This is a genomic window from Pseudomonas sp. LBUM1661 (genome assembly GCF_059695925.1).
Genome location: NZ_CP166794.1, coordinates 3,139,436 through 3,252,969, shown reverse-complemented (window position 1 = coordinate 3,252,969; position 113,534 = coordinate 3,139,436). Strand labels below are relative to the sequence as shown.

Sequence of the window (113,534 nt, the reverse complement as noted above, 5' to 3'; positions counted from 1 at the left end):
GCAAGAACTACGCGGGCATTGCCAACCCGGTGGTCGATCACTTGCTTGAACAATTGCTCGCCGCCCAGACCCGTGATGAACAAGTCTCGGCCGGCAAAGCGCTGGACCGGGTGCTGCTGTGGCAGCACTACATCATTCCCAATTGGTACCTCAATTATCACCGCTTGGCTTACCGCAACCGGTTCGCCTTCGTCACTACGCCGCCCTACACCCTGGGCCTGAGCGCGTGGTGGCTGAAATCTTCGGAGAAAGATCAATGAAACCCGTACGCGTCCTGCTCCTGCAGGCCAGCGGCCTGTTGTTCGCCGGGCTGGCCTGCGCCGCCCCGCAACATGCCCTGACCCTGTACAACGAGCCGCCGAAATACCCGGCCGATTTCAAATACTTCGATTACGTCAACCCGGACGCGCCCAAGGGCGGAATCTTCCGCCAGGCCGGTTTCGGTGGCTTCGACAGCCTCAACCCGTTCATCAGCAAAGGGGTTGCCGCCGACGACATCAGCATGATCTACGACACCCTGGCCAAACAGGGCCTGGATGAACCGTTCACCGAATACGGCCTGGTCGCCGGCAAGATCGAAAAAGCCCCGGACAACAGCTGGGTGCGGTTCTACCTGCGCCCCGAAGCACGCTTCCACGACGGTCATCCGATCCGCGCCGAAGACGTGGTGTTCAGCTTTCAGACGTTGATCAAGGACGGCGCGCCGATGTATCGCGGCTACTACAACGATGTCGACGAAGTGGTCGCTGAAGACCCGCTGACGGTGCTGTTCAAGTTCAAACACAGCAACAACCGCGAACTGCCGCTGATCCTCGGCCAGTTGCCGGTACTGCCCAAACATTGGTGGGCGACCCGGGATTTCACCAAGGGCAACCTGGAAAAGCCCCTCGGCAGCGGCCCTTACAAGGTCAGCGAAGTGAAAGCCGGACGCTCGGTGCGTTATGAGCGGGTCAAGGATTACTGGGGCAAGGACTTGCCGGTCAACCGCGGGTTCTACAACTTCGACGTGATGACCACCGACTATTACCGCGACAACACCGTGGCGCTGGAAGCGCTCAAGGCCGGGCAGTTCGACTACTGGCTGGAGATGGCCGCAAAAAACTGGGCCAACGCCTACAACATTCCAGCGGTGACCGAAGGCCGGTTGATCAAGGAGCAGATCCCCAACGGCAACCCGACCGGCATGCAAGGTTTCGTATTCAACCTGCGGCGCCCGGTGTTCCAGGACGTGCGTGTGCGTCAGGCGCTGACGTTGTTGATGGACTTCGAATGGACCAACAAGCAGTTGTTCAACGGTGCCTACGCGCGCACGCGCAGCTACTTCGAGAATTCGGAAATGGCGGCCACCGGCCTGCCGGACGCCGATCAACTGGCGATTCTCGACCCGTTTCGCGGCAAGATTCCCGAGCAGGTGTTCAGCGAGTCGTTCCAGAACCCGGTGACCGACGCCAGCGGGATGATCCGCGCCCAGCAACGCAAGGCCTACCAACTGCTGCAAGAAGCCGGCTGGCGGATCGTCGACGACAAGATGGTCGACGCCCACGGCAAACCGGTGAACATCGAGTTCCTGCTGGCCCAGACCGAGTTCGAGCGGGTGTTGCTGCCGTTCAAGCGTAACCTCAGCGACCTCGGCATTGACCTGGTTATCCGCCGCGTTGACGTTTCGCAGTACATCAACCGCGTGCGCTCGCGGGACTTCGACATGATCGTCGGCAGCTTCCCGCAATCCAACTCGCCGGGCAACGAACAGCGCGAATTCTGGATGTCCGCCGCCGCCGACAAACCCGGCAGCCGCAACTCCATGGGCCTCAAGGACCCGGTGGTGGACCAGTTGGTCGAGCAACTGATCAATGCCGATTCGCGCAAAAGCCTGGTGTCCCACGCCCGCGCACTGGACCGCGTGCTGCAATGGGGTTATTACGTCATCCCCAACTGGCACATCAAAACCTGGCGCGTGGCTTATTGGAACCACATTGGCCATCCGAAAATCTCACCCAAGTACGACATCGGCATCAATACCTGGTGGGTCAAGCCGGATGCGACACCGGCGATAGAAGTCGAAACCAAACTGCAAGCCGACCCTGCGGGCACGGAGTAATAGATGCTGGCGTATATTTTTCGGCGACTGCTGCTGATCATCCCGACCTTGCTCGGCATCCTGCTGATCAACTTCGTGATCATCCAGGCCGCCCCCGGTGGGCCGGTGGAACAGATGATCGCCAAGCTCGAAGGCTTCGAAGGCGCCACCAGCCGCATTGCCGGTGGCAGTGCCGAAGTCTCGGTGGCCGGTTCGGCGTATCGCGGCGCGCAAGGTCTGGACCCTGCGCTGGTAAAAGAAATCGAGCACATGTACGGCTTCGACAAATCGGCGCCGGAACGCTTGTGGATCATGATCAAGAACTACGCGACCCTGGATTTCGGCGACAGCTTCTTTCGCGACGCCAAGGTCATCGACCTGATCAAGGAAAAGATGCCGGTGTCGATCTCCCTCGGGCTGTGGAGCACGCTGATCATGTACCTGGTGTCGATCCCGCTGGGGATCGCCAAGGCGACGCGGCACGGCAGTCACTTCGACGTCTGGACCAGTTCGGCGATCATCGTCGGCTATGCAATCCCGGCGTTCCTGTTCGCCATCCAGCTGATTGTGGTGTTCGCTGGCGGCAGCTATTTCGACTGGTTCCCGCTGCGCGGCCTGACCTCGAACAACTTCGATGAACTGAGCATGGGCGGCAAGATTCTCGATTACTTCTGGCACCTGGTCTTGCCGGTGACAGCCCTGGTGATCGGCAACTTTGCGACCATGACCCTGCTGACCAAAAACAGCTTCCTCGATGAAATCAACAAACAGTACGTGGTCACCGCCAAAGCCAAGGGCCTGACCAACCACCGTGTGCTCTACGGCCATGTGTTCCGCAACGCCATGCTGCTGGTGATCGCCGGGTTCCCGTCGGCGTTCATCGGGATTTTCTTTACCGGCTCGTTGTTGGTGGAAGTGATCTTCTCCCTGGACGGCCTGGGTTTGATGAGCTTTGAAGCGGCGATCAACCGCGATTACCCGGTGGTCTTCGGCACGTTGTTCATCTTCACCCTGCTGGGGCTGGTGGTGAAGCTGATCGGCGACCTTACTTACACCTTTGTCGATCCGCGCATTGACTTCGAAAGCCGGGAGCATTGAGATGAACCTGTCCCCTCTCAATCGCCGACGCTTCGAACTGTTCAAGGCCAACAAGCGTGGCTGGTGGTCGCTGTGGCTGTTTTTGATCCTGTTTGGCGCCAGCCTCGGCGCCGAGCTGATCGCCAACGACAAGCCGCTGGTGGTGCACTACGACAACGGTTGGTACTTCCCGGCGCTCAAGCGTTACCCGGAAACCGTGTTCGGCGGTGAATTCCCGCTGGAAGCCAACTACAAGAGCCCGTATATCCGCGAACTGCTCAAGGCCAAGGAGGCCTGGGTGTTGTGGGCGCCGATCCCCTACAGCTACCAGAGCATCAACTACGACCTGAAAGTCCCCGCCCCGGCGCCGCCCTCGACCGATAACCTGCTGGGCACTGACGATCAGGGCCGCGATGTGTTGGCACGGGTGATTTACGGTTTCCGTATTTCCGTGCTGTTTGCCCTGACGCTGACCATTCTCAGCTCGATCATCGGCGTCATTGCCGGCGCCTTGCAGGGCTTTTATGGCGGCTGGGTCGACCTGGCCGGGCAGCGTTTTCTGGAAATCTGGTCCGGGTTGCCGGTGCTGTACTTGCTGATCATCCTCGCCAGTTTCGTCCAGCCAAACTTCTGGTGGCTGCTGGGGATTATGCTGTTGTTCTCGTGGATGAGCCTGGTGGACGTGGTCCGCGCCGAGTTCCTGCGCGGGCGCAACCTCGAATACGTACGCGCGGCCAGGGCGTTGGGGATGCAGAACGGTGCGATCATGTTCCGCCACATCCTGCCCAACGCGATGGTCTCGACCATGACGTTCATGCCGTTCATTCTGACCGGCGCCATCGGCACCCTGACCGCGCTCGACTTCCTGGGCTTTGGTTTGCCGCCGGGCGCGCCGTCGCTGGGTGAGTTGGTGGCTCAGGGCAAATCCAACCTGCAAGCGCCGTGGCTCGGCATGAGCGCGTTTGCGGTGCTGGCGTTGATGTTGAGTTTGCTGGTATTCATCGGCGAGTCCGCTCGCGATGCCTTCGACCCGAGGAAGTGAAATGAATCAGGACAATCTGATCGAAGTGCGCGACCTCGCCGTCGAATTCGTCGTCGGCGATCGCTGTCAGCGAGTGGTCGAAGGCGTCAGCTTCGACATCAAGCGCGGCGAAACCCTCGCGTTGGTGGGTGAAAGCGGCTCCGGCAAATCGGTGACCGCGCACTCGATCCTGCGCCTGCTGCCCTACCCGCTCGCCCGGCATCCGTCCGGGACCATCGAGTATTCCGGGCAAAACCTGCTGAGCCTGAAAGAGAAAACCATCCGCCACATCCGCGGCAACCGGATTGCGATGATCTTCCAGGAGCCGATGACCTCGCTCAATCCACTGCACTCGATCGAGAAGCAGATCAACGAGGTGCTGGGTATCCACAAAGGCCTGATCGGTAAAGTGGCGACCAAGCGCACCCTGGAATTGCTGGAGATGGTCGGCATTCCAGAGCCCGAGAAACGCCTCAAGGCCCTGCCCCATGAATTGTCCGGTGGCCAGCGGCAACGGGTGATGATCGCGATGGCCCTGGCGAATGAGCCAGAATTGCTGATTGCCGACGAGCCGACCACCGCCCTGGACGTGACCGTTCAGCTTAAAATCCTCGAATTGCTCAAGGAATTACAGGCCCGATTGGGCATGGCGTTGCTACTGATCAGTCACGATTTGAACCTGGTGCGAAGAATTGCGCATCGCGTATGTGTCATGCAGCGCGGTTGCATCGTCGAACAGGCATCGTGCGAAGAGTTGTTCCGCGCGCCGCAGCATCCGTACACTCGGGAACTGCTGGCAGCGGAGCCCAGCGGCAAGCCGGCGACCAATGTGATTGGCCCGCCATTGCTGCAAGTCGAGGACCTGAAAGTCTGGTTCCCGATCAAGAAAGGCTTTCTGAAAAAGACCGTCGACCACATCAAAGCGGTGGACGGCATCAATTTCAGCCTGCCCCAGGGCCAGACCCTGGGGATTGTGGGAGAAAGCGGTTCGGGCAAATCGACGCTGGGTTTGGCGATTTTGCGGCTGATCGGTAGCAAAGGCGCGATCCGTTTTGAAGGCAAGCAGCTAGACTGCCTGACGCAGCAACAGGTTCGACCGCTACGGCGGGAGATGCAGGTGGTGTTTCAGGACCCGTTTGGCAGCTTGAGCCCACGGATGTGTGTGAGCCAGATCGTCGGCGAAGGCCTGCGAATCCACAAGATGGGCACCGAGGCGGAACAGGAACAAGCGATTATTGCGGCATTGAAGGAGGTAGGCCTGGACCCGGAAACCCGGAACCGCTACCCCCACGAATTTTCCGGTGGGCAACGGCAGCGAATCGCCATTGCCCGGGCATTAGTGTTAAAACCGGCGCTGATTCTGCTGGACGAGCCGACGTCGGCCCTCGACCGGACAGTGCAACGCCAAGTGGTGGAGCTGCTGCGTTCACTGCAAACCAAGTACAACCTGACGTATCTGTTTATCAGCCATGACCTGGCTGTCGTCAAAGCGCTGAGCCACCAGCTGATGGTGGTCAAGCAGGGCCAAGTGGTCGAACAGGGAGACGCGCAAAGTATCTTTGCCGCCCCCCAACATCCGTATACACAGCAGTTGCTGGAAGCCGCTTTCCTGGCTCCAGCCACTGCGCAATAACCTGAAAGAGAGGAGCAACACATGGGTTTTCTCGCCGGTAAGCGCGTACTGATCGTCGGTGTCGCCAGCAAGCTGTCCATCGCATCCGGCATCGCTGCCGCCATGCATCGCGAGGGCGCTGAGCTTGCCTTCACTTATCAGAACGACAAACTCAAGGGTCGTGTCGAAGAGTTCGCACAAAGCTGGGGTTCCAACCCTGACCTGTGCTTCCCGTGCGACGTGGCCAGCGATGAAGAAATCGCCAAGGTTTTCGTTGAGCTGGGCAAGAAGTGGGACGGCCTGGATTGCATCGTGCACTCCGTCGGCTTCGCCCCGGGCGACCAACTGGACGGCGACTTCACCGAAGCCACCACCCGTGAAGGTTTCCGCATCGCTCACGACATCAGCGCCTACAGCTTCGTGGCCCTGGCCAAGGCCGGTCGCGAAATGATGAAAGGCCGCAATGGCAGCCTGCTGACCCTGTCGTACCTGGGCGCCGAGCGCACCATGCCGAACTACAACGTGATGGGCATGGCCAAGGCTTCGCTGGAAGCTGGCGTACGTTACCTGGCCGGCTCCCTGGGCCCGGACGGCACCCGCGTCAACTGCGTATCGGCTGGCCCGATCCGCACCCTCGCCGCGTCCGGCATCAAGAACTTCCGCAAGATGCTGGCCGCCAACGAAGCGCAAACCCCGCTGCGTCGTAACGTCACCATCGACGAAGTCGGCAACGCCGGCGCGTTCCTGTGCTCGGACCTGGCGTCCGGCATCAGCGGCGAAATCATGTACGTGGACGGTGGCTTCAACACCACGGCCATGGGCAGCCTGGAAGAGTAATCTTCCGGTCGCAACGAAAAACCCGCCTCGATAGGCGGGTTTTTTAATGCCCGCGAATCCTTGCCAGATGCAGTCCACTGTGGGAGCGAGCCTGCTCGCGATGGCGGTGTGTCAGGTAACATTATTTTGAATGATCAACCGTCATCGCGAGCAGGCTCGCTCCCACAGGGTTATTGGGTGTTCAGGCATTTCGCAAAGAGCTGCTGAATCGGCTGGGTACGCTGGCTGTAGCGCTGCAACAGGACAATTTCGCGGTAGAACGTCAGCGCTCCCAGCGGGATGATCCTGACGTTCGCTCGATGTTCGAGCCACAGCCCCGCCTCGGGCAGCAGTGACACGCCCAATCCGCATTCGACCATTTTAACGATGGCTTCCAGCTCATCCAGTTCAAGGGCGACGTGCACGTCGATCTGCTGTTCGCGCAAAAAGCGCGTCACCAGGCGCCCGCCGAACGAGTTGCGGTCGTAGCGCACCTGCGGATGTTCCGCCAGCAACTGCAACGGGTCATCACCTTCAAGGTCGGCCGGCACAATCAGTACGAACGGCTCGCGGCGAATCACTTGCGCGGACAATTCCTTGGGCAAGTCGAACGGCGGCTTGATCAGGATCGCCAGGTCCACTTCGCCAGTGTCTACCTGGCTCAACAGATTCAACGACACACCAGGCACCAGTTTCGGCTCCAGCAGCGGCGCCTGTTGGCGCAGGCGCAACAACGCCTGAGGCAGCAGCCCGGTTTGCGCCGTGGCCACCGCGCCAATTTTCAACTCGCCGCGGTATTCGCTGACATCATCACTGACCGCCATGCGGCTGAAGGTTTCGAGCATTTCCCTGGCCATCGGCAACGCGCGTTGCCCCGCCGCATTCAGCAGCGCCTGACGCCCGGTGCGATCGAACAAGCGAATGCCCAGCGCCTGCTCCAGATTACGAATCTGCGCGCTGACCGCCGACTGTGTCAGGCCGATGTGCATCCCGGCTGCCGCGAACGTGCCATAGCGCGTCACGGCAATGAAGGTTTTCAGTTCCCGCAGCATGGCGTTCTCGATTGATCGATATTATTTGAGCTCGATGCAAAAATTATCGTCTTTTAATCAAAAAGCACAGGACTAAACTCATCGTCAACGCCTGACAACCAAGGAACCCACCATGCCACTCTCCCCGTTTCACCTGGCCATCCCGGTCTATGACCTGAGCGCCGCACGCCTTTTTTATCGCGAAGTGTTCGGCCTGGAGGAAGGTCGTTCCAGCGATCATTGGGTCGATTTCAACTTTTTCGGCCATCAGCTGGTGATTCACCTGGCGCCGAAAAACGCCTCTCAAGAAGCCGCACACACCAACGCTGTTGACGGCCATAACGTGCCCGTGCCGCATTTCGGTGTGGTGTTGGGCATGGAGCAATGGCAGGCGTTGGCGCAGCGGCTCAAGTCACTCGGCACTCAATTCGTGATCGAGCCGGGGATTCGCTTTGAGGGTTTGGTGGGTGAGCAAGCGACGATGTTTCTCTTCGACCCCTGCGGCAACGCGCTGGAATTCAAGGCGTTCAAAGACATCAATCAGCTGTTCGCCAAATGATCCGCCCTACCCTTGACGCCACCGCCCTCAGTCAGGCGGTGGTCAACGGCGAAACGACTGCGGCCGACGTCGCCGAAACCTTCCTTGAACGTATCCAGGCGCACGAGCCGGACATACAGGCCTTTATTTCGTTCGACGTCCGGCAAGTGCGCGCCGATGCGGCGCAACACAACGGCCGAGGCTTGCTGGCCGGGGTGCCGGTGGGCGTCAAGGATATTTTCGATACTGCCGTCTACCCCACGCAGTTTTACTCGCCCATTTATGCGGGAAACCAGCCGTCCCGGGACGCCCACGTGGTAACGCTGTTGCGCCAGGCCGGGGCACTGATCATGGGCAAGACCCACACCACCGAATTTGCTTACATGCACACCGGTCCGACCCGCAACCCGCACGATCTAGCCCGCACGCCCGGCAGTTCCAGCGCGGGCTCGGCGGCAGGAATGGCGGCGGGTTTTTTTGCCTTGGCGCTGGGCACGCAGACCGCTGGTTCGCTGCTAAAGCCCGCGTCCTACTGCGGCCTGTTTGCCTTCAAGCCATCGTTTGGGCTGGTATCGCTGGAAGGCGTCAAGCCGCTGGCCCCCAGCTTCGACACCGTCGGTTGGTACGGTCGATCCGTGCGTGATCTGAGCCTGGTGGCGCGCGTGCTGATTCCCGGGTTCACGGTGCCTGAAACCGGACAGCAGCCGTTGCGCCTGGGCTTCTATCGCACCTCGCGCTGGCATCAAGTGGAACCGGAGGTGGCGCACGCGCTTGAGCAAGCACTGGAGCAATTGCGCAGTGCCGGCCATCACGTCAGCGAAGTGCAGTTGCCGCATGAGTTTGCCGGGGTGTTCGACGATCACCAACTGATCAACGATTGCGAAGGCGCACGCTCGCTGGCGAAGGAGTATCAACAACACCGCACGCAATTGAGTCCTTCGACACTGGCCATGTTCGAGCGCGCGGCCGCGACGACCTGGGATCAGGAGTCCGCTGCCAAGGCGCGCCTGGCGGAGCTTGCTCCACGACTGAATGCGCTGTGCCAACCCTTCGACGCCCTGCTCGGCCCCTGTTGCGGGTTGGTCGCGCCACTGGGCCTGGAAGGCACCGGGCCGTCAGTTTTCATCAAATTTTGGGGAGCGTTCGGCTGGCCACAGGTGAACATCCCGCTGAACCGCACTCAAGCACAGCTGCCGATCGGGCTACAGATGGTGGGTCGATTCAGGCACGACGGGCAGTTGTTGAGCGCCGCCGAGCAGGTGGCAAGCGAACTGCTCAGAACCGCACCGCCCCATGATGGCGAGCACGTTCGATAGCTGCCATAAGGCCGTCCACGGTTTTGTGAGTCTGGGCATTGAACTCGATCTGGTTGATGCTGAAGCGAATGTCGTAGCAGCGATGTACCGTTGAATTGCGCTCGTCGAGCATCTCTTCGAGCCGCGCCCTGATGCCGGCAGCGTCGACTGCGGCGGAACCGGTCAGCAACACGGCGAATTCATCGCCGCCGACCCGCCCGACGACATCGCTCTCGCGAAAGGCGATACGCAGTACGTCGGCGAAGGTTTTCAGGGCATCGTCGCCTTCGGCACGGCCATACAGTTCGTTGATCTGCTTGAAGTAAGCGAGGTCGAAAAACAGCAGGCTGACCGGTTTATCCATCTCCAGGCAGGCATCAAGCCACAACTGGGACAAGGCCAGGAAGCCATGAAGATTGGTCAACAATGTCAACTCATCCATGCTTGCCATCTGCACCGCCGTCAACTGCTGCTCGAACTTGCGCGCCAGGTTGCGCATCATTTCGCGCTCCTGCACCCCGGTCTCGAGAACGTTAAGCCCGCGCAATGTGTCTGCGCAAGCGCCAGGTTTGACCGGTTTGTCTGGAACCTGCATTACTCACTCCTGTGAAGGGTATGTACGTTAGAGGCGCCCATACCCGGTTTGACTCCTGATGAATTTACCGTTGGTCAGATCCCTTCCACCGGACACGGCCCGCCGGCGTCCGCCCACCGCTTGAACTGGCTGACGAAAATGTCATGTGGCACCGGCACCGGCGCCCGATTGCCGCCCGGATTCCAGCCCCAGAGCACCAGTTTGTCGTCACTGACGTGCTTGATCAGCGCGGCGAAATCGCGATCGCCATTGCTGGAGCGGTCCTTGATCATGGCGCACAACTGGTTGGCCGGCAGGCCGATCCAGGCCATTTTGTGCGCCGCCGGCGGCAGGCTCCAGTGTGGCGCCCCCGGCGGTGCGTGCGGTCCATAACTGGCCGGCGGATTGCTTTCGGCGTGGCAAGTCGCGCAGGGCAAACCGGCCGCGCCTTTTCCGTCCATTCCGCGCACTACGTCCATGGCGTGGGGAATCCCGGCATCGAACTGCAACGGTGAGTCGCCGGGGATGTGGCAATTCTGGCAACGCGGGCTCTGGAAGACTTTCTGCACGGTATCGAAAGCCTTTAACGCTTCCTTGTCGTCAGCGAACAAATCTTCGGCATAGCCGACCAGTCCGATCATTACCACCGCGCCAAGCAGCAGATGTCGTTTCATCTCACACCCCCGACAGTTGCAGCGGCAGTTCCCGCAGGCGCTGCCCGGTCAGGGCGAACACTGCGTTGGCCACTGCCGGCGCCGTGGGCGGTACACCGGCCTCGCCGATGCCGCCGGGTTTTTCGCTGCTGGGCACGATATGCACTTCGACCACCGGCATTTCGTTGAGCCGCAGCACTTGATAGTCGTGATAGTTGGACTGCACCACCTGCCCGTCCTTGAAGGTCAGTTTGCTGTGCAAGGTAAATCCGAGGCCGAAGGTGATGCACGATTCCATCTGCGCCGCGATGCTCTGCGGGTTGACCGCGATCCCGCAGTCCACCGCGCACACCACCCGGTGCACGCGAATCGCCAGGTTGTCCTGCGACACCTCGGCGACGTGGGCCACGTAACTGCCGAACGACTCATGCACCGCCACGCCCAACGCATGACCGTCGGGCAAAGGCGCATTCCAGTTGGCTTTCTCCACCGCCAGGTTCAGCACGCCGAGATGCCGTGGATGCGCCTTGAGCAAGGTGCGTCGGTATTCCACCGGATCCTTGCCGGCCGCTTCAGCCAGTTCATCGATCAACGATTCCATGACAAACGCGGTGTGCGTATGCCCGACCGAGCGCAGCCACAGCACGCTGATGCCGGTCTTCGGTGAATGCAGTTCCACCTGGTGATTGGCCAACCCTTCAAGGTAAGGGCTGTCGGCGACGCCTTCGACCGAGGTCTTGTCGATGCCATCCTTGACCATCGCCGCCTCAAGCATGGTCCCGGCCATGATCGATTGCCCGACCATCACATGCTTCCAGGCCAGTGGCAGGCCGTCGGCGCCCAGACCCACGCGCGCCTGATGCAGGAACGCCGAACGGTAATAGCCGCCACGGATATCGTCCTCGCGGGACCAGACGGTTTTCACCGGTCCGCCAGCGGCCTTGGCGACGTACACCGCTTCGCTGACGAAGTCCGAGGTCGGGTTGGCCCGGCGCCCGAAGCCGCCACCGAGAAACTCGGTATGAATCTCGACTTGCTCGGGTTTGAGCCCGGTGATTTTCCCGGCGACCATTTGATCGAGGGTCTGGAATTGGGTACCGGTCCAGATTTCGCATTTGTCTTTGGTGATGCTCACCGTGCAGTTGAGCGGTTCCATCGGTGCGTGCGCCAGGTACGGCACGCTGTATTCGACGTCGATGGTCTTGGCCGCTTTGGCCAGGGTCGCCTCGGTATCACCAGCCTTGCTCGCGGACGTGCCGGGGGTGATGGCGAGTTGGCGGAAGCTTTCCAGCAGCTTCTGACTGTCGAGCCCGGCGTTCGGCCCCAGGTCCCACTCGACCTTCAGCGCATCGCGCCCCAGCTTCGCCGCCCAGTAATGATCGGCAATCACCGCCACGCCGGTGGGCACCTGCACCACTTTGTGCACGCCCGGTATCGCCAGCGCCTCGGCGCCTTCAAAGGATTTGACGCTGCCGCCCAACACCGGTGGGCGCGCGACCATGGCAGTCATCAGGCCGTCGAATTGCACGTCCATGCCGAATTTGGCCCGGCCGGTGATTTTTTCCGGTGTGTCCAGGCGCTTGGTGGGTTTGCCGATGAGCTTCCAGTCCTTGGCGTCCTTGAGCTTGATCGAGGCCGGGTCCGGCAGTGGCAACTTGCCGGCGTCATCGGCCAGTTCGCCGTACGTCGCGCGTCGCTCGCCGGCGATCACCACGCCGGATTCGGTGCGAATCTGCGAAGGCGCGATGTTGAAGCGTTTGGCGGCGGCGTCGATCAACATCAAACGCGCCGCAGCGCCGGCCTGGCGGTAACGATCGAATTCCATCCAGGTTGAGGTCGAGCCGCCGGTAATCTGCATCCCGCCAAACGCCGCCAGACCATAATCGGCGGCCGACGCGGGTGAATGTTCGACGCGGATTTTTGACCAATCCGCGTCGAGCTCTTCGGCGATCAGCATGGTCAAGCCGGTCCAGATGCCCTGGCCCATTTCCGAATGGCCCAGCAGCACGGTGACGCTGTTGTCGTTGCCAATGCGCAGGAAGGCATTGGGTGCGAACACATTGCCTTGATTCTCGGCGCCGACGGCGAAACGATGCGCACCGGGGATGACAAACGCCACCACCAGACCGCCGCCCAGCACGGCGCTGCCCTTGAGAAAACCACGGCGCGAGAGTCGATTGATGCTGTTCATGGCGAGCCTCCCATCAACCGAGTTCGGCGGCGCGTTTGACCGCGGCACGAATCCTTGGATAAGTGCCGCAACGGCAGATATTGCCGGACAGCGCCTGATCGATGTCGCTGTCGGTGGGTTTGGGGATCTTCGCCAGCAAGGCCGCCGCCGACATGATCTGCCCGGACTGGCAATAACCGCACTGGACCACATCGAGTTCGGCCCAGGCTTGCTGCACCGGGTGCGTCCCGTCAGTGGACAGGCCTTCAATGGTAAGAATTTTCTGCCCATGGGCCACCGCCGTGGCGGGCGTGATGCAAGAACGCAGCGGCGCGCCGTCGATGTGTACGGTGCAGGCGCCGCACTGGGCCATGCCGCAACCGAATTTGGTGCCAGTGAGGTGCGCGACATCGCGCAGCACCCAGAGCAGCGGCATGTCGGCGGGGACATCCAGCTCCTGATCCTTGCCGTTGATATTAAGGGTCAGCATTGCGAACTTCCTCAGACTCACGGTGATGCCATTGTTTTTGCAGGAGCGAAGCTTGCTCGCGAAGAACGATAACGCGGGGTGTCAGAATGGACGCTTTCGCGGGCAAGCCTCGCTCCTACGGGATTGGGTTATCCCTACAGCTAAGCGCAATTTGATCCAACGGACAGGTTCATCGACCACCGGTCATGAAAAGGCCGCCTCAATCGGCGGCCTTCTTCAACGTTTGAAGCTTAGAAATCGGTGGAGACCGATACTTCGCGCCAGGTCTGCAACTCTTCGGCGACGAAGCTGTTCTTGGCTTCGATCGCTGCGACGCAGTCACTGCCCAGTGGCAAGCGCAATGGGGCTTTTTCCGCTTCCACCAGGGTGATCATGGCGTCGGCGAGCTTGTCCGGATCGCCTGGCTGATTCAGGGTCACAGCCTTGGCAATTTTGCGGACTTCGCCGGCTGTACTGTCGTAGTCGGCAATCGTGGACGGCGACTCGACCAGCGAATTGCCTTCGAGAAATTCGGTGCGGAAGTAACCAGGCTCGACCACGGTCACTTTGACGCCCAGCGGTGCCAACTCGGCGTGCAGCGCCTCGCTCAAGCCTTCGACGGCGAATTTGGTCGAGCAGTAGACGCCGAAACCCGGCCCCGACCGGTAGCCGCCCACCGACGAGAGGTTGATCACATGCCCACTGCGAGCGGCGCGCATGTGCGGCAGGACGGCGCGAGTGACATTCAGCAAACCGAAAACGTTGGTTTCGTACACGCGCCGCACTTCATCGGCACTGGCCTCTTCCACCGCGCCAAGCAAACCGAAACCGGCGTTATTGACCAGCACGTCGATGCGCCCGAAGTGTTCGATGGCCGCCTGGGCGACCGCAGCGCCTTGTGCTTCGTTGGTCACATCCAGATTAACCGCCAGCAAACCCGGTTGAACGCCAAAACGTTGGGTGATGCTGCTGGCGTCACGGGCGGTGCCAACAACGGCGTCACCGTTGGCGAGTGCAGCGGCAGCAATCTTTGCGCCGATGCCACGGGAAGCACCGGTGATGAGCCAGACACGTTTAAAGCTGTGGGAAGTGGTCATGAGCGTGAATCCTTGTGTGCAGTTGGGGTAAGCACAAGGTACGCAGGATGATTGGCCGGAAAAATGCCCTCGTGTTACAAGCACTATGAAACGCTCTTTCATAATGGCGCCGATATGAATCACGACCCTTTCGACGGCTTGACCGAGTTTCTGGCGGTCGCCGAGCATAAAAGCTTCACCCTGGCCGCGACAAAACTGGCGGTGACGCCCACCGCGGTCAGCCACGCGATCAAGTTGCTTGAGCGACGCACCGGCGTGCTGTTGTTTCAGCGCACCACGCGCCGGGTGGCCTTGACCGAGGCCGGCGCCAGCCTGTTTGCCCGTTTGCGCCCGGCAGCCAGTGAAATCGACGACGCCCTGGCGGTGCTCAGCGGTTTTCGCGATCAGCCCATGGGCACCTTGCGCCTCACGGCACCGCGGCTGTCCGGCAGTTTATTGATGGAGCCGCTGATTGCGCTGTACCGGCAGGCGTATCCGCAAGTCACCCTCGACATCTCCCTGGACGACGCCACGGTCGATCTGATGGCCGGCGGCTTCGATGCGGGGATTCGTCTGGGCGAGTCGATCGAAAAAGACATGATTGCGGTGCGCCTGACGCCCGACCTGCAATGGTCGGTGGTGGGTTCTGCGGCGTACTTCGCCAAGGCTGGCAGACCCACCAGCCCTGAAGAGCTGACTCGGCACGAATGCATCGGCTTTCGCTTTTCGACGTCGGGCAGCGCTCATCGCTGGGAGTTTCGCCGCGAGGGTCGAGATTTTACCGTCGGCGTCGAGGGTGGCGTGATCGTCAATGATCGGCGCCTGTTGGTGGCGGCTGCTCGCAGTGGGACGGGGTTGGCGTATGCCTGTGATCTGGAGATTGCCGAGGAATTGGCGGATGGGCGTCTGGAGCGAGTGCTGCAGGACTTTGTGCCGCTCAGTTCGGCGTTGTATCTGTATTTTCCCAGCCGTTCGCAGTCGCAGCCGAAACTGCGGGGGTTTATTGATTTGGCTACGGGGTGGGTTGCTAGCCAGGGCGGTGGTTGATTGGCGGCAGTCCCCCTGAATGCGTAGTCAAACGATGCTGCGCCAGCAGGTCATATCGACTCTATTCCATTTAATAAACTTGGCGATCTACGGTACGGCCAGACGACCCCAGGCTGGCTACGCTGAAAGTCAGCGTGAGAAATCCGTAGAGGAGCAGCGCCATGCAACGCGTTCAAAAACTTACCCCCTGCCTATGGTTCGACGATCAAGCCGAAGAGGCTGCAAAATATTACTGCTCGATCTTCGACCATTCGAAAATCACCGCCACCACCTATTACGGCCACGCCGGTTTCGAGTTCCACGGCCGGCCCGAAGGCTCGGTGATGACCGTCAGCTTCGAACTCGACGGGCAAAGTTTCACCGGCCTGAACGGCGGACCGTTGTTCAAGTTCAGCGAGGCGGTCTCGTTCCAGGTGAATTGCCAGTCCCAGGAAGAAGTCGATCACTACTGGGGAACCCTGTCCGCCGGCGGCGTCCCTCAAGCCCAGCAATGCGGCTGGCTCAAGGACAAGTTCGGGCTGTCGTGGCAGATTGTGCCAATCGCCCTGATGGACATGATCAAAGACCCCGACACGGCAAAATCCCAGCGCGCCATGGAGGCGATGATGCAGATGAAAAAACTCGACATCGCCGAGCTGCAACGAGCCTTTAACGGTGAGAGCTAATACACTCCAACGCTGACCTGCCGAGGACTGAGCATGAAGCACTCCGTTGCCAAAAACACTGACAAGGCCCCGCGCTTCTGGCGTGACGACGCCCTGCCCTTCATCGAAGCCCGTTCCATCGCCGATGGTCGCGAGGTCTGCTACACCCGTCATTCCCACGAGCACTTTTCCATCGGCGCGATCACGGCCGGGCGCAGTACATATATTCACGAGCAAGCGCAGTTTCAGGTCAGCGCCGGCACCGTGGTGCTGATGAACCCTGGCGATGTCCACGCCTGCAACCCGATCGACGATCAGCCGTGGTCCTACCTGATGCTGTACGTCGATACGCCGTGGCTCACCGATTTGCAGCACCAACTCGGTTTCAGTCAGGATCTGGCGTTTCGCCGTTTTTCCATCACGCACACTCGCGACGCCAGCCTGTTTGAAGGCTTGAAGGCGTTGTATGAAGTGTTGATCGATCAACAGCAAGACGTGCTGGCTAAACACAGCGCGGCGGTCGAGTTTTTCGCCGACGTGCAGCTACGGCTCAACCCGGTCGATCAACCGCTGCGCGAGCCCAATTTCAAACTGGAGCGCGCCGCCGATTACATCCGCGATCACTGCACGCACTTGCTCAAGCTCGAAGACATTTGCGAGGCGGCGCAGTTGTCGCCGTCCTACCTGATCCGCGCGTTCAAGCAGCATTACGGCATGACGCCCCACGCGTTTCTGCTTAACCGGCGCATCCAGTTCGCCCAGGATCAACTGCGCAACGGCAAGCTGATCGCCGATGTCGCACTAGAAGCGGGGTTTGCCGACCAGGCGCATTTTCAACGGGTGTTCAAACAGCACCTGGCCGCGACACCGGGGCAATATCGCGGCTAAGGCAGCAGCAGATACACAGCGCTCATGGCCAGCAACATCGCCATGATCCGGTTGAACAGGCGCATCCCCGCCGGGTTGTTCAGATAGCCGCGCAAAAAGGTCCCGGCATAGGCCCAGCAGCCGACCGACACGTAGCAGATCACCAGATACACCGCAGCAAACTGCCAGACCAGCCGCGCCTCACCGTCGGCGACAAACGCCCCCATGCCGGCCACGCAGGCCAGCCAGGCTTTCGGGTTAAGCCATTGCATGACCGCGCCGTACAGCATCGACGGTGCACGGCCGGATTCCTTGGCATCGAGCTGACCGTTGTCGGCGGCCAACTTGTAGGCCATGAACAACAGAAACGCCACGCCGGCCCACTGCACCACCTGCGTCAGCGCCGGCCACAACCGCAACACCTCGTGCAAGCCCAGGCCCATCAACACCAGCAACAACACAAACCCCAGCGTCGCACCCGCCACATGCCGTTGACTGGCGCGAAAACCGAACTGCGCGCCGGCGCTCAACGCCACAATGTTCACCGGCCCCGGTGTAATCGAGGCCACCAGGGCAAACGCCGCCATGGAGATAATCAGACTCATCGCATACCTTCTTCAAGTCAGTGGAAACAGTGCTCAAGGTAAAGAGCACCCTGGCCCACGTATTGAAGAAAACTGCCCAACCCGACTTTAAACACCCCGCCGTAGCAGCTGTCGAGCCTGCGAGGCTGCGTTCGGCGGCGAAGCCGTCGTGAAATCAGACAATGCGGTGCATCAGGAAAACCGTGTACTCAAGTTTTACGACTGCTGCGCAGCCGAACGCAGCCTCGCAGGCTCGACAGCTGCTACAGCGAATGCGATGGCTCAATCATCCTCGTGCAATTTGATTCCACGGGCGTGCAGCAGGTGGGGCACCAGCAGAACCAGCAGTGTCAGCGCGAGGAATGCGGCGGAAATGGGTTGCGTGACAAATATCGACCAGTCGCCCTCGCCGATGGACAACGCGTTGCGCAACTGCTTCTCCGCCATCGGCCCCAGCAGCATGCCGACGATCACTGGCGCGACGGGAAAATCGAAACGGCGCATCAGCACCCCGCCCCAACCGATCGCCAGCATCAGCAGCAGGTCGAACGACGAGTGACGCATGCCGTACACACCAATGGTGGCAAACACCAGAATCCCCGCGTTCAAGTAGGGTCGGGGGATTTGCAGCAGCTTGACCCACAGGCCCACCAACGGCAGGTTCAACACCAGCAAGATCACGTTGCCAATGTACAACGAGGCCACCAGCGTCCAGACCAGCTCACCGGAGGTCTGGAAGAGCATCGGCCCCGGTTGCAGGTTGTAGTTCTGGAAAGCGGCCAACAGAATCGCGGCCGTGGCGGAGGTCGGTATGCCGAGTGTCAGCAGCGGCACCAGCGAACCCGTCGCGCTCGCGTTGTTGGCGGCCTCGGGGCCGGCAACACCCTCGATCGCGCCCTCGCCCTTGCTGCCGGCAAACTCTTTCGGAAATTTGCTCAGTTTGCGTTCAGCGGAATAAGACAGAAAGGTCGGAATCTCAGCGCCACCCGCCGGAATCGAACCAAAGGGAAAGCCGATCAGCGTTCCGCGTAGCCACGCGGGCACCGAGCGTTTCCAGTCGGCGCGGGTCATCCACAACGAGGTCAAACGGTGCCGTCCGGAGGCTTCTTCCTTTTGATACAGCAGGCTGTACAAGGCTTCTCCCACGGCAAACAACCCGACCGCCACCAGCACCACTTCGATGCCATCGACCAACTCCGGCACCCCCAAGGTGTAGCGGGCAATGCCCGAGGTCGCGTCCAGGCCGATCAAGCCCACCGTCAGGCCAATCCCCAGCGAGGCGAAACCCCGCAGCATCGACGCGCCGAGCACCGCCGACACCGTGGTGAAGGACAGCACCAGAATCGCGAAATACTCCGCCGGGCCAAACTTGAGCGCCAGCGTGGCAACGATCGGAGCAAACAGGGTCAAGAAGATCGTCGCGATAGTGCCGGCCACGAAGGAGCCTATCGCCGCGGTGGCCAGCGCCGGCCCTGCTCGTCCGTTGCGGGCCATGAGATTGCCTTCCAGGGCGGTGACCATGGAGGACGATTCCCCTGGCGTATTGAGCAGAATGGAGGTGGTTGAGCCACCAAACTGCGCGCCGTAATAGATCCCGGCGAACATGATCAGCGCACCGGTGGGGTCGACCTTGGCGGTGATCGGCAGCAGCAACGCGACCGTCAGCGCCGGGCCGATCCCCGGCAAGACACCGATGGCAGTGCCGAGCAAACAGCCGATGAAACCCCACATCAGATTGATCGGTGTCAGCGCCGCGGAGAAACCGATTGCCAGGCTAGAGAGAATGTCCACCTTATTGACCTCCTTCGGCCCGGATCAGATCCAGGCGTTGATAAGGGGCGGAAGGGAAACCCCAAGCCCGGCGTTGAACAGCCAGTAAATCGGCAGCGTCAAGGCAATGCCGATGGCCAAATCCCGCACCGGGCGGCGACTGCCAAACCCACGCGCCGAACAGGCAAACAGCAACCCGGCCGCCAGCACGAAGCCGATCAGGTTGATCAGCAAGGCCACCCCCACCAGCCCTGCGGTGACCCAGGCGGCGCCGAGTTTGCCGCCGGGCAGCGCCTTGGCACTTTCGCCACTGTGGTCGGCCAGTTCGCGAAATCCACCGGTGAGCGCCTGAGCACTCAGGAAAGCGCCCACCACACCAAGGAACGCCGCGACAGCATAGGGATAGACGTGCGCGCCGAGGATGACGAAACCCATCTCCGGGGGAAACCGAAAGGCGCCGAAAGCCAACACGGCGGCGATCACTATCACACCGACACCAATCGCCAGTTGCGCCGGCACGACTTTGCGCGGCTCATTCATTTGGCAATCAGCCCGACCTCGACCAGCATCGCGTGCAGTCGCACGTGTTCTGCGTCGACGAATTTGCCGAACTCATCTCCGGTGAGGATGCTCGGTGACCAGGCGTTGGTTTTCACATTGTCCGTCCAGACTTTGCTATCGGCGGCAGCCAGCACGGCGTCGGTGACTTCTTTGCGCTGCTCGGGCGTGAGGTTCGCCGCACCGTAAACACCGCGCCAGTTACCGATGATCACGTCGTAGCCTTTCTCTTTGAGGGTCGGGGCGTCGATGCCTTCAACGCGTTCCGGTGCGCCGATGGCGAGGACGCGGAACTGGCCGTTCTTGATGTATTGGCCGAGTTCGGCATAGCCCCCGGTAATCACCTTGATCTGGCCACCCAACACCTGGGCAACGACTTCACCGCCACCGGCGAAGGCGACGTAATTGACCTTGTTGACGGGAATATCCATTTTGCCGGCCAGATCGGCGATACCAATGTGATCGATCGAACCCTTGGAACCCCCGCCCCAGGTGATGCTGGACGGTTTTTCCTTGAAGGCTTTCAGCAAGTCCTCCAGGGTTTTGAACTCGGACTCCTTGCGCACGGCAATCACGTTGTACTCGGTAAAAAGCCGGGCGATGGGCGTCACGTCCTTCAAGGTGATTTGCGGTTTGTTCTGTTCAATACCGGCGACCATGATCGCGCCGACCACCAGCAGGGCATTCGGATCGCCCTTGGTACTGTTGGCAAACTGCGCCAGCCCCAAAGTCCCACCGGCCCCGCCCTTGTTCTCGAAGGTGACCGCTTTGGCCGCTTTGGCTTCGATCAAGGCCTTGCCCAAATCCCGTGCGGTCTGGTCGTAGCCGCCACCCACTGAACCTGGGGCCATGAACTTGACGGTGTCCAGCGCGAAGGCTGGTGTGGTGAGCGCGGCAGCGGTAATGGCAACGGCAACGGCGATGGAGCGAGTAAGTCCACGGAACAAAGCCTGCATGAGTCGTCTCCCGATATTGTTTTTTTAGGTGCCGGTGAATCTCGCTCAGGAGCAAGCCCTGCTCACTGAACATGCGTCTGTGAACAAGCGTAGGTCATAGATCCGTTTTTGACGTGCCGAGGGCAAGTGTATGGCGACTTGCGTACGCCGCTGTATGGGCCAGACCACTCGCCACCCGTGATAAAAATACGGTTCTCGTAACAGGAGCCCCGTCATGGACCTCGCCACGCTCACGCTGTTTCTTCCCGCCTGTTTCGCCCTCAACATGGCGCCCGGCCCGAACAACCTGCTGTCGGTCAGCAACTCGACCCGCTACGGCTACCGCACCGCCTGCCTGGCCGGGATCGGTCGCTTGCTGGCGTTTGCCGGGATGATCGCCCTCGCCTCGGCGGGGTTGGCGGTGGTGCTGCAAACCTCGGAGTTATTGTTCTACGGGATCAAGATTCTGGGGGCGGCGTACTTACTCTATCTCGCCTGGCAACTGTGGCGAGCCGATCCGGGCGCACAAAACGAGGTGGCGGGTGCGCCGGTCGGAATGCTGGCGCTGGCTCGCCAGGAGTTCCTGGTGGCGGCCGGTAATCCGAAAGCGATCCTGATCTTCACCGCGTTTCTCCCGCAGTTTGTCGACTCGAGCCGAGCGATCACCCCGCAATTTGCGCTGTTGGGCGCGCTGTTCCTGATCCTGGAATGGATCGCCATCGCCGCCTACGCCTACATGGGCCTGCACATGCGCCGCTGGTTCGCCGAACCACGGGGCAAGCGGATCTTCAACCGCTGCTGTGCGGGATTGCTGTCGGCGGCGGCATCGGTGTTGCTGATGGCGCGCCGGGTCTGAGTGCCTATATGTAGCCTGTCGCCGTTCGGCCAACATGGATCGCGTTCCGTGCCTGTGACTTAATAGGCATTCCCGCGATTGCCCAGACAACGACGAGCCTTTGATGAACCTGAACATTATCTATGCCTTGGGTGCAGCCGCACTTTTCGGGGCGAGTACGCCGTTGGCAAAAGTGTTGGGCATCGATCTTTCGCCGATCCTGTTGGCCGGATTGTTGTACCTGGGCAGCGGCCTGGGCTTGACGCTGGTCAGATTGATTCGTGACCGCGGTTGGAAACCCAGCGGCCTCAAATCGTCGGAGTGGCCATGGTTGATGGGCGCTATCGCGTTTGGCGGTGTGCTCGCGCCGGTGGCACTTATGTATGGTTTGACCCTGACGTCGGGGGCCACGGCCTCGCTGATGCTCAACCTCGAATCGGTACTGACAGCGGTGCTGGCCTGGGTGGTGTTCAAGGAAAATGCCGACCGTCGTATCGTCGCCGGCATGCTTGCAATCGTCGCTGGCGGCTTGCTGCTGGCCTGGCCTCACGACTCGGCACACCCCCAGGGTTGGATCGGACCGTTACTGGTCGCCCTCGCCTGTGCCTGCTGGGCAATCGATAACAACCTGACACGCAAAGTGTCCGCCTCGGATGCCCTGTTCATCGCCGGCACCAAGGGGCTGACTGCCGCCCTGGTGAACTGCTCTCTGGCGCTGGCGCTCGGCGCAAAACTACCGCACATAACCGTACTGGTCCCGACGCTGGCCGTCGGTTTCCTCGGGTATGGCGTCAGCCTGGTGCTGTTCGTTCTGGCACTGCGCGGTTTGGGCACCGCACGCACCGGCGCGTACTTTTCCACGGCGCCTTTTCTCGGTGCGGCGATTGCCATCGTGCTCTTGGGCGAGCCGGTCTCCCTGACGTTCTGGCTTGCTTCGCTGCTGATGGGCCTCGGTGTCTGGATTCACCTCAAGGAAAACCATGACCATGATCATCAACACGTGGCGCTCAAGCATGGCCATCGCCACGTTCATGACGAACATCATCAGCACGAGCATTCGTTCAAGTGGGACGGCACCGAACCCCACAGCCATGAACACGAGCACACGCCGATCCGCCACAGTCACCCGCACTTTCCGGACATTCATCACCGCCACAAACACTAGATTCCAGAAAAAGGGCATTGTCATCGCTTAGCGGCATACGTATATTCGAATATCCATATATATGAGTCGCTCCGATGAACGCACGCCCTGCCCCCACCAGAATTCTCTTCATGTGCACCGCCAACAGTTGCCGCAGCGTGTTGAGCGAAGCGCTGTTCAATCACTTGGCCCCCGCAGGTCTTGAAGCGGTGAGCTCCGGCAGCTTCCCCAGCGGCCGGCTCAACCCGCAAGCCGTGCACACGCTGCATACCCTCGGCATTTCGACCGAAGGCCTCTATAGCAAAGACTCCTCGGGCTTTGCCGATTCCCCGCCCGATATCGTCATCACTGTGTGCGACAAGGCTGCCGGAGAGGCCTGCCCTGTGTACTTCGGCCCGGCAATCAAAAGCCACTGGGGATTGGCCGATCCATCGGACGTCCACGGCACCGAACAACAAGTCCAGGCGGCTTTCGACAGCACCGTCGAAACGATCAAGACACGCTTTGCAGCTTTCTTCGCCCTGGATCTGAACAACCTGTCGGACGCCGAATTGAAAACCGAATTGGACCGCATCGGAGCCCTGTGATGAACGATGATCTGCCCAACCTGGACCTGGAATTGCTGACGCCTCCTGACGAAAGCACCCACAAACCACGCATCTTGCTGCTTTACGGCTCCACTCGCGAACGCTCATTCAGCCGCCTGCTCACCGAAGAAGCGGCGCGGATCCTGCGTTTACTCGGCGCCGAGACGGTGATCTTCGACCCTAGCGGCCTGCCGCTTCCCGATGACGCCCCCAGCGACCACCCGAAAATCCAGCAACTGCGCGAGCTGGTGCTTTGGTCCGAAGGCCAGGTCTGGTGTTCGCCGGAACGCCACGGCTCGATGTCAGCGGTGTTCAAGGCGCAGATCGACTGGATTCCCCTGACCATGGGCGCCGTCCGTCCGACTCAAGGCAAGACGCTGGCAGTGATGCAGGTCTGCGGTGGTTCGCAGTCGTTCAACACGGTCAATCAACTGCGGGTGTTGGGCCGTTGGATGCGGATGTTGACCATCCCTAATCAATCCTCGGTGCCCAAGGCATTCATGGAGTTTGACGAAGCAGGCAGGATGAAGCCTTCTTCGTACTACGACCGGGTGGTGGATGTGATGGAAGAACTGATGAAGTTCACGTTGCTGGTACGGGGTCGCGAGGCGTTCCTGGTGGACCGTTATTCTGAACGCAAGGAAAGCGCCGAAGAGCTCTCGAAACGGGTCAATCAACGGTCAATCTGACGCACCGGGCCTGAACACCACAACTCTATATGGCAGCGGGCTTGCTCGCGAAAGGGCCCTGACAGTCAATATTGATGTCGGATGTTACGGCCCCTTCGCGAGCAAGCCCGCACACATTGGAGTTCCCTGTCGATTTTCCGGTGGAGGCCTTGGCCTTCGCGTCTTATGCTCAGCCCATGAACCTACAAAACGCTGTGCTTCCACCCCACGCCGAGATGGTTCGCGCCATGCTCGAACGAGACACCGCCTACGAGGGGGTGTTCTTTACTGCGGTCAAAACCACTGGCATCTTCTGCCGCCCCAGTTGCACGGCGCGCAAACCGAAGCCGGAGAACGTCGAGTTCTTCGCCCACGCCGATGAATGCATGTCCGCAGGCTATCGCGCCTGCCTGCGCTGCAAGCCGCTGGACGCCGCGGCCATCGCGCCGGACTGGGTGCAGAAGTTGCTCAAGTCGGTGGACGCCGATCCCGAGCAGCGCTGGACCGATGCCCAATTGCTGGCCGAAGGCATCGAGCCGCTGAAACTGCGGCGGTGGTTCAAACAGCATTTCGGCATGACCTTTCATGCCTGGTTGCGCACCCGGCGCCTCGGCATGGCGCTGGGCGGGATCAAACAGGGCGAATCGATCGACAACGCCGCCTACGACTCGGGTTATGAATCCCTCAGCGGTTTTCGCGATGCGTTTCAAAAGTCCTTCAACATCACTCCCGGCCGCGCCGCCAACAGCGAGCCGTTGCTGTTCACTCGGTTGACCACGCCGTTGGGGCCGATGATCGCCATGGCCGAACGTCGCGGGTTGGTGCTGCTGGAGTTTCTTGACCGGCCGGCGCTGACCCGCGAAATCGAAGCATTGCAGAACCGTTATGGCTATGCGGTAGCGCCGGGGCATAACGGGCATCTGCAGCAGATTGAAGCGGAGCTGGCGCAGTATTTCGCCGGCAAACTCACCGAGTTCAATGTTCCACTACACTTGCCCGGCAGCGAATTCGCGCGGCAGGTCTGGGCGCAACTGGCGAAAATCCCTTACGGCCAGACCAGCACCTACGGCACCATCGCCGCGCTGTTGGGCAAGCCCGGCGCCAGCCGCGCGGTGGGCCTGGCCAACGGGCACAACCGCCTTTCGATCGTCGTGCCCTGTCACCGGGTGATCGGTGCGGACGGCTCGTTGACCGGCTATGGTGGAGGGCAACCGCGCAAGGCGTTTCTGCTCAGGCTGGAAAACGCTGCGGTTCAGCTCACGCAACAACTCGCATTCTGATCACCCTCGGTTTTCTCAAAAGGTCATAAGAAAGGACATTTGATGGACACGCTCGACACGCAATTCCGGCAGTTGCACCACGAGGGCTTGCTGATCCTCACCAACGTCGCCGATGCCGCCGGGGCGCGGCTGGTCGAGCAACTGGGCTGCAAAGCGGTGGCCACCAGCAGTGCGGCAGTGGCCTGGCTTCACGGGTATCAGGACGGCAACGCCCTGCCCCTCGAACGCCTGGTGTCGACGGTCGAGTCCATCGCCCGAGTGATCACCGTACCGTTGAGCGTGGACATCGAAGCCGGCTATTCCGATGACCTGGCGCGGGTGGCCGAAGTCCTTGATGCGGTCATTGCCGCCGGCGCCGTCGGGATCAACATCGAGGACGGCGCGTCCCCGCCCGAGCTGTTGGTGCGCAAGATCGAAATCGCGCGTCAGGTGGCCGAACGTCGCGGCGTGAAGCTGTTCATCAATGCCCGCACCGATGTCTACCTCAAGGGCCTGGTACCCGCCGAAGACCGCGTGGCCGAGACACTCAAGCGTGCGGCGTTGTATCAAGCCGCCGGTGCCGATGGGCTGTTTGCGGCCGGCGTCACCGCCGAGTACGAGATCGCGGCGCTGTGCCAAGGCACCCCGTTGCCCGTCAACGTTCTCGGACTCCCGGGCCTGCCATCGCCTGAAGCGCTGAAGGCACTCGGGGTACGCCGGTTGAGCGCGGGTTCTCGCATTGCCGAGTTTCTGTATGGCGCGATGGCGACAGTGACCAGGAGTTTCCTGGAAACAGGCACGTTCGACACCCGCGAGCTCAAGGCCTTCACCTATGGCGAAGTGAACGCCCTGCTGGCACAGTCCGGGAACATCTGAGCCCATGCCCGACCGCTATCTGCCCGCTAGCCAATTTCTATCGTCCATCGATGAGGACTGGGCACGCCACATCGCCGCTATCGGCCCGTGCCTGCATCAGCCCCATGCGGCGCGTGATCCCTATGAGTCGCTGGTGCGGGCGATTGCCTACCAACAACTGCATGCCAAGGCCGGGGATGCGATTGTCGGCCGGCTGTTGGCGTTGTTCCCAACGGGCGGGTTTCCCCGGCCGGAACAGATCGTCGCCACAGATGTTGAGCGGCTGCGCGTTTGCGGGTTTTCCGCCAGCAAGATTGCGACCATTCAAGGGATCGCTCAGGCGGCTCTGGACGGCGTCGTCCCGGATTACGCCACGGCGCTGGCCATGGATGACGAGGCGCTGATCGAGCGCCTGATCACCTTGCGCGGCGTGGGTCGCTGGACCGTGGAAATGCTGCTGATTTACAGCCTGGAGCGGCCGGATATTTTGCCGGCCGACGACTTTGGCGTGCGTGAGGGGTATCGGCGGCTCAAGGGGCTGGAGCTACAGCCGACGCGCAAGCAGATGATCGAGATCGGGTTGGCGTGGAGTCCGTATCGGACGGTGGCGTCGTGGTATTTGTGGCGGATGACGGGCAAGTAGACCGCGTTATCGTTCTTCGCGAGCAAGCCCGCTCCCACACTGGATTTCTGGCGTTCACAAAACCAATGTGTATGCGGGCTTGCTCGCGAAGAGGCCGGCACATCCAACCCATCACAACCCCGATTTCAACCGACTGAACGCCCGAATCAGCGCCCGGTTGAACGCCTTGCCATTGTCATTCTTGCTGTACAACGAAGCCCGCACCTGCGCCGACGGATACGTCCCCGGATCATCCCGAATCGCCGGATCAATCAACCCATCCGCCGCCGTAATCGCATTGGCGTAATGAATGGTGTCGGTAATCGGCGCAATCACCTCAGGCGTCATCAAGTAATCCATCAACGCCAATCCAGCCTCGGGATGCGGTGCATCCTTGGGAATGACCATGGCGTCAAACCAGATCAGCGTGCCCTCTTTCGGTATCCGGTAACTCAGCGTGAACGGCTTGTTCGCCGCGTCTGCCTGCCCCGCCGCAATCGCCACGTTGCCGTTCCACGACATGGCGACGCAGGTGTTGCCATTGGCCAGGTCGCTGATGTTCAAGTCGTTGTCGAAGTAGCGGATGTAGGGCCGGATCTTCGCCAGTTGTTGCTCGGCCAGTTTCAGGTCATCGAGGTTCTGCCGATTGATGTCCAGCCCCATGTACTTCATGACCGCAGCGAACACCTCGTTAGGGTCGTTGAGCAAACTGACCCCGCAATCGGCGAATTTCGCCACCACCGCCGGGTCGAACAGCATCGCCCAACTGTCCCTTGGCGCATCGGGCAGGCGCTGTTTCACCGCTTCCTCCTGATAGCCAACACCCGTGGTGCCCCAGGCATAGATCCCGGCGTAACGATTGCCCGGATCAAACACGGCCATGTGCTGGCGAAACTCCTCGCCAACTCCGGCAAAATGCGGCAGCCGTTGCGGGTTTAACGCCTGGATCGCCCCGCTCTGGATCGCCCGGGACAAATGCTGCCCGGCGGTCAGCACCAGGTCGTAGCCGCTGCGGCCGGTGAGCAGTTTGGTCTCGACGGTTTCCAGCGAGTCGGAATGGTCGGCCACCACGTGGATGCCGGTTTTGCGCTCGAAATTCTTCAAGGTGTCCGGGGCCAGGTACTCGCCCCAGATGTACAGATTCACCACCGGTTTGGCGGTGTCGGCGGCCTGCACACACAGGGGTGCAAGCACCAGCAATAACGCTTGAGTCAGTTTGTGCAGGCCCATGATCACTCTCCTTTACCAGCGTATTGCGGCATGGTGATGCACGCGACATTGCCGCCGCCGAGGAGGATTTCCCGGGAGTTTTCGATGCCGACGATTGTGTGCTGCGGGAACAGTTCGGCCAGGGTTGCCTGTGCCGCCTGATCATGGCGATCGCCAAACAGCGGCACCACAATCGAGCTGTTTCCGGCGTAGTAATTGATGTACGACGCGCAGATTTGGGTCCCGGCCTGCCGCGCATGGGTGCTGTCGAGTTGGTCCAGCCCTTCGGCCTCTTCGGCCGTCCATTCCAGCACATCGGGTTGCGGCAACTTGTGCACGATCAACTCGCGGCCACGGCTGTCGCGGGTGCTGCGCAGGATGTCGTAGGCCTCCTGGTAGATTTCCCATTGCGGGTCATCGCGATTGTCGGTCCATTGCAGCACCACTTCACCGGGGCGCACGAAGCAGGCGAGATCGTCGACGTGGCCGTCGGTTTCATCGAACTTGCAGCCCCGTGGCAGCCAGATGATCTGCTCGGCGCCGAGGTAATCGGTGAGCCGGCGCGTGACTTCGTCCTTGCCCAAATGCTGGTTGCGATTGCGGTTGAGCAGGCATTGTTCGGTGGTGAGGATGCTGCCCTGGCCATCGCTCTGGATGCCGCCCAGTTCGGCAATCAACGGCGCGCGGTAGCGGTCGAAGCGTTCGATTTCGAGGATCTTGCTGGCGATCTGGTCGTCCTTGTCCCACGGGTAGTACAAGCCGCCGTCGAGGCCACCGTAGGCGTTGAACTCGAAATCAACGCCGCGTACTTCGCCGCTGTCGTCGTTGACCACGAAGCACGGCCCGCTGTCACGGAACCAGGTGTCGTTGCAGGTCATTTCCACCACCCGCACGTGCGGTGGCAACTGGCGGCGAGCGGTGGCGAATTGCGCGGCGGAAGCGCACACCGTGACCGGTTCGCTTTGGGCAATGGCGGTGACAATCTGCACCCAGACTTTCTGCGCAGGCTTGGCGCCGTTGCGCCAGACGTCAGTGCGCTCCGGCCAGCCGAGCCAGCAACCGGACTTGGTTTCGAATTCGCCGGGCAAGCGAAAGCCGTCGCGTTTCGGGGTGGAGTCGAGCAAACGTGCCATGGTCAAACCTCATCAGCGGGGATTGGAATGACCACAGGCTAAGTGCGTGAGCGCCCGGCTCGCCAACGATGATTATTTCGGAATACTTGAATTCAACTCATCAATCGCTCAGCTGATCGTTGAACCATTCCAGCATCTGCGCCACAGCAGGACGTTCCAGCCGCACCCGCTCGCACACCAGCGCGTATTGGCCCAACGCGGTCATGCTTGAGGTGAAGGGCCGGACTAGCCGACCACTGAGCAAATCTTCCTGAGCCGTCAGGTTGTCACCCATCGCCACGCCCTGCCCTTGGGCCGCCGCCTCCAGCGCCAGGCCTGCGTGGGCGAAATACAGCTGCCGTTCCGGGCGCTGATCGCCAGCATGGCTGGTGAGCCAGGCGGTCCAGGTCTTGCCGTCCTGATCGTCGTGCAGCAGGCAGTGGCGCGCCAGGTCCTTCGGGGTTTTCAGGGTGCCCTGGTTGAACAGTCCGGGGCTGCACACCGGGAAGAACTGCAACGCTGGCAACGGCCGGACGAAGTACGCGCTGCTGTCCACCGGGCCGGTGCCGTAGGTGATCGCCAGGTCGATGTCTTCACCCGGCGCCGTGGCGTCGATCGGTTGTTCGTAGAGGTGCAACGTGATGTGCGGATAGCGTGCGTAAAAGTCCACCAGACGGCTCATCAACCACTTTTGCGCGAGTTCGGCGGTGACTGCCAGGCGTAACACCGCCAGGGATGACGGGTCGCGCAGTTCGTCGCAGGCGTCGCCGATCAGCTCGAACGCCTGCTGCAAACTCTGCATCAGGCGTCCGGCCGCCATTGTCGGGCGTATCTGCCGGCCTTCGCGGATGAACAGCGACACGCCGAGTTGCTCTTCCAGTTGGCGAATCTGGTGGCTGACGGCGCTGTCGGTCACGCACAACTCCGCCGCTGCCCGGCCGAAGTGGGCGTGACGGGCGGCGCATTCGAAGGTTCTGAGTGCTGCCAGTGAAGGTAGACGTCGCATCAATTGAGACCCCGGTTGCGAGGCGCACATGCTGACCCGGCGGGCGGTGGGCGTCCAGTGGGACCGTGTCATCGTTCTTCGCGAGCAGGCTCGCTCCCACAGGGGATTTGTCAACGACACAGATCAACTGTGGGAGCGAGGCTGCTCGCGATGGGGCCAGCACAGCCACCACACATCCAGTCTCATCAGCCTCACTTATGAACAATGACTTCCCCCCAAACCCGGCGCATGTTGCCCTTTCAACCGGAGGGATTCGCCATGCTCAACACACTCAAACAGATCAACTCAACCTCAGCCTTCAACCGCTGGGCCGGCTTCGAAGTCACTCGCGCCGAGAGCGGTGAAGCCGAACTGACAATGGCGTTTCGCGAAGCCGACATGGCGCAGTACGCAGGCTACCTGCATGCCGGGTTGATCGGCGCGCTACTCGACACGGCGTGCGGGTTTGCGGCGGGAACAGTTGCCGGTAACGTGTTGGCGGCACATTTTTCGGTCAACTGCCTGGCCCCCGCCGTCGGTGAAGTGTTCATCGCCCGGGGTCGGGTGGTGAAGGCCGGCAAGAAGCAGGTGTTTGCCCGCGCCGAGCTGTTCGCGCAAACCGGTGATCAATTGAAACTGGTGGCAACGGGTGATGCGATTCTGGTACCGGTCTAGGCTGTCTGGATAAGCCCAAGCCCCGTCGGAGGTTGCCATGCAGCTCGAAGGTTCCTGCCACTGCGGCGCCGTGTCGTTCAGTTTGACCAGTGCTCACCCCTATCCGTACCAGCGCTGCTATTGCTCGATCTGCCGCAAGACCCAGGGCGGTGGCGGTTATGCGATCAATATTGCGGGTGACGCCAACAGCCTGAAAGTGCGCGGGCGCAAGCACATTGCGATTTACCATGCGCTGCTCAAGGATGACGGCGCTCAACGCGCCCACCGCAGCACGGCCGAGCGGCATTTCTGCTCGGTGTGTGGCTCGGGTTTATGGCTGTTCAGCCCGGAATGGCCGGAGCTGATTCACCCGTTTGCCTCGGCCATCGACACGCCGTTGCCGGTACCGCCGGAACACACGCATTTGCTGCTGGATTCCAAGGCGCCGTGGGTCGAAGCAGAGCTGCAGCCTGGCGATAAGCAGTTCGATGCCTACCCCGAAGAATCCATTGCCGAGTGGCATGAGCGCCTGGGGTTGAGCTGTTAAGTCCGTTTATCGGCACTGGTGCTGATGACCTCTTCGCGGGCAAGCCTCGCTCCTACAGGGTTCAGCGCAATACTTGTGGGAGCGGGCTTGCCCGCGATGGGGCCTGTGAGAGCAACTAGGCAGCGGTTGGCACACCGCTATGAAATCTGAATTCAACATCCGGCGATTCGATCAGTTCCTGCTCGGCGGCGCGCACCCGGTCGATCACCTGGGCGATGTCCTTGGCGTCACCGTACTGGTAGGCCAGTTTCAAGTAACCCTGGAAATGCCGGGCCTCGCTTTTCAGCAGGCCGAAGTAGAATTTACCGAGTTCTTCGTCCAGATGCGGCACCAACGCCTCAAAACGTTCACAACTGCGCGCTTCAATGAAGGCGCCAACCACCAGCGTATCGACCAGTTTCACCGGCTCGTGGCTACGCACCACTTTGCGCAGGCCCGAAGCGTAACGCCCGGCGGACAGTTGACGCAGCTCGATCTTGCGCTTTTTCATCAGGCGCATGACCTGCTCGTGGTGCACCAGCTCTTCCCGCGCCAGGCGCGACATCAGGTTGATCAGGTCGACGTGAGAGTGATACTTGGCAATCAGGCTCAACGCCGTGCTGGCCGCCTTGAATTCGCAGTTCTTGTGGTCGATCAGCAGGGTTTCCTGATCGGCCAGCGCGGCCTGGACCCAGCCATCGGGCGTGCGGCAGCCGAGGAACTCGTGGATTTCGGGAAGGATCATGGGGCTCACGGATAAGAGGTTCAAAACGAAGGGCGCCGATTATACCGGCCTGCCGGCAGACCACCAGTCGCCAACCGTTGATATGCATCAAGTCCCGAATGCGCGACCAGCAACTATAGTTGTCCAACGCAGTATTTTTTACTTCATGGAGGTCCCGATCATGCAAGCCATTCGCAGCATCCTGGTAGTTCTAGAACCCGAACACTCGGAAAGCCTGGCGCTCAAGCGGGCCAAACTGATTGCCGGCGTGACCCAGGCTCATCTGCACCTGCTGGTCTGTGATCGCAAGCATGACCATAGCGGCATGTTGGGCGTGCTCAAGGCCGCCCTGATCGAGGACGGTTACAGCGTCACCACCGAGCAGGCCTGGAACGAAAGCCTGCACGAAACCATCGTCGATGTGCAGCAGGCCGAAGGCTGTGGGCTGGTGGTCAAACAGCACTACCCCGACAGCCCGCTGAAAAAGGCCCTGCTGACCCCGGCGGACTGGAAACTGCTGCGCTATTGCCCGACGCCGGTGCTGCTGGTGAAAACCTCGAAGCCCTGGGCCGGTGGAGTGATTCTGGCGGCGATCGACGTGGGCAATACCGATGGGGAGCACCGCACCTTGCACGCCTGCATCGTCGATCACGGTTTCGATATCGCCAGCCTGGCCAAGGCCCAGTTGCATGTCGTCAGCGCCCATCCGTCGCCGATGTTGTCGGCGGCTGATCCGACGTTACAGCTCAGCGAAACCATCGAAGCGCGTTATCGCGAACAGTGCAAATCGTTTCAGGCCGAGTTCGATATCGACGATGAACACCTGCATATCGCAGAAGGTCCGGCGGATGTGTTGATTCCCTATATGGTGCACAAGCTGGGTGCGGCAGTGACGGTGATTGGTACTGTCGCGCGGTCCGGGTTGTCAGGGGCGTTGATCGGCAATACGGCGGAAGTGGTGCTGGATGCGGTGGAGAGCGATGTGTTGGTGCTCAAGCCGGATACGATCATGGATCATCTGGAGGAGATCGTGACCCAGCATTGAGATGTGTGGTGTCAGGCAGGACGCCTTCGCGGGCAAGCCTCGCGCCTACAGGTTTTGTGTCGTGCATAACGGGTGTGATCAACACAAAACCTGTAGGAGCAAGGCTTGCCCGCGAAGCTTTTAAGATTCAACCGCCGAACGCGTCTTTGAGGAACCCCGGCGCAATGTAGCGCTGGTAATGCGCCTCGGAGAGCAAAAAGAACTCCCGATCTATCGCGTCCCGCAACTCCGGCAGGTTCCAGTCGCGAAACTCCGGCATCAGCACCATTCCGTAGGCTTCCAGGTTATTGATCACCCGCGCACCACGGGCGATCAGCTGATAGGCCCAGCAATATTCCGACTGATGCGGCACGAAGCGGATCTTTCTCTGCTCAAGCTGCTGGCGAAGGCGCTGCGGATCAAAAATTTCCAGTTTGCTGGCCATCACCTGGGACAACAGCAGCTCAAGACGCAGCCAAACCGCACGTTTTTCCTCCTCGTTGTAACCATTCCAGTTGATCACTTCATGGTGGAAACGCTTGCAGCCACGGCACACCAGATCACCGTAAACAGTGGAGCAGAGGCCGACGCAGGGGGTCTTGATGGTCTGATTGGGCATAGGTCAGGAGAACACGGGAAAGCAGAACAGGCCGGCATGTTAGCCCTTTGTCTAACATTGATCACCCCTCAAAGTTAAAGGGCTCAGGGTCTATTGGACTGTGGTGACGGCCGCGACGGAGGCCCGCTTGGTGCAGGGCAAGGCGCGAGGAACGTGGTTTGGTTGTTCCAAATAAGTTCCGAGCAACGCAGCCCTGCACCAAGCGGGCACCGTCCCTTCGGGTTGCGTGCCAATGTGCGCGAGGCTGCGTTGCAGGATTTGCCAAGGGAACAACCATGGGCGGCATCCCGCGCCTTGCCTCGCACACATTGGCCCAGCAACGCGGTCCGCCACCAAAGTCCAATAGACCCTGACTTACCTTTAATTTTTTTTTGCCGTAGAATCAGCCAGCCTTTTAAGGCGCCAATGTCCGTTAGAAGCTGTTTTCAAAGCGTCACGAGCACAGTCGTTCCTTCAGAGCGGTGTTGGCGAGGGGTTTTTCCAGCGGGGAAAAGCCCAACGCCAACCCTCATCAGCTCCCGTTCTGCAGGCGTAAAACTTTGAAAGCAGCTTCTGTAAGGAATTGTCGGTAATTCTGGCTAAGTGGCGCACAACGCCATGCAGCGCATGAGTACGGCAATTTCGGGATGAGCGTCCCGGACACCCATTTGGGACCACTGATGAGGGTAATAACTGTGCTTGAAGCCTACCGCAAACATATCGAAGAGCGTGCAGCACTGGGTATCGTTCCCCAGCCGCTTAACGCCGAACAAACTGCAGGCCTGGTCGAGCTGCTGAAAAATCCCCCGGCTGGCGAAGAAGCTTTCCTCGTTGACCTGATCACCAATCGCGTTCCGCCTGGCGTGGACGAAGCAGCCTATGTAAAGGCGGGCTTCCTGTCTGCTCTGGCCAAAAGCGAAGCCACTTCCCCTCTGATCGACAAGAAACGCGCTGTTGAACTGCTCGGCACCATGCAAGGCGGCTACAACATCGTCACGCTGGTCAACCTGCTGGACGACGCCGAACTGGCGCCTGTCGCTGCCAAAGAACTCAAGCACACCCTGCTGATGTTCGACGCCTTCCACGACGTCGCTGAAAAAGCCAAGAACGGTAACGTTCACGCCAAAGGCGTGCTGCAATCGTGGGCTGACGGCGAGTGGTTCAAGAACCGCCCTGTGCTGGCCGACAAGATCAGCCTGCGCGTGTTCAAGGTCACCGGCGAAACCAACACCGACGACCTGTCCCCTGCCCCGGATGCCTGGTCCCGCCCGGACATCCCGCTGCACGCCCTGGCCATGCTGAAAATGGCCCGTGAAGGCATCGTGCCTGACGCCCAAGGCGTTACCGGTCCGATGAAGCAGATCGAAGAAATGCGCAACAGCGGCTTCCCGATCGCCTACGTCGGCGACGTGGTCGGTACCGGTTCTTCGCGTAAATCGGCGACCAACTCGGTGCTGTGGTTCTTCGGCGACGACGTTCCTTACGTGCCGAACAAGCGTGCTGGCGGTTTCTGCTTCGGCAGCAAGATCGCTCCAATCTTCTACAACACCATGGAAGATGCCGGCGCACTGCCGATCGAATTCGACGTCACCAACATGAACATGGGCGACGTGATCGACCTGTACCCGCATGCTGGCAAAGTCTGCAAACACGGCACCGACGAAGTCCTGACCACTTTCCAGATGAAGACCCCGGTTCTGTTGGACGAAGTTCGTGCTGGCGGCCGTATCCCGTTGATCATCGGTCGCGGCCTGACCGACAAAGCCCGCGCCGAGCTGGGCCTGGGTCCTACCGACCTGTTCAAGCTGCCTGAAGCACCTGTCGACACCGGCAAGGGCTTCACCCTGGCACAGAAAATGGTCGGCAAGGCCTGCGGCCTGCCAGAAGGCAAAGGCGTTCGTCCAGGTACTTACTGCGAACCGAAGATGACCACCGTCGGTTCCCAGGACACCACCGGTCCTATGACCCGTGACGAACTGAAAGACCTGGCGTGCCTGGGCTTCTCGACCGATCTGGTGATGCAGTCCTTCTGCCACACCGCGGCTTACCCTAAGCCGATCGACGTGACCACCCACCACACCCTGCCAGACTTCATCATGACCCGCGGCGGCGTGTCCCTGCGTCCGGGCGACGGCATCATCCACAGCTGGCTGAACCGTATGCTGCTGCCGGACACCGTCGGTACCGGTGGTGACTCGCACACCCGTTTCCCGATGGGCATCTCGTTCCCGGCCGGTTCCGGTCTGGTTGCGTTTGCTGCTGCCACCGGCGTTATGCCGCTGGACATGCCGGAATCGATCCTGGTGCGCTTCAAAGGCAAAATGCAACCGGGCGTCACCCTGCGTGACCTGGTTCACGCCATTCCTTACTTCGCGATTCAGGCTGGCCTGTTGACCGTTGAGAAGAAAGGCAAGAAGAACGCCTTCTCCGGCCGCATCCTGGAAATCGAAGGCCTGGACAACCTGAGCATCGAACAGGCTTTCGAGCTGTCCGACGCCTCGGCTGAACGTTCGGCTGCCGGTTGCACCATCAAGCTGTCGAAAGAGTCGATCACCGAGTACCTGAACTCCAACATCACGCTGCTGCGCTGGATGATCGGCGAAGGCTACGGCGATGCACGTACTCTGGAACGTCGTGCTCAAGCGATGGAAGCCTGGGTTGCCAACCCTGAGTTGATGGTTGCCGATGCTGACGCCGAATACGCTGAAATCATCGAAATCGACCTGGCCGACATCAAAGAGCCTGTGCTCTGCGCGCCAAACGATCCGGACGACGCCCGTCTGCTGTCCAGCGTTGCTGGCGAGAAGATCGACGAAGTGTTCATCGGTTCGTGCATGACCAACATCGGTCACTTCCGCGCTGCCGGTAAACTGCTGGATCAGGTCAAGGGTCAGCTGCCAACCCGTCTGTGGCTGTCGCCGCCGACCAAGATGGACGCTCACCAACTGACCGAAGAAGGCTACTACGGCATCTACGGCAAGGCTGGCGCGCGCATGGAAATGCCAGGCTGCTCGCTGTGCATGGGTAACCAGGCACGTGTAGAGCCGAACTCGACTGTGGTGTCGACGTCGACCCGTAACTTCCCGAACCGTCTGGGTGACGGCGCGAACGTTTACCTGGCTTCGGCTGAGTTGGCGTCCGTGGCGTCCATCCTGGGTCGCCTGCCGACCGTCGAGGAGTACATGGAATACGCTGGCAAGATCGACAGCATGGCGGCTGATGTTTACCGCTACCTGTCCTTCGACCAGATTGCCGAGTTCCGTGAAGCGGCTGCGAACGCCAACATCCCGGTAGTTCAAGCTTAACGCTGCAACGCAATAAAAAACGCCGCCCATCGTGAGATGAGCGGCGTTTTTTTATGCCCGCTCCCACAAGGGTTATGCCGTGGGGTTGAGGGCTTGCTGCACCGCGCCGTCGACACTCAAACCGCTGAGTATTACCTGATCCAGTTCCCGCGTCGGTAACTTCAACAACACCGCTTTAGCCTCGTGTTTGAGCCGCGCCAGGATCAGCAACTTGTCCTCGGCCCGCACCTGCAAAAAGAACGCTTCCAGCGCTTCGATGCTGGTGCCGTCCAGATCCGGCGACTCTTCGAGACTGAGAATGATCGTATGAATCGGCGCATCGGCATGCCGGGCCAGGCGCAACGCACCGCCCAGAATGCGCTCCACATTCGCGAAAAACAGCGCCTCGCTCGGCCGTACGATCAGCACGCCGGGTATTTCCTGAGCCTCGGGATGGCGTTGCACGTCGACAAAATCATGACCGCCACCTATCCGCCCCAGCACCTGAATATCCGCTGACGACATCTGCTTCAACATCAGCACCACGCTGATCACCACCGCCACCAGCAAGCCGTCCAACACGCCCAATACCAGCACCGCCGCCACCGCGCAGATGACCAGCAGGCGGTCGCGACGCCAGATGAAATAACGCCCCAATGGTTGCAGGCTCAGGCCGCGCGCCAAGGCAAAAATGACGATGGCGGCCAGCACCGGCTCGGGGGTCAGGGCAATCCAGGGCAATACAGTCAACACGATGAGCAACACCACCGCCGCCGCTACCGCGCCGGCCATTCGCGACTCGGCACCCGCCGCCTCATTGGCCGACGTCGCCGAGTAACCGGCGCCCGCCGGCATGCCATGAAACAGGCCCGACAGCAGATTGGCCGCGCCGAGTGCCAGCAAGTCACGGTTCGAGGACACCCGGTCGCCATGCTTGAGCGCGAACGAGGTGATCGATCCGTAGGATTCGGCGTACAGAATCATCACCATGGCAAACGCCAATTCACCCAGGCGCAACCAATCGGCGAACGGCAACACCGGAAGATGGGGAACGTCGAGGCTCAGATCGATCACGCCGATCAGCTTCACCCCGTACGCCGGCAAGTTCAGCCACTGGCCAGCCGCGATGCCCAGCGCCACCACCAACAAGCCGCCGGGCAAACGCCTGAACCGCGCGCACAACCACAACACCAGCAGCGCCACCGCCGCGACCAGCGCGCCGACCTTGTTCCACTGCGGCCACTGCTCCAGCAACTGCGGCAGGAACCGGATCAGGTTGCCATTGCTCAAGTGCACGTCGACGATGGTCGCCACTTGTTTGAGGATGATGGTCACGGCCAGTCCCAACGCGAAACCGCGCAGCACCGGTTTGGCGATGAATGAGGTCACGCTGCCGAGTTTGAACAGCCCGGCCAGCAGGAAGAAACCACCGGTCACCAACACCAGGCCGATCGCCAGGGATAGACGCAGGCCTGGGTCACCGTTGGCCAGCGTGGCGGTCGCGGCAGCCAGCACCGCCGCTGAGGACGAGGTCGCGGAGACGATGGCGAAACGGCTGGTGCCCAACAGCCCATAGCACAGCAGACCGGCAAACAGCGCAATCACCCCGGCCTGTGGCGGCAACGCCGCGATGCTTGAATAGGCGACCGCCTCGGGCAACAGCAAACCGGCAATCGACAGCCCGGCCAACACATCCCGCCAGCGGTTAGGCGAAGCGGCACGGGGTTGCGCCGATGCACCGTGAGCGTGAGCCATGAAGCGTCTCCAGAGAAAAATGGACGGGCCGGGGCGATTCCCCGGCAAACGCTCTACGGCGCGTTTATGCAGCGCAAGCTTAATCGCTAATCGCCCGCCATGTCGGCTCTGGATCAGGTACCCGGCGTTTTCAACGCAATAAAAAACGCCGCCATCGCGAGATGAGCGGCGTATTTTACTGCCTCTAAAGATCAAATGTAGGAGCGGGCTTGCTCGCGAATACGATGTGTCAGGCAATAAAAATGTTGAATGACACACCGCTTTCGCGAGCAAGCCCGCTCCCACAGGATCTCAGTGTGCCAGGGAGGTCACTGTGGACCTCCCCCCTCGGGACTCTGAATCAGGCTGTCAGCGAATAGATCAACGCCGAAATCGCCACCAGGCCCACCGCCGTCACGAAGACGTTGGACGCCTGACCGCGATAACGCGCCATCGCCGGGACCTTGCGGATCGCGTACATCGGCATCAGGAACAGAATCGCCGCGATGATCGGGCCACCGAGGGTTTCGATCATCCCCAGAATGCTCGGGTTCAGCGTGGCGACGATCCAGCACACCACCAGCATGAAGGCAGCGGTCATACGATCCAAAGTCTTCGGCGCCGGGCGCTTGCCGCTTTTCACGATCAAGCCTTTAAGGCCTTCGCTGGCACCGATGTAGTGACCGAGGAACGACTTGGAGATCGCCACGAACGCAATCAATGGCGCTGCGAAAGCGATGGTCGGGTTGCTGAAGTGGTTGGCCAGGTACGACAGGATCGACAGGTTCTGTGCCTTGGCTTCCGCCAATTGCGCCGGCGACAGGGTCAGCACGCAGCTGAAGACGAAGAACAGCACCATCACCACCATCAAGGCGTGGGCGCGGGACAGGATCTGCGAGCTGCGCTCTTCGGCGTGATCGCCGTAGCGACGTTTCTGATCCACCGCGAACGCCGAGATGATCGGCGAATGGTTGAACGAGAACACCATCACCGGAATCGCCAGCCACAGCGTGTGCAGCAGCGCCGACGGCTCAGGCAGCGTCGAAGCGGTGGCCAGGATGCCGCCGTTCCAGTGCGGAATCAGGAACACCGCGAGAAACAGCAGCGCCACGATGAACGGATACACCATCAGGCTCATCGCCTTGACGATCACTTGCTCGCCGCAACGCACCACGGCCAGCAAGCCGAGTATCAGCACCAACGACAGCACGGCGCGCGGTGGCGGCATGATGTGCAGTTGATGTTCGAGGAAGCTGCCCACGGTATTGGTCAGGGCCACGCTGTAAATCAACAGGATCGGGAAGATCGCGAAGAAGTACAGCAAAGTGATCAACGCACCGGCCTTGATCCCGAAGTGCTCTTCCACCACTTCGGTGATGTCCGCGCCCTCACGGCCCGACAGCACGAAACGGGTCAGGCCGCGGTGTGCGTAGAAAGTCATGGGGAACGCCAACACCGCCAGGACCAGCAACGGCCAGAAGCCGCCCAGACCCGCATTGATCGGCAAAAACAGGGTACCGGCCCCGATCGCCGTGCCAAACAGGCCCAGCATCCAGGTGGTGTCATGGCGATTCCAGCTCGCGAGGCTCGCTGGTGTCGCCGCTACATAGCGTTCGTCGACGCTATTGGCCTGATCATTCATCCGGTGGGATCTCCACATTCCGGTCACTTGCCACTCGGTCAGGACGAGTCGGAAAAATCCGACAGGCAGCGCCCCGGCCGAAACAGGGGCGCGATTGTCCGGGATTAATCAACAGAAGCAAAGACTTAGCTGAGGAATGGTGGTGCGGATCAGATGATAAGGGGCGACATAGCCCCTGTGGGAGCGGGCTTGCCCGCGATAGCGGTCTGTCAGCTAAATTGTTGTTGAATGGGCCGACGCCTTCGCGGGCAAGCCCGCTCCCACAAGGTTTTATGGTGTGTTCGAGGTTTTGCAGGGCTTGCGCTTCGTCACCGAACAGCAATCGGCGCTTGATAAAGGTTTCCCGTCATGTATTTTGAAGTGTCCTGCATCCCTTCTGGAGTCATCCCATGCCACTGGTTCGTGTCGACATCAAAAAGCATCAGGACCCTACTTTCGCCAAACGCGTCGGGCAGCAGATTTACGCGGCCATGCACAGCACCATTGGCGTGCCGGAGAACGATAATTTCCAGATTCTTGCCGAGCACGACGAACAGCATTTCATCTTTGATCCCGGCTACCTGGGCATCAATCGCAGCGACAATCTGGTGGTGATTCAGATCACCCTGAGCGAAGGCCGGAGCATCGAGCAGAAAAAACTGCTCTACAAAACCATCGCCGAGCGCCTTAACGCAGAGTTGGCGGTGCGCCTGGAGGACGTTTTCATTAATCTGGTGGAAGTAAAAAAAGAAAACTGGTCCTTCGGCCATGGCATCGCCCAGTACGCCCTCTGATTCCTGACTTCTACTGATCTGTGAGCCCCCAATGCCTCGAGTTTCCCGCAAGCAAGCCGACCTCAACCGCGAGATCATCGTCGAGGCCGCCACGCGGCTGTTTCGTGAGCGCGGACTGCACGGGATCAGCGTCGTCGATGTCATGGGGGCTGCCGGCCTGACCCATGGCGGATTCTATGGGCACTTCGAATCCAAGGAAGCCTTGGCGCAAGAAGCCAGTGGCCGGGCGTTCGCACAGGCTAACGGACGCTGGAGGGAACGAATTGCTGAACATCAAGATAAAAACGCCGCCCGCCAGGCCTTGATCGAACCGTACCTGTCAGCCGCCAGCCGCGACACGCCGGGCGACAGTTGCCCGGTGGTGGCCTTCGCCGGGGACATGTGCCACGAAGCGGCCGAGAGCGGTTTGCGCGAGACTTTCATGGCAGGCCTGGAGACCTTGCTCGATACCTTCGGCACGCTGATGGACAGCGGCGATGACGCCCGCGACCGGAAACAGGCGCTGGTGCAATATTCCTTGATGGTTGGCGCCCTGACGCTGGCCCGAGCCACCCAGGGCGAGCCGTTATCAGATGAAATCCTTGAGGCCGCAATGAGTTTTCTGACTCGAACTTGAATCCGTGTCTTGGGTGTCACAATCGATCCTTCAACACCTTTTCTATCATTTAATTAAGTCCCTCGCGTCAATGAATAGTTTGTAACCTCATCATCCGCCTACAAACTCGGTGTATATAGATTCCGCACAAGCAATCACTGTAGCCCCGTGTTTCCCGGAGAACGCGATGTTTTAGCCAACAGGCGGAGCACCGATGAACAATATCGGCCGCATCGTCATCTGGACATGTAGGAAAAGTCCGACAGCGAAAACATGAAATACATGTACGACAGAATATTACCCACATCAAAAAAAGCACTTAATTGTTACAAGCAATCACCTCGCTATTGAACGCCCCCAACTCCCAGCCTATAGTTTTTTACGTTTTTAATCTCAAAGATTAATAGCAAGCTAGCGACCAATGACGTTGATAAGGGGTTATCCGCATGCAAAAAAACACTATGACTTCTAAAGGCCTGCTTCTAGCGGCACTGCTGTTTCCTCTCGGTAGCTTTGCGCAGCAAGCCCCCGTCACTGCCGACGTTCGAGATCTGGCATCCTCTCCTCGATGGCTGACAACCAAGGTCTATATTGAGGGGGCACCACAAACAGACGTAAAAGCGAACTATCCTGGCGTGGTTGGAATATCGACGTGGGATCCCGAACGCAATCGCTATGAGTTTTTTTACGCTGATACGGGAGAATCAAAGTACAACAATGGCGGAGGCGGTTACTTCTTTGTCACTGGCGATTATAAAACCCATATTTTGGTACCCGATATAGGGCCGACCAAAACCGTGGTCAGAAAACTGGAAACATTAAATCGAAACGAGTTCACCTATTCTCGGGAAGTGCCCCGCGACATGGTAGCTAACAACCCGCTTGTGCGCATCTATGTCGTTCACTCCCCTTACATGGGAACAGTTTCCACAACACCTGCCATCAAGCCCAACTAATACATCACACACCTGAACCCGCCGCGCACTAACGGAGCCTCCCAGCTTCGCCTTGTCAGTACTATTGCTTTAGCTAAATCTCTTATAAATACACGGAGTTTCAATATGCAAAAAACAATCAAAACATTATTGATATCTACCTTACTGACAACTTCGGCCTTCTGCGGAGTTGTCAGTGCGCAATCCACCACCTCGTCCCCGGCGAAAAATGCCGTTGCCACGCCAGATAATGCGGTCATGCTCACCGTCTTTTTAAAACATGATCAGTCAAGACCGCTGGGCGAACTAAAGGCGCAGCTAGCCAAGCAGGGATTCTATAAAGCTTTTCCACCTGCTGGAGTCGAGGTTGTTAGCTGGAACATTATGATGGGTATCGGGCAGGTCGTCACACTGCGCCTTCCGGCGACCCGCCTGGCAGAAGTAAACCTTGCACTCGAAAATACGGCGTGGGGGACTTACAGAACCGAGTTCTATCCGACCTATGATTTCAAAGCGATAGCACTGGCAGAACAAAGCAAGGCACAACAAGCACAAGCGACCCAGTGACACTTACAGCAGCACACTGTATTTGCAGTGTGCCGCACAGTGACGTGACAACGCCTCCGCCGGCCCTGAACTGATAATTTGCTTCTTCCGAGAAGCAGTCCAGACTAAAAAGTACCGCTCTGCGATTGACGACCATTGCCAAACAACACTGGTATCAGCACCCTGAAATTACTTTTGCGCCCGACACGCCGACGACAACAGGAGCCTAGCAATGCCCGCAACCGTTCTGGTACTGGTTGAAACCATTAATGATTACCTGCCGATTCTCGAACATCAGGGCTTTCATCTGATTCTTGCCCCGACGCCTGCCGAGCGCGCCGCCGCCATTGAGCGGCACGGGGGCCAGATCGATGCGGTCCTGACCCGTGGCCCGTTGGGCCTGTATGCCGATGAAATCGCCGCCCTGCCCAAGCTCAGGATCATCTGCGTGATCGGCGCCGGTTATGAGCACGTCGACCTGCAAGCGGCCGCTGACCGCGGCATTACCGTCACCAATGGCGCCGGGGTCAACGCCTCATCGGTCGCCGACCACGCGATGGCGCTGCTGTTGTCGCTGGTGCGCGACATTCCTCGTTGCGATGCCGCCGTGCGCCGGGGCGAGTGGCCGAAAATCATGCGCCCTTCCCTCGCCGGCAAACGCCTGGGTATCCTCGGCCTCGGTGCCGTCGGCATGGCCATTGCCAAACGTGCCGCCAACGGTTTCGACATGACGGTGAGTTACCACAATCGCCAGCACCGCAGCGATGTGCCCTACAGCTTCTGCTCGACGCCCGCCGAACTGGCTCGCGCCTCGGACTTCTTGATCGTCGCCACACCTGGCGGCCTGGGCACCAAACACCTGATCAACCGACACGTGCTCGACGCGCTGGGCCCCAAGGGCTTCATCGTCAACATCGCCCGGGCCAGCGTGATCGTCACCACTGATCTGATCAGCGCCCTGGAGCAACGCAGGATCGCCGGCGCGGCGCTGGATGTCTTCGATGCCGAACCCCACGTGCCGGAGGCACTCAAGGGATTGGCCAACGTGATCCTCACCCCGCATGTCGCCGGGCTGTCCCCGGAAGCCACTCAAGGCACCGTGGAGCTGGTGGGCCGCAACCTGATGGCGTTCTTTTCTGGCGAACCGGTGCTCACGCCTATCGACCTGCCGGCCAGCGAAATCAAGGCAGTGCTATAAGGGCCATTCAAACGGTTGTATCAAAAGCAATGATTGGCCAGCAACACGCTCACCTATAAGGGCCGTTCGTGGTTGTGGGTGGCCCCTGCGCGCATTAGATTAGCCAATAGTCTCAGGCCTCCAGAATAAGCAGAAGGGATAAGCATGGCGCTTACTGACCAGTCCACCCGTATCCGCACCGGCGAAGAACTCGATGCCAGCCTGATCGATCCGTACCTCAAGGCCCATATTCCGGGCCTGAGTGGCTTGCCGCAGATCAGCCAGTTTCCCGGCGGTGCGTCGAACCTCACCTACTTGCTGGAATACCCCGAACAGGAGTTCGTCCTGCGTCGGCCGCCGTTTGGTCACAAGGCCAAGTCCGCCCACGACATGGGCCGCGAATTTCGCATCCTCAATCAACTCCGGGACGGCTTTCCGTACTGCCCGAAAGCCTACGTGCACTGCACCGATGAATCGGTGATCGGCGCCGAGTTCTATGTGATGGAGCGGGTCAACGGGATCATCCTGCGCTCCGAACTGCCACCGGAACTGGGTCTGGACTCGGAAAAGACCGAAGCCCTGTGCAAGAGCTTCATCGACAAATTCGTCGAGCTGCACCGGGTCGACTACAAGGCCTACGGTCTGGCCGACCTCGGCAAACCTGAAGGTTACGTGGCACGGCAAATCAAAGGCTGGAGCGATCGCTACGAGAAAGCCCTGACCCCGGACGCGCCGCAATGGGCAGCGGTGAAAGCCTGGCTCAATGACAAGATGCCGGCCGATCATCCGACGTCGAGCATCGTGCACAACGACTATCGCTTCGACAACGTCATCCTCGACCCGGACAACCCGATGCAGATCATCGGCGTGCTCGACTGGGAACTGACCACCCTCGGCGACCCGCTGATGGACCTGGGTAACACCCTCGCCTACTGGATCGAAGCCGATGATCCGGCGCCGGTTCAACTGATGCGTCGTCAGCCGAGCCACGCTCCGGGCATGTTGACCCGCCGCGAGTTCGTCGATTACTACGCCGAACGTTCGGGCATCCAGATCGACAACTTCGACTTCTACTACACCTACGGCCTGTTCCGCCTGGCCGGCATCGTGCAGCAGATCTACTACCGCTTCTTCCATGGCCAGACCCAGGACAAACGCTTCGCGCAGTTCATTCACATGAACAAACTGCTGGAGCAGATGAGCTTGCAGGTCATTTCGAAATCCAGCCTCTGATAACGGCTCTCTGTTGCAACCAGGTCCAAAAACAAGACTTTTTATAAGGGAACTCCATGTCCAAGACTCAGTTGTTCGACCTCGACGGCAAGATCGCTTTTGTCTCCGGTGCCAGCCGCGGCATCGGTGAGGCCATCGCCAAACTGCTGGCCCAGCAAGGCGCCCATGTGATCGTTTCGAGCCGCAAACTCGACGGCTGCCAACACGTGGCCGACGCGATCATCGCGGCCGGCGGCAAAGCCACCGCCGTCGCTTGCCACATCGGAGAAATGGAACAGATCAGCCAGGTGTTCGCCGGCATCCGCGAACAGTTCGGGCGCCTGGACATCCTGGTTAACAACGCGGCAACCAACCCGCAGTTTTGCAACGTGCTGGACACCGACCTCAGCGCCTTCCAGAAAACCGTCGACGTGAACATCCGTGGCTACTTCTTCATGTCGGTGGAAGCCGGCAAGCTGATGCGCGAAAACGGCGGCGGCAGCATCATCAACGTGGCATCGATCAACGGCATCTCGCCGGGAATCTTCCAGGGCATCTACTCGGTGACCAAGGCTGCCGTGATCAACATGACCAAAGTGTTCGCCAAGGAATGCGCGCAGTTCGGCATCCGCTGCAACGCCCTTCTGCCGGGTCTGACGGACACCAAGTTTGCGTCGGCACTGGTGAAGAACGAGGCGATCTTGAACACCGCGTTGCAGCAGATTCCACTCAAGCGCGTGGCGGACCCTAGCGAAATGGCCGGCGCGGTGCTGTACCTGGCCAGCGACGCTTCGAGCTACACCACGGGTGTTTCCCTGAACGTGGATGGCGGCTTCCTGTCCTGATTCAACCCTTGCTCGCGATGGACGTTAGCGATAACGCATGTTTGCTGGTTAAACGCGTCGCTCAGGTTCATCGCGAGCTCGCTCCTACAGGGTATTCGCTCGCATAGAGAATATTTATTCTGTTAATTGCATTTAGTGAATATTTATTCCATAAAGTGTCCTCTTGAAAACAAAAATTCAAAAGGACCCCGGCTATGCGCGAACTCGGTATCGGACTCATTGGCACAGGTTTCATGGGCCGCGCCCATGCCTTGGCGTTTCGAAATGTCAGCGCGGTTTTCGAACTGCCCCTCAAGCTCAGGCTCGCCGCCCTGGCCGATGCCGACCCGCAACGCGCCGGTCACTGTGCCGACGCCTGGGGTTTTGATACCGCCCACAGCGACTGGCAAAAACTGATCGATGACCCCAAGGTCAATCTCGTCGCCATCACCACGCCTAACCATCTGCACTACCCCATGGCCATGGCCTCCCTGGCTGCCGGCAAACCGGTGTATTGCGAAAAACCCCTGGCGGTCAGTCTGGAGCAGGCCAACGCCATGCGACTCGCCGCCAAAGCAGCGGGTGTGGTGACGCGGGTGGGTTACAACTACCAGCACAACCCGATCATCGGGCTCGCGCGCGAGCTGATCAAGAACGGCGAATTGGGGCAGATCATCAGTTTTCAGGGTGAGTTCAGCGAAGACTTCATGGCCGACCCCGCTTCACCCTGGTCTTGGCGGTGCGACGCCGAACATGCCGGCGGCGCACTGGCGGATCTGGGCAGTCACCTGCTGGCGATGGCCCGTTATCTGGTGGGCAATGTCGAGTCGGTGTGCGCCGACACCCAGACCGTACACGGGCAACGTCCTGCCACGGCGGGCAGCCAGGAACAACTCAGCATCGCGGTGGACGATCAGGTCCACGCCCTGCTGAGGTTTGCCAATGGTGCGCGGGGGACATTCAGCAGCAGCTGGCTCAAGCACGGCTACAAGAACCATCTGAGCTTTGAAATCAGCGGCACGCGGGGGACGTTGGCGTTCGATCAGGAACGCTTGAATGAACTGCGTCTGCATCGCGCCGGACAGGATGGCTTCCAGCGCCTGCTGGCCGGACCCAACTTGCCGGGTTACGCCGCATTCAGCCCGGCGGCGGGGCATCAACTGGGCTACAACGAGCTCAAGACCCTGGAAGTGCATGATCTGGTGATGGCCCTGGCCAGGCGTAACCAGGGCGGGACGGATTTCGAACAGGCGTGGGAAGTCGAACGCCTGGCAACGGCGATTCGCCTGGCGGCGCGGGAATCGCGGTGGGTCAGGATCGAGGAAGTCTGAACGAGCGGCAGCCGCCAGCAGCACAACGCCGCTGGCGGCCTACACACACTGATCCGCGCTTACTGAGTGATGCAGCGGGTCAGCGTGGTGTTTCGGGTCACCTGCCCTTCAGCTCGCATGTCGCCTTGCACATCTGTGTTTTCAGTGGTTTGGCAAGTACGCACAGGGGGCGGTGGCGGAGCAAGGGGGGGTGGCGGTGGAGGACTGGCACAACCACCGAGAATCGCCGCGCAGAGTGCAAGCGGCAGTGGCGCGAACATGCGTTTCCCAAGACTTTTCATAGGTTGACCCGCGATGAGTGATGTACACAGTTTTGTGACAACAAAACAACGCTGGAAAGTCCACGGGCCGACAGCAGAAAAGACAGGTTTATGAAGTTTGCGGATGATGATGCAAGGTATTGCTCTCAAGTTCATACCGCAGCTCTTCAACCAGAGCGGCCACGGCCTCGGGTGATCTGAGGTTCGACACATTCAGCCCGCTGACCACCAGATCCACTTGCCCGGATACCGGGTGATAAAGCTTCACCGTCACCGAGTTGTCACCCGACACGCTGCACTCACAAGCACGGGGAGAAAACTGCTGCTCCAATTGCGCGCGCAATTTCGTCAGATAAATCATTGCGATTCACCTCCACGTTGGTGGATAGCCCCGTCGATCGAAACCGTTTTGAATGGGCGAAGCATGTGGCTGTTCCTCTAGCTGTTTCAAAGGGGAAGCAATACGGCTCAAAGACCTGTATCGCACCCTTACAGATTAAGAATTGCCGTACCTGTCCAGAACATCAAAATGCACCTCCACAACTAGTGCATTTGCACCTTACCGCTGGCCTTTTGGCCTCCACTCACTGGAGAACAAGCCACGCTCGCGCGCCCAGACAATGGCTTCGCTGCGGCTGTGCACATCGAGTTTGGAATACACCGTAGAGACGTGATTGCGCACGGTATTGGGCGCCAGTTTCAGGCGGGCAGCGATTTCCTTGTCCGCCAGGCCTTCACAGATCAGGCCGAGCACATCGCGCTCACGGGCAGTCAGGTCAGTAAAAGACACACTGGGCAACTTCGGCGAACTGACGTGCTTCACGTTGGCCAGTTTTTCGATCAGCGTACGGCTGAACCATGAGGCGTCTTTCATCACCTCTTCGATGGCTGACACCAACTCCAGCTCCGTGCGTTTGCGCTCGGTGACGTCCATCAACACCAGCAAGTAGCAGGGATTGTTCTGGATGTTCACGGTGTCGGCGGAGACGGCGCATTCGATCTCTTCGGCGTCTTTTTTACGCATGCGAACGTCGACCCGATCCAGGCTTCCGGTTTTTTCCAGCGCGGCAAGCAGCTTTGTTCGAGCGCCTTTGTCATGGATGAAATCGATCTCGATGAGGGTCCTGCCGAGCACTTCTTCGCTGGGGTACGCAAAGGTGTCGAGAAAAGCCTCGTTCACATCCAGCACCACCTGATCGCTGGCGTTGCACACCAGGATCGGCACCGGGGTCAAGCGAAAGGCCTTGGCGAAACGCTCCTCGCTCTGACGCAGGGCGACTTCTGCCTTGTGCCGAGGCTCCATGTCGACGAAGGAAAACAGCATGCACGCTTCGTCATGGAGCTCGAGCGGTTGGCCGGCGACGATCACTTGTTTGGTGCCGCCGTCGGCCACTTGCAACTCGGCCTGCATCTGCGGAATGGTCGTCCCTTCGCGCAATCGCTGCTTGGCCAGGTCTTTTTGTTCGGCGCCTTCGAGCACGTCCAGTTCATAGGTCGAACAACCGATCACCTGATCTCGAGAGTAACCGGTCATTTCCAGAAAGCCGGGATTGACCTTGATGTAGCGCAAATCACTGAGGCGACAGATCACCGCCGGGGCCGGGTTGGCGTTGAAGGTCTTCTCGAAACGCTGCTCGGCGCTGGCCCATTCGGTGACATCGTCCATGATCAGCACAAGCGACTCCGGCTCGCCGCTGCTGTCGGCCAACACCATGCTGCGCACGTTGTGGACCCAAGTGCGTTCTTCGTCATCAGCCGGCGTCACTTCCACCAGCACATCGCTGAAGGTCTCGCCACGGGCCACGCGGTTGATCGGGTAGTTGTCGGCGGGCACCGGATGATTGTTGCGATAGCGCAAGGTAAAGCGCTGGGCGTATTCCTTGGCATTGGCCCCCAGATCGCCGATCCGACTGACACCGTGCATGGCCAGCGCGGCGTCATTGGCCCAGAGAAGGGTCTGGTCGAGTTCCAGCAGAATCACGCCGTCGGACAGGCCGGCGATGATCTGCTGCAACTGGCGGCGATTGGTTTCGGTGGTCAGGACTTCCTGGCTCATTGGATCTCCACGGCTGCGGCCGGCGCCTTCACGCGCTGGCCTGTGAAGATGTCGACCGCAGTGGGGTGGGATAGTGCAGACGCAGTGGTGGTGAAGGCATGATGGGGGCAGTGCGTCAACATCAATAACTGCACCTGTAGGAGCTGCCGAAGGCTGCGATCTTTTGATCTCAACCCGCCAATTCGCCGTTGGCAATTGCCGTCGACGCCGCCAGCATCGCCCGCAACAACACCGCACACCCGGCCGCCAGATCATCCGGCGCGGCATTTTCGATTTCGTTGTGGCTGATGCCGCCTTCGCACGGGACGAAGATCATCCCGGCCGGGCCAAGCTCGGCGAGGAAGATCGCGTCGTGCCCTGCTCCACTGACGATGTCCATGTGTGACAGGCCCAAGCCTTGAGCCGCGCCACGTACCGCCTCGACGCAACCCTTGTCGAAGTACAACGGCGGGAAGTCGGCGGTGGGTGTCAGTTCGAAGGTCAGGCCGTGTTCCTCGCAGGTGGTTTCGATGACCTCGCGCACTTCGGCGATCATCGAATCCAGGCGCGCCGGTTCCAGATGCCGGAAGTCGAGGGTCATGCGCACTTCGCCAGGAATGACGTTGCGCGAACCCGGATACGCTTGCAGGCAGCCGACGGTGCCACAGGCGTGGGGTTGATGGCCTAAGGCTGCGCGGTTGACGGCGCCGACGATCACTGACGCACCGACCAGGGCGTCCTTGCGCAGATGCATCGGGGTCGGGCCGGCGTGGGCTTCGACACCGCGCAGTTTAAGGTCGAACCATTTCTGGCCGAGGGCGCCCATCACCACGCCAATGGTTTTGCGCTCATCTTCGAGGATCGGGCCTTGTTCGATATGGGCTTCGAAATAGGCGCCAACGGCATGCCCGCTGACCTTGCGCGGGCCGGCGTAACCGATGGCATTCAGAGCTTCGCCAACGGTGATGCCTTCGGCGTCGACCTTGGCCAGGGTTTCTTCGAGGGTGAATTTTTCCGCGAACACGCCAGAGCCCATCATGCACGGAGCGAAGCGCGAGCCTTCTTCGTTGGTCCAGACCACGACTTCCAGCGGTGCCTCGGTTTCGACGCCGAGATCATTGAGGGTGCGCAGCACTTCGACACCGGCAAGCACGCCGAAACAGCCGTCGAATTTGCCGCCGGTGGGCTGGGTGTCGATGTGGCTGCCGGTCATCACCGGCGGCAGGTTCGGGTTGCGGCCGGGACGACGAGCGAAGATGTTGCCGACGGCGTCGATGCTGACGGTACAGCCCGCCTCTTCGCACCAATGGACGAAGATGTCCCGGGCCTGGCGATCGAGGTCGGTCAGGGCCAGGCGACACACGCCGCCCTTGACCGTGGCGCCGAGCCTGGCCAGGTCCATGAGCGACTGCCACAGGCGGTCGCGGTTGATGTGCTGATGGGTGGACTGCAGAACGTCTACGGCAGCGTTCATGATGATCTCCTCAGGCAGTTCTTATGGATTTCTTCAGGCATTTTTTGGGTGTATTGAAGGCCGTCTTCGCGGGCAAGCCCGGCTCCTAAAGGGGAATGCATGGCCCTGTAGGAGCTGAGCTTGCTCGCGAAGAGGCCATCCCTCACACCGCAGATTTCGCGACAGACGTATCAGGCCGCATCGAGCACAACCCGTAATAAATCAGCCCGCCCAGCGCCGAGCCGGTAAACCAGCCATAGCTGTAGAACCAGCTGAACGCATCGCTACCCAGCGACAGCAGCGTCAACACCACCGGCACGCCAAACGCGATAAACCCGAACCAGTTCCACGCCGGGTACACGTCGTCGCGATAGAGCCCGGCCAGGTCCAGCTGCTGTTTCTTGATCAGGAAATAATCCACCACCATGATCCCGGCGATCGGCCCCAACAGGCTGGAATACCCCAGCAACCAGTTGGAATACACCGTTTCCAGGCTGACGTCGGAGACAATCAACCCAAGCTTTTTCAGCAGTTCATGGCCCATCAACAGCAGCCCGACAAACCCGGTGAGCATCACCGCTTTGGTCCGGTTGATCACCTTCGGTGCGATGTTCTGGAAGTCGTTGGTCGGCGACACGATGTTCGCCGCGGTGTTGGTCGACAGCGTCGCAATGATGATCAGCGCCATGGCCAGCGCCACCCAGACCGGGCTCTGGATATGGCCGATCAAGGTGACCGGATCGGAGACGGTGACGCCCACCAGTTTCACCGACGCGGCGGTCATCACCACGCCCAGCGAGGCAAACAGGAACATGGTCAGCGGCAGGCCAATGATCTGCCCGACGATCTGGTCTTTCTGGCTTTTCGCGTAGCGGCTGAAGTCGGGAATGTTCAGCGACAACGTGGCCCAGAACCCGACCATCGCGGTCAGCCCGGCGGCGAAGTAACTGACGACGCTCGCACCTTCCGGACGCTTGGCCGGGATCGCCAGCAACTCGGTCATCGACACATTCGGCATCGCCCACACCAGCAAGCCCACACCCACCAGCACCAACAGCGGCGCCGACAGGGTTTCCAGCCATTTGATCGACTCGGCACCGCGAATCACCACCCACAGGTTCAACGCCCAGAAGATCATGAAACCAATGACCTCACCGGTGCCGCCCAAGGATTTCCAGCCCTCGAACACCGAGCCCAGGAACAGGTGAATCGCCAGCCCACCGAACATGGTCTGGATGCCAAACCACCCGCACGCCACCAAGGCACGGATCAGGCATGGAACATTGGAACCGAGGATGCCGAAGGACGAACGCAACAACACCGGAAACGGAATGCCGTACTTGGTGCCGGGAAAGGCATTCAACGTCAGTGGGATCAACACAATGATGTTGGCGAACAGAATCGCCACCAGCGCTTCGCCAACGGTCAGGCCGAAATACGCAGTGAGCACGCCGCCAAGGGTGTACGTCGGCACGCAGATCGACATGCCGATCCACAATGCCGTGATGTGCCATTTGTTCCAGGTTCGTTCGCGCACCTTGGTCGGTGCCATGTCGTGGTTATAACGGGGACTGTCGAGGACGTCGCTGCCGGCTTCGAGCTCAAACAAGCCGTCGCGCTCGGTCACTTGCGATCTGATCTGTTGCATGGCCGCTCCACTGTTTTTTGAATTATTTTTTGCTCATCGAGGGCTCGCGGCTTCAATAAGCGTGCCGGCCACCCCGTTTGCGCATCGGGCAGTTCCATAAAAACTTTATAACCAACTGATGTTTATCAGTTTTATTTGTATCGCCAACGAGTCCTTGATGACCAGCCTGTTCACTCAGGCCGAATGCCAGGCAAGTTGTCCATTCAGTCAGGACTCAATCTGGTGCAGGCGATTTTTTTTCAAAGTTGCGCATCAACCATAGTCCATTCTCAAACAGCTGATTTCACATAAGAAATCTCGTCTATTTCTGGAACCTGTCAAGTGCGTCAAAATGGTGATAGACCTCACCATTTTGGTGATTTCAATATTTAATTGTTAAATATCAAATGGTTAAAACAGATATAAGCTTATAAAAAATATTCTTGCTCAATCCACAATCTACAGCTAGCGTCTATTCTTGACAGCGATGACAGGAATACACCTGTTTGCGTCAGCTTCATATAAAACAGTTAGAACCGACATCAGTCGGTCATTGCCTGCGAGGAACTCGGAATGTCTCTGTTGATCCGTGGCGCCACCGTTATTACCCACGATGAAAGTTATCGCGCCGACGTCTATTGCGCCGACGGCGTGATCAAAGCCATCGGTGAAAACCTTGATATTCCGGCGGGTGCCGAAGTGCTCGACGGCAGCGGCCAATACCTGATGCCCGGCGGCATCGATCCGCACACGCACATGCAACTGCCCTTCATGGGCACCGTGGCCAGCGAAGATTTTTTCAGTGGCACCGCGGCAGGACTGGCCGGTGGCACGACGTCGATCATCGACTTCGTGATCCCCAATCCGCAGCAATCGCTGATGGAAGCCTTTCACCAGTGGCGTGGCTGGGCCGAGAAGTCGGCGTCGGATTACGGTTTTCACGTCGCCATCACCTGGTGGAGCGAACAGGTTCGTGAGGAAATGGCTGAGCTGGTCAGCCAGCACGGGGTCAACAGCTTCAAGCATTTCATGGCCTACAAGAACGCGATCATGGCCGCCGACGACACGCTCGTGGCAAGTTTCGAGCGTTGCCTGGAACTCGGCGCCGTGCCCACCGTGCATGCGGAAAACGGTGAGTTGGTCTATCACCTGCAACGCAAGTTGATGGCCCAGGGCATGACCGGCCCGGAAGCGCATCCGCTGTCGCGGCCGTCGCAGGTTGAGGGCGAAGCCGCGAGCCGGGCGATCCGCATCGCCGAAACCCTGGGCACGCCGTTGTACCTGGTGCATGTCTCGACCAAGGAAGCCCTCGACGAAATCACGTACGCCCGCAGCAAGGGCCAACAAGTCTACGGCGAGGTGCTGGCCGGGCATCTGCTGCTGGACGACAGCGTCTATCAACACCCGGACTGGCAGACCGCCGCCGGTTACGTGATGAGCCCGCCCTTCCGTCCGCGCGGCCATCAGGAGGCGCTTTGGCATGGTTTGCAATCGGGCAACCTGCACACCACCGCCACCGACCATTGCTGTTTCTGCGCCGAGCAAAAAGCCGCCGGCAAGGACGATTTCAGCAAGATCCCCAATGGCACCGCCGGGATCGAAGACCGCATGGCGGTGTTGTGGGATGAAGGGGTGAACACCGGGCGTTTGTCGATGCAGCACTTTGTGGCGTTGACCTCCACCAACACCGCGAAGATCTTCAACCTCTACCCGCGCAAAGGCGCGATCCGCGTCGGTGCCGATGCCGATCTGGTGCTGTGGGACCCGGAGGGCACGCGGACGATTTCGGCGAAGACGCATCACCAGCAAGTCGACTTCAACATTTTTGAAGGCAAGACCGTGCGTGGCGTGCCCAGCCATACCGTCAGTCAGGGCCGTGTGGTCTGGGCCGATGGCGACCTGCGCGCCGAGCGAGGTGCCGGGCGGTATGTCGAACGGCCGGCGTACCCGGCGGTGTTTGATTTGCTGAGCAAGCGGGCGGAGTTGAATAAGCCTGTGGCAGTGAAACGCTGAGAGCGGCCTTCGGCCTCATCGCCAGCAGGCTGGCTCCCACAGGGAATGCATTCCAAATGGCTCCCACAGGGGAATGCATTCCAATTGTGGGAGCCAGCCTGCTGGCGATGAGGCCCGTTCAGACACTGCACAAACCAATGCCCATCAGAGGCAGTTACCTCAAATAACCGTGAGGCAAAAAACCGTGATCAAGACCCTGACCCACCTCCCGCATCCCTATGAGGATGCGGCCGCCCTCGCCGGCCACTTCACCGATCTGGCGCCGCCACTCAACGACCGCCAGGCGCATCTGGAAGCCTCGCGCTGCCTGTATTGCTACGACGCGCCGTGCGTGAACGCCTGTCCGAGCGACATCGACATTCCGTCGTTCATCCGCAATATCCATCAGGAAAACGTTCAAGGCGCGGCACAGAAAATCCTCTCGGCCAATATCCTCGGCGGCAGTTGCGCCCGGGTCTGCCCGACGGAAATCCTGTGCCAGCAAGCCTGCGTGCGCAACAACGACCATGAGTGCGCACCGGTACTGATCGGTCTATTGCAACGCTATGCCGTGGACAACGCGCACTTCAGCGAACACCCGTTCCAGCGAGCCGCCGCCACCGGCAAGCGCATCGCCGTGGTCGGCGCCGGTCCTGCCGGGTTGTCCTGCGCGCACCGTAGCGCCATGCACGGCCATGATGTGGTGATTTTCGAGGCAAGGGAAAAGGCTGGCGGCCTGAATGAATACGGCATCGCCAAGTACAAACTGGTGGACGATTACGCACAAAAGGAACTGGATTTCCTGCTGGAAATAGGCGGCATCGAAATCCGTCACGGCCAGAAACTCGGTGAGAACCTGACCCTCAGCGACCTGCATCAGCAATTCGACGCGGTGTTCCTCGGCCTCGGCCTGGCCGCCAGCAAACAATTGGGCCTGGCTCACGAGGATGCACCCGGCCTGCTGGCCGCCACCGATTACATCCGCGAACTGCGTCAGGCCGATGACCTGACCCAGCTTCCCCTCGCGGACCATTGCATCGTCCTCGGCGCCGGCAACACGGCCATCGACATGGCCGTGCAAATGGCGCGTCTGGGGGCTCACGACGTCAACCTGGTGTACCGCCGCGGTGTCGAGGACATGGGCGCCACCGGTCACGAACAGGACATCGCCAAGGCCAATCAGGTGCGACTGTTGACCTGGGCCCAACCCGATGAAGTTTTGCTTGATGACAACGGTCAGGTACGCGGCATGCGTTTCGCCCGCACGCACCTGGTAGAAGGTCGCCTGCAAACCACCGGCGAAACTTTCGAGCTGGCCGCCGATGCAATCTTCAAAGCCATCGGCCAGGCCTTCGATGGCAGCGCCCTCGGCGATCCGCTGGCTCGTGAACTCAAGCGCTCGGGCGATCGAATCCTGGTGGACGAACAGCTGCGCACCAGCATCCCCGGCGTGTATGCCGGCGGCGACTGCACCAGCCTCGATCAGGACCTCACCGTGCAAGCGGTGCAGCACGGCAAACTGGCGGCCGAAGCCATCAACGCCCAACTCATGCTCAACGTGGAGGCTGCGTAAATGGCCGATCTCTCGATTGTCTTCGCCGGCATCAAAGCCCCCAATCCATTCTGGCTCGCCTCCGCGCCGCCCACCGACAAAGCCTACAACGTGGTTCGTGCCTTCGAAGCCGGTTGGGGCGGTGTGGTCTGGAAAACCCTGGGTGAAGACCCGGCGGCGGTCAACGTATCGTCGCGCTACTCGGCGCACTTCGGTGCCAACCGCGAGGTGGTGGGTTTCAACAACATCGAGCTGATCACCGACCGCTCGCTGGAGATCAACCTGCGGGAAATCACCCAGGTCAAAAAGGACTGGCCGGACCGTGCGTTGATCGTTTCACTGATGGTGCCCTGCGTCGAAGAGTCCTGGAAATTCATCCTGCCGCTGGTGGAAGCCACCGGTGCCGACGGCATTGAGCTGAACTTCGGTTGTCCGCACGGCATGCCGGAACGCGGCATGGGCGCGGCGGTTGGTCAGGTGCCGGAGTACGTCGAACAGGTCACCCGCTGGTGCAAGACCTATTGCTCGCTGCCGGTGATCGTCAAACTCACGCCGAACATCACCGACATCCGTGTCGCTGCCCGCGCGGCCCATCGTGGCGGCGCCGATGCGGTGTCGCTGATCAACACCATCAACTCGATCACCAGCGTCAACCTGGAGCGCATGGTCGCCAATCCCGCCGTCGGCAGCCAAAGCACCCACGGCGGTTATTGCGGGTCGGCGGTGAAGCCGATTGCGCTGAACATGGTCGCCGAAATCGCCCGCGACCCGCAGACCCAAGGCCTGCCGATCTCCGGCATTGGCGGTATCGGCAGTTGGCGCGATGCGGCGGAATTCATCGCCCTGGGCAGCGGCTCGGTGCAGGTGTGCACGGCGGCGATGCTGCACGGGTTCCGGATTGTCGAGGAGATGAAGGACGGCTTGTCACGCTGGATGGACAGTCAGGGCTACGCCCGTATTTCGCAATTTTCCGGGCGTGCGGTGGGCAACACCACGGACTGGAAGTACCTGGACATCAACTATCAGGTGATCGCGAAGATTGATCAGGACGCCTGCATCGGTTGCGGTCGCTGTCACATCGCTTGCGAAGACACCTCGCACCAGGCGGTTGCCAGCCTCAAGCAGGCGGACGGGACGCGCAAGTATGAAGTGATCGATGAGGAGTGCGTGGGCTGCAACCTGTGCCAGATTACGTGCCCGGTGCAGGATTGCATCGAGATGGTGCCGATGGACAACGGCAAGCCGTTTCTGGATTGGAATCATGATCCGAGGAATCCGTACCACGTAACCGTCTGAATGAGGTGTTGTCTGGGCTGACGCCTTCGCGGGCAAGCCCGCTCCCACAGTGGTTTTAGTCGTGCACAAATCCTGTGTACACCCGAGATCCCTGTGGGAGCGGGCTTGCCCGCGATGGCGTCGGAAGCTATAACGACGATCTCAAGGCTCCAACCCGATCCCGCGCAATATCACACTGGTCACCGTCTGCACCGCCCGCTCAAACTGCATGTCCGACAACGGCTGATGGTCATTCAGGATATTCACCTGATGATCAAAGTCAGCATAGTGCTGGGTCGAGGCCCAGATCATGTACAGCAGGCTTGAAGGCTCCACTGGCAGGATGCGTTTGTCGTCCACCCACTGGCGAATTTTCGCTTCTTTCATCTTGGCCCAGTCGTACAGACTGACATCGAGCTTCTCACCGAGGGTCGGCGCGCCGTGGATGATTTCGTTGGCCCAGACTTTAGAGCCGTAAGGCCGGCTGCGGGAGTGGTTCATCTTGGCGCGGATGTAACTGCTGAGTACCACGCGCGGGTCGTCGAACATCTCGAAGCACAGCGCGTCCTGCTTCCAGACTTCCAGCAAATCGAACAGCACCGCGCTGTACAACTCGGTCTTGGTGCTGAAGTAGTAATGCAGGTTGGAGCGCGGCAGTTGCACTTCGGCGGCGATGTCGGCCATGGCGGTGCTGCCGAAACCTTTTTCGGCGAAGACCTTTTCAGCTCCCAGCAGAATCTTCTCGACGTTACTGCGACGGATCTCGATCTTGTGATTGCCCATGAGGGCTCCCTGACAACAGCGTTGATCAAGACTAGCATCCGCTCTACATCGCGGCGACAGGGGAAAAGGAAACTTCGTACACGCCGCCGCTCGCCGCTAGACTGAGCATACTTTGAACCTGCCCGCGAGGTCTCCACGATGCTGCTCAAGAAAACCCTCACCGCCGCTGCCCTGCTCGGCTCGCTGCTCGCCGCTTCATCGGTGCTTGCCCACGCCCATCTGAAAGAACAGACGCCGGCCGCCGACAGCACCGTGAGTGCGCCGTCGGACTTGCGGCTGGTGTTTTCTGAAGGCGTTGAAGCGACCTTTACCAAGGTCACGATCAGCAAGGACGGTGCCGATGTGCCGGTGAAAAGCCTGGCCACCGAAGGCAGCGACAAGAAGACCTTGATCGTCACGCCGGCCGCACCGTTGGCGGCGGGCACCTACAAAGTCGAGTGGCATGCCGTCTCGGTCGACACCCACAAAAGCGAAGGCGCCTACCGCTTCAAGGTTGGCCAATAATTCATGACAGACGCGATGGTGCTGTGCCGCTTCCTGCATTTCACCGTGGTGTTGATGCTGTTCGGGGCTTGGGTGTTCAAGCCGCTGCTGTTGGGTCGGGAGACGGTGCTCGATGGGCCTCTGGCGCGCGTGAGTCGGTGGCTGGCGGCGGTGGCTTTGCTCAGCGGCATCGGTTGGTTGCTGCTGATCACCGCCAGCATGGCCGGGACCTGGAGCGCGGCATTCGATCTGCCGACCTTGCGACGGGTGTTGCGCAACACGTTTTTCGGCCAGGTCTGGTGCTGGCATTTGTTGCTCAATGGGGTGTTGCTGGCGTTGCTGATGACGCCATTGCGTTCGAACCAGACGTTGCGGATTGGCCTGGCCAGTCTGCTGCTGGCGACCCTAGCCCCGGTCGGCCACGGCGCCATGCTCGACGGCCTCAGCGGTCATTTGCTGATCCTCAATCAAATCGTCCACCTGACCTGCGTCGGTGCCTGGCTCGGCGGCTTGCTGCTGTTGGTGATGATCCTTCGGCAACCGGCGGGCCATGCCGTCGGCGCAATCCTGCGACGCTTCAGCGGGGTTGGCTACCTGTTGGTGGCGGGACTAGTGCTCACCGGTTTGATCAATGTGCGGGTGCTCACCGGGGCGTTTTGGCCGACGCCGTTGCTGTCCGGGTTCGCGTTGATTTTGTTGATCAAGGTGGTGCTGGTCGCCGGGATGCTGGGGCTTGCGTTGTTCAACCGGCTGCGGATCAACGACTGCGATCAACGCCTGACGACATTGCGTGCCAGCGTGATCGTGGAATGGTTGCTGGGAATGGGTGCCGTGGCGGCGGTTTCGCTACTCGGCACCCTGCCACCGATGATTTCCAGCTGAAATACAAACCAAAAATGTGGGAGCGGGCTTGCTCGCGAAAGCGGTGTATCAGCCAACATCAATGTTGAATGTAAGATTGCATTTGCGAGCAAGCCCGCTCCCACAGGGGTTCTTTGACATGCCGCAACATCCCGCCGAGTCATCGTACAACTTCTGATTGACATTCCCTGAATCCCTCGCAAATAATCGCCCCCATGTTGTACGACGACGTATAACAAAAATAAAAACAACAAAGATTCAAGGGAGCGTCACTGTGAGCAAGCTCGTCCGTCATTTCTCCGCCAGCACCCCTCGTCCATCCTTCGCACGCCGCCATACCCTGAGCTTGATTGGCTTCAGCAGCCTGGCACTCGCCGTGCCCATGACCGGCAATGCCGAAGGGTTTGTCGATGACGCCAAAGCCACGCTGGGCCTGCGCAACTTCTACATCAACCGCAACTTCACCAACCCGGCCTATCCCCAGGGCAAGGCTGAAGAGTGGACGCAAAACTTCATCCTCGACGCCCGGTCCGGGTTCACCCAGGGCCCGGTCGGCTTTGGCGTGGATGTGCTGGGGCTGTACTCGCAGAAGCTCGACGGCGGCAAAGGCACGGGCGGCACCAGCTTGCTGCCGATCCATGACGATGGACGCCCCGCCGACAATTTCGGCCGCCTGGGTGTGGCGCTGAAAGGCAAAATCTCGAAAACCGAAGTCAAGGTCGGCGAATGGATGCCGGTGTTGCCGATCCTGCGCTCGGACGACGGGCGCTCCCTGCCGCAGACCTTCAGCGGTGGCCAGGTGACCTCCACCGAGATCAGCGGCCTGACGCTCTACGGCGGCCAGTTCCGCCAGAACAGCCCGCGCAACGATGCGAGCATGGAAGACATGTTCATGAACGGCAAATCGGCGGCCTTCGCCTCGGACCGTTTCAACTTCGGCGGCGGTGAATACACATTCAACGAGAAGCGCACCCAGGTCGGTGTCTGGTACGCGGAACTCAGCGATATCTATCAGCAGCAGTATTTCAACCTGAGCCACAGCCAGCCGATGGGCGACTGGACCCTCGGCGCCAACCTCGGCTACTTCATCGGCAAGGAAGACGGCAGCGCCCTGGCGGGCGACCTCGACAACAAAACCGCATTCGCCATGCTCTCGGCCAAATACGGCGGCAGCACCTTCTTCGTCGGCCTGCAAAAACTCACCGGCGACGATCTCTGGATGCGGGTCAACGGCACCAGCGGCGGCACCCTGGCCAACGACAGCTACAACTCGAGCTACGATAACGCCAAGGAAAAATCCTGGCAGTTGCGCCACGACTACAACTTCGTCGTGCTCGGTATTCCCGGCCTGACGATGATGAACCGCTACATCAGCGGTGATAACGTGCACACCGGCACGATCACCGACGGCAAGGAATGGGGCCGCGAATCGGAACTGGCCTATACCGTGCAGAGCGGCCCGTTGAAAAACCTCAACGTGAAATGGCGCAACGCGAGCATCCGCAAGGACTTCAGCACCAACGAATTCGACGAAAACCGCATCATCATCAACTACCCGATTTCGCTGTTGTAAGGCACCACAGCCTGCCCACCTGTAGGAGCGAGGCTTGCCCGCGAAGGCTGCTTGTCTGAATCACCGCTTTCGCGGGCAAGTCTCGCTCCTTGGGATTGCGGGGGGCCGGACCCTTCGTCAATTTCGAGTGATGACGCGTTGACAAGCACCGGACAGGCTTAGGATACTTCAGCCAAGTCATACGACAACTTACAACAACTAACAATAACTGCGTCCCAGGGACTTCCATGATCACTACTCCTCCAGCCCCTTTTAATCGCCTGCTGCTGACCGGTGCAGCCGGTGGCCTTGGCAAAGTCCTGCGCGAAACCCTGCGGCCTTATGCCAACGTGATTCGCCTGTCCGACATCGCCGACATCGCTCCTGCCCAGGATCATCACGAAGAAGTCGTGATTTGCGACCTCGCGGACAAGCAAGCCGTGCATCAACTGGTTGAAGGCGTGGACGCGATCCTGCACTTCGGCGGCGTGTCGACGGAGCATTCGTTCGAAGACATCCTCGGCGCCAACATTTGCGGCGTGTTCCACATCTACGAAGCCGCGCGCCGGCATGGCGTGAAACGCGTGATTTTCGCCAGTTCCAACCACGTGATCGGCTTCTACAAACAGGACGAAGTCATCGACGCCCACTCCCCGCGCCGTCCGGACAGCTACTACGGTTTGTCCAAGTCCTACGGCGAAGACATGGCGAGTTTCTACTTCGATCGCTACGGCATCGAAACCGTCAGCGTGCGCATCGGTTCCTCGTTCCCGGAACCGCAAAACCGCCGGATGATGAGCACCTGGCTGAGCTTCGGTGACCTGACCCAACTGCTCGAATGCGCGTTGTACGCCCAGAACGTTGGCCATACCGTGGTCTACGGCGTGTCCGATAACAAGAACGTCTGGTGGGATAACCGCTTCGCCGCCGGTCTGGGTTACAAACCGCAGGACAATTCCGAAGTGTTCCGCGATAAAGTCGAAGCCCAACCGATGCCTGCCGCCGATGACCCGGCGATGGTTTACCAGGGTGGCGCGTTTGTCGCGTCTGGCCCGTTCGGCGACTGAATCTCTTCCTTCACTTGACCCCAAGGGAATGCGTTGCATGCAAGCCGAATTGATTGTCGATGCCCGTAATGCAGTCGGTGAGTGCCCGGTCTGGGTCCCCGAGGAAAACGCCCTGTACTGGGTCGATATTCCTGCCGGCGGACTTCAGCGCTGGAGTGCCGACAGCGGTCATGTCCACGCCTGGACCGCGCCGGAAATGCTCGCCTGCATCGCTCGTCATCGTGACGGCGGCTGGGTGGCGGGGATGGAAAGCGGGTTCTTCCATTTGCACACGCACAACGATGGCAGCCTCGACAGCGAACTGCTGGCCCGCGTTGATCACGCTCGCCCGGACATGCGTTTGAACGACGGTCGTTGCGATCGTCAGGGGCGTTTCTGGGCCGGCAGTATGGTGCTGAACATGGGCGCCAACGCGGCCGACGGCACGCTGTATCGCTACAGCGCCGGTCAACACGGCTCGATTGACGCTCAGCTCAGCGGATTCATCGTGCCCAATGGCCTGGGCTTCAGCCCGGACGGGCGCACGATGTACGTGTCTGATTCCCATCCGTTGGCCCAGCAGATCTGGGCCTTTGATTACGACCTCGACAGCGGCACGCCTTCCAACCGTCGGCTGTTTGTCGACATGCATCAGTTCCCCGGCCGCCCCGACGGCGCCGCCGTGGATGCCGAAGGCTGCTATTGGATCTGCGCCAACGACGCCGGGTTGATTCACCGCTTTACCCCGGACGGCCGATTGGACCGATCCCTTGCCGTACCGGTGAAAAAGCCGACCATGTGCGCCTTTGGTGGCAGTCGACTGGACACGCTGTTCGTGACCTCGATCCGCCCGGGTGACGATCACGACGAACAGTCGCTGGCGGGCGGCGTGTTCGCGCTCGATCCAGGCGTCAAAGGCTTGCCAGAGCCACAGTTCAAAGGATGAATCAACTCCCCCTGTAGCAGCTGCCGAAGGCTGCGTTCGGCTGCGAAGCAGTCGTCAATCCGGTGGATGCAATTTTCTTGATGCATCGCGCAGGATGGTTTTACGACGGCTTCGCCGCCGAGCGCTGCCTCGCGGTGCTCGACAGCTGCTACAGGGGGCAGCGGTGTTATCACATTAGAGTTCAATTGAATGACGCCAACCTTGCTGAACCTCGAAGACGAATACACCCGCCTCACCCTCGCCCCGGAACTCGGTGCGAGCATCGTCAACTGGGCGGTACGCAGCACCGGTCAGCCGCTGTTGCGCCACAGTGACGCTCATGCGCTGAACACCGGATTGCCGGGCAAGCTCGGCTGCTTTCCCCTGGTGCCGTGGTCGAACCGCATTGCCGAAGGGGGTTTTGACTGCCCCGATAGCTGGCTGGCACTGACGCCGAACAGCCTCACCGATCCGCTGCCGATTCACGGCAGCGCCTGGCAACAGGCGTGGCAGGTGGTGTCGCAGACCCGTGATGAAGTGGTGCTGCAACTCGACAGCACAACGCCGTTTGCCTATCGCGCCCGACAACGCTTCCATCTGCGTGAAGGGCGACTGAGCATCGAGTTGCAGGTCACCCATATGGCCGAACGCGCCGCGTGGCATGGGCTCGGTTTGCACCCTTACTTTCCGCGTAGAGCCAACACTCGGCTGCAGGCACAGGCCGAGCAGGTCTGGTTGTGTGACGCGTCAAAACTGCCGACACAACTCAGCGCCCTGCCCGCTGAATGGGACTTCCAGCAATCCAAGGCGTTGCCCACGACACTGGTCGACAACGGTTTCTGCCACTGGGATGGCCGCTGCCTGATCCAGCAACCCGATCTGGGTTATGAACTGGAATGCCAGGCCACCGGCAGCGATTATTACCTGCTGTACTGCCCGGTGGACCTGGGGTTTTTCTGCATCGAGCCGGTGAGCCACCCGGTCAACGCGCACCATCTGCCCGGTCGACCGGGGCTGGTGTTGCTGGAGCAAGGCCAGTCGGCTGAATTGGGTTGCAGCCTGCAATACCGCGAACTGACTTAACCCAGCATCTGACTCAACACCGCACGCAACTTGCCGGGTTTCACCGGTTTGTTCAGCAGCGGTGCTTCGAGTCTTTGCAGCGAGCGCCGACATTGGTCGGTGCGGTCGGCCGTGATGATGACCGCTGGAATCCTCTGGCTGAAATGCTCGCGCAAATGCCGCACCACATCACAGCCCACCACCCCGTGATCGAGGTGGTAATCCGCCAGAATCAGTTCTGGCGCGCGTCCCTGCAAGGCGGCCAGTGCAGAGAACTCATCGGTGGCGACCACCACCTCGCAGCCCCACTGCCCGAGCAGCGCGCTCATGCTGTCGAGAATGCTCACTTCGTTGTCCAGCACCAGCAAGCGCCGCCCCGGCAGCGGATTGCCCGTGCCCGGCAGCGGCGCAGCCTGGCTGATGGGCAACGGAATCTCATGGGATATAGGCACGTCGATGCTGAACATCGAACCGCGTCCCGGCCGCGACTGCACGCGGATTGTATAGCCGAGAATCTTCGCGATGCGTTCAACGATGGCCAACCCCAGCCCCACGCCTTTGCGGTCGGAGGCGCGTCCGACGTCCAGTTGATTGAATTCGAGAAAGATCGAATCCAGCCGATCCGCCGCGATCCCGCGCCCGGTGTCCCAGACTTCCAGGCGCAGCATTTCACCTCGGCGCCTGGCACCCAGCAGAATGCTGCCCTCGTCCGTGTAACGGCAGGCGTTGCTGAGGAAGTTGCGCAGGATCCGCGTCATCAAGCGCAAGTCGGTGCTGATGGCGTAGTCGCCCATGTGCACCCGCAGGTTCAAACCTGCCGCTTCGGCCACCGACTGGAATTCCGAAACCAACGGCCCGAGCAGTTCGTCGAGGCGATACAAGGCAATGTCCGGTTTCACCGCCGCTTGATCGAGCCGGGAAATATCCAGCAAATCGGTGAGTAAATCCTCGGCGCCTTCCAGCGCCTGGTGCGTGCGTTCCACCAACACCTGTTCAACGTCGGGCAGTTTGCGCTCGCGCAAGGTCGAGATCAGCAACCGTGCGGCGTTGAGCGGTTGCAGTAGGTCGTGGCTGGCGGCGGCGAGGTATTTGTCCTTGCTGCGATTGGCGGCCTCGGCGGCGTCACGGGCATCACGCAATGCCTGGGCGATCTGTTTACGCTGGGTGATCTGCTGTTGCAGGTTACGGTTGGCTTCCAGCAACTCGTCGGTGCGCGCGGTGACGCGCTGCTCCAGTTCGTCATTGAGTTGCTGCAGGCGTTGCTGGGCGTGTTTGCGTTCGGTGATGTCGGCGACAAACCCCTCCACCAGCCCTTCCTGATCGGGCTTGAGCAACAGGTTCATCAATACGTCAAGGCTGCTGCCATCCTTGCGCCGCAATTGGGTTTCATAGCCATGCAGGCTGCCCTGGTGCCTGAGCATTTCGCCGATGTTTTCCAGCTCTTTTGCCCCACCGACAAACAGGTTGCTCGCCAGATCCGCCAGGGAAAACAGCACCTCTTGCGGGTCTTGATAACCGAGCATGCGCGCCAACGCCGGGTTGGCGGCGCGCATGCCTTCGAGCAGGCTGGCCTGGAAGATCCCGTGCACCGCGTTTTCGAACAGCCATTTATAGCGATTGCGCTCGGCTTCCAGCTCATCGAGGCGTGCGGCCAGTTCCGGGTAATGGCTCTTGCGCGCCGAATGGCTGCCTAATCCGAGTAACCCGGCCAGCGCTCGTTGCTGTTCGTCAGAGGGCTTCGCCATAGACGACCTCGACATCACGCTGACTGGATTCGCGCGGGTTGGTCAGGATGCACGGGTCGTGCATGGCGTGTTGTGACAGGAACGGAATGTCCGCCATGCTGACCCCGTGCAGACCGAGGGTTTCATGGAAGCCGATCGCGTGTTTCAGGGCAATCAGGTGTTCGACCAGGCGCCCGCAAATCTGCCGGTGATTGAGGCCACGGCAATCGATGCCGAAGGTCTCGGCGATCACCTTGAAGCGCTCCGGTGCCGAGTTGTAGTTGAACGCGACTACGTGTTCCACCAGCACCGCGTTGCACAAACCATGGGGCAAATCGAGGAAGCCGCCCAGGCTGTGGGACATCGCGTGCACCGCGCCGAGGATCGCGTTGGAGAACGCCAGCCCGGCCTGCATGCTGCCGAGCATGATTTTCTCGCGCAGGGCGATGTCGTTCGGGTTGGCGATCATCTGCACCAGGTTGCCGTTAATCAGGCGCATGGCTTCCAGCGCATGGGGGTCGGTCAACGGCCCGTGGCCGGTGGACACGAAGGCTTCGATGGCGTGCACCAACGCGTCGATGCCGGTACAGGCCGACAGGAACGGGTCCATGCTTAAGGTGGTTTCCGGGTCGATCAGCGACACGTCCGGAACCACGGCCTTGCTGACGATGGAGAACTTCATGCGTTCTTGCTGGTTGGAAATGATCACGAATTGCGAGACGTCGGCCGAGGTGCCGGCGGTGGTCGGAATCAGGATCAGCGGCGGGCTGGGCACGCGGATGGTGTCCACGCCTTCGAACTCGAGGATGCTGCGGCCATGGGCGACGACGATGCCGATGCCCTTGCCGCAATCCATTGGGCTGCCGCCACCGACGGCGACGATCACATCGCAGTGGTTTTCCCGGTACAGGTCGGCGCCGAGCATGACTTCTTCGACCCGAGGGTTGGGCGAGACGGCGCTATATAAAAAGTAATCGATGCCCTGGGCTTGCAGGCTGGCCTCGACATCGGCCACCCACCCGGCGGCAATCACCCCGGGATCGCTGACCACCAGCACCTTGCGGGCGCCGAAGGTCTTGGCGTAGTTGCCGACATTGTGCCGGCAACCGGCACCGAAGATGATTTCAGGCGAAACGAATTTACGCAGCTGGCTGAGATTCTGGCTCATTGGAAAGCCTGTTTTTATTGTTTTGAAAGGTAGAACCCACACTAAAGCATCCGGCTGCGAATGCAATCAGACCAAAGGACAGCATTTTTTCACCGCCGATCCCACAAGGGATTTGTATCAACTCTCGATTCATCCGCGATAGATCAGTCGCGAAGCCTTTTCATTGCGCAATGTCAGGTGTTCCATGCCCTGCCCCGGCGCATCTGCCTCTTCGCGGGCCTTGAGGATCACCCCGTGGTGCGGCGACTTGCTGCACACCGGATCAGCATTTTCGGCATCGCCGGTGAGCATGAACGCCTGGCAGCGGCAGCCCCCCAGATCCTTGTGCTTTTCGTCGCAAGAACGGCACGGCTCTTTCATCCAGTCATCACCGCGAAAACGGTTAAAGCCAAACGAGTCGGTCCAGATGTGTTCGATGCTGTGCTCGCGCACGTTGGGAAACTGCACCGGCAACTGCCGGGCGCTGTGGCAAGGCAACGCGGTGCCGTCCGGGGTGATGTCGAGAAACAGGTTGGCCCAGCCATTCATGCAGGTCTTGGGGCGTTCTTCGTAGTAGTCCGGGGTCACGAAGATCAGCTTGCACGGATGACCCTGGGCCTCAAGCCGCTCGCGGTATTCGTTGGTGATGCGCTCGGCGCGCTGCAATTGATCGCGGGTCGGCAACAGGCCGACGCGGTTGAGCTCGGCCCAGCCGTAGAACTGACACGTGGCCAATTCAACAAAATCCGCTTCCAGTTCCAGGCACAGGTCGATGATCCGGTCGATCTGGTCGATGTTGTGCCGATGGGTGACGAAGTTCAGCACCATCGGGTAACCCTGGGCTTTTACCGCCCGGGCCATGGCCAGTTTCTGCGCGAAGGCCTTGCGCGAGCCGGCGAGCATGTTGTTCACCGCTTCGTCGGCGGCCTGGAAACTGATCTGGATGTGGTCGAGCCCGGCGACCTTGAAATCGCGGACTTTCTGTTCGGTCAGGCCGATACCCGAGGTGATCAGGTTGGTGTAGTAACCCATGTCCCGCGCGGCTTTGATCAGCTCGGCCAGGTCCTGGCGCACCAACGGCTCGCCACCGGAAAAACCCAGTTGAGCCGCGCCCATGTCCCGGGCCTCGCGGAACACACGAATCCATTCTTCGGTGCTCAACTCTTCGCCGGATTGGGCAAAGTCCAGCGGATTGGAACAGTACGGGCATTGCAGCGGGCAGCGATAGGTCAGCTCCGCCAACAGCCACAACGGCGGCCCCGGACGCGAGTCATTCGATCCAGAATTGAGCATGGGCCACCTCCAGAAACGCCAGCACGTCGTGGTCAATATCCGGCTCGCCGGGGAAGCTCGCGGACAGTAGATCGATGATCGCCGCGACGCTGCGCTGGCCGTCGACCAGCTCGAGCACCTTCCCGGCACTGGCGTTGAGTTTGATCATGCCTTCGGGGTATAGCAGCACGTGACAGTCCTGACGGGGTTCCCATTGCAGACGGAAACCCTGGCGCAAGGACGGTGTTTTTTGGCGATTCTTCAGACTCACTGAGCAAGCCCCCTGTGCCAGACGTTCTCGGAGGTGACGGTGTGGTACGGCGGGCGTTGCAGCTCGTAGGCCATGCTCATCGCGTCGAGCATGCTCCACAGCACGTCGAGCTTGAACTGGAGGATTTCCAGCATGCGTTGCTGGCCTTCGACCGTGACGTAATGCGCGAGGGTGATGCGCAAGCCGTGCTCCACATCTCGCCGCGCCTGGCTCAGGCGTGTACGGAAATAGTCGTAGCCGGCGACGTCGATCCACGGGTAATGGGTCGGCCAGGCGTCGAGTCGGGATTGGTGGATCTGTGGGGCGAACAGTTCAGTCAGGGAGCTGCTGGCCGCTTCCTGCCAGCAGGCGCGGCGAGCGAAATTGACGTAAGCGTCCACGGCGAAACGCACGCCGGGCAGCACCAGTTCCTGGGAGAGGATTTGTTCGCGATCCAGCCCGACGGCTTCGCCCAGCCGCAACCAGGCTTCGATCCCGCCTTCACTGCCGGGCACGCCGTCGTGGTCGAGAATCCGTTGCAGCCATTCCCGGCGCACGTCGCGGTCCGGGCAGTTGGCGAGGATGGCGGCGTCTTTCAGCGGGATGTTGATCTGGTAGTAGAAGCGATTGGCGACCCAGCCCTGAATCTGCTCGCGGGTGGCGCGGCCGGCGTACATGGCTTGGTGGAAGGGGTGATGGATGTGGTAGTAGGCGCCTTTGGCGCGCAGGGCGGCTTCGAATTCGGCGGGGGACATCGGTAGGTTGGTCATTGCAGTTCTCCTTGTCGAGCTGCGGTGTCTGGTCTGGCGCCTTCGCGGGCAAGCCCGCTCCCACAAGGGGCTGCGGCGTACACAAAACCTGTGGGAGCGGGCTTGCCCGCGATGGGGCCATGAGCTACAGCACAAGACTCATGCCGTCATAAGCCACTTCAATCCCCCGCCGCTCCAACAACGCCCGCTCCGCCGAATCTTCATCAAGGATCGGGTTGGTGTTGTTGATGTGGATCAGCACCTTGCGCTGGCGGGGAAAATCCTCCAGCACCTCAAGCATGCCGCCGGGGCCGCTTTGCGACAGGTGCCCCATTTCACTGCCCAGGCTCTGGCCGACTTCGCAGACGCGCATTTCGTCGTCACGCCACAGCGTGCCGTCCAGCAACAGGCAATCGGCGCGCTGCATCCAGCTCAGGACTTCATCGTCGATCTGCCCCAGGCCCGGCGCATAGAACACCGAGGCGCCGCTGCGCAGGTCCTCGATAAACAAACCAATGGTGTCGCCCGGCTGCGGGTTGCCACGATTGGGCGAATACGGCGGCGCGTTGCTCACCAAGGGGATCGCGCGAAACTGCAGGTGTGCGCACGCGGCGATGCTGAATGGCTCGCGGTCCAGGCCGATGGGTTGCCACTGCAAGCCACCGTTCCAGTGCTTGAGCATGGTGAACAAGGGGAAGCCGCTGCTCAGGTCCTCATGAACCCGCTCGGTACACCAGACTTGATGCGGGCAGCCTTCGCGCAGGCTCAACAGGCCGGTGCAATGGTCGATCTGGCTGTCCAGCAGGACGATCCCGGCAATCGCGGTATCGCGCAATTGGCGGGCCGGTTGCATCGCGGGGAAGCGCTCGAGTTGCGCGCGGATATCCGGTGACGCGTTGCACAGCACCCACTCCACACCGTCGTCGCTCAGGGCAATCGACGATTGCGTGCGACGTTGCGCGCGCAGGCTGCCGTTGCGCATCGCGGCGCACTGGCGGCAGTTGCAGTTCCACTGCGGGAAACCACCGCCAGCGGCGGAACCGAGAACGCGGATGTGCATGGGCGATGCTCCAGAAGGCAGGCCCGGCCAACGCAACGGCTGGCCGGGTGAACAATCAGCGGTTGGCGAAATACATCGTCACTTCGAAGCCAATGCGCAGGTCGGTAAACGCGGGTTTAGTCCACATGGGTCAATCCTCTTCTTGTGCCGGGCGATTCCGGTAAAGCCATTAATGCACGCGGTGGCGGGCGATCGAATGCTACTTTCGAACGAGGTGGCGGCGTGCGTTGGTAGGGGGTGATACACAACCTCGAAAACAACAAAAAACCAATGTGGGAGCGGGCTTGCCCGCGATGACGGTCTGGCATTCAACATCAATGTTGAATGTTCTGGCCTCATCGCGGGCAAGCCCGCTCCCGCAGGGTTTTGCTATGTTATTGCGGGGTTAGAAGAACCCCATCGGGTTGATGTCGTAGCTCACCAGCAGGTTTTTGGTCTGTTGATAGTGATCAAGCATCATCTTGTGATTTTCACGGCCGACACCGGATTTCTTGTAGCCACCGAACGCGGCGTGCGCCGGGTACAGGTGGTAGCAGTTGGTCCACACGCGACCGGCCTTGATCGCCCGGCCCATGCGATAGGCACGGTTGATGTCGCGGGTCCACAGGCCGGCGCCGAGGCCGAACTCGCTGTCGTTGGCAATCGCCAGGGCTTCGGCTTCGTCCTTGAAGGTGGTGATACCCACCACCGGGCCGAAGATTTCTTCCTGGAACACGCGCATTTTGTTGTGGCCCTTGAGCAGGGTCGGCTGGATGTAATAACCCGTCGACAGGTCGCCTTCCAAACGCTCGGCCGCACCGCCAGTGAGCAGCTCAGCGCCCTCCTCCTGGGCAATTTTCAGGTACGAGAGGATCTTGTCGTATTGCTGCTCGGACGCCTGGGCGCCGACCATGGTTTCAGTGTCCAGCGGGTTGCCGCGCTTGATTTTGACGATCTTCTGCATCACCACTTTCATGAAGTCGTCGTAGATCGACTCTTGCACCAGGGCGCGAGACGGGCAGGTGCAGACTTCGCCCTGGTTGAAGAACGCCAGCACCAGGCCTTCAGCGGCCTTCTCGATGAACTGCGGCTCGGCGTTCATGATGTCTTCGAAGAAGATGTTCGGCGACTTGCCACCCAGTTCAACGGTGCTTGGAATGATGTTCTCGGCGGCGCATTTCATGATGTGCGCGCCGATCGGGGTGGAACCGGTGAAAGCGATCTTGGCGATGCGCTTGCTGGTGGCCAGCGCTTCACCGGCTTCGCGACCGAAGCCCTGAACGATATTGAGCACGCCGGGCGGCAGCAAGTCGGCGACCAGCTCGGCGAAGACCATGATCGACAGCGGCGTTTGCTCGGCCGGCTTGAGCACCACGCAGTTGCCGGCGGCCAGGGCCGGGGCGAGTTTCCAGGCGGCCATCAGCAGCGGGAAGTTCCACGGGATGATCTGCCCGACCACGCCCAATGGCTCGTGGAAGTGATAGGCGGTGGTCAGCTCGTTGATCTCGGCGGCGCCGCCCTCTTGCGCACGGATGCACCCGGCGAAGTAACGGAAATGGTCAGCGGCCAGCGGCACGTCGGCGTTGAGGGTTTCGCGCACGGCTTTGCCGTTATCCCAGGTTTCGGCAACGGCAAGGATTTCCAGGTTTTGTTCAATGCGGTCGGCGATTTTCAACAGCACCAGCGAGCGATCCTGCGCCGAGGTCTTGCCCCAGGCATCGGCAGCGGCATGCGCGGCGTCGAGGGCTTTGTCGATGTCGGCAGCGCTGGAGCGCGGGAACTCGGCGATCACTTCACCGGTGACGGGAGAGGTGTTGGTGAAGTACTCGCCATTGACCGGCGGGACGAACTCGCCGCCGATGAAGTTACCGTAGCGTGGTTTGAAGGAAACGATGGCGCCAGGTGTTCCGGGTTGTGCGTAGATCATGATGGGCCTCTGTCTGGGTCGGTGCCTGTCGGGCAAACAGGCGATGAACCGATAGTAGAGAGCCCCGCCCGCCAGACGAATGCGCCGTTGGCAGGGGGACTCTCGTTATTTGGTAGTAGGTTCGCGCACATCAAATGTGGGAGCGGTGGATTTGGTTTTAGTGCTTGGCCACGAGGTCTTTAGGCAGTTTGAACGTCCAGAGCATGCCGCCCTGGTTGAAGTCCTTGATGCGCTTGGCCACTTCGCCGCCCCACAGCGGTACCGCGCCACCCCAACCGGACAGCACCGAGACGTACTGTTCGCCGTCCATTTCCCAGGTCACAGGCGAGCCAAGTACGCCGGAGCCAGTCTGGAACTCCCAGACCTTCTCGCCGGTCTTGGCGTTGAACGCCTGGAGGAAACCTTCCGGCGTGCCGGTGAACACCAGGTTGCCCTTGGTGGTCAGGACCCCGCCCCACAACGGCGCGTAGTTCTTGTGGCGCCAGACTTCCTTGCCGGTTTTCGGATCGATCGCCCGCAGCACGCCGATGTAGTCGTCATTCAACGGTTTGATGGTGAAACCGGCACCGAGGAACGCCGCGCCTTTCTTGTAGGCGATGCCTTCGTTCCAGATGTCCATGCCCCACTCGTTGGACGGCACGTAGAACAGCCCGGTGTCCTTGTTGTAGGCCATCGGCATCCAGTTTTTCGCGCCGAGGAACGCCGGGGCGACGAACACCGAACTGCCTTTGGCTTCAGTGCCCGGAGCGCCGGGACGGCTGGCTTCGTTGTAGATCGGTCGGCCGTCTTTATCCAGGCCGGAGGCCCAGGTGATCTTGTCCACGAACGGGAAGCCGCGAATGAACTTGCCGTTGGTGCGGTCCAGCACGTAGAAGAAACCGTTACGGTCAGCAGTGGCCGCGGCTTTGATTTCTTTGCCGCCTTCGGTGTAGTTGAACGAGACCAGCTCATTCACGCCGTCGTAATCCCAACCGTCGTGAGGCGTGCTCTGGAAGTGCCATTTGATCGTGCCGTCGTCCGGATTGAGTGCCAGGCGCGACGAGGAATAGAGGTTGTCGCCAGGACGCAGGTGCGAGTTCCACGGGGCCGGGTTGCCGGTGCCGAATAGCAGCAGGTTGGTTTCCGGGTCGTAGTAACCGCCAAGCCAAGGCGCGGCGCCGCCGGTTTTCCATAGATCGCCGGGCCAGGTCTTGCCCGCTTCACCACCGGAGATGCCGTTCTCTACCGCTTTACCGTCCTTGTAGACGTAGCCCATGTGACCTTCGACGGTAGGTCGGCTCCACAGCAGGTCGCCGTTTTTCGGGTCGTAGGCCTCGATCTTGCCGACCACCCCGAACTCGCCACCGGCCACGCCGGTGATCAGTTTGCCGTTGATCACCAGAGGTGCGGCGCTGATCGAATAGCCTTCCTTGTGGTCCGCGACTTTCTTGCTCCAGACGACTTTGCCGGTGTCCTTGTTCAAGGCCACGAGCTTGGCGTCGAGCGTGCCGAAGAACACCAGGTCGCCGTACAGGGCGACACCACGGTTGATCACGTCGCAGCACGGACGGATGTCATCGGGCAGGCGCGCATCGTATTGCCAGAGTTTCTTGCCGGTGCGCGCGTCCACCGCGAACACTCGTGAGTAAGAGCCGGTCATGTACATCACGCCGTCCTTGATCATCGGCTGTGCTTGCTGACCGCGCTGTTTTTCACCGCCGAAGGAGAACGCCCAGGCTGGCCGCAAATCCTTCACGTTATCGACGTTGAGGGTGTCCAGCGGGCTGTAGCGCTGACCCTGGACGCCCAGACCGTTGGTGACGATCTGCTCCGGGTTCTTGGGGTCCTGGAGAATGTCCTGGTCGGTGACGCCGGCCAATGCCTGGCCAGACAGCAGCATGGCACTGAGCAACACACTCAAGACGAAGGGTTGGCGACGTGCGGGTTGGGTCATGACGGCTACCTCTGCGGTTTTTGTTATACCCGGGAAATTTTCCCGGTCTGGTGCAGATTCTTCGCCGCCACCGCCCTTGCAACAATTGCCCGCAGTGTTGAGATTGCTAGTTCCTTAGTAGCGGGTCGGAGGAGATGAACCCCGGAGAGTATGATCGACACCCGCCCCCTGTGGGAGCGGGCTTGCCCGCGATGGCGGTGTATCAGCCAACATAAATATTGAATGTTAAGGCCTCATCGCGGGCAAGCCCGCTCCCACAGGGGGTTGCGTGTTGTTCATTTGTTCGCGTTGGAATCGACTCGGGTCATCTGCCCGCGTTCGTAACGCGGGTACAGGTGGCTGACGCTGCGGATCAGTTCGTAGCGGCTCAGGTTGATGCTGGCGAACCGTTCGGGGATGGGGCTGCGGATCATCTCGGCCATGTCGCTGCCGTTGGCGGCGCCATCGCGCAGCAACTGGTCGAGCCAGGTCAGGTAATCGCGCATCTGTTCAAAGGGCTGTCGATCGCTGGCCACCGGGCCATGGCCGGGCACGATCAGCGTCCACGGCAAGGCCTGGAGCGTGGTGATATCTGCCAGCCAGACTGAAAGCCCAGGACTGTTCGGCGTGGTCAGTGCCCGTTGATAAAACACCAAATCCCCGGCAAACAACACGCCGGTTTTCTGGTCGAGAATAGCCAGATCCGCGCCGGTGTGCCCACCCAGGCTCAGCAGGCGCAAATCGTGATTCCCAAAACTTTTCACGCCAGGTGTCAGCGCCTCGGTTGGCAACACCACTTCGGTGCCGCGCATCCAGTCGCCCACCAACAGATACATATTCTCGGCCATGCCATCGCCCTGCTGATGCAGCAGCTCGGTGGTGCCGGCCAACGCGCCAATCGGCACGTCGGTGAAAGCCTGGTTACCCAGCGCATGGTCCGGGTGATGGTGGGTCAGCAGCACCTGAATCACCGGTTTATCGGTGGTCGCGGCAATTGCCTTGCGCATGGCTTCGCCGTAGCGCTTCGATGGCCCGGTATCGATCACCACCACCCCGTGCTCGGTGACGATGAACGCAGTGTTGACGATGTTGCCGCCGTTGCCCTTGGCGAAATTGTCGGTACTGCCTTCCAGCAGCCAGGTGTCTTCGGCGATCTGTCGGGGCTTGAGTGAGTAGTCGAGGTCGGCCCACACCGGAGGGCTCAGGCTCAGGCACAACAGCAGCATCCAGCGCATCACGCGCTCCTTGGGGTCAGGGTATGGCCGCATCGAATTGATTGCCGCTGTTGTCGCGCAACAACAGGCGCGTCTGCCCTGCCCCTTCGATGTCGAAGGTCAGGTTGGGGTTTTCGCTGACGGCGGGAAACAGCTCAAGGCGGGCCAGCACTTGATCGTCTTGATCGCGCAGTTCGGCATGGTTGATGAAGAACTCAGGAATGCCGCTGACCATGCCGTTGTCCATCGGATGCGCCACCTGCATGCGCACACGGCTGAATTCGCCACGGGGATAACGCCCGCCAAGCACTTCGCCGATGTGCTCTTCCCAGCCCGGTTGCGTGCGCACCACGCTCGGCGCCGTACAGCCGCCGCCCGCCGCATCGATCAGGGTTGAACCCACATGCCACAAGCCGTCGCGGGTCAGCACCGCCGCGCGCAACGGTGTGGCTTGCTCGATGCGGATGCGGATCGACAACCACGGCAGTACGCGGCCGAGCGGCTGGAAATCGACGATTTTCGGCAAGGGATTGAGCTCGGCCCAGGCAAGGATCTTCACCACTTCGCCCTTGAACGCACGGGCGTCGATTTCCAGCGGCACTTGCCGGGCGTCTTCGGCAAATGGCGGCGCCAGCAGCTTCACGCGGTCATCGAACACGAACGGCGCATCACCGAGCATTTGCTTGTGATAGAAGTCCCACATCACCGACGGGACCGGGTCCTTGCCCGGTTCGATGTCCGCCGCCTGAGCGGCAATGGGCAACCAGCAGAGCAGACACATCGCTGGCCAATTCACTGTTGATACATCTCGGGCACGTCATAGCGCAGGCCGTAATGGCCATAAATCGTCTTGACCGAGCCCTCGCGGATCAGGCCTTCCAGCGCCTCTTCCACGGCATACGCCAGCTGACGGTTGCTTTCGTGCACCGCCATGCCGATTTCCCAAAGCTGCTTGCCCATGTTCGGGTAGGCGTTTTCCGCCAGTGCCACTTGCGGGTCGGCCGCTTCGTGAACCTGCCAGTCGATCTCGCCGCGCATGGCCATCACCGCATCGACTTCGCCGGCTTTCATCGCCGCAAAGGCCTGGGGCACGCCGGGATAGTGGTGAGTCTTGGCGGCGAGCATGCCGTTGAACACCGAGGTCAGGTAAAACGACGGCACGCTGTCGACTTCAACGCCGATCGGGTGCTGCTCGAACACCGCGACGCTGCCGACCTTGTCCAGCCGACGGCGGTCGTAGGCGACTTGCCATTGTTCGTTCTGGTACGGCCCGAACATCACCACGTGGCCGTTTTCCAGCTCACCCAGTTCATTGCGTTTTTGTGCGTAATCGCGGTCGTACGGCACGCGCATCATCAGGTCGGCCAGTTGCTGATCGTGCAACTGACTGGCGCGCCAGATGTAGTCGCGCAGGTCGTCGTCGAGTTTTTCGCCGGCCGGTGCCCAGATCAGTTTCAACTGCACGCCTAGCGACTTGGCCAGTGCCTGGGCGAGCTCGACATCAACGCCTCGCGGCTGGCCGGCGTCTTCAAAACTGTAGGGGGCGAAGTCCTTGTAGACCGCCACTTTCAGTTCCCCGGCGGCGATCATTTCGTCATAGGTGCGAACCTGCGCCTGCACCATCTGGCAGCACAGCAGCGCAGCGCTGATCAACACAGCGAGCAGGCGCATGGGTTACTCCTCGACGTGAACGCTATCCAGGTAGGTGCGTACCGCCCACAAGGCTTCCTGGCTCAAGTAGTCAGCCATCTTCGGCATGTAGACCCGGCCATCACGCACCGCGCCGTGGCGCACGCGTTCGACGAACCATTCATCCCCGGCGTCAGCGACATCGAGCATGCGCAGATCCGGGGCGATGCCACCGGACTTGGCTTCCAGGCCATGACACGCCGCGCAGTTCTGGTTGTAGGCGGAGGAACCGATTTCCACGGCCTTGTCATGTTCCGGTGAGGTGCGATAAGGGTTCACCGACGCCCAACCATCGGCATCGACCGGCACCCCGGAATCCTTGATCGAGGTCAGGCCTGTCGTGGCAACGGCCTGAGGCACCACGTTGCCGTGGGCCCAGACGGAACCTGCGCTGATAAAACCGGCCAGCAGTCCGGCAACGAGTAAGGCGTTGCGTTTTGTTGTCATTGTTATGCCCTCAGGATTGCACGCAAAACCTCTTTGAAGAGGCTATGGCACCCATCTTAGGAACGACTTCGCGCAAGCCCCATGCTGCTTTGGTGGCCGCCACCCAGTACCTTGGTAGTAGGGCTTGTGGCGCACACCCAATTCAGCTGCCGTTTGGGAATTATTCCCGGCGACAGCGGGACTTTTTCCGTATCCGGCAACGGCAGCGCGCACCACCCTGTGCAGGCCAAAACCTCCACTGGGAACTGCAACCATGACAATAAGATCGCTACCCGCCCTTTCCCCTCTGTCTATCGCCGTGCAGGCTTTTCTGCTGGTGGGCAGCCTGTCCCTGAGCGCGGTCAGCCACGGCGCAACCGCACCGGTCACGCCGACCCGCAACGTCTCCTGGGAAGACATCGCCAACGATCACCTGACCACCAAGGATGTGCTGCAATACGGCATGGGCACCAACGCCCAGCGCTGGAGCCCGTTGGCCCAGGTCAACGACAAGAACGTGTTCAAGCTGACGCCGGCCTGGTCCTACTCGTTCGGTGACGAGAAGCAGCGCGGCCAGGAATCCCAGGCCATCGTCAGCGACGGCGTGGTCTACGTCACCGGTTCCTATTCGCGGGTATTTGCCCTCGACGCCAAGACCGGCAAGCGCCTGTGGACCTACAACCATCGCCTGCCGGACAACATTCGCCCGTGCTGCGACGTGGTCAATCGCGGCGCCGCGATCTATGGCGACAAAATATACTTCGGCACCCTCGATGCGCGGCTGATCGCCCTCGACAAGAACACCGGCAAAGTGGTCTGGAACAAGAAATTCGGCGACCACGCCGCCGGCTACACCATGACCGGCGCCCCGGTGCTGATCAAAGACAAAACCACTGGCAAGGTGCTGCTGATCCACGGCAGCTCCGGCGATGAGTTCGGCGTGGTCGGGCAGCTGTTTGCCCGCGATCCGGACACCGGCGAAGAAGTCTGGATGAGGCCTTTCGTCGAGGGTCACATGGGCCGGTTGAACGGCAAGGACAGCACCACCACCGGTGACGTCAAGGCGCCGTCCTGGCCCGACGATCCCACCACCGAAACCGGCAAGGTCGAAGCCTGGAGCCACGGCGGCGGCGCGCCTTGGCAGAGCGCCAGTTTCGATCCGGAAACCAACACCATCATCGTCGGTGCCGGCAACCCTGGCCCGTGGAATACCTGGGCGCGCACCTCGAAGGACGGCAACCCGCACGACTACGACAGCCTCTACACCTCGGGCCAGGTGGGCGTCGATCCAAGCACTGGCGAGGTGAAATGGTTCTACCAGCACACACCGAACGATGCTTGGGATTTCTCCGGCAACAACGAGCTGGTGCTGTTCGATTACAAGGACAAGGACGGCAAAACGGTGAAAGCCACCGGACACGCGGACCGCAATGGTTTCTTCTATGTGGTGGATCGCAACAACGGCAAATTGCAGAACGCCTTCCCCTTCGTCGACAACATTACTTGGGCCAGCCACATCGACCTCAAGACCGGCAAGCCGGTTGAGAATCCGGGTCAGCGTCCGGCCAAACCGTTGCCCGGCGAGACCAAGGGCAAATCGGTGGAAGTCTCGCCGCCGTTCCTCGGTGGCAAGAACTGGAACCCGATGGCGTACAGCCAGGACACCGGCCTGTTCTACATCCCGGGCAACCAGTGGAAAGAGGAATACTGGACCGAAGAGGTCAACTACAAGAAAGGCTCGGCGTACCTGGGCATGGGTTTTCGCATCAAGCGCATGTACGACGATCACGTCGGCACCCTGCGCGCGATGAACCCCACCACCGGCAAAGTGGTCTGGGAACACAAGGAAGCGCTGCCGCTGTGGGCCGGCGTGTTGGCGACCAAGGGCAACCTGGTGTTTACCGGGACCGGCGACGGTTTCTTCAAGGCCTTCGATGCGAAAACCGGTGAGGAACTGTGGAAGTTCCAGACCGGCAGCGGCATCGTCTCGCCGCCGATCACCTGGGAGCAGGATGGCGAGCAGTACGTCGGCGTGACCGTTGGCTATGGCGGCGCGGTGCCGTTGTGGGGTGGCGACATGGCCGAGCTGACCAAACCGGTGGCTCAGGGCGGGGCGTTCTGGGTGTTCAAGATTCCGAGTTGGGATACGAAAACCGCTCAGAAATAACGCCACCTACCTTGCCGATACGACTCACGTAGCAGCTGTCGAGCCTCGTTTCACTCGACAGCTGCTACGTGAAACCATTTAGAGGCCTCGTGATGAAATACCTGTCTTTTGTACTGCTCTTGACCTTTTCCCCCGCTTACGCCGACGACGGCGAAGACACCCCGCTGATTATCAACGGCTGCACCATCGCCGACCACAGCCAATGCCCCGGTGCCAATCTCAAAGGCGCCAACCTGAGCAATCAGGACCTGCGCAACATGAACCTCAGCGGCGCCGACTTGCGCGATGCCGACCTGCGTCACGCTCGACTGGACCTCGCCAACCTGGAAAAGGCCCAGCTGCAAGGCGCCAACCTGACGCGCGCCAGCCTGCAACAAAGCAACCTGCGTTTGGCAGACCTCACGGGCGCGACGTTGATGGCGATCCAGGGTTGGGGGCTGTTTGCCCAGGGCGCGCAGTTTCAGGACGCCAATCTCAGTGGGGCTTACCTGCAATTTGCCCGGCTCTCCGGGGCTAAATTGCACAACGCCAATCTGCGGGCGGCGGATCTGGAGATGACCTGGTTGAGCAAGGCGGATCTCAAGGGGGCCAATCTTGGTGACGCCAATCTGCAAGAGGCCAAGTTTGGCGAAAGTAATCTGGAACACGCGAACCTGAGCGGTGCGCGACAGCATTATGCGAATTTCCAGGATGCGAATATGGAGGGCTGTTCGGGGTGTCCAACGAGTTGGAATAAGTGACTCACCTTACCGGCTGACGCATAAGTCCTGCAGGAGCGAGCTTGCTCGCGATGGACCCACAGGCACCGCGCTTATCCCGTTAAAACGCGTCATCGTTGACGGCCATCGCGAGCAGGCTCGCTCCTACAGGAGAATGCGTACATTTGGGCGCTGCTCCGATCAAAAAACCAGCTCAGCCAGCCACCCGCACCACCCCCATATCAATCCCCAAATGCACCAACTCAGCATGAGAACTCACCTGCAACTTACTCTTCAACAACGTCAGATGATTCGAAACAGTCTTGCTGCTGATACTCAACTGCTCGGCAATCACCCGCGCCGGCGTGCCCTTGGCGAGCATCACGAAAATCTCCAACTCACGCTGAGTCATGCTCTGCAAACGCGGATCACTGGCGTCCTGTTGCGGATTGCACGCCAATTGAGTCGCCAATGGCTGTTCAATATAGGCATGACCCGCAAGAATCCGCCGCACCGCCTCAATCAATACCTCCGGCGCCGAACTCTTGGTCAGATACCCCGAAGCCCCAGCGTCCAATGCCTGGCGCACCAACGGCAACTCATCGTGCATGCTGAAAAACAGCACCCGCAGCTGCGGCAAACGCTGACGCAACCGCCGCGTAGTCTCCAGCCCACTGATCCCCGGCAACCCAAAATCCATGATCACCAGGTTCGGCACAGCCTCTTGAACCCGCAACAACGCCTCCTCCCCCGTGGCCGCCTCACGCACGTCCATCGCCGGCAACAACGCCCGCAACAGGCTGGCATACCCTTGGCGAACCACCGCATGGTCATCGACCAACAAAATATTCATCACACCTCCAAAGGCACGTTCAAGGCCAGCGCCCAACCGGCACCGGGGTGACTGATGATTCGCAACTCGCCACCAAGACTGCGGGCGCGTTCGAACATCGAATACAAACCCACACCCGGCCGCTGAGGTTGCTGTGCACCGCGACCGTTATCACGAATCAGCAACCGCAAACGCCCGCCTCGATGTTGCAGGCGAACCCGCACCTGGCTCGCATCGGCATGCCGGGCGATGTTGGTCAACGCTTCCTGCAACAAACGATAGAGATGGGTTTTGTCCGACACCGACAGCGCCGGCAAATCTGTGCTGACCCGCAGCCGGCAATCGATCCCCTGCCGGCCCTGCCACTGCTCGACCAGCAACCCTAAGGCTTCAGCCAACGGCAAGTGTTGCAGCACCACCGGATAGAGATCGTGAACCAGCGCCCGAAAGCCCTGCTGCAAGTGTTCGCAATGGTGTTCCAGCTCACGCGCCGTGCGTTCCACCACCAAGGGCTGATCCGCCACCAGCCGCAACAAACAGGCCTGGGCGCGAATGCCCGCCAGGTATTGGCCGAGGTCGTCGTGCAGGGTCTGCGCCAGATGAGTGCGTTCCTGCTCCTGAACCGCCAACAGCGTCTGGGTCAGCTGGGTGTTGTCGGCGCGAGCCTGCTCCAAAGCAGCGGTCATACGGTTGAAATGCGTCGCCAGCTGCCGCGCCTCCGGCAATCCTTCAGCCCGCAATCGCACATTGAGCTGCCCGCCCGAGACCTGCTGCAAGGCGCGCAACAATTCGTCGAGCAGGCCCATGCCCCGGCGCACGGCCCAGCGGATGGTCAACAGACTCAACAACAACGCCAGCCCACAGAGGCTCAGCAGCTGTTGCAAGGAATCCCAGATTTCATCGATCTCATCTCGCGGATCGACCGCGATCTGCACCCGTCGCCCCTCCTGCAAATTCAGCACCCGCACACTGTGCCGGGCGTCGGCGAACAATAAACGCCCGAGCCAGGCATCCAATCCATCCTGCACCGGCAACCGCGCCGCCTCGCCCGGCGCCAGCCAGCGCACCCGCACATGCCGCAGGCTGCTCGTCAGTCTCGGTTGCAGGCTACCGGGGTCGCGCTCGGCGGTTTCGCTCAGGTACTCGACCACCGCTTCGGCGGATTGCAGCTCACGCTCCACATCCTCCACCGCCTGGTGCACCAGCAACCCCATGCACGCCAAGGTGACCAGGGCGAAAAAGCCGCACACCCAGAGGTTGATCCGCCACAGGGCCGACACCCCTAGCGCCCCGGTGTCGCGGGCAAGACCTGCACCAGCGTCGGTCGCGGGCCATGCAATTTGTCGACGCCGATCAACGTCAGAATCAGCAACAACGGCAGGAGCAGCGCCTTGATAATACGCATGGTCGATCTCCTTCACAGTGATGGCCGTTGAAACCCATGCTAAAACCGCGCCGCCTCAGATGAGTTACTACCTTGGTACTGCCTGAGCGGTACTTTCTGCATATTTCATTCTGCCTCGCAGGCTTCCTATGCTGGCGCTACCTGTAACGGAGTGCCTTATGCGCCAGCTTGCCCCTTACGCCCTGATCTACCTGCTGGCGATTGCCTGCGCCGCCGGGCTGGCGACCCAGAGCCAGGCTGCCGACGCGCCGTTGCAGGTGCAGATCGGCTACCTCGGCTATCGCCCCGATCCGGGCCCGCTGCTGTCGAACATCATTCCCGAGCCGGTCGATGCCGGGTTGCGCGGCGCCGAACTGGCGATCACCGACAGCAACAGCACCGGGCGCTTTCTCAATCAGAGTTACAACCTGGTCAGCGCTAACGTCGACACGGCGGATGCGCTGCTCGAAGCGGCGAAGGCCCAGCATGAACAGGGCCTGCGTTTGTTTGTGGTGAACGCGCCGGCCGCCAGCCTGCGCCAACTCAGTGCCGCGTTGCCCGACAGTTTGCTGTTCAACGCCGGCAGCCCCGACGACAGCCTGCGCACCACCGATTGCCTGCCGAACGTGCTGCACAGCTTGCCGAGCCGGGCGATGCTCGCCGATGCGCTGGCGCAATTCCTGGTGGTGCGCAAATGGCAGCGGGCGTTGCTGATCGTCGGCCCGACGCCGGACGATCAAGCCTATGCCGCCGCCCTGCGCCGCGCCGCGAAACGCTTCGGGCTGAAACTGGTGGCGGAAAAAGCCTGGAGCTTCGACAACGATCAGCGCCGTAGCGCCCAGGCCGACATGCCGCTGTTCACCCAAACCGCCGAGTACGACGTGGTGCTGGTGGCCGATGAACGCGGTGACTTTGGCGAATACGTGCCCTACCAGACCTGGTATCCCCGCCCGGTCGCCGGCACCCAGGGCCTGACCCCGGTGGGCTGGCACAAAACCGTGGAAACCTACGGCGCCGCGCAATTGCAGAAACGCTTTGAAGCCCTGGCCGGGCGCTGGATGAACGACCGCGATTTCGCCGCGTGGATCGCCGTGCGCAGCATCGCCAGCGCGGTGAGCAAACTGCGCCAGGTCGATCCGATGGCGATCCGTACGCTTGAGATCAGCGATCAACTGCCGCTGGACGGTTTCAAGGGCCGCAAGCTCAGTTATCGGCCGTGGAATGGCCAGTTGCGCCAACCGATCCCCATCGTCCAGCCCCGCGCGCTGGTCAGCACGTCGCCCCAGGACGGTTTCCTGCACCCCTTCAACGAAATGGACAGCCTGGGTTACGACAAGCCCGAGGTCAGCTGCCGCTTTCCCTAGTCCCTGATCCATGACAAATACAACAACAAGGAATCTGCCATGCGCCGCACCCTGCTCTCTTGCGCCCTCTTGCTCGCCGCCGGGCACGCCGCGGCCAGCACCGCCTGGGTCTCCAACGAAAAGGACAACAGCCTGAGCCTGATCGACCTGCAGACTCTGCAAGTCACCGACACCCTACCCGTCGGCCAGCGCCCGCGCGGCCTGCTGCTGTCCCATGACAACAAGCTGCTGTACATCTGCGCCAGCGATTCGGACCGGGTGCAGGTGATGGACGTGGCCACGCGAAAGATCATCAAGGAGCTGCCGTCGGGCAAGGACCCCGAGCAATTTGCCCTGCACCCCAACAACCGTTGGTTGTACGTTTCCAACGAGGACGATGCGCTGGTGACGGTGATCGACACCGAAACCTCCAAGGTGCTGAGCCAGATCAACGTCGGCGTCGAGCCCGAAGGCATGGCCGTCAGCCCCGATGGCAAATGGGCGGTGAACACCAGCGAAACCACCAACATGCTGCACTGGATCGACACCAGCACCCAGACCCTGGCCGACAGCACGCTGGTGGATCAGCGCCCGCGCTTCGTCGAGTTCACCCCGGACGGTTCGAAGCTCTGGGCGTCGGCGGAGATCGGCGGCACGGTGACCATTCTCGACGTGGCGACGCGCAAGATCCTCAAGACCCTGACTTTCCAGATCAAGGGCGTGCACCCGGACAAGGTCCAACCGGTGGGCATCAAGCTCAGCGCCGACGGCAAGTACGGTTTCGTCGCGCTGGGCCCAGCGAATCATGTGGCAGTGATCGATGCCAAGACCTTCGAAATCCTCGACTATCTGCTGGTCGGTCGGCGCGTCTGGCAGATGTCATTTACCCCGGATCAAAAGCAATTGCTCGCCACCAATGGCGTCAGCGGCGATGTGTCGGTGATTGATGTCGACAGCCTCAAGGTGACCAAATCGATCAAGGTCGGGCGTTATCCGTGGGGCGTGGTGGTGACGCCATGAACGCACTGGATGTCAGCGACCTGAGCTTTGCTTATGGCGCGCGCGAGGCCTTGCGCCAGGTGAATTTCAGCCTGGCGCCCGGACGTTTCGCGGCGCTGTTGGGGCCGAACGGCGCGGGTAAGTCGACACTGATCGCCCTGCTGACCCGGCTGTATGATTTACAGCGCGGAGATATTTCGGTCGGCGGCTGTTCACTGCGCAACGCGGCGCGGCCAGCGCTCAAGCAACTGGGCGTAGTGTTCCAGCAAAGCACCCTCGACCTGGACCTCAGCGTCGAGCAAAACCTGCGTTATCACGCGGCGCTGCATGGCATGTCACGGCGCCAGACCGGCTTGCGGGTCGACGCCGAACTGGCGCGTCAGGCCCTGACCGAGCGCCGTCGCGAGCGAGTGCGCGAACTCAATGGCGGCCACCGTCGCCGAGTGGAAATCGCCCGCGCCTTGCTCCATGAACCGCGCTTGCTGCTGCTCGACGAAGCCAGCGTCGGCCTCGACCCGGCCAGTCGGTTAGCGCTCAATCAACACATCCGCAGCCTGTGCCGCGAGCAAAACATCAGCGTGCTCTGGACCACTCACTTACTGGATGAAGTGCAGCCCAGCGATGACTTGCTGATTCTCCATCAGGGCCGCTTGGTCGCCAGCGGACAGGCCGATGCGCTGAGCCTGGAGCACGGCGGCGACCTCGGCTCGGCCTTCGCTCGCCTGACCACCGCTGGAGCCGTCCGATGAACGCTTACTGGCAATGTTTCAGCGGCATCGTCCTGCGCGAATGGCTGCGTTTTGTGTTGCAGCGCACGCGGTTTCTCAGTGCGCTGGTGCGGCCGCTGCTGTGGCTGCTGGTGTTCGCCGCCGGTTTCCGCGCGGCCCTCGGGATCGCGATCATCGAGCCTTACGACACCTACATTCCCTACGAGGTCTACATCATCCCTGGGCTGGCCTGCATGATTCTGCTGTTCAACGGCATGCAAGGTTCGCTGTCGATGGTCTACGACCGCGAGATGGGCAGCATGCGCGTGCTGCTGACCAGCCCCCTGCCCCGGACCTTCCTGCTGTGCAGCAAGTTATTGGCCACCTCGTTGATTTCGCTGTTGCAGGTGTATGCCTTTCTGGCGATTGCCTGGCTATATGGTGTGCAGCCGCCGGCCATGGGTTTGTTGATCGCCTTGCCGGCGTTGTTGCTGGTGGCGTTGATGCTCAGCGCGCTGGGCCTGCTGCTGTCCAACGCGATCCGCCAGTTGGAGAACTTCGCCGGGGTGATGAATTTCGTGATCTTCCCGCTGTTTTTCCTGTCGTCGGCGTTGTACCCGCTGTGGAAAATGCGCGAATCCAGCGAGTGGTTGTACTGGTTGTGCGCGTTGAATCCGTTCACGCATGCGGTGGAGCTGGTTCGGTTTGCCTTATATGAACGCTTCAACCCATTGGCGCTCGGGGTATGCGTGGGCTTGACGCTGGTCTTTTCATTGCTCGCGGTACTCACCTTCAACCCGCAACACGCCGCCCTACGCAAATCCAACTGATCACCATGCCCCCTGTGGGAGCGGGCTTGCCCGCGATAGCGTCAGTTCAGTTGACATCAATATTGAATGTTCTGGCCTCATCGCGGGCAAGCCCGCTCCCACAGGGATCTCCATTGGACACGGTGAAATTACTACTTTAGTACCGGTTTTCCTGTCTATCGTCGCATTCCAATCGCACCGCGACTGGCATGTAATGGGTTCATAACTATAAGGATTGAACCCCATGCCGCGTGCCCGACGTTGTCTGCTGCGCCCTTCGCTCGCTGTGCTGTCGCTGAGCCTGTTGCTGGGCGCCGCGCACGCCGAAACCCCGCTGTTCTCCGCTGACGGCTACCGCATCGGTCTGTACCGCAGCCCAACGCCGAATCAACTGGACGGTGCGGCCATCGTCGACACCGCCGCCCTGCAAACCCTGCTGACCCAAACCCCGCGTCCGGTGCTGATCGATGTCTATCGCCGCCAATGGCTGCAAGGCCGTTTCATCGAAGACCAGCCCCACGAGAACCTGCCCGGCAGCCATTGGCTGGCCAACACCGGCGACGGTGACCTGACGCCCGACTGGCGGGACTACTTTGCGCGTAAACTGAACGCATTGACCGCAGGCGATCGCGCGCAACCGCTGGTCTTCTACTGCCGCTCTGATTGTTGGTTGAGCTGGAACGCGGTCAGGCGCGCCGCCGCCATGGGCTATAAAACACTGTATTGGTACCGCGATGGCCTGGATGCCTGGCAAGCGGCAAACCTGCCCGTGGTGCCGGCCCAGCCCGAGCCCTTTCCCTGATCTTTACGCTTGCGAGCTGTTGCCACACCATAATCAAAATAATGAGGTGAAAGGCTATGTACAAAATTCTGATTGCCGACGATCACCCGCTGTTTCGCGAAGCCATCCATAACGTCATCAGCGACGGTTTCCCCGGCAGCGAAGTGATGGAAACCGCTGACCTCGACAGCGCCCTGGCGCTGACGCAGGACCACGACGACCTGGACTTGATCCTGCTCGACCTGAACATGCCCGGCATGCATGGCCTCAATGGCCTGATCAACCTGCGCAACGAGGCGCCGACCATTCCGGTGGTGATCGTCTCGGCCGAGCAGGACAAACAGATCGTGCTGCAAGCCATCACGTATGGCGCGGTGGGTTTCATCACCAAATCCTCGCCACGGGTGCAGATGACCGAGGCCATCCAGCAGATTCTCAACGGCAATGTCTACTTGCCGCCGGATATCATCCGCACGCAAAAACCCGGCACCCACCGCCGCATGAACGACAACCCGAGCTTCCCGACTGAACTGCTCCAGGCCTTGACCCGCAAGCAGTTGCTGGTGCTGGAGCGCATGACCAAGGGCGAGTCGAACAAACAGATCGCCTACACCCTGGAAATCGCCGAAACCACGGTCAAGGCGCATGTCTCGGCGATCCTGCGCAAACTCAATGTGCACAACCGGGTGCAGGCAATCCTGAGCGCCGGGGATATTGATTTCGGGTCTTATCTACGGCGCTAGACGGCGTTGCGCCCTTCGCGGGCAAGCCCGCTCCCACATTTGACCGAGTTCACCTCAAATCAAATGTGGGAGCGGGCTTGCTCGCGAAGAGGCCAGCACAAACACCAGAAGCCTCAAGGCCTGCCGAGCAAATGACTCATCGCCGTCTTGAGCTTCATCGGCCGCACCGGCTTATGCATCAACGTGTGGCCCAGCTCGCGAATCTGCAGTTTCAGTTCATTGCTGTAATTGGCCGTAATCATCATCGCCGGAATCGCGGAGCCACGCCGGGCATTGATCCGCGCCACGGCGTCCACGCCGTTCTGATCGTCATCCAGGTGATAATCGGCGATCAGCAGGTCGGCCTCTTGATGGTAGTTGTCCACTTGCCGCGCCAGGTCCTGCTCCGACAACGCCGTCACCACCAAACACCCCCACCCTTCCAGCAAGGTGCGCATGCCGGCGCAAATCGCCGCGTCGTTGTCCAGCACCCACACCCGCGCGCCGCGCAGACGCTCAAGCATCGGCTCACTCATGACCAGACTCGGCAGCGCCTTCGGGGCGGTCGCGCTCAAAGGCACTTCAACCGAGAACATCGAGCCCTTGCCCGGCCACGAACGCACATGAATCCGGTGCCCGAGAATCCCGGCAATCTTCTCCACGATCGCCAGCCCCAGGCCCAAACCGCGATCCTGATCCGGACGTTGCACGTCACCGCGCTTGAACTCCTGGAAAATCTCCTCCAGACGGTTTTCCGCGATGCCCATGCCGCTGTCCCAGACTTCAATCGACAGCCGCTGATGATGACGTCGGCAACCGAGCACCACGCGACCGCTGTAGGTGTAGCGAATGGCGTTGCTCAGCAGATTGCGCAGAATCCGCGCCAGCAGTTGAATGTCGCTGCGCACCAGCGCCGAGCACGGGATGAAATGCAGTTGCAGCCCTTCGCTACGGGCCACGTGGGTGTATTCGGCGGCGAGGTTTTCCAGCAACTCGCTGAGGGCAAACGGCGCGATGTCAGCCTTGATGACCCCGGCATCCAGTTTGGAAATGTCCACCAATGTGCCCAGCAGGTTTTCCACGTCTTCCAGGGAATTGCTGACATTGCGCACCAGAATCGCGTTGGCCACCGGTTCGCGGCGCTCCATCAGCGCACTGGTAAACAGCCGCGCAGCATTCAGCGGTTGCAGCAGATCGTGGCTGACCGCAGCCAGAAATTTGGTCTTCGACAGGTTGGCCTGCTCGGCTTCGAGTTTGGCTTCGCGCAAGCGCGATTCCATGCGCCGACGTTCATCGATCTCGCGCAGCAACTGGTCATTGAGTGTGGTCAGCTCCGCCGTGCGTTCGCGCACTCGCAGTTCAAGGTTCTGATAAGCCTGGTGCAGCGCCTCGGCGGTGCGGCGGCGCTCGGTGATGTCGCGGATCAACACGAAGATCCCCACCACTTCCCCGGTGGCCAGGCGATTGGGCACGTAGGAGCGCAGCATGTAGCGCTCCTGATTGTTGATGTTGGTTTCGGCGAACTCGAACGTCACGCTCTCACCGGCCAGCGCTCGCGCCACGTAGGCTTCCAGGCGTTGGTAATGCTGTTCGCTGTGCACTTCGCGCAGGCTCTGCCCGAGCATCACGCCGCGCGGCCAGCAGTACCATTCTTCGTAGACTTTGTTGGTGAACTCGTAGACCAGATCGGCGTTGAGGTAGGCGATCAACGCCGGCACATGGTCGGTGATCAGGCGAATCCAGCGCTCGCTTTCGCTGAGGGCTTCGGCGTGCTGGTAGCGTTCGGTGATGTCGGTGAAGGTGTTGACGAAGCCACCGGTGGGCAACGGATGGGTGCGGATTTCCAGCACTCGGCCATCGTACAGGCGCTGTTCGCATTCCTGCACGTGCCGCCCGTTCGGATCGCGGCTGGCCGGGGTCAGCAGGTTCAACTCGCTGTCGGCGATCACTTCGGCGAACGGCCGATGCGCCGCCACCGGAGCGAGTCCGCTGAGTTCAAGGAAACGCCGGTTCCACAGTTCCAGAATGCCCTCGGCGTTGACCATCGCCACGCCTTGGGACAGGTTGTCGACCGCCCGTTGCAGCAAATGCGATTTCTGCGCCACGGCTTGCTCGCGACGCACGGTTTCACTGAGTTTGACGTCGGTGATGTCGGTGAACAGGATCACCCGCCCGCCTTCCTGGGTCGGCCGTTCGCTGACTTGCAGCCAGCGTCCGTTCTGCAGGCGGTAGAGCAGGTTTTCATCGGCATGCCCACGGGGTTCTTCGGTGAACAACCCGGTAGAGGCCATCAACCGCTTGACCTCGGCCAGGCGCATGCCGGCGTTAATCCGCACCCGGCTGTTGCCCCAGAACGCCTTGAAGCGGCTGTTGAACAAGACGATACGCTGGTCGGCATCGAACAGCACAAAGGCGTCGGAAATGCTCTCGATGGCATCGATCAAGTGTTGATGCGCCGTTTCGGCCCGCAGGCGCGCTTCTCTGAGCAAGTGGTTGCCCGACTTGAGTTCGGCCATGGCCTGGTTCAAGGCGTCGGTGCGCTCGCGAACCTGTTCGGCCAGCACCACCGAATGCTGGAACGCCGCGTACGGGTCGTTGCCACGGGTGATGCCGGACTCGATCCGCTCGATCAGTGCGCTATTGATGCGCTGCAATTTCTGGTTGTCGTGGCGCAGGCTGGCGACCTCTGCCTGAAGCTCAGCGATGTCCAGGGGTCCGGCCTCGGGCAATGGCAACCCCGGTGAAGGTCTGGTTGATGTGCATGCCATTGAACTGTTCTCCGTAGGTGTTGAAACCCATCACCCGCTGGTCACGCAAAAAACTTCCGATTTGCTCCAGACTGCCGCCGTCTTCCAGTTCCAGACGCCTGAGAAAACAGTCGCAGCCGATGGTCAGCAACAGGTCGCCGAGGCGCTCTTGAAGGCCTTCGAACAGGGTTTGCAGGTTCGGCAGCATCGGGCCTGGGGTCATGACCGTGAGGACGATGCCGTTTTCCACCGCGCAGTAGAAACTCAGGCTCAGGTCCGGGTGAACCTGCTGGATCGCCCGCACGTAATACTGATCGTTGATCCGCACGGCCAAGGGGTGCGCGGCAAAAACCCGGTGATCGAGCTCCGCGACGGGCACGCCGATGTGGCGGGCGTACTCTTCGGCGGCGGGTTCGGCATTCAGTTCGAAGACCCGGCGCGAGGCGCTGTCGGCCCCGGTGACCACCAGTTTTTCCGCCCTCGGCAAGATGTGGTGGGTGGTGAACACTTCAAAATCCAGCCAAGTGTTGACCAGCACCACCACCGCCGCGCCGCTGTGGAACTCGCCATTGCAATAGACGTGGGTGTGGGTCAGGCGGTTGTCGTCGCCGGCCGAACCGCCGAAATGCGGGATGTCGCCCAATGCCGCACTCAGGGCGGCGAGAACCATTTCTTCGCGGCTGGACAGGCCGTCGAGCAAGGTCAGGGCGAAGCTGTTGCCCTTGATCGGCGCCAGGGTGTTGCTGCGACAGCCACTCACCAGGCGCTCGACCATTTGTTGGGCGTCGATCAGGCTGAAGCGCTCCATCTCGCAGATCAGTTCAGCGTCGATGGAAAAATGCCGATGGTCGAAACCCACCGCCGTCACGCAATTGCGGCCGTAGCCCAACGGAGTGATTTCCCCGGCGCTGGTGCAACCCACCAGTCGAATGCCACCGAAGCTTTGTTGCAAGGCCTGGCCCAGCGCCTGCAAGTCGTACTCGGCGGAACAGAAAAACAGCACGAACCCCAAATGCGGGTGCAATAGCTGCCGCGCCAGCTCCTGCGCCACCTGCTGTGCATCGGTGGCCTGGGACATCGCACTGACGACCCCTTCACTCTGGACCTGCTGCATTCTCGCCTCCCGCAGGTGCGCGTGTATGAGGCACGAGTGTACGAAGCCTGAGGGCTGCGACGTATGCTACTTGGGTAGCGAGTAGCCGCTTCGATGGGATGAGAACCGGTCTATCGCGGATCTAAAAAACGCCCCACATCCCCTGTAGGAGCGAGGCTTGCCCGCGAAAGCGGTGTGCCAGTCGACATCAATGTTGAATGTGACGGCCTCTTCGCGGGCAAGCCTCGCTCCTACAAGGGATTGGCGTGGGATTACCAGGTCAGCACCGCCCCCACTGCGAAGGTGTCGGTGTCTTCGTTCTGGTCGCTGGTGTCGTGGCCGTTGATTGCGAACTGGTTGTACTCGGCTACCAGCTTGAGGTTGTCGTTGATGTCATGGAACAGCGCGACCCCGCGGGTCTCGTAGTCCGCACCGCTGCCGACCACGCCGTTGCCATCGTCGTTGGTCTTGCCGTAGGACAAGGCCAGGCGGTTTTTGCCGAGTTTGTAGGAGCCCTGCAACAGGTAGCCGTCGCTGTCGACGTTGCGCAGGGTCGGCTCACCGGCGTTGTTGGTGAAGAACGGGTTGATGCCCTTGGCCTGGAAGCCGGAGCCAGTGAGGGACAAGCCGCCCATTTTTGCCTGCACGCCATAGCCGACGCCTTTTGAGGTGACGGACTCGACGGTGGAATCGGTATTGTCCGACGTCTGGTAGCTGCCGTTGACCCAGCTGTAGATCTTCGCCCCGGCGAGGTCGAACTGATAGGTGATCTCGCTTTCGGTACGCGGGTTCTCTTGGTAAGCCTTGCCTGTCGGGCTGCTGTCGTTGGTGTCCACCGGGTCCATGATCCCCACGGCCACGCGCAAGCCCTCCATCACCGGCGTGCGGTAGGTGATCTGCGACGTCGGGAACGGGTACGGATAACCCGTGCCGATGTTGCCGAACGACACCCCGCCACCGTCCACCAACCCCAGGGTATCGCTGACCTGGCCGTAACCGGCGAGCAACTCATCAAGGAGGATGTTGGAACGGGCGAACAGGCCGAAGTCCTTGCCGATCAGCACTTCGCCCCACTCAGGGTTAGCCACCGTGCCGTAGAACTGCCGCACGTCGATGGCGGTGTCGGTGCCATTGGTTTCGCTGTCGTTGATGGTCACCCAGAAGGAAGACCGGGCGCCGAGCTTGAGGTCATCGATCTGCTTGCCCATGTTGAAGCCCAGGTAGTTGGGCAGATACCCCATTTTCACTCGCGCTTGCTTGCGGTCGTACTGATCGCCGGCACGGTCGACATCGCTGTTCACGTAGAAGGCGTTGATGTAACCGTCAGTGGAAAACGTGGTCTGGTCCTTGTCGTACAGCATGATCTCGGCTTCGGCGATCGAGCTCAAACCGAGGGTCGACAGGCTGGCGATGAAGGCCGGCAAGAAACGATGCTTGAAGTTCTTATTGTTGTGCATGACGCGCTCCGCAGCGGGGGGACTGGATGTCGGAGGCGATTATCGAAAGCTGACCGGCGGCGTCATACGCTGCCTTGGAGGCGGTTGTCAGGTGCTTTGGTTTGGCCGGTGGTGCGCGGCAAATTCGGCGTAAGACCGGGCCACGGCAAGGCCCGGAACCAAGGGCGTACGCCTGCCCGGCGGACTGGCATCCAGAGGAACCGCTACTGGCTAGATGGCCGCTCTAAACAGCATGTAAGCGGCGACCACGACACAGATGGACGCGAAGCCGGTTTGCAGTACCCGGGGCGCTAAGCGTGCACAAAGGTTGCGGCCAATGACCATGCCGACGATGCTCGCGAGGATGAACGTCACGCCCAAACCGTCGATGCGCACCCCGGCATGAAACGCCCCGATCACGCCGATGGCCGAGATCAAACTGATCACCATCAAGGAGGTGGCGACAATCCCGCGCATCTGCACGTCGGTCAATTGCTTGAAGGCCGGGACGATCAGAAAGCCGCCGCCCACGCCGAGCAGCCCGGAGACCACACCGGTCACCGCACCGAGTGCCGCGAGGGTCGCGGTGCATTTGGCGGTCCAGGAAAAGCGCCCGGTCTGTTGGTCGAGCATGCAGTTTTTCTGGCCCCAGTTGGCGTGGCCGTGGTCGCTCGGCCCTTCGTCCTGGCGCTCGCGACGCAACATCCGCCACGCCACCATGACCATCAGCAGACTGAACAGAATCATCAGGATTTTTTCCGGCAGCTGATGGGCGAAGTAGATGCCGATGGGCGAAAAAATCGCGCCCAACAGTGCGATCAGCAACGCCGCGCGATAACGCACCAGACCGTGCCGCAAACCGTCGATGGCGCCAACGGCTGCCGCGCTGCCCACCGCAAACAGCGCGACCGGCGCCGCCTGGGTCATGCTCCAACCCAACCCCAGCACCAGGGCCGGCACCGCAAGAATGCCGCCGCCGGCACCGGTCAAGCCGAGCACCAATCCCATCACCACGCCAAAAAAACTTGCCAGCAACATAAAACACTCGTGATCCGCGAAAAAAGCCGGGAACGCCCGGTATCGATTGAGTGACAGGATAGAGCCCGTACAGCTTTTTTCCTTCATTGAATTGAACCGGGGCTGGTCAACCCAGGGAAAATGAAACTACCCTCAACACTTGTCCCACTCGAAACGGCCACCATGCCCGCCTTGATTGAAGCCTTCCTCGACCCCTCCTCCTCGACCTATAGCTACGTGATCTACGAAGCCGATGGCGGTCAATGCGCGATCGTCGATCCGGTGCTCGACTACGACCCGGCCGCCGGGCGCACCGCCACCACCCAGGCCGACAAAATCATCGCTTTCGTGCGTGAACATCAGTTGCACGTGCAATGGCTGCTGGAGACCCACGCCCACGCCGATCACCTGTCCGCCGCGCCTTACCTGCGCCGGGAGCTGGGCGGCAAGATTGCCATTGGCGAGTCGATCAGCAAGGTTCAGGGGGTGTTCAAGGCGTTGTTCAATCTTGAGCCGGCGTTTTGTATCGACGGCTCGCAGTTTGACCATCTGTTTGCGCCGGACGAATCGTTCCGCATCGGCAATCTGAAGGCCACGGCCCTGCATGTGCCCGGCCACACCCCGGCAGACATGGCTTACCTGATCGACAGCGATGTGATTCTGGTGGGCGACACGCTGTTCATGCCGGATGTGGGCACCGCGCGTTGCGACTTCCCCGGCGGCAACGCCAACCAGATGTTTGCCTCGATCCGCAAACTGCTGGCCTTTCCTGCCAGCGTGCGACTGTATGTCTGCCACGACTACCCGCCCGCAGGTCGCGAACCTCAGTGCATGAGCACGGTGGGTGAGCAGCGCAAAAGCAATATTCACATGCATGATGGCATTGATGAGGCCGCGTTCGTCGCCATGCGCACCGGACGCGATGCCGGGTTGGGCATGCCGACGCTGCTGCTGCCGGCGATTCAGGTGAACGTGCGGGCGGGGAACCTACCGCCGCCCGAGGACAATGGCGTCACGTACCTTAAAATCCCCCTGAACAAACTCTGACGTTCGATTGTCCCCTCGCATGGGAACGATCGAACACGTAACCCGTAGCAGCTGTCGAGCAGCGCGAAGCTGCGTCTGCGGTGAACCTGAAGGAACTCGGTTACCGGGTTTGCGACGGCTTCGCCGCCGAACGCTGCCTCGCGGTGCTCGACAGCTGCTACAGGGGGATCGCTTAGTTGTTGAGGGTCAGGCCGTTGGCGGGCAACGGCAGCGCGGTTTTGTAGCGCACTTGCTTGAGCGCAAAGCTCGAGCGGATGTTGGCCACACCAGGCACTTTGGTTAAAAAATCCATCATGAAGCGCTCAAGCGACTGAATCGTCGGCACCAGCACGCGGATCAAGTAGTCCGGGTCGCCGGCCATCAAATAGCACTCCATCACTTCCGGGCGATCCGAGATCGCCTCTTCGAAATGCTGCAACGCCTCCTCCACCTGTTTCTCCAGGCTGACGTGGATAAACACATTCACGTGCAGGCCCAGCAGATCGGCATCCAGCAAGGTCACCTGCTCACGAATCAGCCCCAATTCCTCCATCGCCTTGACCCGGTTGAAGCACGGCGTCGGCGACAGGTTGACCGAGCGAGCGAGGTCGGCGTTGGTGATACGGGCGTTCTCTTGAAGGCTGTTCAAAATGCCGATATCGGTACGGTCCAGTTTACGCATGAGACAAAACCACCTGTTTTTTATGTTTATACAGATTATTTATCCTCAAATGATCGCCAGCGCAACGAAACAGAGATAAATATTCTTCTGGGCCGGGCCTATTATTGTTGTAGGACAAGATTCCTTTTATCGAAGGAAATCTGTCAGCTCACTACAAGAAATTCACAAGATCGAGCGTAGAAGCCATGAACCAAGCGTACGAACCGCTGCAACTGCACGTTCCCGAACCATCGGGCCGTCCTGGCTGCAAAACCGACTTCTCCTACCTGCGTCTGACCGACGCCGGCACGGTGCGCAAACCCCCAATCGACGTTGAACCGGCCGACACCGCTGATCTGGCCAAGGGCCTGATTCGCGTGCTCGACGACGAAGGCAACGCCCTGGGTCCTTGGGCTGAAGGCGTACCGTCCGAGATCCTGCGTAAAGGCATGCGCGCCATGCTCAAGACGCGGATCTATGACAACCGCATGGTGGTCGCCCAGCGTCAGAAAAAAATGTCGTTCTACATGCAGAGCCTTGGCGAAGAAGCCATCGGCAGCGGCCAGGCCCTGGCGCTGAACGTCGATGACATGTGCTTCCCGACGTACCGCCAGCAAAGCATCCTGATGGCGCGCGAAGTGCCGCTGGTGGACCTGATCTGTCAGCTGCTGTCCAACGAGCGTGATCCGCTCAAGGGACGTCAGTTGCCGATCATGTATTCGGTCAAAGACTTCGGCTTCTTCACTATTTCCGGCAACCTCGCCACCCAGTTCGTACAAGGCGTGGGCTGGGGCATGGCCTCGGCGATCAAGGGCGACACCAAAATCGCCTCGGCCTGGATCGGCGACGGCGCTACCGCTGAATCCGACTTCCACACCGCCCTCACCTTCGCCCACGTTTACCGTGCGCCAGTGATCCTCAATGTGGTCAACAACCAGTGGGCGATCTCCACGTTCCAGGCGATTGCCGGGGGTGAAGCCACCACGTTCGCCGGTCGTGGCGTCGGTTGCGGCATTGCCTCCCTGCGGGTCGATGGCAACGATTTCGTCGCGGTCTACGCCGCCTCCGCCTGGGCCGCCGAACGCGCCCGGCGCAACCTCGGCCCGACCATGATCGAATGGGTCACCTACCGCGCCGGTCCGCACTCGACTTCTGATGATCCGTCCAAATACCGTCCTGCCGACGACTGGAGCTACTTCCCGTTGGGCGACCCGATTGCGCGCCTGAAGCAGCACCTGGTGAAAATCGGTCAGTGGTCCGAAGAGGAACACGTCGCCGTCAGCGCTGAACTGGAAGCCGAAGTGATTGCCGCGCAGAAAGAAGCCGAGCAGTACGGCACCCTCGCCGGCGGCCAGATTCCAAGCGCCGCGACGATGTTCGAAGACGTCTATAAAGAGATGCCGGAGCACTTGAAGCGCCAGCGTCAAGAGTTGGGGATCTGACATGAACGACCACAACACTACTATCGAGTTGGAAACCGCCATGACCACAACCACCATGACCATGATCCAGGCCCTGCGCTCGGCCATGGACGTGATGCTTGAGCGTGACGATAACGTCGTGGTGTTCGGCCAGGACGTCGGCTACTTCGGCGGCGTGTTCCGTTGCACCGAAGGCTTGCAGAACAAGTACGGCACCTCCCGGGTGTTCGACGCGCCGATCTCCGAGAGCGGCATCGTCGGCGTCGCCGTGGGCATGGGTGCTTATGGTCTGCGGCCAGTGGCCGAGATCCAGTTCGCCGACTACGTGTACCCCGCGTCCGACCAGATCATTTCCGAAGCCGCTCGCCTGCGTTATCGCTCCGCCGGTGAGTTCACCGCACCGATGACTCTGCGCATGCCTTGCGGCGGCGGCATCTACGGCGGCCAGACCCACAGCCAGAGCATCGAGGCGATGTTTACTCAGGTCTGCGGTCTGCGCACGGTCATGCCGTCCAACCCTTACGACGCCAAAGGCTTGCTGATTGCCTCCATCGAAAACGATGACCCGGTGATCTTCCTGGAGCCGAAACGCCTGTACAACGGCCCGTTCGACGGCCACCACGACCGCCCGGTAACCCCGTGGTCGAAACACCCGGCCGCGCAAGTCCCGGACGGTTACTACACCGTGCCGCTGGACGTCGCCGCCATCGCACGTCCGGGCAAGGACGTGACCATCCTGACCTACGGCACCACCGTTTACGTGTCGCAAGTCGCGGCGGAAGAAACCGGCATCGACGCGGAAGTCATCGACCTGCGCAGCCTGTGGCCGCTGGACCTGGACACCATCGTCAAGTCGGTGAAGAAAACCGGCCGCTGCGTGATCGTTCACGAAGCGACCCGCACTTGCGGCTTCGGCGCCGAACTGGTCGCCCTGGTGCAAGAGCATTGCTTCCACTACCTGGAAGCGCCTATCGAGCGCGTCACCGGTTGGGACACTCCCTACCCGCACGCACAAGAGTGGGCGTATTTCCCTGGTCCGACCCGTGTGGGCGCGGCTTTGCATCGGGTTATGGAGGTCTGAATGGGCACGCACGTTATTAAAATGCCGGACATTGGCGAAGGCATTGCAGAAGTTGAATTGTCGGTGTGGCACGTCAAGGTTGGCGACATGGTCGTCGAAGATCAGGTGCTGGCCGATGTCATGACCGACAAGGCGATGGTCGACATCCCTTCGCCGGTTCACGGCAAGGTGATTGCGCTGGGCGGCCAGCCTGGCGAAGTCATGGCGGTGGGCAGCATCCTGATCAGCATTGAAGTCGAAGGCGCGGGCAACGTTAAAGAGTCGGCTCAGCCGGCGACCGTTGCCGCGAAAGAAGCACCGGTGGCAGCGCCGAAAGCCGCAGCCGTTGCTGAAAGCAAACCGGTGGCTGCAGCCGCGCCACGAGCGGCCGTGTGCCAAGGTCCGATGGTGGCTCGTGAGGCGGATGAACGCCCACTGGCCTCCCCGGCCGTGCGCAAACATGCGCTCGATCTCGGCATCCAGTTGCGTCTGGTGCGCGGCACTGGCCCTGCCGGTCGCGTTCTGCACGAAGACCTCGACGCCTATCTGGCGCAAGGTCAGCAGCCGCAATCGACCGCCACCGCCGCTTACGCCCAGCGTAACGACGAAGAACAAATCCCGGTCATCGGCATGCGCCGCAAGATCGCCCAGCGCATGCAGGACGCCACGCAACGCGCCGCTCACTTCAGTTACGTCGAGGAAATCGACGTCACGGCCGTAGAAGAACTGCGTGCGCACCTGAACGAAAAACACGGCGCAACCCGCGGCAAGCTGACCTTGCTGCCGTTCCTGGTCCGCGCCTTGGTTGTCGCCCTGCGCGACTTCCCGCAGATCAACGCCCGTTACGACGACGAAGCCCAGGTCATCACCCGCCTCGGCGCCGTGCACGTGGGCATCGCCACTCAGGCCGATATCGGTTTGATGGTGCCGGTGGTGCGTCACGCCGAAACTCGCAGCCTATGGGACAGCGCCACGGAAATCTCCCGCTTGGCTACCGCTGCCCGTAACGGCAAGGCCAGCCGCGATGAGCTGTCCGGCTCGACCATCACGTTGACCAGCCTCGGCGCCTTGGGCGGGATCGTCAGCACCCCGGTGCTGAATCTGCCGGAAGTGGCGATCGTCGGCGTCAACAAAATCGTCGAACGCCCGATGGTCGTCAAAGGCCAGATCGTGATTCGCAAGATGATGAACCTCTCCAGCTCCTTCGATCACCGCGTGGTCGATGGCATGGACGCGGCGCAATTCATCCAGGCCATCCGTGGCTTGCTCGAACAACCCGCTACTTTGTTTGTGGAGTAGGTCATGCAACAGACTTTGAACACCACGCTGCTGATCATCGGCGGCGGCCCCGGCGGTTATGTGACGGCGATTCGTGCCGGTCAACTGGGCATTTCGACCATTCTGGTGGAAGGCGAATCGTTGGGCGGCACGTGCCTGAACATCGGCTGCATTCCGTCCAAGGCACTGATCCACGTCGCGGAACAGTTCCACCAGACGCAGCATCACAGCCAACACTCGGCCCTGGGTATCAGCGTTTCCGCGCCGACGCTCGACATCAGCAAGAGCGTCGAGTGGAAGGACGGCATTGTTGATCGCCTGACTACCGGCGTCTCGGCGCTGCTGAAAAAGAACAAAATCCAGGTCATTCAAGGGTTTGCGAAAGTCATCGACGGTAAAACCGTAGAAGTCGGCGACACGCGCATTCAGTGCGAGCACCTGGTGCTGGCCACCGGTTCGAAAAGCGTGAACTTGCCGATGCTGCCGATTGGCGGCCCGATCATCTCCTCCACCGAAGCCTTGGCGCCGACCTCCGTGCCAAAACGGCTGGTGGTGGTCGGCGGTGGTTACATCGGTCTGGAGCTGGGGATTGCCTATCGCAAGCTCGGTGCCGAGGTCAGCGTGGTCGAGGCACAGGAGCGCATCCTGCCAGCCTACGACGCCGAACTGACTCAGCCGGTTCATGACGAATTAAAAAAACTCGGCATGAAGCTTTACTTGAAGCACAGCGTGGAAGGCTTTGATTCAAAAGCAAATACCTTGCAAGTTCGTGATCCGAATGGCGACACGTTGAACCTGGAAACCGATCAGGTGCTGGTGGCGGTCGGGCGCAAACCCAACACTCAGGGCTGGAACCTCGAAGCGCTGAATCTGGACATGAACGGTTCGGCGATCAAGATCGACAACCGCTGCCAGACCAGCATGCGCAACGTCTATGCCATCGGCGACCTCAGCGGCGAACCGATGCTCGCGCACCGGGCCATGGCTCAGGGCGAAATGGTGGCCGAACTGATCAGCGGTAAATCCCGCGAGTTCAACCCAACCGCGATTGCCGCCGTGTGCTTTACCGACCCGGAATTGGTGGTGGTCGGCAAGACGCCGGACGAGGCCAAGGCTGGCGGTTTGGACTGTATCGTGTCGAGCTTCCCGTTCGCGGCGAATGGCCGGGCGATGACTCTGGAATCGAAAAGCGGCTTCGTGCGCGTCGTGGCGCGCCGTGACAATCATGTGATTGTCGGCTGGCAAGCCGTTGGTGTGGGCGTGTCGGAATTGTCGACAGCGTTCGGCCAGAGCCTGGAAATGGGCGCAAGACTGGAAGACATCGCCGGCACCATCCACGCGCACCCGACCTTGGGCGAAGCCGTCCAGGAAGCGGCGTTGCGTGCCTTGGGCCACGCGTTGCACCTATAACCGCCTCACACTGATCGTTCCCATGCTCCGCGTGGGAATGCCTCAACGGACGCTCCGCGTCCGCTTCAGGGACGCGGAGCGTCCCGGGCTGCATTCCCACGCAGAGCGTGGGAACGATCAAAGGAACGCAATCCGGGCTGCGAAATGGGTCCGGAATGAAGTATTGTTGTCCCCATCCAAAAAAACGTCAGAAGCCTTGAACCGTTTCGACGGTTGTTAAGTGATAGAGGGTGTCATGGGTAACGAAAGCATCAATTGGGACAAGTTGGGTTTTGACTACATCAAGACAGACAAGCGCTATCTGTCGCACTGGCGTAATGGCGAGTGGGACAAGGGCACCCTGACCGAAGACAATGTGCTGCACATCAGCGAAGGCTCCACCGCCCTTCACTATGGCCAGCAATGCTTCGAAGGCCTTAAGGCCTATCGTTGCAAGGACGGTTCGATCAACCTGTTCCGTCCGGATCAGAACGCCGCACGCATGCAACGCAGCTGCGCCCGCCTGCTGATGCCACAGGTGTCCACCGAGCAGTTCATCGAAGCGTGCAAGGACGTCGTTCGCGCCAACGAGCGTTTCATCCCGCCTTACGGTACCGGCGGCGCGCTGTACCTGCGCCCGTTCGTGATCGGCGTGGGTGACAACATCGGCGTGCGCACTGCACCCGAGTTCATCTTCTCGATCTTCTGCATCCCGGTCGGCGCCTACTTCAAGGGCGGCCTGACCCCGCACAACTTCCTGATCTCCAGCTACGACCGTGCAGCCCCACAAGGCACCGGCGCGGCCAAGGTCGGTGGCAACTACGCCGCCAGCCTGATGCCAGGTTCCCAGGCCAAGAAAGCGCACTTCGCCGACTGCATCTACCTGGACCCGATGACCCACACCAAAATCGAGGAAGTCGGTTCGGCCAACTTCTTCGGGATCACCCACGACAACAAGTTCGTCACGCCGAACTCGCCGTCGGTACTGCCGGGCATCACCCGTCTGTCGCTGATCGAGCTGGCCAAATCGCGCCTGGGTCTGGAAGTGGTCGAAGGTGACGTGTTCATCGACAAGCTGTCCGACTTCAAGGAAGCCGGCGCTTGCGGTACGGCGGCCGTGATCACCCCAATCGGCGGCATCAGCTACAACGACAAGCTGCACGTGTTCCACAGCGAAACCGATGTCGGCCCGGTCACCCAGAAGCTCTACAAAGAGCTGACCGGTGTACAGACTGGCGAAATCGAAGCGCCAGCCGGCTGGATCGTCAAGGTTTGATCTGACACCCGCGGCCCCGAAGCCCTTCATTGCCTTGGTGATGAGGGGCTTTTTTATGAGCGCTGGCCACGTTCGCTGCCTCCCGGCGCGATGCGCTTGCCCTCCCTGCCCTTTATCCCGCTGGCCTGGCCGTCCTGTTGCTTGCCAGTCCGCGCCTGAGTGATCAGCCCCGGAATCAGTGCACCTTCCGGCAGATTCTTCCAGAACCGCGCCGGCAAATGCCCTTGCATGACTTTCGGGTTCAGCCGCGCAGGGTTAAAGATATGGCTGTAGTACGTCAGCCACATGTCGCTGTGTGGATCGTCGACGTTTTTCGCCAGTTGCTGCCATTCAGCCGGGCACTTGCGTTGATGAATCAACTGGTCGCCATCGTAGTAAACACCGTCCCGAGGCGTGGCGATCAACCAGCGATGTCGGCCCATTCGACCGATGAAGTGTTCACTGGCGCTGCACAGGATGTCATGAGCCGGTTCATGCCAGGCAACGTACTGCGGCCCCTCGCCTACCGGTATCGACACGAAGCGTACGAATGCATGTAAATGATGAGCTTCACGCTGTACCTGTTTGATTCTTCTCTGTAATTCGCTGCCGATTTTATCTCCGGCCATCATCGCCGTGCGGTCGCCATGACTCACCCGCCATAGTACTTCGTACAGCAGACTCCAGCGCTGATCGCCGCGATAACGAGCGGCTCGCTCGAGTGTGTCGAGCAGCGTTCGCGGAATGCGCGCCTGGAACAGACCTTGTGTTTCAGGCAACACATCATCACTGGCGAACAGGTCTGCCACACGTTCACTGGCCCAACTGACCAGACTGGGATCAACCTGATGGCTCAGCAGCCAGCGTGCTTGCTGGCGCCAAGTGTCGAACAGGTCGTCGCAATCCAGATTGATCATCCCCAGAGCCCCATTTGCTGGGGTGGTGGCCGGTCGCGCAATTGTTGATAGAGCATATGACTGGTGACCTCAGCCTGTTGTGGGTGGTAATCGCTGGTGATGAAGAACGGCTTGGCCTTGGCCAGCACGCAACGCATTCGGGCCAGGTCCTCATAGCGAATGCGTCGCTGGCGGCGCAACTCCACCAGCCGCTCGGTCGTGCGCAGGCCAATACCGGGGATACGCGAAATCAAGGACGCCTCGGCGCGGTTCAAGTCCAGCGGAAAGACTTCACGGTGCTCCAGTGCCCAGGCCAGTTTCGGGTCGATGTCGAGTGCCAGATGCCCCGGGCCGTTGAACAGTTCGCCAGCCTTGAAGCCATAACTGCGCAAAAGGAAATCGGCCTGATACAAACGGTGCTCGCGCATCAGCGGCGGCGCGGCCAGCGGCACGCTTTTCGGGCTATTGGGGATCGGGCTGAACGCCGAGTAATAGACCCGCCGCAGACGGAAGTCGCCGTATAGCGCCTGGGCAGTATGAAGAATGGTGCTGTCGTCGGTGTCATCGGCGCCAACGATCATCTGCGTGCTCTGCCCGGCTGGCGCGAATCTCGGAGCCCGCGGTTCGTTCAGGACAGTCTGTTCGCCCGTGTAGATGGTTTGCATCGCTTGTTTGATCGAGCCCAGCTGCTTCTCCGGGGCGAGGATTTGCAGGCTGTCATCGGTGGGCAGTTCGATGTTGACGCTCAATCGATCGGCGTAGCGTCCGGCTTCTTCGATCAGCGCCGGGTCAGCTTCGGGAATGGTCTTGAGGTGGATGTAGCCGCGAAACTCATGGTCTTCGCGCAGCAGTTTGGCCACGCGGATCAATTGCTCCATGGTGTAGTCCGCCGAGCGAATGATCCCGGAACTTAGAAATAGCCCACTGATGCAGTTACGTCGGTAGAAATCCAGCGTCAGCGTCACGACTTCTTCGGGAGTAAAACGCGCGCGTGGCACATCACTGGAACGGCGATTGACACAGTACTGGCAGTCATAAAGACAAAAGTTGGTGAGCAGGATCTTCAACAGCGAGACGCAACGACCATCCGGCGTATAGCTGTGGCAAATGCCCATGCCGTCGGTCGAGCCCAGGCCGCTCTTGCCCTCGGAACTGCGTTTGGGCGCTCCACTGCTGGCGCAGGACGCGTCGTACTTGGCGGCGTCGGCGAGAATGCCGAGCTTATCGATGAGTTCCATGAGGCGCCCCCTTTACTGTTTGGATATACAGTATAGGGTCAGCACCTGAGGTTCAAGGCGGCATCGCGCCCTTGGTCCGATAGACGCCCTGAAGTCCGTCCTGGGCAATCCGGACAAACAACCACTCGACAAACACCCGTGTAGCCTCCGTCACCTCCGGCGCCACCCCGTAGTAATAACGCGGCAACGGCATGCGCAGCTCGGGTAACGGGCACATCATGCGCCCGCTCGATAGATGGGTGCCCAGTAAGGAGGCCGGACACAAGGCAATGCCCTGCCCGTCCACGGCGGCTTCAAGCACCCGATGCATATGATCAAACTGGCGGGTGACCTGAGTGGCTGACTGGCTTTGACCAAAGTGCAAGGCCCAGTTGTGCCAGTCTTCGCGACGCGCCTTGGCAGTTAACAATGTGTGTCGGCTCAGCGCCGTGAGGTCTTCAAGTGGCAGGCGTTCGATCAGTGAGGGCGCCGCGACCAGCAACAGTTCGTCTTCGAACAGAGGTCGCGCCTCAATCGCTGGCGCCCAGTCGTCACGGCCACGACGAATGACCACGTCGAAGCCGTCGCGGGCATGGTCAGGCGCCTGGGTTTGAGTGATGACCTGCGGTTTGATGTCCGGGTGCTGCGCAATGAAATCCTCCAACCGGGGCGCCAGCCACAGCATGGCAAAGGACGGCCGGACATTGATCTTTACGGTCGGCAGCGCAGCATGCTGCTTGAGCGCCGCAGCGGCGTCGGCGATCTGTGCCAGCCCGGCGCTGACCTGCTCATAAAAGCGCTGGCCGGCCGGCGTCAGCAGCGATTGCCGGATACGCCGTTCGAACAGCAGCACGCCGAGGTGCTCTTCAAGCAATTTGATGTGCCGGCTGACGGCACTGTGGCTGACATGCAGCTCTTCGGCCGCCAGGCTGAAACTCTGGTGACGAGCCGCAACGGCGAAGGCGCGAACAGCATTAAGCGGCGGTAGTGGATTGGTCATGCGTCTAATTTAGTCACATATGCGCCGCATTTAAAGCGTTTGTCACGCTCGCTTCGCCGCGCCAATCTGCCCGCACGCGGCAAGCGCCACCTGACGGAGCACGACATGAACAGCTATGGAGTCTTTCTACTTTTCGCCACCCTGACCATTTTGAGCCCTGGGCCAGGCGTACTCCTGACCTTGTCCAACGCCGCGCGCCACGGCTGGACCGGGGCCGTGCCGGGCATTCTGGGGATCGCGTCGGGGGCGTTTATCGTGGCCGCCATCAGCGCCACCAGTGTCGGCTTGATACTCAGCACTTCGGCCAACGCCTTTACCGCGTTGAAATACGCAGGCGCTACCTATTTGTTGTATCTGGGTTTCAAAAGCTGGCGCTCGGATCGTTTCAGCACACTGCTGGAAACACGCCCCTCAAGCCCGGGTTATCGCTACCTGGAAGCCGCTTCGATCCAGTTTTTGAACCCCAAGGCGGTGTTTTTCTTCCTCGCGGTGTTCCCGCAATTCATCGACACCTCGGCCCATTTCTCCGCCCAGTTTTTCAAACTGGTCGCCTCCTATGCCGTACTGGTGATCCTGGTGCATGGCAGCTACGCCTTGCTCGCCAATGCCGCCAAAGGCTGGTTGTCGAGCCCGAAGGGTTCGTGGCTGGCGGCGAAAGTCTCAGGCGTGACCTTCGCCGGTTTTGGCGTGCTCATGGCCTCAGCCAGTCGTTAAGGTGCGGGGCTGGTGCTCGCTCGGCGTCTGGTCTCGGTAGATGTGGGTTTTGCAGCCGTGAGCTGAACCGGCAGCTCAACGGCGAAACGGCTGCTGAGTTCCTTGCGCCCTGTTGCGGTCAACGCCAGCGCCCGACTGTCCAGATCCTGCGTCAGCCATTTGCGTTTGATCGCCGTTTGCAGCAACGCCGCCCCCAACGATCCACCCAGATGCGGTCGGCGCATGCTCCAGTCCAGGCATGGGCAGGCAAATCGGCGGCGCAATGTGTTCAGGTCTTTGACTTCGATCCCCAACCCTTCAAACAACACTTCGCCGCTGTCGCTCAGCTGGTAAACCTGCTCATCGGTTTCCAGCAGCCAGCCTTTTTCCAGCATCCGGTCATGCAGCAACACCGCCAAGGTGCCGGCCATGTGGTCGTAGCAGGTGCGGGCGAATTGCAGGCGATCCGGGGTGCGCGGGTTGAAGGTCGGCGCGGCGTTCTGGCCGACGACCATCAGCGCTTCCAATGCCTGGGCCACCCGTTTGTCCGCGAGGCTGTAATAGCGATGGCGGCCCTGGACGTGCAAACGCACCAATGCCGCTTCCTTGAGTTTTGCCAGATGGGCGCTGGCGGTAGACGCACTGACCTCGGCGATCGCCGCCAGCTCGGTGCTGGTGCGGGCGTGGCCGTCCATCAGCGAACAGAGGATCTTGGTCCGGGCCGGTTCCGCTATGGCCGCAGCGACTTGAGAGACGCCAATGTCATGCTGTTCTGCGTTCATACTTCGCTCCCGGACGAATCAAGGGCCTTTCGGACTGGTGATAGTAGCAACACTTTCCCCACCACGATGAAGGCTGCGACCCATGGACCCGATCATCGCTGCGACTCATGCCGATCCTTATCCCTATTACGCACAATTGCGCGCCGAGGGCGGGCTGGTTTTTCTTCAGGGACTGAAACTCTGGGTGGCCAGTAGCGCCCGCGCTGTGTCGGCGGTACTGGCGCATCCCGATTGCCATGTTCGACCGGCCCACGAACCGGTGCCCAAGGCGATGGCGGGTGGCATGGCCGGCCAGGTATTCGGGCAACTGATGCGGATGAATGAAGGCGAACGCCAGCGGTGCCCGAGGTCGGCGATTCAGCCGGGGTTGGCGTTGATTGATGTTGATGAAGTCAATGCGCTGGTCGGTGCGAGGTTGCTCAGTCCGGACGCTGATGGGCTGCACAAAGCGATGTTCCGTGGCCCGGTGTGCGTGGTGGCGGCGCTGCTGGGGTTTACACCGGCTCAGGGTCGAGTGATCAGCGAGCTGACGGCGGATTTCGTCGCGTGCCTGTCACTCCTTAGCGATCAGGCACAACTGAACGCAGCCGATGCGGCGGCGGAGCAATTGAGTGGCTATTTCATCGAGTTAATGGACGACCCGGCCCCTCAAAGCGCCCTGCTCGCCGGTATTCGCCAGCGCTTTGCGGCGACATCAACCGACCCCGAAGCGTTGATCGCCAACCTCCTTGGTCTGTTCTCCCAGACGTATGAGGCCACCGCCGGGCTGATCGGCAATGCGTTGGTAGCGCTAATACGAAACCCCTCGTTGCCGAGCGATCCGGTTCGCATCGATGAGCTGTTGGCTGAGGTCCAGCGCTTCGATCCGCCGGTGCAGAACACCCGCCGGTTCGTCGCCGCGTCTTGTGAAATCGACGGCGTGAGCCTGAGCCCCGCCGATGTGATTCTAGTGCTGCTGGCCTCGGCCAATCGTGATTCGCAGCTCAATGACTCTCCCGACGCCTTCCTGCTCGATCGCCCGCAGCGTCGCAGTTTCACTTTTGGCGCGGGGCGGCATCAATGTCCGGGGCAGGTATTGGCCATGAGCATCGCCAGCGCTACGGTGACGCAGATTATGCAGATGAAACCTGCGCTGGATCGATTGACCTGGCGCTACCGGCCTTCGTTGAATGGACGGATTCCGTTGTTCGCTGATTTGTCGGCAGGCTGATCGACCGCGTTATCGTTCTTCGCGAGCAAGCCCGCTCCCACCGGGGGATTTGCGCCGAACACAAAAAATCCAAGCTCAACACAGACCAATGTGGGAGCGAGCCTGCTCGCGAAGGCGTTCTAAATACAACGCACCTATTAATTACACCAAGTAAAAACTGAAATGACTGGCAATGCCTATGTCCCAGGTGCCTTTCTCCCTAAAGTCACGGTAATAAAAGACACCGAGGCGTCACTGATGCAAACCCAACTGGACACGGCACTGAACGCTTTTGCCCGCGCAGACCTGCTGCAAGGCCCCACGCCCATTCAGCGCGGCGAACGCCTCGAACGGCTGCTGGGCCTGGATACCCAGGGAATCGGCCTGTTTCTCAAGCGGGACGATCACATGCTGATTGGCGGTGGTGGCAACAAACTGCGCAAACTCGAATTCCATATCGGTGCGGCGCTGGCGGCCGGGGTCGACACGGTCATTACCATCGGCGGCCTGCAATCCAACCATGCACGCCTGACCGCCGCAGTCTGCGCGCGCCTGGGCCTCGCTTGCGAATTGATCCTGACCCGCTCAGTCCCCAAAACCGAAGTGGATTACGAACTCAACGGCAACGTGCTGCTCGACCAATTGTTCGGAGCAGACATCAGCGTGCTTGCCGGTGGCACCGACTCACTCGCCAGGGCCGAGACACGGGCCGCGCAACTCCGGGAATCGGGGCGCAAGGTCATGGTGCTTCCTACGGGCGGCTCAACGCCACTTGGCAGTCTCGGTTACGCGCGCTGCGCAGCGGAAATTGCGCAGCAGGAAACGGCACTCGGCCTGACCTTCAATCAAGTCGTGGTACCCAACGGCAGCGCCGGCACCCACGCCGGGCTCGCGGCTGGCTTCCAGTTGCTGCACCGAGGCACATCGATCGTCAAGTCGTACTCGGTGTTATCCGATCAAGACACGTCAGCGGCCAGAACCCTGAAATTGACTCAGGACACCTTGGCGTTGCTGGGCAGCAACGCCATCGTGCAGGCCGACGAGATCAGCATCGACGGCAGTCAATTGGGCAACGGTTACGGTCTGCCGACGCCAGCCATGCAGGACGCCGTGCACCTGATGGCCCGCGCCGAAGGCCTGTTGATCGACCCGGTGTACTCCGGCAAAGCCTTCGCCGGCCTGTTGGCCGACCTCCGGCAAGGACATTTCCACGCCGGGGACAACGTGCTCTTCGTGATGACCGGCGGCACACCGGGGCTGTATGCCTACCGGGAAACGTTTCAGGCCTAACCGTTAATACGGGTTTTCCCGTTTCAGCTCAGCGCCTGGCGACAAGCTGAGCTAAAACGAGGCGCTCCATTTGTAACAACGACCAGAGTTTCAGACCCGTCCTACATCTATCAAATGCCCTTTGATATAGCGTCCGCATCGCTTTCAGAAAATGAAACAAGGACGCTCATGGCTCGTAACACAGACATCCCTCGGGTTCAAAACCCACCGTCAGGCGACGGGCATCACATCACCAGCCGCTACATGAACGCCACAGAACTGGCAGAGCGCGATGCCAGGCAAAAGAATTATGACGACATGTTGGCCCGGCAACAGGCATATGAAGACCGTTTCATAAAGCGACCTCAACAACAGGACCCTCCGCCCCCCAAAGGTTGCGTATTCGCCAAAAGTTGCAACCTTCCCGACGGCGTAATCAATCACGTCAACCCGACCGGGTTTGTCGCTGTCGAGAAACTGGCCGATTACGGAAAATTCTCTCTGCTAGGCGGCCGAGAAAGGGACTCCGCGGGAAACATCCCTCTCAAGAAAATCAGTGGTAGTGCGTTACCGGCTGCAATAGGAACGCTTGTCTTAGGCGGGGTTGGTGCTGTTGGCACCGGGACAAGTTCTGTTGGTGGTGCCGGCGTCGTAGCGGGAGGTGTCGCTGCTGGCACATTAGTGGGAATGCTTGCGCTGCTCTGGCCCTCGAGTCTGGAAGACAGTTCTCTGTACACAGAAGAACAGCTCAAATCACTCAAGGAAGGCCGCACACGTGTCCGACTGCATGTCGAACAACAGGCCGATGGCACCTTGAAAGGATACGGATACAACACCCAGAAGCGCAGCGATTGGGAAATGGTTCCTGTAGTGCAGTTCGTTGTTCAAGGTACTCAGCAAGTGGCTGATTTCGGCAATGGGATAACGCTGATATGGACCCCAGCCGTTGACCCATCTAACACTTTGGGAATCCCGGCGCTGGAAGCTGCCCCACAAGTCCCGCCCATCTGGATTTATCCGCCTACCGAGCAGGCAGATAACATCATCGTCGATCCGATTTACCCGCCTGAATACAAGGACTTCATCCTTGTTTTCCCGGCTGATTCTGGTGTGCAGCCGCTGTATGTTGTGGTTTCAAGAACTGCTGGCGGCAGTGATATAAAGTACCACCGACCACCGTTGGCATTACCTGCATTTCCTGAAGCCCTTCCTGTTAAATCAAAAAGCAGTGTTCAGGGCGGAGGGAGTAAGCGCAGCCGGTGGAAAGACCGGAAGGGGCGGATATATGAATGGGACAGCAAGACGGGCGCAATAGAGATCTACGACAAACTAGGTAAGCATATTGGCGAGTTCAACCACGAAACAGGTGAACAGATTGACCCCGCAAAACCCGGTAGAACCACCCCAAAATGAATTAAGAGGCTATTTATGTTTTTATGGATTAGCGGTTTTTTAAAAGGTGATATCGAGGATGACTCCTTAAAATACGAACTTACAGTTCGACCTCAGTTTGAAGCCTTGGTAATGGATTGTCTTGGCTGGAAAAGTCTTGATGAAAGTTCGGATGGGGAATGGCTGCTAACCGGCGAGCAAGTCCAAAAAGTCTCCATAGCTCTCAATGAGCGGTTACCGACTGAACTGGACCTCTTCATAGGGGTGCGCGAGTAGGCGAGTGCGATGTCAGGAGCTCTACGCAACCAGCGACCTGTACTTGCCGCCCGTTTGCATGCCCATAAGACAAGGGCAATGTTCCAGGAGTTAAAAAGTGAGCTTTCTCTACCAAGATCCATCAATGAGCCACGATGAAGCGACGAAGCTTCTGGCCAGCGGCGTGGATACGAACATTATTGCGGCATTGGTTTCTATCGGTCTGAATGAGGAAGATAGAGCCTGGGCTCAGAACACGTGCCTTAAGTACCTCGCAAGTGAGACAGAATCGGTTGCAGCATCCGCCGTCACCGCGCTGGGTCACATAGCTCGCAGGCATAGTCGACTGGATAGAGACAAGGTCCTTCCTGCACTGGCAACTGTGAAGAACAAATTCCCTTCGCTGGAAGGAATTATTGCGGACACGCTTGACGATATTGACGCATTCGCCTGATCTATCGAGCGTTCAAATAGGGGGATTTGAGGTGAGGGAGCTTGCCCCTCACCACAACGACTCAATCATCCCGTGTCAGCACTTCCAGCAATTCAATCTCGAAAATCAGATTCGAATGGGGGGTAATCGCCCCCATCGAACGCTCGCCATACGCTAAATGCGCGGGCACCAGCAGTTTGCGCTTGCCGCCGACCTGCATGCCGATGATTCCCTGATCCCAGCCCTTAATCACGCGACCGGTGCCGATCACGCACTGAAAAGGTTTCCCTCGGCTGTAGGAAGAATCGAATTCGGTGCCGTCTTCCAGCCAGCCGCGGTATTGAGTGGTGATCAGTGCGCCTTTGACCGCGGCTTTGCCGTCGCCTGGTTCGAGGTCGATGATTTGCAATTCGTCGTTCATACTGCTTACTCGTTCACTGTCGCCCCGGACTGAGGGCGCGGACGGTGGTTTTCGCAGAATCCGCCGCGGATGGCAATCCATGGAACCGAAACGCCGCCCGCCTGCTCACATGAATATCGATTTCGTACTCAGGAAAGGATGCTCTGATGACCGACTCACGATCATTGCGCAGTTTCATTCCGCCTTACATCCTCAACCGCATTATTGCCCACGGCTCCGAGCGGCAGCGTTCCAGTGCGCTGAACACGCTGACCCACGTGCGCACCCTTCGTCACTCGCCGACTCCACCGGTACGTTCTGCGGCGGCAACGATCCTGCCTCCCTCCACTCAACCCGGTCTGGTACAGCGCAGTATCTATGATGCGCAGGGCAAAATGCTCCTGCCGGGGATGCCGGCGCGCCTCGAAGGCCAGCCGGCGACGGGCGACCCGGCGGTCGACGAGGCTTACGACGCGTTGGGCGCCAGTCACGATTTTTTCTGGAAGGTGCTGGGCCGTGACTCCATCGACAACAAAGGTTTTGCCCTGATTGGCAGCGTGCATTACGGCCAGGACTACGAAAATGCGTTCTGGAACGGTGCACAGATGGTGTTCGGTGACGGCGATGGCGAAATTTTCGAGCGCTTCACCCGCTCCCTGGATGTGATCGGGCACGAGTTGACCCACGGCGTGATCGAAAGCGAAGCCGGCCTGGTCTACGCCGACCAGTCCGGGGCCTTGAATGAATCGATATCGGACGTCTTCGGCGTCCTGATCAAGCAACATGTGCTGGGCCAGACGGCCAACGAGGCGGACTGGCTGATCGGCGCCGACCTGCTGACGCCGCGGATCAAAGGCATCGGACTACGCTCGATGGCTCATCCCGGCACGGCGTATGACGACCCGCTGCTGGGCAAGGATCCACAACCGGACCACATGCGCAAGTTCGTCATTACTCAGGAAGACAACGGCGGTGTGCACATTAATTCCGGCATCCCCAATCGCGCATTCTATCTGGCGGCCAAGACCCTGGGCGGGTTTGCCTGGGAGAAAGCCGGGCGCATCTGGTACGACACGCTGTGCGACAAGCGCCTGCACAGCGAGGCGTCATTCGCTGCCTTCGCCGATCTGACCCTCGCGCATGCCCGGCAACTTTTTGGCCCCGATGAAGCCAAGGCAGTGCGCCATGCCTGGTCTGAAGTGGGTGTCGATGTCTCTCAGGAGAAACCATGAAAACCTTGCCAACACTGGGTGATGATG

General features: G+C 60.4%; 109 protein-coding genes (2 of these 109 running past the window's edge). 61 read left to right on the top strand and 48 right to left on the bottom strand.

All coding sequences use genetic code 11. The features are described from left to right. The 6 genes in view from ACA057_RS14945 to fabI are tightly spaced (at most 21 nt apart) and all read left to right on the top strand, a layout consistent with a single transcriptional unit that may run on beyond the window. Positions 1 to 260, top strand: the end of a protein-coding gene (locus ACA057_RS14945; RefSeq protein ID WP_497349904.1) for an extracellular solute-binding protein. Its footprint begins 1,555 nt before the window's first position; only the last 260 of its 1,815 coding nucleotides appear in the window; the start codon falls outside the window, past its left edge; the stop codon is at positions 258 to 260. Continuing rightward, the gene (locus ACA057_RS14940; protein ID WP_497349573.1) at positions 257 to 2,098 is read left to right on the top strand and encodes an extracellular solute-binding protein; all 1,842 of its coding nucleotides are present in this window, start codon (positions 257 to 259) and stop codon (positions 2,096 to 2,098) included. Before ACA057_RS14945 ends, ACA057_RS14940 begins: the two co-directional genes overlap by 4 nt. Positions 2,099 to 2,101: 3 nt before the next feature. Further along, a complete protein-coding gene (locus ACA057_RS14935; RefSeq protein WP_497349571.1) occupies positions 2,102 to 3,175 on the top strand; it encodes a microcin C ABC transporter permease YejB in 1,074 nt (357 codons plus the stop codon). A gap of 1 nt (position 3,176) precedes the next feature. Beyond that, a complete protein-coding gene (locus tag ACA057_RS14930; RefSeq protein WP_497349569.1) occupies positions 3,177 to 4,196 on the top strand; it encodes an ABC transporter permease in 1,020 nt (339 codons plus the stop codon). Position 4,197: 1 nt separating this feature from the next. Then, positions 4,198 to 5,808, top strand: a complete 1,611-nt coding sequence (locus ACA057_RS14925; protein WP_497349567.1) for an ABC transporter ATP-binding protein — start codon at positions 4,198 to 4,200, stop codon at positions 5,806 to 5,808. Positions 5,809 to 5,829: 21 nt separating this feature from the next. Beyond that, positions 5,830 to 6,624, top strand: coding sequence for an enoyl-ACP reductase FabI (gene fabI, locus ACA057_RS14920; protein ID WP_008152082.1), 795 nt, complete (start codon positions 5,830 to 5,832; stop codon positions 6,622 to 6,624). 170 nt (positions 6,625 to 6,794) lie between these two features. Here fabI and ACA057_RS14915 read toward each other — a convergent pair whose 3' ends face one another. Then, positions 6,795 to 7,655: a LysR family transcriptional regulator gene (locus ACA057_RS14915; RefSeq protein WP_497349565.1), complete on the bottom strand. Its 861-nt coding sequence runs from the start codon at positions 7,653 to 7,655 to the stop codon at positions 6,795 to 6,797. A 112-nt stretch (positions 7,656 to 7,767) separates the two neighbouring features. Here ACA057_RS14915 and ACA057_RS14910 point away from each other — a divergent pair, with 112 nt between their 5' ends. Beyond that, complete coding sequence (locus ACA057_RS14910) at positions 7,768 to 8,193, top strand: VOC family protein (RefSeq protein WP_497349563.1); 426 nt, start codon at positions 7,768 to 7,770, stop codon at positions 8,191 to 8,193. Further along, complete coding sequence (locus tag ACA057_RS14905; RefSeq protein WP_497349561.1) at positions 8,190 to 9,488, top strand: amidase; 1,299 nt, start codon at positions 8,190 to 8,192, stop codon at positions 9,486 to 9,488. The genes ACA057_RS14910 and ACA057_RS14905 overlap by 4 nt, the downstream gene beginning before the upstream one ends. On the opposite strand, the gene ACA057_RS14900 is transcribed toward ACA057_RS14905, so the two are convergent. The 5 genes from ACA057_RS14900 to ACA057_RS14880 form a co-directional block, all read right to left on the bottom strand. After that, positions 9,448 to 10,062, bottom strand: a complete 615-nt coding sequence (locus tag ACA057_RS14900; protein ID WP_497349559.1) for a GGDEF domain-containing protein — start codon at positions 10,060 to 10,062, stop codon at positions 9,448 to 9,450. The two genes, ACA057_RS14905 and ACA057_RS14900, sit on opposite strands and share 41 nt — an antisense overlap. A gap of 74 nt (positions 10,063 to 10,136) precedes the next feature. Continuing rightward, on the bottom strand, positions 10,137 to 10,715 hold the full coding sequence (locus tag ACA057_RS14895) for a hypothetical protein (RefSeq protein ID WP_497349557.1): 579 nt from the start codon (positions 10,713 to 10,715) through the stop codon (positions 10,137 to 10,139). A gap of 1 nt (position 10,716) precedes the next feature. Next, a complete protein-coding gene (locus tag ACA057_RS14890) occupies positions 10,717 to 12,885 on the bottom strand; it encodes a xanthine dehydrogenase family protein molybdopterin-binding subunit (RefSeq protein ID WP_497349555.1) in 2,169 nt (722 codons plus the stop codon). 13 nt (positions 12,886 to 12,898) lie between these two features. After that, positions 12,899 to 13,354: a (2Fe-2S)-binding protein gene (locus ACA057_RS14885; protein ID WP_059405034.1), complete on the bottom strand. Its 456-nt coding sequence runs from the start codon at positions 13,352 to 13,354 to the stop codon at positions 12,899 to 12,901. A 230-nt stretch (positions 13,355 to 13,584) separates the two neighbouring features. Further along, a complete protein-coding gene (locus ACA057_RS14880) occupies positions 13,585 to 14,430 on the bottom strand; it encodes an oxidoreductase (RefSeq protein ID WP_497349553.1) in 846 nt (281 codons plus the stop codon). 114 nt (positions 14,431 to 14,544) lie between these two features. On the opposite strand from ACA057_RS14880, the gene ACA057_RS14875 reads away from it, so the two are divergent. The 3 genes from ACA057_RS14875 to ACA057_RS14865 all read left to right on the top strand — a co-directional run bounded on the left by ACA057_RS14875 (position 14,545) and on the right by ACA057_RS14865 (position 16,988). Beyond that, positions 14,545 to 15,456, top strand: coding sequence for a LysR family transcriptional regulator (locus tag ACA057_RS14875; protein WP_497349551.1), 912 nt, complete (start codon positions 14,545 to 14,547; stop codon positions 15,454 to 15,456). 161 nt (positions 15,457 to 15,617) lie between these two features. Further along, complete coding sequence (locus ACA057_RS14870; RefSeq protein ID WP_497349549.1) at positions 15,618 to 16,121, top strand: VOC family protein; 504 nt, start codon at positions 15,618 to 15,620, stop codon at positions 16,119 to 16,121. A gap of 33 nt (positions 16,122 to 16,154) precedes the next feature. Continuing rightward, positions 16,155 to 16,988 (top strand): AraC family transcriptional regulator, encoded by an 834-nt coding sequence (locus ACA057_RS14865; protein WP_497349547.1) that lies wholly within the window; start codon positions 16,155 to 16,157, stop codon positions 16,986 to 16,988. Here ACA057_RS14865 and ACA057_RS14860 read toward each other — a convergent pair. The 4 genes from ACA057_RS14860 to ACA057_RS14845 all read right to left on the bottom strand — a co-directional run bounded on the left by ACA057_RS14860 (position 16,985) and on the right by ACA057_RS14845 (position 20,835). After that, positions 16,985 to 17,572, bottom strand: coding sequence for a LysE family translocator (locus ACA057_RS14860; RefSeq protein ID WP_497349545.1), 588 nt, complete (start codon positions 17,570 to 17,572; stop codon positions 16,985 to 16,987). The two genes, ACA057_RS14865 and ACA057_RS14860, sit on opposite strands and share 4 nt — an antisense overlap. 261 nt (positions 17,573 to 17,833) lie before the next feature. Then, entirely contained in the window at positions 17,834 to 19,342 is a 1,509-nt protein-coding gene (locus ACA057_RS14855; protein WP_497349543.1) for a tripartite tricarboxylate transporter permease, read from the bottom strand. A 24-nt stretch (positions 19,343 to 19,366) separates the two neighbouring features. Beyond that, positions 19,367 to 19,861 carry a tripartite tricarboxylate transporter TctB family protein gene (locus ACA057_RS14850; RefSeq protein ID WP_497349541.1) on the bottom strand — a complete coding sequence of 165 codons (495 nt, stop codon included), beginning with the start codon at positions 19,859 to 19,861 and terminating at the stop codon, positions 19,367 to 19,369. Then, a complete protein-coding gene (locus ACA057_RS14845) occupies positions 19,858 to 20,835 on the bottom strand; it encodes a tripartite tricarboxylate transporter substrate binding protein (RefSeq protein ID WP_497349539.1) in 978 nt (325 codons plus the stop codon). Before ACA057_RS14845 ends, ACA057_RS14850 begins: the two co-directional genes overlap by 4 nt. Before the next feature lie 214 nt (positions 20,836 to 21,049). On the opposite strand from ACA057_RS14845, the gene ACA057_RS14840 reads away from it, so the two are divergent. The 7 genes from ACA057_RS14840 (at position 21,050) to ACA057_RS14810 (ending at position 26,805) form a co-directional block, all read left to right on the top strand. After that, complete coding sequence (locus tag ACA057_RS14840; protein ID WP_497349537.1) at positions 21,050 to 21,670, top strand: LysE family translocator; 621 nt, start codon at positions 21,050 to 21,052, stop codon at positions 21,668 to 21,670. A gap of 103 nt (positions 21,671 to 21,773) precedes the next feature. Next, positions 21,774 to 22,814, top strand: a complete 1,041-nt coding sequence (locus ACA057_RS14835; protein WP_497349535.1) for a DMT family transporter — start codon at positions 21,774 to 21,776, stop codon at positions 22,812 to 22,814. A gap of 74 nt (positions 22,815 to 22,888) precedes the next feature. Beyond that, entirely contained in the window at positions 22,889 to 23,380 is a 492-nt protein-coding gene (locus tag ACA057_RS14830; protein WP_497349533.1) for an arsenate reductase ArsC, read from the top strand. Next, positions 23,380 to 24,069, top strand: coding sequence for an arsenical resistance protein ArsH (gene arsH / locus ACA057_RS14825; protein WP_497349531.1), 690 nt, complete (start codon positions 23,380 to 23,382; stop codon positions 24,067 to 24,069). The genes ACA057_RS14830 and arsH overlap by 1 nt, the downstream gene beginning before the upstream one ends. Before the next feature lie 176 nt (positions 24,070 to 24,245). Beyond that, the gene (locus ACA057_RS14820) at positions 24,246 to 25,328 is read left to right on the top strand and encodes a bifunctional transcriptional activator/DNA repair enzyme AdaA (RefSeq protein ID WP_497349529.1); all 1,083 of its coding nucleotides are present in this window, start codon (positions 24,246 to 24,248) and stop codon (positions 25,326 to 25,328) included. Between the two features lie 42 nt (positions 25,329 to 25,370). Then, complete coding sequence (locus ACA057_RS14815; protein ID WP_497349527.1) at positions 25,371 to 26,183, top strand: isocitrate lyase/PEP mutase family protein; 813 nt, start codon at positions 25,371 to 25,373, stop codon at positions 26,181 to 26,183. A gap of 4 nt (positions 26,184 to 26,187) precedes the next feature. After that, entirely contained in the window at positions 26,188 to 26,805 is a 618-nt protein-coding gene (locus ACA057_RS14810) for a DNA-3-methyladenine glycosylase family protein (protein WP_497349525.1), read from the top strand. A 111-nt stretch (positions 26,806 to 26,916) separates the two neighbouring features. Here the strand turns inward: ACA057_RS14810 and ACA057_RS14805 are convergent, their stop codons facing one another. The 3 genes from ACA057_RS14805 to ACA057_RS14795 all read right to left on the bottom strand — a co-directional run bounded on the left by ACA057_RS14805 (position 26,917) and on the right by ACA057_RS14795 (position 30,111). Then, positions 26,917 to 28,014, bottom strand: coding sequence for an extracellular solute-binding protein (locus ACA057_RS14805; RefSeq protein ID WP_497349523.1), 1,098 nt, complete (start codon positions 28,012 to 28,014; stop codon positions 26,917 to 26,919). 2 nt (positions 28,015 to 28,016) lie between these two features. Then, positions 28,017 to 29,126, bottom strand: a complete 1,110-nt coding sequence (gene aguA, locus ACA057_RS14800) for an agmatine deiminase (protein ID WP_497349521.1) — start codon at positions 29,124 to 29,126, stop codon at positions 28,017 to 28,019. Between the two features lie 100 nt (positions 29,127 to 29,226). After that, entirely contained in the window at positions 29,227 to 30,111 is an 885-nt protein-coding gene (locus tag ACA057_RS14795; RefSeq protein ID WP_497349519.1) for a LysR substrate-binding domain-containing protein, read from the bottom strand. A gap of 258 nt (positions 30,112 to 30,369) precedes the next feature. On the opposite strand from ACA057_RS14795, the gene ACA057_RS14790 reads away from it, so the two are divergent. Together ACA057_RS14790 and ACA057_RS14785 are read left to right on the top strand one after the other, a co-directional pair. After that, positions 30,370 to 30,765 carry a PaaI family thioesterase gene (locus tag ACA057_RS14790; protein ID WP_401365072.1) on the top strand — a complete coding sequence of 132 codons (396 nt, stop codon included), beginning with the start codon at positions 30,370 to 30,372 and terminating at the stop codon, positions 30,763 to 30,765. Positions 30,766 to 30,802: 37 nt separating this feature from the next. Then, positions 30,803 to 31,291 (top strand): GFA family protein, encoded by a 489-nt coding sequence (locus ACA057_RS14785; protein WP_497349517.1) that lies wholly within the window; start codon positions 30,803 to 30,805, stop codon positions 31,289 to 31,291. 115 nt (positions 31,292 to 31,406) lie between these two features. Here the strand turns inward: ACA057_RS14785 and ACA057_RS14780 are convergent, their stop codons facing one another. Continuing rightward, positions 31,407 to 32,015, bottom strand: a complete 609-nt coding sequence (locus ACA057_RS14780; protein ID WP_054615108.1) for a MiaE family protein — start codon at positions 32,013 to 32,015, stop codon at positions 31,407 to 31,409. 160 nt (positions 32,016 to 32,175) lie between these two features. Between ACA057_RS14780 and uspL the strand changes: the two genes are divergently transcribed. Then, on the top strand, positions 32,176 to 33,039 hold the full coding sequence (gene uspL, locus ACA057_RS14775) for a universal stress protein UspL (protein WP_497349515.1): 864 nt from the start codon (positions 32,176 to 32,178) through the stop codon (positions 33,037 to 33,039). Between the two features lie 127 nt (positions 33,040 to 33,166). Here the strand turns inward: uspL and ACA057_RS14770 are convergent, their stop codons facing one another. After that, the gene (locus ACA057_RS14770; protein ID WP_497349513.1) at positions 33,167 to 33,637 is read right to left on the bottom strand and encodes a DUF1289 domain-containing protein; all 471 of its coding nucleotides are present in this window, start codon (positions 33,635 to 33,637) and stop codon (positions 33,167 to 33,169) included. 674 nt (positions 33,638 to 34,311) lie between these two features. Here ACA057_RS14770 and acnB point away from each other — a divergent pair. Further along, positions 34,312 to 36,921: a bifunctional aconitate hydratase 2/2-methylisocitrate dehydratase gene (gene acnB / locus ACA057_RS14765; RefSeq protein WP_497349902.1), complete on the top strand. Its 2,610-nt coding sequence runs from the start codon at positions 34,312 to 34,314 to the stop codon at positions 36,919 to 36,921. Positions 36,922 to 36,993: 72 nt separating this feature from the next. Here acnB and ACA057_RS14760 read toward each other — a convergent pair whose 3' ends face one another. Then, the gene (locus ACA057_RS14760) at positions 36,994 to 38,655 is read right to left on the bottom strand and encodes a SulP family inorganic anion transporter (RefSeq protein ID WP_497349511.1); all 1,662 of its coding nucleotides are present in this window, start codon (positions 38,653 to 38,655) and stop codon (positions 36,994 to 36,996) included. 340 nt (positions 38,656 to 38,995) lie between these two features. Further along, the gene (locus tag ACA057_RS14755) at positions 38,996 to 40,276 is read right to left on the bottom strand and encodes a serine/threonine transporter (RefSeq protein WP_497349509.1); all 1,281 of its coding nucleotides are present in this window, start codon (positions 40,274 to 40,276) and stop codon (positions 38,996 to 38,998) included. 389 nt (positions 40,277 to 40,665) lie between these two features. Here ACA057_RS14755 and ACA057_RS14750 point away from each other — a divergent pair, with 389 nt between their 5' ends. The 8 genes from ACA057_RS14750 to ACA057_RS14715 all read left to right on the top strand — a co-directional run bounded on the left by ACA057_RS14750 (position 40,666) and on the right by ACA057_RS14715 (position 47,669). Then, positions 40,666 to 41,049 (top strand): tautomerase family protein, encoded by a 384-nt coding sequence (locus ACA057_RS14750; RefSeq protein WP_497349507.1) that lies wholly within the window; start codon positions 40,666 to 40,668, stop codon positions 41,047 to 41,049. A gap of 31 nt (positions 41,050 to 41,080) precedes the next feature. Continuing rightward, positions 41,081 to 41,665, top strand: a complete 585-nt coding sequence (locus ACA057_RS14745) for a TetR/AcrR family transcriptional regulator (RefSeq protein ID WP_497349505.1) — start codon at positions 41,081 to 41,083, stop codon at positions 41,663 to 41,665. A 425-nt stretch (positions 41,666 to 42,090) separates the two neighbouring features. After that, positions 42,091 to 42,600 (top strand): DUF4822 domain-containing protein, encoded by a 510-nt coding sequence (locus ACA057_RS14740; protein WP_497349503.1) that lies wholly within the window; start codon positions 42,091 to 42,093, stop codon positions 42,598 to 42,600. A 105-nt stretch (positions 42,601 to 42,705) separates the two neighbouring features. Next, positions 42,706 to 43,146, top strand: coding sequence for a hypothetical protein (locus ACA057_RS14735; protein WP_497349501.1), 441 nt, complete (start codon positions 42,706 to 42,708; stop codon positions 43,144 to 43,146). Between the two features lie 211 nt (positions 43,147 to 43,357). After that, entirely contained in the window at positions 43,358 to 44,323 is a 966-nt protein-coding gene (locus ACA057_RS14730; RefSeq protein WP_497349499.1) for a 2-hydroxyacid dehydrogenase, read from the top strand. Positions 44,324 to 44,467: 144 nt separating this feature from the next. Next, positions 44,468 to 45,535, top strand: coding sequence for a phosphotransferase family protein (locus ACA057_RS14725; protein WP_497349497.1), 1,068 nt, complete (start codon positions 44,468 to 44,470; stop codon positions 45,533 to 45,535). A 56-nt stretch (positions 45,536 to 45,591) separates the two neighbouring features. Next, positions 45,592 to 46,359 carry an SDR family oxidoreductase gene (locus tag ACA057_RS14720; RefSeq protein ID WP_008149805.1) on the top strand — a complete coding sequence of 256 codons (768 nt, stop codon included), beginning with the start codon at positions 45,592 to 45,594 and terminating at the stop codon, positions 46,357 to 46,359. Positions 46,360 to 46,553: 194 nt separating this feature from the next. Then, the gene (locus ACA057_RS14715) at positions 46,554 to 47,669 is read left to right on the top strand and encodes a Gfo/Idh/MocA family protein (protein ID WP_497349495.1); all 1,116 of its coding nucleotides are present in this window, start codon (positions 46,554 to 46,556) and stop codon (positions 47,667 to 47,669) included. A gap of 369 nt (positions 47,670 to 48,038) precedes the next feature. Here the strand turns inward: ACA057_RS14715 and ACA057_RS14710 are convergent, their stop codons facing one another. The 4 genes from ACA057_RS14710 to ACA057_RS14695 form a co-directional block, all read right to left on the bottom strand. Further along, complete coding sequence (locus tag ACA057_RS14710) at positions 48,039 to 48,290, bottom strand: DUF1652 domain-containing protein (protein ID WP_497349493.1); 252 nt, start codon at positions 48,288 to 48,290, stop codon at positions 48,039 to 48,041. 198 nt (positions 48,291 to 48,488) lie between these two features. Then, entirely contained in the window at positions 48,489 to 49,985 is a 1,497-nt protein-coding gene (locus ACA057_RS14705; protein WP_497349491.1) for a helix-turn-helix transcriptional regulator, read from the bottom strand. Between the two features lie 169 nt (positions 49,986 to 50,154). Then, positions 50,155 to 51,438: a Zn-dependent hydrolase gene (locus ACA057_RS14700; protein WP_497349489.1), complete on the bottom strand. Its 1,284-nt coding sequence runs from the start codon at positions 51,436 to 51,438 to the stop codon at positions 50,155 to 50,157. A 142-nt stretch (positions 51,439 to 51,580) separates the two neighbouring features. Further along, positions 51,581 to 53,065 (bottom strand): NCS1 family nucleobase:cation symporter-1, encoded by a 1,485-nt coding sequence (locus tag ACA057_RS14695; protein ID WP_497349487.1) that lies wholly within the window; start codon positions 53,063 to 53,065, stop codon positions 51,581 to 51,583. Positions 53,066 to 53,617: 552 nt separating this feature from the next. Between ACA057_RS14695 and hydA the strand changes: the two genes are divergently transcribed. The 3 genes from hydA (at position 53,618) to preA (ending at position 57,884) form a co-directional block, all read left to right on the top strand. Continuing rightward, the gene (gene hydA / locus ACA057_RS14690) at positions 53,618 to 55,057 is read left to right on the top strand and encodes a dihydropyrimidinase (RefSeq protein WP_497349485.1); all 1,440 of its coding nucleotides are present in this window, start codon (positions 53,618 to 53,620) and stop codon (positions 55,055 to 55,057) included. A gap of 184 nt (positions 55,058 to 55,241) precedes the next feature. Continuing rightward, on the top strand, positions 55,242 to 56,609 hold the full coding sequence (locus ACA057_RS14685; protein ID WP_497349483.1) for an NAD(P)-dependent oxidoreductase: 1,368 nt from the start codon (positions 55,242 to 55,244) through the stop codon (positions 56,607 to 56,609). Continuing rightward, positions 56,610 to 57,884, top strand: coding sequence for an NAD-dependent dihydropyrimidine dehydrogenase subunit PreA (preA, locus tag ACA057_RS14680; protein WP_497349481.1), 1,275 nt, complete (start codon positions 56,610 to 56,612; stop codon positions 57,882 to 57,884). Between the two features lie 141 nt (positions 57,885 to 58,025). Here preA and ACA057_RS14675 read toward each other — a convergent pair whose 3' ends face one another. After that, a complete protein-coding gene (locus tag ACA057_RS14675; RefSeq protein ID WP_059404992.1) occupies positions 58,026 to 58,646 on the bottom strand; it encodes a TetR/AcrR family transcriptional regulator in 621 nt (206 codons plus the stop codon). A gap of 138 nt (positions 58,647 to 58,784) precedes the next feature. Between ACA057_RS14675 and copC the strand changes: the two genes are divergently transcribed. The 6 genes from copC (at position 58,785) to ACA057_RS14645 (ending at position 64,596) form a co-directional block, all read left to right on the top strand. Then, positions 58,785 to 59,150: a copper homeostasis periplasmic binding protein CopC gene (copC, locus tag ACA057_RS14670; protein ID WP_497349479.1), complete on the top strand. Its 366-nt coding sequence runs from the start codon at positions 58,785 to 58,787 to the stop codon at positions 59,148 to 59,150. A gap of 3 nt (positions 59,151 to 59,153) precedes the next feature. Beyond that, positions 59,154 to 60,011, top strand: coding sequence for a copper homeostasis membrane protein CopD (gene copD / locus ACA057_RS14665; protein ID WP_497349477.1), 858 nt, complete (start codon positions 59,154 to 59,156; stop codon positions 60,009 to 60,011). Positions 60,012 to 60,264: 253 nt separating this feature from the next. Then, positions 60,265 to 61,563, top strand: a complete 1,299-nt coding sequence (locus ACA057_RS14660; protein ID WP_497349475.1) for an OprD family porin — start codon at positions 60,265 to 60,267, stop codon at positions 61,561 to 61,563. Between the two features lie 227 nt (positions 61,564 to 61,790). After that, positions 61,791 to 62,609, top strand: coding sequence for an NAD-dependent epimerase/dehydratase family protein (locus tag ACA057_RS14655; protein ID WP_497349473.1), 819 nt, complete (start codon positions 61,791 to 61,793; stop codon positions 62,607 to 62,609). 37 nt (positions 62,610 to 62,646) lie between these two features. Then, positions 62,647 to 63,534, top strand: a complete 888-nt coding sequence (locus ACA057_RS14650) for an SMP-30/gluconolactonase/LRE family protein (RefSeq protein WP_497349471.1) — start codon at positions 62,647 to 62,649, stop codon at positions 63,532 to 63,534. A gap of 189 nt (positions 63,535 to 63,723) precedes the next feature. Further along, entirely contained in the window at positions 63,724 to 64,596 is an 873-nt protein-coding gene (locus ACA057_RS14645) for an aldose 1-epimerase (protein WP_497349469.1), read from the top strand. Here the strand turns inward: ACA057_RS14645 and ACA057_RS14640 are convergent. The 13 genes from ACA057_RS14640 to pedF all read right to left on the bottom strand — a co-directional run bounded on the left by ACA057_RS14640 (position 64,593) and on the right by pedF (position 77,945). Next, complete coding sequence (locus ACA057_RS14640; protein WP_497349467.1) at positions 64,593 to 66,320, bottom strand: PAS domain-containing hybrid sensor histidine kinase/response regulator; 1,728 nt, start codon at positions 66,318 to 66,320, stop codon at positions 64,593 to 64,595. The two genes, ACA057_RS14645 and ACA057_RS14640, sit on opposite strands and share 4 nt — an antisense overlap. Then, complete coding sequence (gene ercA, locus ACA057_RS14635) at positions 66,304 to 67,467, bottom strand: alcohol dehydrogenase-like regulatory protein ErcA (RefSeq protein ID WP_497349465.1); 1,164 nt, start codon at positions 67,465 to 67,467, stop codon at positions 66,304 to 66,306. Before ercA ends, ACA057_RS14640 begins: the two co-directional genes overlap by 17 nt. Positions 67,468 to 67,596: 129 nt before the next feature. Beyond that, the gene (gene pqqE, locus ACA057_RS14630; protein ID WP_497349463.1) at positions 67,597 to 68,739 is read right to left on the bottom strand and encodes a pyrroloquinoline quinone biosynthesis protein PqqE; all 1,143 of its coding nucleotides are present in this window, start codon (positions 68,737 to 68,739) and stop codon (positions 67,597 to 67,599) included. Next, entirely contained in the window at positions 68,717 to 68,989 is a 273-nt protein-coding gene (gene pqqD / locus ACA057_RS14625; protein ID WP_497349461.1) for a pyrroloquinoline quinone biosynthesis peptide chaperone PqqD, read from the bottom strand. The genes pqqE and pqqD overlap by 23 nt, the downstream gene beginning before the upstream one ends. Further along, complete coding sequence (gene pqqC / locus ACA057_RS14620) at positions 68,986 to 69,738, bottom strand: pyrroloquinoline-quinone synthase PqqC (protein WP_497349459.1); 753 nt, start codon at positions 69,736 to 69,738, stop codon at positions 68,986 to 68,988. Before pqqC ends, pqqD begins: the two co-directional genes overlap by 4 nt. A 124-nt stretch (positions 69,739 to 69,862) precedes the next feature. Further along, on the bottom strand, positions 69,863 to 70,777 hold the full coding sequence (gene pqqB / locus ACA057_RS14615) for a pyrroloquinoline quinone biosynthesis protein PqqB (RefSeq protein ID WP_497349457.1): 915 nt from the start codon (positions 70,775 to 70,777) through the stop codon (positions 69,863 to 69,865). A 55-nt stretch (positions 70,778 to 70,832) separates the two neighbouring features. Beyond that, complete coding sequence (pqqA, locus tag ACA057_RS14610) at positions 70,833 to 70,904, bottom strand: pyrroloquinoline quinone precursor peptide PqqA (protein ID WP_003253598.1); 72 nt, start codon at positions 70,902 to 70,904, stop codon at positions 70,833 to 70,835. A gap of 258 nt (positions 70,905 to 71,162) precedes the next feature. Further along, positions 71,163 to 72,683, bottom strand: coding sequence for an acetaldehyde dehydrogenase ExaC (gene exaC, locus ACA057_RS14605; protein WP_497349455.1), 1,521 nt, complete (start codon positions 72,681 to 72,683; stop codon positions 71,163 to 71,165). Between the two features lie 157 nt (positions 72,684 to 72,840). Next, positions 72,841 to 74,616 carry a PQQ-dependent methanol/ethanol family dehydrogenase gene (locus ACA057_RS14600; RefSeq protein ID WP_497349453.1) on the bottom strand — a complete coding sequence of 592 codons (1,776 nt, stop codon included), beginning with the start codon at positions 74,614 to 74,616 and terminating at the stop codon, positions 72,841 to 72,843. A 275-nt stretch (positions 74,617 to 74,891) separates the two neighbouring features. After that, positions 74,892 to 75,830, bottom strand: a complete 939-nt coding sequence (locus tag ACA057_RS14595) for a quinoprotein relay system zinc metallohydrolase 1 (protein ID WP_497349451.1) — start codon at positions 75,828 to 75,830, stop codon at positions 74,892 to 74,894. Positions 75,831 to 75,846: 16 nt separating this feature from the next. Further along, positions 75,847 to 76,590 carry a quinoprotein dehydrogenase-associated SoxYZ-like carrier gene (locus ACA057_RS14590; protein ID WP_497349449.1) on the bottom strand — a complete coding sequence of 248 codons (744 nt, stop codon included), beginning with the start codon at positions 76,588 to 76,590 and terminating at the stop codon, positions 75,847 to 75,849. 11 nt (positions 76,591 to 76,601) lie between these two features. Next, positions 76,602 to 77,480, bottom strand: a complete 879-nt coding sequence (locus tag ACA057_RS14585) for a substrate-binding periplasmic protein (protein WP_497349447.1) — start codon at positions 77,478 to 77,480, stop codon at positions 76,602 to 76,604. Positions 77,481 to 77,483: 3 nt separating this feature from the next. Then, complete coding sequence (pedF, locus tag ACA057_RS14580) at positions 77,484 to 77,945, bottom strand: cytochrome c-550 PedF (RefSeq protein WP_497349445.1); 462 nt, start codon at positions 77,943 to 77,945, stop codon at positions 77,484 to 77,486. 253 nt (positions 77,946 to 78,198) lie between these two features. Between pedF and exaA the strand changes: the two genes are divergently transcribed. Both exaA and ACA057_RS14570 read left to right on the top strand, forming a co-directional pair. Beyond that, positions 78,199 to 80,091 (top strand): quinoprotein ethanol dehydrogenase, encoded by a 1,893-nt coding sequence (exaA, locus tag ACA057_RS14575; RefSeq protein ID WP_497349443.1) that lies wholly within the window; start codon positions 78,199 to 78,201, stop codon positions 80,089 to 80,091. 92 nt (positions 80,092 to 80,183) lie between these two features. Next, entirely contained in the window at positions 80,184 to 80,831 is a 648-nt protein-coding gene (locus tag ACA057_RS14570) for a pentapeptide repeat-containing protein (RefSeq protein WP_497349441.1), read from the top strand. Between the two features lie 172 nt (positions 80,832 to 81,003). On the opposite strand, the gene ACA057_RS14565 is transcribed toward ACA057_RS14570, so the two are convergent. The 3 genes from ACA057_RS14565 to ACA057_RS14555 are packed head-to-tail and all read right to left on the bottom strand — an operon-like array spanning position 81,004 to position 83,026. Beyond that, positions 81,004 to 81,642 carry a response regulator gene (locus tag ACA057_RS14565; protein ID WP_497349439.1) on the bottom strand — a complete coding sequence of 213 codons (639 nt, stop codon included), beginning with the start codon at positions 81,640 to 81,642 and terminating at the stop codon, positions 81,004 to 81,006. Continuing rightward, positions 81,642 to 82,901 carry a sensor histidine kinase gene (locus ACA057_RS14560; protein ID WP_497349437.1) on the bottom strand — a complete coding sequence of 420 codons (1,260 nt, stop codon included), beginning with the start codon at positions 82,899 to 82,901 and terminating at the stop codon, positions 81,642 to 81,644. Before ACA057_RS14560 ends, ACA057_RS14565 begins: the two co-directional genes overlap by 1 nt. Positions 82,902 to 82,903: 2 nt before the next feature. Continuing rightward, positions 82,904 to 83,026, bottom strand: a complete 123-nt coding sequence (locus tag ACA057_RS14555) for a hypothetical protein (RefSeq protein ID WP_497349435.1) — start codon at positions 83,024 to 83,026, stop codon at positions 82,904 to 82,906. A 158-nt stretch (positions 83,027 to 83,184) separates the two neighbouring features. Here ACA057_RS14555 and ACA057_RS14550 point away from each other — a divergent pair, with 158 nt between their 5' ends. The 6 genes from ACA057_RS14550 to ACA057_RS14525 all read left to right on the top strand — a co-directional run bounded on the left by ACA057_RS14550 (position 83,185) and on the right by ACA057_RS14525 (position 88,387). Continuing rightward, positions 83,185 to 84,369: an ABC transporter substrate-binding protein gene (locus ACA057_RS14550; RefSeq protein ID WP_497349433.1), complete on the top strand. Its 1,185-nt coding sequence runs from the start codon at positions 83,185 to 83,187 to the stop codon at positions 84,367 to 84,369. A gap of 39 nt (positions 84,370 to 84,408) precedes the next feature. After that, positions 84,409 to 85,368 (top strand): YVTN family beta-propeller repeat protein, encoded by a 960-nt coding sequence (locus ACA057_RS14545; protein WP_140679191.1) that lies wholly within the window; start codon positions 84,409 to 84,411, stop codon positions 85,366 to 85,368. Further along, positions 85,365 to 86,096 (top strand): ABC transporter ATP-binding protein, encoded by a 732-nt coding sequence (locus ACA057_RS14540; RefSeq protein ID WP_497349431.1) that lies wholly within the window; start codon positions 85,365 to 85,367, stop codon positions 86,094 to 86,096. The genes ACA057_RS14545 and ACA057_RS14540 overlap by 4 nt, the downstream gene beginning before the upstream one ends. Next, the gene (locus ACA057_RS14535) at positions 86,093 to 86,884 is read left to right on the top strand and encodes an ABC transporter permease (protein WP_497349429.1); all 792 of its coding nucleotides are present in this window, start codon (positions 86,093 to 86,095) and stop codon (positions 86,882 to 86,884) included. The genes ACA057_RS14540 and ACA057_RS14535 overlap by 4 nt, the downstream gene beginning before the upstream one ends. Before the next feature lie 223 nt (positions 86,885 to 87,107). Continuing rightward, positions 87,108 to 87,665, top strand: coding sequence for a PQQ-dependent catabolism-associated CXXCW motif protein (locus tag ACA057_RS14530; RefSeq protein ID WP_497349427.1), 558 nt, complete (start codon positions 87,108 to 87,110; stop codon positions 87,663 to 87,665). Positions 87,666 to 87,721: 56 nt separating this feature from the next. Further along, positions 87,722 to 88,387 carry a response regulator gene (locus ACA057_RS14525; protein WP_401358878.1) on the top strand — a complete coding sequence of 222 codons (666 nt, stop codon included), beginning with the start codon at positions 87,722 to 87,724 and terminating at the stop codon, positions 88,385 to 88,387. 113 nt (positions 88,388 to 88,500) lie between these two features. Here ACA057_RS14525 and nahK read toward each other — a convergent pair whose 3' ends face one another. The 4 genes from nahK to ACA057_RS14505 form a co-directional block, all read right to left on the bottom strand. Further along, the gene (nahK, locus tag ACA057_RS14520) at positions 88,501 to 91,095 is read right to left on the bottom strand and encodes a hybrid sensor histidine kinase/response regulator NahK/ErcS' (protein ID WP_497349900.1); all 2,595 of its coding nucleotides are present in this window, start codon (positions 91,093 to 91,095) and stop codon (positions 88,501 to 88,503) included. Continuing rightward, positions 91,064 to 92,227, bottom strand: a complete 1,164-nt coding sequence (gene nosP / locus ACA057_RS14515) for a nitric oxide-sensing protein NosP (protein ID WP_497349425.1) — start codon at positions 92,225 to 92,227, stop codon at positions 91,064 to 91,066. Before nosP ends, nahK begins: the two co-directional genes overlap by 32 nt. Positions 92,228 to 92,478: 251 nt before the next feature. Next, positions 92,479 to 93,663, bottom strand: coding sequence for a porin (locus ACA057_RS14510; protein ID WP_497349423.1), 1,185 nt, complete (start codon positions 93,661 to 93,663; stop codon positions 92,479 to 92,481). 210 nt (positions 93,664 to 93,873) lie between these two features. After that, on the bottom strand, positions 93,874 to 94,680 hold the full coding sequence (locus ACA057_RS14505) for a sulfite exporter TauE/SafE family protein (protein WP_497349421.1): 807 nt from the start codon (positions 94,678 to 94,680) through the stop codon (positions 93,874 to 93,876). 162 nt (positions 94,681 to 94,842) lie between these two features. On the opposite strand from ACA057_RS14505, the gene ACA057_RS14500 reads away from it, so the two are divergent. Further along, complete coding sequence (locus ACA057_RS14500; protein ID WP_497349419.1) at positions 94,843 to 95,706, top strand: MBL fold metallo-hydrolase; 864 nt, start codon at positions 94,843 to 94,845, stop codon at positions 95,704 to 95,706. A gap of 172 nt (positions 95,707 to 95,878) precedes the next feature. Here the strand turns inward: ACA057_RS14500 and bkdR are convergent, their stop codons facing one another. Next, entirely contained in the window at positions 95,879 to 96,367 is a 489-nt protein-coding gene (gene bkdR / locus ACA057_RS14495) for a Bkd operon transcriptional regulator BkdR (protein ID WP_008005367.1), read from the bottom strand. A 185-nt stretch (positions 96,368 to 96,552) separates the two neighbouring features. Between bkdR and ACA057_RS14490 the strand changes: the two genes are divergently transcribed. The 5 genes from ACA057_RS14490 (at position 96,553) to ACA057_RS14470 (ending at position 102,770) form a co-directional block, all read left to right on the top strand. After that, the gene (locus ACA057_RS14490) at positions 96,553 to 97,788 is read left to right on the top strand and encodes a 3-methyl-2-oxobutanoate dehydrogenase (2-methylpropanoyl-transferring) subunit alpha (protein WP_497349417.1); all 1,236 of its coding nucleotides are present in this window, start codon (positions 96,553 to 96,555) and stop codon (positions 97,786 to 97,788) included. A gap of 1 nt (position 97,789) precedes the next feature. Then, on the top strand, positions 97,790 to 98,848 hold the full coding sequence (locus ACA057_RS14485; protein ID WP_497349415.1) for an alpha-ketoacid dehydrogenase subunit beta: 1,059 nt from the start codon (positions 97,790 to 97,792) through the stop codon (positions 98,846 to 98,848). Further along, positions 98,849 to 100,126, top strand: coding sequence for a dihydrolipoamide acetyltransferase family protein (locus ACA057_RS14480; RefSeq protein WP_497349413.1), 1,278 nt, complete (start codon positions 98,849 to 98,851; stop codon positions 100,124 to 100,126). Between the two features lie 3 nt (positions 100,127 to 100,129). Continuing rightward, positions 100,130 to 101,515 carry a dihydrolipoyl dehydrogenase gene (gene lpdA / locus ACA057_RS14475; protein WP_497349411.1) on the top strand — a complete coding sequence of 462 codons (1,386 nt, stop codon included), beginning with the start codon at positions 100,130 to 100,132 and terminating at the stop codon, positions 101,513 to 101,515. Between the two features lie 235 nt (positions 101,516 to 101,750). Further along, positions 101,751 to 102,770, top strand: a complete 1,020-nt coding sequence (locus ACA057_RS14470; RefSeq protein ID WP_497349409.1) for a branched-chain amino acid aminotransferase — start codon at positions 101,751 to 101,753, stop codon at positions 102,768 to 102,770. Positions 102,771 to 102,823: 53 nt separating this feature from the next. Here the strand turns inward: ACA057_RS14470 and ACA057_RS14465 are convergent, their stop codons facing one another. From ACA057_RS14465 to ACA057_RS14455, 3 genes are read right to left on the bottom strand one after another with little or no spacing between them, the layout of a single operon-like run. Then, complete coding sequence (locus tag ACA057_RS14465; RefSeq protein ID WP_497349407.1) at positions 102,824 to 103,666, bottom strand: TIGR03915 family putative DNA repair protein; 843 nt, start codon at positions 103,664 to 103,666, stop codon at positions 102,824 to 102,826. Beyond that, a complete protein-coding gene (locus ACA057_RS14460) occupies positions 103,663 to 104,883 on the bottom strand; it encodes a putative DNA modification/repair radical SAM protein (RefSeq protein ID WP_497349405.1) in 1,221 nt (406 codons plus the stop codon). Before ACA057_RS14460 ends, ACA057_RS14465 begins: the two co-directional genes overlap by 4 nt. Before the next feature lie 52 nt (positions 104,884 to 104,935). Beyond that, positions 104,936 to 105,862, bottom strand: coding sequence for a LysR substrate-binding domain-containing protein (locus ACA057_RS14455; protein WP_497349403.1), 927 nt, complete (start codon positions 105,860 to 105,862; stop codon positions 104,936 to 104,938). A 105-nt stretch (positions 105,863 to 105,967) separates the two neighbouring features. On the opposite strand from ACA057_RS14455, the gene ACA057_RS14450 reads away from it, so the two are divergent. Next, a complete protein-coding gene (locus ACA057_RS14450) occupies positions 105,968 to 106,576 on the top strand; it encodes a LysE family translocator (protein ID WP_497349401.1) in 609 nt (202 codons plus the stop codon). Here ACA057_RS14450 and ACA057_RS14445 read toward each other — a convergent pair. Then, on the bottom strand, positions 106,573 to 107,337 hold the full coding sequence (locus tag ACA057_RS14445; RefSeq protein ID WP_497349399.1) for an ArsR/SmtB family transcription factor: 765 nt from the start codon (positions 107,335 to 107,337) through the stop codon (positions 106,573 to 106,575). The genes ACA057_RS14450 and ACA057_RS14445 overlap by 4 nt on opposite strands. Before the next feature lie 82 nt (positions 107,338 to 107,419). Here ACA057_RS14445 and ACA057_RS14440 point away from each other — a divergent pair, with 82 nt between their 5' ends. From ACA057_RS14440 to ACA057_RS14420, 5 genes are all read left to right on the top strand, one after another. Next, positions 107,420 to 108,547: a cytochrome P450 gene (locus tag ACA057_RS14440; RefSeq protein WP_497349397.1), complete on the top strand. Its 1,128-nt coding sequence runs from the start codon at positions 107,420 to 107,422 to the stop codon at positions 108,545 to 108,547. 237 nt (positions 108,548 to 108,784) lie between these two features. After that, a complete protein-coding gene (locus tag ACA057_RS14435) occupies positions 108,785 to 109,816 on the top strand; it encodes a D-cysteine desulfhydrase family protein (RefSeq protein WP_497349395.1) in 1,032 nt (343 codons plus the stop codon). Between the two features lie 168 nt (positions 109,817 to 109,984). Then, the gene (locus tag ACA057_RS14430; RefSeq protein ID WP_497349393.1) at positions 109,985 to 111,208 is read left to right on the top strand and encodes an S-type pyocin domain-containing protein; all 1,224 of its coding nucleotides are present in this window, start codon (positions 109,985 to 109,987) and stop codon (positions 111,206 to 111,208) included. Between the two features lie 15 nt (positions 111,209 to 111,223). After that, a complete protein-coding gene (locus ACA057_RS14425; protein WP_497349391.1) occupies positions 111,224 to 111,463 on the top strand; it encodes a pyocin S6 family toxin immunity protein in 240 nt (79 codons plus the stop codon). Between the two features lie 97 nt (positions 111,464 to 111,560). Continuing rightward, entirely contained in the window at positions 111,561 to 111,896 is a 336-nt protein-coding gene (locus tag ACA057_RS14420) for a hypothetical protein (RefSeq protein WP_497349389.1), read from the top strand. A 61-nt stretch (positions 111,897 to 111,957) separates the two neighbouring features. Here ACA057_RS14420 and ACA057_RS14415 read toward each other — a convergent pair whose 3' ends face one another. Beyond that, positions 111,958 to 112,296: an FKBP-type peptidyl-prolyl cis-trans isomerase gene (locus ACA057_RS14415; protein ID WP_401358904.1), complete on the bottom strand. Its 339-nt coding sequence runs from the start codon at positions 112,294 to 112,296 to the stop codon at positions 111,958 to 111,960. Between the two features lie 146 nt (positions 112,297 to 112,442). Between ACA057_RS14415 and ACA057_RS14410 the strand changes: the two genes are divergently transcribed. Beyond that, the gene (locus tag ACA057_RS14410) at positions 112,443 to 113,507 is read left to right on the top strand and encodes a M4 family metallopeptidase (protein WP_497349386.1); all 1,065 of its coding nucleotides are present in this window, start codon (positions 112,443 to 112,445) and stop codon (positions 113,505 to 113,507) included. Continuing rightward, positions 113,504 to 113,534, top strand: the beginning of a protein-coding gene (locus ACA057_RS14405) for a protealysin inhibitor emfourin (protein ID WP_497349384.1). Its footprint extends 293 nt past the window's final position; 31 of the gene's 324 nt are visible here — the first part of the coding sequence; the start codon lies at positions 113,504 to 113,506; the stop codon falls past the right edge of the window. Before ACA057_RS14410 ends, ACA057_RS14405 begins: the two co-directional genes overlap by 4 nt.

Excerpts from the sequence above, each read along its gene's own strand:
- ACA057_RS14940 (WP_497349573.1), top strand. The coding sequence starts at position 257 with ATGAAACCCGTACGCGTCCTGCTCCTGCAGGCCAGCGGCCTGTTGTTC.
- ACA057_RS14935 (WP_497349571.1), top strand. The coding sequence starts at position 2,102 with ATGCTGGCGTATATTTTTCGGCGACTGCTGCTGATCATCCCGACCTTG.
- ACA057_RS14930 (WP_497349569.1), top strand. The coding sequence starts at position 3,177 with ATGAACCTGTCCCCTCTCAATCGCCGACGCTTCGAACTGTTCAAGGCC.
- ACA057_RS14925 (WP_497349567.1), top strand. The coding sequence starts at position 4,198 with ATGAATCAGGACAATCTGATCGAAGTGCGCGACCTCGCCGTCGAATTC.
- fabI (WP_008152082.1), top strand. The coding sequence starts at position 5,830 with ATGGGTTTTCTCGCCGGTAAGCGCGTACTGATCGTCGGTGTCGCCAGC.
- ACA057_RS14915 (WP_497349565.1), bottom strand. The coding sequence starts at position 7,655 with ATGCTGCGGGAACTGAAAACCTTCATTGCCGTGACGCGCTATGGCACG.
- ACA057_RS14910 (WP_497349563.1), top strand. The coding sequence starts at position 7,768 with ATGCCACTCTCCCCGTTTCACCTGGCCATCCCGGTCTATGACCTGAGC.
- ACA057_RS14905 (WP_497349561.1), top strand. The coding sequence starts at position 8,190 with ATGATCCGCCCTACCCTTGACGCCACCGCCCTCAGTCAGGCGGTGGTC.
- ACA057_RS14900 (WP_497349559.1), bottom strand. The coding sequence starts at position 10,062 with ATGCAGGTTCCAGACAAACCGGTCAAACCTGGCGCTTGCGCAGACACA.
- ACA057_RS14895 (WP_497349557.1), bottom strand. The coding sequence starts at position 10,715 with ATGAAACGACATCTGCTGCTTGGCGCGGTGGTAATGATCGGACTGGTC.
- ACA057_RS14890 (WP_497349555.1), bottom strand. The coding sequence starts at position 12,885 with ATGAACAGCATCAATCGACTCTCGCGCCGTGGTTTTCTCAAGGGCAGC.
- ACA057_RS14885 (WP_059405034.1), bottom strand. The coding sequence starts at position 13,354 with ATGCTGACCCTTAATATCAACGGCAAGGATCAGGAGCTGGATGTCCCC.
- ACA057_RS14880 (WP_497349553.1), bottom strand. The coding sequence starts at position 14,430 with ATGACCACTTCCCACAGCTTTAAACGTGTCTGGCTCATCACCGGTGCT.
- ACA057_RS14875 (WP_497349551.1), top strand. The coding sequence starts at position 14,545 with ATGAATCACGACCCTTTCGACGGCTTGACCGAGTTTCTGGCGGTCGCC.
- ACA057_RS14870 (WP_497349549.1), top strand. The coding sequence starts at position 15,618 with ATGCAACGCGTTCAAAAACTTACCCCCTGCCTATGGTTCGACGATCAA.
- ACA057_RS14865 (WP_497349547.1), top strand. The coding sequence starts at position 16,155 with ATGAAGCACTCCGTTGCCAAAAACACTGACAAGGCCCCGCGCTTCTGG.
- ACA057_RS14860 (WP_497349545.1), bottom strand. The coding sequence starts at position 17,572 with ATGAGTCTGATTATCTCCATGGCGGCGTTTGCCCTGGTGGCCTCGATT.
- ACA057_RS14850 (WP_497349541.1), bottom strand. The coding sequence starts at position 19,861 with ATGAATGAGCCGCGCAAAGTCGTGCCGGCGCAACTGGCGATTGGTGTC.
- ACA057_RS14845 (WP_497349539.1), bottom strand. The coding sequence starts at position 20,835 with ATGCAGGCTTTGTTCCGTGGACTTACTCGCTCCATCGCCGTTGCCGTT.
- ACA057_RS14840 (WP_497349537.1), top strand. The coding sequence starts at position 21,050 with ATGGACCTCGCCACGCTCACGCTGTTTCTTCCCGCCTGTTTCGCCCTC.
- ACA057_RS14835 (WP_497349535.1), top strand. The coding sequence starts at position 21,774 with ATGAACCTGAACATTATCTATGCCTTGGGTGCAGCCGCACTTTTCGGG.
- ACA057_RS14830 (WP_497349533.1), top strand. The coding sequence starts at position 22,889 with ATGAACGCACGCCCTGCCCCCACCAGAATTCTCTTCATGTGCACCGCC.
- arsH (WP_497349531.1), top strand. The coding sequence starts at position 23,380 with ATGAACGATGATCTGCCCAACCTGGACCTGGAATTGCTGACGCCTCCT.
- ACA057_RS14820 (WP_497349529.1), top strand. The coding sequence starts at position 24,246 with ATGAACCTACAAAACGCTGTGCTTCCACCCCACGCCGAGATGGTTCGC.
- ACA057_RS14815 (WP_497349527.1), top strand. The coding sequence starts at position 25,371 with ATGGACACGCTCGACACGCAATTCCGGCAGTTGCACCACGAGGGCTTG.
- ACA057_RS14810 (WP_497349525.1), top strand. The coding sequence starts at position 26,188 with ATGCCCGACCGCTATCTGCCCGCTAGCCAATTTCTATCGTCCATCGAT.
- ACA057_RS14805 (WP_497349523.1), bottom strand. The coding sequence starts at position 28,014 with ATGGGCCTGCACAAACTGACTCAAGCGTTATTGCTGGTGCTTGCACCC.
- aguA (WP_497349521.1), bottom strand. The coding sequence starts at position 29,126 with ATGGCACGTTTGCTCGACTCCACCCCGAAACGCGACGGCTTTCGCTTG.
- ACA057_RS14795 (WP_497349519.1), bottom strand. The coding sequence starts at position 30,111 with ATGCGACGTCTACCTTCACTGGCAGCACTCAGAACCTTCGAATGCGCC.
- ACA057_RS14790 (WP_401365072.1), top strand. The coding sequence starts at position 30,370 with ATGCTCAACACACTCAAACAGATCAACTCAACCTCAGCCTTCAACCGC.
- ACA057_RS14785 (WP_497349517.1), top strand. The coding sequence starts at position 30,803 with ATGCAGCTCGAAGGTTCCTGCCACTGCGGCGCCGTGTCGTTCAGTTTG.
- ACA057_RS14780 (WP_054615108.1), bottom strand. The coding sequence starts at position 32,015 with ATGATCCTTCCCGAAATCCACGAGTTCCTCGGCTGCCGCACGCCCGAT.
- uspL (WP_497349515.1), top strand. The coding sequence starts at position 32,176 with ATGCAAGCCATTCGCAGCATCCTGGTAGTTCTAGAACCCGAACACTCG.
- ACA057_RS14770 (WP_497349513.1), bottom strand. The coding sequence starts at position 33,637 with ATGCCCAATCAGACCATCAAGACCCCCTGCGTCGGCCTCTGCTCCACT.
- ACA057_RS14760 (WP_497349511.1), bottom strand. The coding sequence starts at position 38,655 with ATGGCTCACGCTCACGGTGCATCGGCGCAACCCCGTGCCGCTTCGCCT.
- ACA057_RS14755 (WP_497349509.1), bottom strand. The coding sequence starts at position 40,276 with ATGAATGATCAGGCCAATAGCGTCGACGAACGCTATGTAGCGGCGACA.
- ACA057_RS14750 (WP_497349507.1), top strand. The coding sequence starts at position 40,666 with ATGCCACTGGTTCGTGTCGACATCAAAAAGCATCAGGACCCTACTTTC.
- ACA057_RS14745 (WP_497349505.1), top strand. The coding sequence starts at position 41,081 with ATGCCTCGAGTTTCCCGCAAGCAAGCCGACCTCAACCGCGAGATCATC.
- ACA057_RS14740 (WP_497349503.1), top strand. The coding sequence starts at position 42,091 with ATGCAAAAAAACACTATGACTTCTAAAGGCCTGCTTCTAGCGGCACTG.
- ACA057_RS14735 (WP_497349501.1), top strand. The coding sequence starts at position 42,706 with ATGCAAAAAACAATCAAAACATTATTGATATCTACCTTACTGACAACT.
- ACA057_RS14730 (WP_497349499.1), top strand. The coding sequence starts at position 43,358 with ATGCCCGCAACCGTTCTGGTACTGGTTGAAACCATTAATGATTACCTG.
- ACA057_RS14725 (WP_497349497.1), top strand. The coding sequence starts at position 44,468 with ATGGCGCTTACTGACCAGTCCACCCGTATCCGCACCGGCGAAGAACTC.
- ACA057_RS14720 (WP_008149805.1), top strand. The coding sequence starts at position 45,592 with ATGTCCAAGACTCAGTTGTTCGACCTCGACGGCAAGATCGCTTTTGTC.
- ACA057_RS14715 (WP_497349495.1), top strand. The coding sequence starts at position 46,554 with ATGCGCGAACTCGGTATCGGACTCATTGGCACAGGTTTCATGGGCCGC.
- ACA057_RS14710 (WP_497349493.1), bottom strand. The coding sequence starts at position 48,290 with ATGATTTATCTGACGAAATTGCGCGCGCAATTGGAGCAGCAGTTTTCT.
- ACA057_RS14705 (WP_497349491.1), bottom strand. The coding sequence starts at position 49,985 with ATGAGCCAGGAAGTCCTGACCACCGAAACCAATCGCCGCCAGTTGCAG.
- ACA057_RS14700 (WP_497349489.1), bottom strand. The coding sequence starts at position 51,438 with ATGAACGCTGCCGTAGACGTTCTGCAGTCCACCCATCAGCACATCAAC.
- ACA057_RS14695 (WP_497349487.1), bottom strand. The coding sequence starts at position 53,065 with ATGCAACAGATCAGATCGCAAGTGACCGAGCGCGACGGCTTGTTTGAG.
- hydA (WP_497349485.1), top strand. The coding sequence starts at position 53,618 with ATGTCTCTGTTGATCCGTGGCGCCACCGTTATTACCCACGATGAAAGT.
- preA (WP_497349481.1), top strand. The coding sequence starts at position 56,610 with ATGGCCGATCTCTCGATTGTCTTCGCCGGCATCAAAGCCCCCAATCCA.
- ACA057_RS14675 (WP_059404992.1), bottom strand. The coding sequence starts at position 58,646 with ATGGGCAATCACAAGATCGAGATCCGTCGCAGTAACGTCGAGAAGATT.
- copC (WP_497349479.1), top strand. The coding sequence starts at position 58,785 with ATGCTGCTCAAGAAAACCCTCACCGCCGCTGCCCTGCTCGGCTCGCTG.
- copD (WP_497349477.1), top strand. The coding sequence starts at position 59,154 with ATGACAGACGCGATGGTGCTGTGCCGCTTCCTGCATTTCACCGTGGTG.
- ACA057_RS14655 (WP_497349473.1), top strand. The coding sequence starts at position 61,791 with ATGATCACTACTCCTCCAGCCCCTTTTAATCGCCTGCTGCTGACCGGT.
- ACA057_RS14650 (WP_497349471.1), top strand. The coding sequence starts at position 62,647 with ATGCAAGCCGAATTGATTGTCGATGCCCGTAATGCAGTCGGTGAGTGC.
- ACA057_RS14645 (WP_497349469.1), top strand. The coding sequence starts at position 63,724 with ATGACGCCAACCTTGCTGAACCTCGAAGACGAATACACCCGCCTCACC.
- ACA057_RS14640 (WP_497349467.1), bottom strand. The coding sequence starts at position 66,320 with ATGGCGAAGCCCTCTGACGAACAGCAACGAGCGCTGGCCGGGTTACTC.
- ercA (WP_497349465.1), bottom strand. The coding sequence starts at position 67,467 with ATGAGCCAGAATCTCAGCCAGCTGCGTAAATTCGTTTCGCCTGAAATC.
- pqqE (WP_497349463.1), bottom strand. The coding sequence starts at position 68,739 with ATGCTCAATTCTGGATCGAATGACTCGCGTCCGGGGCCGCCGTTGTGG.
- pqqC (WP_497349459.1), bottom strand. The coding sequence starts at position 69,738 with ATGACCAACCTACCGATGTCCCCCGCCGAATTCGAAGCCGCCCTGCGC.
- pqqB (WP_497349457.1), bottom strand. The coding sequence starts at position 70,777 with ATGCACATCCGCGTTCTCGGTTCCGCCGCTGGCGGTGGTTTCCCGCAG.
- exaC (WP_497349455.1), bottom strand. The coding sequence starts at position 72,683 with ATGATCTACGCACAACCCGGAACACCTGGCGCCATCGTTTCCTTCAAA.
- ACA057_RS14600 (WP_497349453.1), bottom strand. The coding sequence starts at position 74,616 with ATGACCCAACCCGCACGTCGCCAACCCTTCGTCTTGAGTGTGTTGCTC.
- ACA057_RS14595 (WP_497349451.1), bottom strand. The coding sequence starts at position 75,830 with ATGCGCTGGATGCTGCTGTTGTGCCTGAGCCTGAGCCCTCCGGTGTGG.
- ACA057_RS14590 (WP_497349449.1), bottom strand. The coding sequence starts at position 76,590 with ATGTGTCTGCTCTGCTGGTTGCCCATTGCCGCTCAGGCGGCGGACATC.
- ACA057_RS14585 (WP_497349447.1), bottom strand. The coding sequence starts at position 77,480 with ATGCGCCTGCTCGCTGTGTTGATCAGCGCTGCGCTGCTGTGCTGCCAG.
- pedF (WP_497349445.1), bottom strand. The coding sequence starts at position 77,945 with ATGACAACAAAACGCAACGCCTTACTCGTTGCCGGACTGCTGGCCGGT.
- exaA (WP_497349443.1), top strand. The coding sequence starts at position 78,199 with ATGACAATAAGATCGCTACCCGCCCTTTCCCCTCTGTCTATCGCCGTG.
- ACA057_RS14570 (WP_497349441.1), top strand. The coding sequence starts at position 80,184 with ATGAAATACCTGTCTTTTGTACTGCTCTTGACCTTTTCCCCCGCTTAC.
- ACA057_RS14565 (WP_497349439.1), bottom strand. The coding sequence starts at position 81,642 with ATGAATATTTTGTTGGTCGATGACCATGCGGTGGTTCGCCAAGGGTAT.
- ACA057_RS14555 (WP_497349435.1), bottom strand. The coding sequence starts at position 83,026 with ATGCGTATTATCAAGGCGCTGCTCCTGCCGTTGTTGCTGATTCTGACG.
- ACA057_RS14550 (WP_497349433.1), top strand. The coding sequence starts at position 83,185 with ATGCGCCAGCTTGCCCCTTACGCCCTGATCTACCTGCTGGCGATTGCC.
- ACA057_RS14545 (WP_140679191.1), top strand. The coding sequence starts at position 84,409 with ATGCGCCGCACCCTGCTCTCTTGCGCCCTCTTGCTCGCCGCCGGGCAC.
- ACA057_RS14540 (WP_497349431.1), top strand. The coding sequence starts at position 85,365 with ATGAACGCACTGGATGTCAGCGACCTGAGCTTTGCTTATGGCGCGCGC.
- ACA057_RS14535 (WP_497349429.1), top strand. The coding sequence starts at position 86,093 with ATGAACGCTTACTGGCAATGTTTCAGCGGCATCGTCCTGCGCGAATGG.
- ACA057_RS14530 (WP_497349427.1), top strand. The coding sequence starts at position 87,108 with ATGCCGCGTGCCCGACGTTGTCTGCTGCGCCCTTCGCTCGCTGTGCTG.
- ACA057_RS14525 (WP_401358878.1), top strand. The coding sequence starts at position 87,722 with ATGTACAAAATTCTGATTGCCGACGATCACCCGCTGTTTCGCGAAGCC.
- nosP (WP_497349425.1), bottom strand. The coding sequence starts at position 92,227 with ATGCAGCAGGTCCAGAGTGAAGGGGTCGTCAGTGCGATGTCCCAGGCC.
- ACA057_RS14510 (WP_497349423.1), bottom strand. The coding sequence starts at position 93,663 with ATGCACAACAATAAGAACTTCAAGCATCGTTTCTTGCCGGCCTTCATC.
- ACA057_RS14505 (WP_497349421.1), bottom strand. The coding sequence starts at position 94,680 with ATGTTGCTGGCAAGTTTTTTTGGCGTGGTGATGGGATTGGTGCTCGGC.
- ACA057_RS14500 (WP_497349419.1), top strand. The coding sequence starts at position 94,843 with ATGCCCGCCTTGATTGAAGCCTTCCTCGACCCCTCCTCCTCGACCTAT.
- bkdR (WP_008005367.1), bottom strand. The coding sequence starts at position 96,367 with ATGCGTAAACTGGACCGTACCGATATCGGCATTTTGAACAGCCTTCAA.
- ACA057_RS14490 (WP_497349417.1), top strand. The coding sequence starts at position 96,553 with ATGAACCAAGCGTACGAACCGCTGCAACTGCACGTTCCCGAACCATCG.
- ACA057_RS14485 (WP_497349415.1), top strand. The coding sequence starts at position 97,790 with ATGAACGACCACAACACTACTATCGAGTTGGAAACCGCCATGACCACA.
- ACA057_RS14480 (WP_497349413.1), top strand. The coding sequence starts at position 98,849 with ATGGGCACGCACGTTATTAAAATGCCGGACATTGGCGAAGGCATTGCA.
- lpdA (WP_497349411.1), top strand. The coding sequence starts at position 100,130 with ATGCAACAGACTTTGAACACCACGCTGCTGATCATCGGCGGCGGCCCC.
- ACA057_RS14470 (WP_497349409.1), top strand. The coding sequence starts at position 101,751 with ATGGGTAACGAAAGCATCAATTGGGACAAGTTGGGTTTTGACTACATC.
- ACA057_RS14465 (WP_497349407.1), bottom strand. The coding sequence starts at position 103,666 with ATGATCAATCTGGATTGCGACGACCTGTTCGACACTTGGCGCCAGCAA.
- ACA057_RS14460 (WP_497349405.1), bottom strand. The coding sequence starts at position 104,883 with ATGGAACTCATCGATAAGCTCGGCATTCTCGCCGACGCCGCCAAGTAC.
- ACA057_RS14455 (WP_497349403.1), bottom strand. The coding sequence starts at position 105,862 with ATGACCAATCCACTACCGCCGCTTAATGCTGTTCGCGCCTTCGCCGTT.
- ACA057_RS14450 (WP_497349401.1), top strand. The coding sequence starts at position 105,968 with ATGAACAGCTATGGAGTCTTTCTACTTTTCGCCACCCTGACCATTTTG.
- ACA057_RS14445 (WP_497349399.1), bottom strand. The coding sequence starts at position 107,337 with ATGAACGCAGAACAGCATGACATTGGCGTCTCTCAAGTCGCTGCGGCC.
- ACA057_RS14440 (WP_497349397.1), top strand. The coding sequence starts at position 107,420 with ATGGACCCGATCATCGCTGCGACTCATGCCGATCCTTATCCCTATTAC.
- ACA057_RS14435 (WP_497349395.1), top strand. The coding sequence starts at position 108,785 with ATGCAAACCCAACTGGACACGGCACTGAACGCTTTTGCCCGCGCAGAC.
- ACA057_RS14430 (WP_497349393.1), top strand. The coding sequence starts at position 109,985 with ATGGCTCGTAACACAGACATCCCTCGGGTTCAAAACCCACCGTCAGGC.
- ACA057_RS14425 (WP_497349391.1), top strand. The coding sequence starts at position 111,224 with ATGTTTTTATGGATTAGCGGTTTTTTAAAAGGTGATATCGAGGATGAC.
- ACA057_RS14415 (WP_401358904.1), bottom strand. The coding sequence starts at position 112,296 with ATGAACGACGAATTGCAAATCATCGACCTCGAACCAGGCGACGGCAAA.
- ACA057_RS14410 (WP_497349386.1), top strand. The coding sequence starts at position 112,443 with ATGACCGACTCACGATCATTGCGCAGTTTCATTCCGCCTTACATCCTC.